Origin of the sequence: Corallococcus sp. Z5C101001, assembly GCF_007352635.1 — a bacterium.
Lineage (GTDB): Bacteria > Myxococcota > Myxococcia > Myxococcales > Myxococcaceae > Corallococcus > Corallococcus silvisoli.
Genome location: NZ_VKLU01000003.1, coordinates 402549 through 517891, shown reverse-complemented (window position 1 = coordinate 517891; position 115343 = coordinate 402549). Strand labels below are relative to the sequence as shown.

Sequence of the window (115343 nt, the reverse complement as noted above, 5' to 3'; positions counted from 1 at the left end):
CGGACATCCAGCGCACCATCCAGGCCAGTAGCGGGTGGTCATTCTTCCGGATGAGGCCTTCTGCCGCGTGCGCACGTGCTTCACGGATCGCCTTCTCCGCCGCAGTGCGTTTCAGTACTTTGGCTTCAATCAAGGTGGTCGCGTGTCTTGCGAACTCCTCTGATTTGAGGAAGCCGAGGTACACCTCTCCATGGTTCACCACCTGTGCGACGAACGCATTGAGGCCCTCGCGGACCGCAATCGCTTGAGCGGAGTCTCGCTCGCGCGAAAAGTGCTCATTGGCGATGCGGAATGCGGAGACGAGCTTTCCGAGCCTCAAACTCCCGGAGCGCAGACCCTTCTCTGCCTCTCCAATTTCCCGCAGGTATTCGGTCTTGCGCGGATCTTTCGGCCCCAGACACTGGGAGAGATGGGACTCCAGCGCCGTGAGTGCCGAAGGCCAGCGGGTACGAAGGGATTGCAGCGTCCACTTTTTGAGGGGCTCAAGAACAGCCACGTGCGTCTTGATCGCGGCGAGTGACTTGCTGTCCTTGAGTCGATCGGCCTTCACGTTGTCGAGGGCGTGAGCGCCGTCAAGCAGGTTTCGGGTCCACGTCTCAAGCGAGATGACGGGAACTTGGGGAATGCGCAAATCAAGGAGCAACCGGCGAAGATAGCGTACGAGGATGTCGCTATAGGTCACGACCAGCGTCGACTCCTCAGTGAAGTGGGGGGCTTCCCGTGGAACATCGAGTTCGTCGTGTTGGGCCTCCAATGCGTAGGCCACGCGTTGGAGGGCAAGGGTTGTCTTACCGCTGCCAGGGGCTCCTTCGACGACAAGATGGCCTTGCAGCGGCATCCGCAGGTACTTGTCCTGGGTTCGGTCCGTCTCGAAGATGATTTCGCGCAGGCCGAATGCCGCTGCTGTTACCGGGGACTCCGGTTGCACGTCGTGCGCCGCCGCATCTATCGTCTGCCGAGCGCTGGCGAAGTCGAATGCTCCCGACAGCGCCTCGTAACGGCCGTTCCGCAGGTCCCCTTCCAGCGCTTGGAACCTTCCGCGTAGCTCGACGCGATAGGTCTGTTCTCCTCTGGGAACAACGATCTCCTCTTCTTCGCCCAGATCAAATAGGCGTAAGCGCGCCAGTGGAGAGGTCCACGAGACGATGTGGGCTCCTCCTTGGATCGCGAGCCCCTGCCGCGCCTTCGTCAGGTAGAGTCGCCTGGTCTCATTCCCGTTGCAGATCGCGTCGATACGCACGGAGAAGGGGTCGCCCGCCAACTCGCGGAACGCCGCATACTGGCTCTGTCGCTGTTGGTCCAATGCCTGAGGACCGAAGACACTCTGCCCTGCCTGTGATGCGCGCCGATTCGCCTCGCGAATGGCGCTCGTCAATGCCGCAAGATCCTCGGTCAAGAGGGCTTTCAGGTTCGACGCGGTCATGCTGTCTCTCCAGGAGGCCGCAGCATAGCCTATCGTCCTATCCGTAAAGTATAGGACGCGTGGGGCCCTGTTGAGGGCGGAGTCTCGGGCCGGAAAGAGGATGGATGGGGCCTCAGGGGGAGGAGTTCTGCCTCATCGAGGGGGCCTTGGTGCGCCTATGTCTCTCGGGTGGTAAGGGCACGAGCCTCCTGTGGAGGACGGACTGGGACAGTCTACGGTCCTCGCACCTCGTGCGGCGCTAGTCCAACTGCTTTGATTCCGACTATCGCCATCGGCCCGGTGCCCCAACAAGCCGGTCCAGCACAGGGTGGCGGCTCCACTGAAAGCCATGGCGGTATCTGCCAGTTGTGCCTGAGGAAACGTTGACTGGCGGACTCTTTCCTTAATCCTGTCAGTATTTGTGATTGGTCTTGGTTGACTGGAATTGCCTGTTCGAACGACGAGTATTTCCATGCGGCGATTGGCGCCGTGGAAGACCACGCCGCGCTGAGGTCTCAAGTCAGCTGGCGGTGTGTTGGCTGTGGAATGGAGGATGCGCGATGTCGAACAGGTTCTTGTTTCGAATGGGCTTGCTGTTGGTGGCTGCTCTTGGGGCGACAGGGTGCGGCGATTCCCCTGGTGAAGAACAAGCGTCGATTGATCTCAATCCTTCGTCCCATGCCGAGGCGCGCCTGTCGCTCGAGCGCATCCGCCAACTCTACGAATCCAATCCGGCCGCCGCGTTGGACGCCCGACAGAAACTGCGTCCGAGACTCGATGTGCTCAATCGCTTGATTGTGCGGGTCGAGGTCGCGCCGGAGCACTCCGTGGAGTTTTACGAACTGCGGCCGGACGGCATCCTCGTCGCGGAGAGCGGGCCGGTGGAAGGCGGGCGTATCTTGCGTGACAGCGACTTCGCCGACGACTCGGCCGTCGAGCTCTATCGTCGGCTTACGGGAGGTTCCACGCCGCCAGAGGCCCTGGTCAGGGCTGAGTCGCACCGTGACGGACCCGCGCGCGATGAAGCTGTTGCCAGTCTGGGGGCTGTCGAAGGACTGGCCCCGGCTCGTGGTGGGCAACAAGGCGACGTCCGCTCATCTGTCACTCAGTCATGGACTGGGGCGGACGGCCAACTCTGGAGGGATACTGCCTGTTACAAGGGCGGGGACTTCGTTCAGTGCTGGCCGACCGTCACCGGCAATGGATGGGCGTCCGCGAATTCGAAGTCGTCGTTCATCAAGGTCGCGCCCTACAGCGGCGGTATCGTGGGGGTGTGGTTCTCGTATGAGCTTTCAGTGTCAGGCACGTGGGGCGTTGCCCCTGGAGAAATGCGGTCGTTCTATGCATATAGCGGCAGCTACAAGACCTGCCCGCCTCTCTCCGCGTGCGGCACTTTCGAGTACTACATTCGTAATCATCGGTGGGACATCACGGACGCGGTCGGAGACAACTATCACGCTGCGATCGCGTTCAGGTGGAATTGCAGCTACGGCCTGTGCGGGAGTCCCTAGCCCCCCTGTGTCGCACCGGATGGATGAGACACCCGGTTGTCTGCATTCGACCCGTCTGCCTTTGCATCGCCTCGCGCCGGGGCTGACTCGGCGCGAGGCGGTCGTGCCGCTCCAACGGCCAATGCCCCTTGGCCTGTGGGCCTGTTCCAGTAGGGCCAGCCGGGGTTCCTCCACGGTTTCGAACGTGCGCACCCAACGGTCCTCTTGGGGGCGAACTCTCGTGTCCCTGGGGCCGGAACGCCCCCGTGGGTCACGTTTTTCGCTCCTGTAAAACAGGATTCTCTGAGCGGCGTGGATACATCGGCGGGGGAGCAAGCAGAAGGCGCACTTGGAGGCGCGACGTCATCGCCCTGGCCCGGTACCATCGGGACGAATCGATTTGTTCCGATGAACACGGACGATCGCCAGAGGTGGAGACGCACGAGGTGGTGACGGACGAGGAGCTCAAGGAGGCACCGGCGGCGACCGCGCCGTCGGTGGATCCGCTGGTGGGGTCGAAGATTGGCGAGTTCGTCATCCGGGAGCGCGTGGGCGCGGGCGGGATGGGGGTCGTCTACCGGGCGGAGCATCCGCTGATTGGCAAGCACGCGGCCATCAAGGTGATGCGCGCGGAGTTGGTGTCCCCGGAGCAGGAGCAGCGGCTGCGGGTGGAGGCTCGGGCGGTGAACGCCATCCGGCATCCGGGCGTGCTGGACATCTTCAATTTCGGGACGCTGCCAGACGGCCGGCCGTACGTGGTGATGGAGCTGCTCCAGGGCCAGTTGCTCTCGGACTTGCTGCGCGTGCGGGAGCGGCTGGACGTGGGGACCACGGCCTGGGTGTTGGAGCAGGTCCTGGCCGCGCTGGGCGCCGCGCACCGGGCGGGAGTGGTGCACCGAGACCTGAAGCCCGCGAACGTGTTCCTGATGGAACAGCAGGACGCGGCGCCGCTGATCAAGCTGGTGGATTTCGGCATCGCCAAGTTGATGCAGGCGCACGACGCGCAGGATGGCTCCACGCTGGGGACGCCGGACTTCATGGCCCCGGAGCAGATCCGCGGCGGCGAGGTGGGCCCGGCCGCGGACCTGTACGCGCTGGGGGTGATGGCGTTCCAGATGCTCACGGGCACCCGGCCGTTCCAGGGCGACAACGTGCAGCTGATGTTCGCGCACGTGGAGCAGGTCCCGCCTCGGGTGTCCTCGCGGGTGGAGGGGATTCCGCCGGAGTTCGACGACCTGGTGCTCCAGCTGATGCACAAGGAGCCCACCCAGCGGCCTGCGTCCGCGGCGGCCGTCCGGCTGAAGCTCCGCGGGTTGGCGCGACCGCCGGTGCCCTCCGTGGACCCGGAGGCGGAGACCCCGGCGGTCGTGGAGACGCAGGACGTCCCGATGCTGCCACGGAGGGAGGAGCCCACGGCTCAGGTGACGCCAGGGCCCAGGGTGGCGGGGACGGAGCGCCGGAAGGCGACGTCCTTCGTGGTGGCGGCGCTCGCCGGGCTGGCGCTGCTCGGAGTGGGTTATGGGTGGGGCGCACAGGCGGGGAAGGCGCAGCGGACGCAGGCGTTCGCGCCGCCGAGCCCTTCCGAGCCGGTGGTGGCGGAGGCGCCGCCAGCGCCGCCGGTGACTCCGCCGTCGGCCACCTCGGCGCAGGCTCCTGTCGAGGCGCCGCCCGAGGAGCCCTCCGAGGACCCTGCGCAGGAGGGGGCGAAGAGCGAGCCCGCGACCGTGGCGAAGGTCACGGGGTTGCCACCGTTGCCGGCGGGGACCGAGTCCGAGAAGAAGATGGAGCAGCGGCTGGCGGGCCTGTTCAAGCAACTGCTGGCGCGGGCAACGGAGGTGGATGCGGATCGAGCGCTGCGCGGCAGGCTGATCCAGCAATACCGTGCCGCCGCTGAAGCGACGATGGATTCCGAGCGTGCGCGCATCCACGTCGCGCTGGATGACATCGAGAAGGAGCTGACCCAGCGCATCGCGCTGCAGGACGCGCCCCCGGCTCCCGTCGGCGTCGCCGCCGTTGTTACCCCGGCGCCGCCGCCCCGGGTCCCGGCCCTCGTGATTCCCAAACTCCCCCTCCTGCCCCAAAGCAATGCCTCCGAGCAGCGGCTGGCCCAGCGCATGGACAAGCTGGTGGCGGAGCTCCGCAAGCGCACGCAGAACCAGGACGTCGCGCCGGAGCTCACCAAGCAACTGGTGGACCTCTACACCGAGGCCGCGAAGGCCCAGACCGCCACCGAGCGCATGGACGTTCATCAGGCGCTGGATGCATGGCAGGAGCGGTTGAAGGGACGGTTCCCGCTTTGAGCGGAGCCGGCTCCCATGACCGGGTGAAGGCCACGAGCAACCGCTGATGCGAGGCCCGCAGCGTCCCATGTGTCACCGCGGGACGCTCAGTCCCGGGTCGCCAGTCGGTGGGCGGCCCTGGCGAGCGCCACGACCTCTTCCCGTTCCAGCGTCGCCTCCTGCGCGAGCAGGGCTGGAACCAGTTCGTGAGCACCAAGGACCGGGACGTTCCTCGGCTGCTCCTTCACCACGAGCTCCGCGTCCACGAAGACCAGCAGGCTCTGGACCCAGAGCGAACGGCGTCGCGTTACCGCGCTCAGCTCCTCGCGGATCCGCTTGGCCTCCGCTTCGCCCTTCCTCACGTAGTTCCTGTTGGCGCCGCCGACCTGGATGACGTGTCCGGCGACCCACACCTTCTGGCTGAGGAACTTGGTGTTGATGACGTAGACGCCCGGCGGGCCCACCACGAGATGATCCACGTTCGCGCCGGTTCGGCCAATCTTGACGTCGTGCTGGATGAACCAGCCCCGAGGCCGAAGGGGTTCGAGCAGCTGACCCACGCGCTCCTCGCCTTCGGCGCCGCGCCCCCAAGCACGCTCTTCGGTGTGCATCCCGAAGAGCCGCGTGAAGAACGTCTTGATGGGCGCGGCCTTCACGAGCCTGTTCTGCCGCTCTCGTGCGCCTTGCCCAGGCCGGCGGACGGAGGACCCGTGCGATTCAATGTGTTGCTTCGGCATGGAGGGACCGAGCATATACCCCTTGGGAGGGATTCTCCGGAGAGGGAGAAGGGGCCTATTGGATGGCTCATGCGAATGAGCTCCCTCGTCCTGGTGTCCTGGTGTGTCCTCCTGTCTCTTGTCACGGCCTGTCTGGGGGATGAAGGGTCCCTGGGGCCCCAGAGGTTTCCCGAACCCCAGGGCTCACTGGTGCCGATCGAGTCTCTGGCGTCTGTCCTCGACGCGGGCTCGTTCCTCTGCAAACGCGGCGAGGCCTTCTGTGACTCCGCGAACCTCTCCTATTGCAGCCGCTCCGGCACGGATGCGGTCAGCCTCGGCGCCTGTGGTGGAGGCACCGTGAACAACCCGGTGGGTTGCTTCATGACGGATTGTCCTGGCGGTGCAAAGGCTTGCTGTCGTCCTGGGAAGGCCACCTGTAGCTGGTCCTTCACGAGCCCCGCCATCTCGGGCCAGACCTTCGGCTTCGACGAAAGCAGGGACAAGGAGAACTATTGCGTGGCGCCCTCGACCTGCGACCAGAACAGCCTCACCTTCTACATCGCCCCGCCGAAGACGACGGGAACGTGCCCTGTGATGGTCGGCCGCTCGGTTCACGTCATCATCGGACGGCCACTTCCGCCGCTCGGGCAGATCGTGACGCTGCCGGATTCGCGGGTCTTCATCTCTTCCGGAGGCACCCCGACCTCCTGCTCCGCGTGGACGGGGACGGTCATCGTCCATTCGGATGTTCCCACCTGGCGCGTCAGCCTCGACTTGACGTGCAGTGACCCGAACCTGCGAGACCTCCGCCTCGTGGGGTCCGCCAGCGGTGACGTCTGACTCATCTGGTGGAGTGGAGCCGCGTCGTCAGGCTGTAAGCGCTCACGGGAGCCGAAGCTCGCATCAGTGCACCGTGCGGCGCGGCTTCGTCCGTGCGGTGCGCTTCAGGCGGGCCTCCAGGTAGTCCTTCAACACCCTGGCGTTGTTGTGCTCGGTGTCGCGGGCCCCGTAGAGCAAGGTGATGCGGCCCTGGCGCGCCGCCTCGAGCAGCGGCTCCCACGCGTCGTGGTGCGCGTCCAGCTCGCGAATGTACCGGCGCCGGAACTCGTCCCAGCGCGCCACATCATGGGCAAACCACCGCCGCAGCTCCGTGCTGGGCCCCACCTCGCGAGGCCAGCCGTCCAGGCGGAGGTCCGCCTTCCTGCGCCCCCGGGGCCACAGCCGGTCCACCAGGAAGCGAGTCCCCGCCCGCGGGTCCGGGCCGTGCTCGTCATAGACACGCTGGAGTCGAATCATCGTCGCGAGCCCTCGAATGAATATGCTGCCCACGGGAAGTGCGCACGGGGAGCACCCGGCGGGGACGTGGCGGCCGTGCGGCGCTCTCCCCGGAGGTGTGAACCGCTCCTCCTGCGACACTTCCGTGCTCCGCTGATTCCGGCTGTGAAGGAACTGGAGGCTGCAGAAGTCGTCCTTGGGATACAGCTTGGCCGTTTCCCCGGTAAAACGAGCCTCAAGCGGGCCAGAAGCTCATCAAACCCAAGCCTCCGGGATTCGACCCTTGGTGAAACGGAAAGAAGGAGTGCGTCACCCCGAAGAGGGTTCCATTGAACCGCTCGCGATCGCGGCCATGGAACAGGCCTGGGAGCTTGAGGAAGATGCCGAAGCTTCTCGCGAAGCCCTGTTCCATGCGTATTTGATGGCGGCACGGGCAGGGAGAGTGGAGGCGATGACGAATGCCGGACTTCATCTCATGTATGGAGATGGAACCCGCAAGGATGTGAGGGAGGCGCTCGGGTGGATGAGAAAGGCCGCCCGACTGGGTGATGATGTTGCTGCCTTCAATCTCGGGTTGTTCTACGGCAAGGGGCAGGACGTCCGCCAGGACAGGCGGCTCGCCGAGCGCTGGTACCGGCGAGCCATGGACCTTGGATTTCCACCGGCCAAGGGGAATCTGGCCACGCTGCTCTACTTCGGCCGGAACAAGGAGAAATGGAAGGAGGCAGTGGTGCTCTGTCGAGCGCTTGCTCGGAACGGCGACATGGCCGCGCTCTGCACCGTGGCTGATGCCTACGAGCGGGGGCGCGGCGTCAGGAAGAATCTGGGGAAGGCGATCCAGTTGTACAAGAAGGCCGCTGCTGGGGGAGATGCCGAGGCGCAATCCATCCTGGGTTGGATGTGCATCAATGGCGTCGGGGGGGCTCGGGACGTCCTGGGTGCGATCCGCTGGTACCAGGAAGCCGCGAAACAAGGCCACGTCAGCGGCTTTTTCAGCCTGGGGCACATCTATGCGGAGGGCGATGGCGTGCCGAAGTCCAAAGCCCGAGCGGTCCGGTATTACAGGATGGCCGCGGCCGCGGGGCACCCACGGGCAGCAAACTGTCTGAAGGCACTTGGCGTCGAGATGTAAGGTCTGGACACAGAGCAAGGCACGCTGGGAGCTGAAGGCGCTCCCAGGGCGGACCGCTGGACCGAGCGCGGCCTACGGCAGCACGGCCCGCAGACCCTGACCCTGTGGCCCGGGTGTCTCCAGCGCGCGCGTGGGCGCCGTGTTCCCCTGGGCGTCGCGGGGGTACACGGTGACGGTTCCGGACTTCGCGTTCGCCACCCACAGCTGCTGTCCCGATGCATCCAGCGAGACGTCGATGGGCTGTGCGAGTCCGGTGGCGCGGCCCTGGAGGACTCGGACCGGCGTCACCTCCTCCTTGCCCGCGAGGAGCGCTTCCACGGAGTACACCGCCACCGTGTCGGAGCCGTGGTCCGCGACGAAGAGCTCCTGCCGGGACACATCCAGGGCCAGCCCCGCGGCCCGGTTGAGCCCGAGCTGGTCTCCTGTCCACTTCACGCGCGGTGCCACGTCCCCCTTCGCGTTGGCGTCGAACACCGTGAGGAAGGTGGTCCGGCTGCCCGCCCTGGTGGCCACCGTCAGTCCCGTCACCTGCGCCTTTCCGGAGCCCGCCACGAAGAGCAGCTTGCGCTCCGGATCCAGCGCCAATCCCAGCGGGCCGGACAGCCCTGTCTTCTTGCCGGAGATCACTCGCTCCTGCTCGAAGCCTCCCAGCTTGTCGCGACGGAAGACCGCCACGGAGTCCTCGCCGCCATTGGCGACGTAGAGCGTGTCCTGCGCCGCGTCCAGCACCAGCGCCGTGGGCTGTACGACGCCCGCGCCGTGGCTCCCCAGCGGGGTCAACGCATCCTTCTCCTTCAAGCTGAAGCGCAGCACGGAGCTTGTCCCCGTGTCCGCGACCAGCAGCTCCTGACGCTTCAGGTCTCGCGCCAATCCCCAGGGCTGCCCCAACCCCGACGTGAAGTCGCGCCGCGCGGTCTCCGTGAGCACGGCGGGGCCCTCCGCCCGCGCCACCTCCACCACGCCCCCCGGCCCGCTCACCCGCGGCGCGAGCCCGATGACGAAGCACTGAATCCAGAACCACAGCTCGAAGTCGCCGCCCTGCCTGCCATCACCCCGGTTGGGATAGCCGATGGCGAAACGCTCGGCGAGCGAACGGGACGTGGCCTCGCCATCCAGGAGTCGGGTTCCATCCAGCGAGTGGATGAACCCGCCCTGGATGCGCAGCTTCGCGAGCATCCGAGGGTTCGACATGTTGTCTACGTTCATCCATCGCAACCGGTCCATCCATTCGAAGGCGGACGCGCTGGGGACCCACTGGATGTTCTTCCCGGAGATGCGCGCCTCCCCCGCCACCGAGAGCGTCTGGTGGCCCAGGATGCCCGGTGCCTTGCCCATGATCTGTTGCCAGTAGGAGTAGTCCGACGTCGTCATCGGATAGAGGAGCTCCAGCGACAGCGTCACGACAGGGCGCGGGAGAGGCAGGGGCGCGCCGGTGGGGCTCCGGTAGGGCGCCAGCTCCTCGCTGCACGTGATGCGAACCCCCTGCTTCAGCAGCTGGAAGAGGTCGGCGTTCACCAGCCCGTCGTTCTCGAGGAGGTACTGGGATTCGCTGGGCAGCGTCACCTGGACGACGTGGACCGCGGGCTCCGCCGCCCCCGACGCTCCGGGCCGGGCATTGAACTGGATGGGGGGCAGCCGCGTCGGCTGCTGCGAATCATCCACCAGCGTGACGAGCACCTTCTGCGCGGTCTGGGCCGACAGTCGCCAGATGACGGAGGCCGTGCCCTGCTCATCGGTGCGCACGAGCAGCGACGTGTCGCCTGGACTGGTGTCCTTGAGCGGCCGGAGCCGGGCGCCCTCCGCCGGCTTCACGATCTGGAAGTGGACCAGCGCGTTGACGACGGGGTTCTCCCCCGTCATCACCCCCACCACCAACGGCGACTCCAGCTCCTCCCCCGGAGTGCCCTCCTGTCCATCTCCGCCCAGGTACAGGAACGTGCGCTGGCGGCACAGCGTGTCCAACGCCTGCTGGACCGTCGTCGCTTGGGAGAGCGTCTGGCATCCACCCGCCTGATAGGCCACCCGGTCCGCCCGGCTCAGGCTCGCGGTGAAGACCAAGGGGAGATGGACCGGCGTGGGGTTGGCTCCGCCTCCTACCATCAGTCGCGCTTCCACCTGCTGGGTGGCGTCGTTGGCGTTCGGCAGCCAGTCCACCTCCGCGATGCCCTCGTCATTGGTCGTCGCGGTGATGCTCTGCGCCCAGGGCTGGGCCGAGCCCGTGACGCGCACCCCGCTGGAGGCCCCGTTGGACGTCCCCCGCACCTGGAAGCGGACGACCTGATTCGCCGCGCGCCGCTGATGCCGCGCCACGCCCACCCGCAGCGGACGCGGAAGGGCCTCGCCCGGCATCGCCTCCTGGCCGTCTCCGCCCTCGTACGTGAGCACGAGCTGTCGGCTCAGCGTATCCAGCGCCTCCTGGACGGTGTGCGTCCCGTTGAGGATCTCCTGCGCCGTGTCCGGCGCGTACGCCACCTTCGAGGCCACGCTGAGACTGGCGAAGTAGCGCAGCGGCGCGTGGACCACCTCGTTCCCGGAGTCCAGCAGCCGCGCCTCCACCGTCTGGCTGTGCAGGGGATGGTCCACCGTCTGCCAGCCGTCGATCTGCGGCGCCCAGTACACCTGCGCCACGCCATCCGCCCCGGTCAGGACGACGATGGAGGCGCCCGTGTTGGCCGGTGTGCTCACGTCCGTCAGCGTTCCGCTGCCTTCGGGGACCACCACGTTGAACCGGACGCGCGCGCCCACCACGGGCGTGCGCCCGTTGAACACGCCCGCGCGCAGGGGCCGGGCGAGCCTCGCGGGAGCGATGGGGGGCTGGGTGGGCATCACCTCCTGGCCGTCGCCCCCCAGGTACACCAGCGTCTTATGCTCGGTGAGCGGCGGGAACAGCTTGCGGCAGTCGTGCACCGTCCAACCGCTGCCGCCGCGCTCCAGCACCCCCAGCGCGCAGTAGTGATGGCGGATGCCCTGCGGAGGCTCGGCCACCGGCAGCCCCCCGCTCTTGGGCCAGAGCACCCCTCGCGTCACCGTGCGCGCTGGGATGAGCCAGTAATCTCCCGTGCGGTAGCGGCCCGCCGTGAAGCGCACCTGCACGCCGCTCTCCAGGGGAGTCCAGCCGCTCTCCGGCTGCGAGGGATCCGGCGCGGGGCTGACCTCCAGCGCGCCCGCGCCTCCCACCATGTCCCAGGCTCGCACGGTGAGCTCGCCCGCGGGCAGCGCGGCTGGCCACGTGGCCGCGTCCACGGTGATGCGATTGCCCGTGACGGCCTCCACGCGGACCAGCTCCCCGGGCTCGCCGCGCAGCACGCGCTCTTCGTTCGTCAGCTCCAGCCACTGGTTCGGTTGGAACCTCCGGTAGCCATCCTTGCCCGGCTCGGCCACCACGAGCAGCCGGTCCGCGGCGTCCACCGACTTCACCTGCGTGACGAGGATGCCGTTGTCGCGGGACCACTTGAAGGTGGCCTTTCCGCCGCTCGGGTTTCCGCGGTGGATCTCCACCCGGTAGAGCTGGTTCTCCAGCCGGCGGTAGCCCGCCTCCGCGCCGATGATGCAGGGGTTGTCACTGGCCTGCTCGGGTTCGCCCCGCGCGGCCAGGGTGCCGGTGCTCTTCAGCTCCTCCGGCGTCCACTGGGGCGTGCCGAACGTCTGACACGGCACCGCCTCCACGGGCCCGGAGGCATTCGCGCCCGTCAGCGGATACAGCCGCACCTGCCACACCGTGCGCGTGCGGGTCGCGGTGTCCGGGCCGCCGAGCGCCACCTCGCGAAGCTCCGCGTCCTCCAGCGCGGTGACATGGCGCTGCCACACGTCCAGGAAGGCCAGGTAGCGCCCGTTCGCCGTGGGCAGCGGCACGCCGGGCAGGTCCGGCTGGGCGCCCAGCGACGGCTCCTGGTCGTTCTCGCAGAGCACGCCGTCCACGTAGTAGCGGCCCTTGCGCAGCGCCGGCTGCCCCGCGGACAGGAAGAGGGCGAAGCCCGTCTGGTCCGCGGGGGTGCCCGGCTCCTGGGGCGTGCCGCTGACGCCGATGACGTCCCGGCGGGTGGTCTGGTCCAGGTACCGCTGGATGTCGACGTGCTCGTTCCAGTCCGCGTCGAGCTGCACGCGCCCCTGTTGCATCCGCACGCCGGAGTAGTGCTTCGCGGGCCGGAACGTGTTCCGGCTGAAATCGCCCTTCATGGCGTCTCCTCAGGTCACGAAGAAGAACCCGGCTTCGAGTCCGAAGCGCAGGTAGTCAGTCAAGCTGGCGCGCAGGTTGGCCTCGCGCTGCGGTTGTTGGAGGTGGTGGAACACGCCCATCTCCCCCTCGTCGCTGGCACCCCGGCGGATGCCGGAGTCGGTGTCGTCCCGGAGCTGGCAATAGCCAGGGTCCCCATACCGGTCCGACGTGAAGACGGGCTTCACCCGCCGCTCCACCTCCAGGCGCACGTCCACGGGCGCGTCCTCGGCGTAGGCGGGCTGGCAGCGGAAGCGCTGGGGCACGCGCGAGCCCGGCGGCAAGTAGCAGAAGCGCACGCAGCCCTCCTGCCGCTGGAGCACCTCCACGGTGCCCGTGAAGAGCGAATCGCTGGCCAGCTCCAGCACCGTGGCCTTCACGCCCCCCAGCACCGTGCTGGACAGGACGTGCAGCACGCCGGTGGCGCCTGGGCCCTCGAAGGACTCGGGGGGCGGTGGCGGGTTGTTGAACGGCGCCTCGGACGGCGGGAGCGGCTGGAGGGCCTGCTCCCCGAGCCCATCCACGATGCAGTCCTCCACGCGCAGGGTGGTGGCCCGGCCCGCCTGGAGGGGGCCGGTGATGCAGCGGTTCAGCAGCACGGTGCAGTCGCCGTCCTTCGCGCCCCGCACGACGAGGCTCGGCGCGGTGCCGCGAGGCTGACCGGCTGGAGTCAGGTCCTGTCCCGGGACGAGGGTGCAGTGCCGCAGGTCCAGCGTCGCGTTGTCCGCGGCTTGGACCTCCAGCACGCCTCCGCGCACCAGCAGTCCGCTGAGCACCAGCGTGGCGCCCTGGCCCAGCCGCACCACGCACCGCCCACCGCACACGTCGATGACCGGCCGCTGGAGGTTGGCCGCCCGCAGCTCCAGCCGCGCGCCCGCCGCGACGTCCAGGGACTCCAGGGGATGGCGCTCGCTGTCGACCACCTCCACCAGCGCGTCCGCGCTGGCGTGGCTCGTGGCCACGGCCACGGCCACCGATGTGAAGGGCCCCTTGCGCGCGTCCACCTGGAACACGTCTCGCTGGCCCAGGGGGAGCAGGGTCTCCTGCCGGTCATGGAAGCCGCCGCCCACCTCGCTGCTGAAGCCGTAGGCGTAGCTCACGGACAGCGCGCCCGGCACCGGCCGCCCCTGCGCGAAGGCGATGCGCCCGTTGACCGGATCCACCGCCGCGAGGATGTCGCGGTCCACCGGGGGCGCGTCCGGATCCGCGGCGGGATAGGGGAGGGTGGCCGCCGGGCGGTGCCAGGTGGACAGGTCGCAGATGACGATGCCGTCCGGAGAGAGCTCCGAGTGGACCTCCGGATCCTCCGCGAGGTGCAGCGCGAAGGGCGGCGCGGCGCCAAAGGCCCTGGGCTCGGGCGTCTCCCCGCGGGCGAGCGCGGCGCGGCGTGCCTCCAGCTCGTCGTACAGCGGCCGGCGGCGCAGCGCCCCGGGGACGTGGGCCTCGTCGGCCAGCGTGCCGAGCGTCGTCTCCGACTGGGGCAGGTTGAACAGGTGCGTGTCACAGCCCAGCACGTTGAAGCGGAAGAAGCCCTCCTCCGTGGCGCCGGGCTCGGAGCCGGGCTCCACGCGGAACGCGGGCGCGAGGACCACCGGATAGGCCTCGAGCCGCCACAGGAAGAGGCCGACGTTGGGCAGGTTGTGCATCCCCCGCCGGTTGTCGATGTGGCGCACGTCCACGGTGCGCGTGGCGCCCTCGAAGGGGGTGCCCACCTGCTCCAGCGCGTTCGTGTCGCGCAGGTCCGGGGTGCGCAGGTTCGCAGGGCGCGGGTGGTTGAGGTGCTGCGTGGTGCCCACCCGCTGGAAGAGCTCCACCGCCCGCGCCGGCCAGCCCGTGACGTCGCGGGCCAACTGCTCCAGCATGGCCGCGGTGCCCTTGCGGCGCCGGTAGGCCAGGGAGTTGGCCACGTAGGCGCGCTGGCTGAAGAGCCCGGGGTCCACCGGGACCAGATCCCGCACCTTGAGCAGGTCGCCGATGTACGGCACCACCCACTCCTGGCAGGTCTCGATGAACCAGTTGTCGTGGAGCTGGCCGATGTCCTCCTCGATGGCCAGCAGCTCGCGCTCCATGATGGCCAGCAGCGCGCGCAGCGGCTCGCCCTGGATGGCGTCCCGGGCGCGGTGGATGGACGGCAGCAGCTTGTAGAGCCGGTCCTGCGGCGTGGGGCTCACGGGCTCACCTCCGTGTCGAGCACCAGCGTCACGCCCTTGCGCTCACCCTGGAGCGCCGGGTCGAGCAGCAGCAGCTGGGCGGGCCTGAGCACGTCGCCTTCCCATCGCGCCCCGCGCGCGCGCAGCACCGGCATCAGCTTCTGCGCCGGGATGGCGGGCGTCGTCGGGTGCAGCCGCTCCAGGTCCACCATCACCACGCCCTCCACGTCCTGGAGCACGCGAATGACCTCCGCGCCGCTCACCGCCTGGGCGAACTGGCGCCGCTGAAGGGAGAAGGCGTCTCGGAGCGCGGCCTCCGCGCGGCCCAGCACCTCCTCCGGCAGGTAGCGCGCGTCCAGGCGCAGCCGCGCCTCCATCGCGAAGAAGAGCCGCTCGTATGAGGAGACCTCGAACTGGCGCACCGGATCGTGGTGCTCACGCAGCGCCTCCACCAGGCTCAGGAAGAGCTGGGAGTCCGCGGCCACCGGCTCCCCGTCCATCCCCGCCACGGTGACGTGGACGAGGATGCGCTCGCCGTTGGTCAGGTCCGCCGCCTGGGCCTTGCCGATGCCGGCGAACGTGGAGGCGAAGTCCTCGTAGTCCTGCAACGACACCACCCGGCGCAGCGTCAGCACGGACGCGGGGGCGTTGTCGCGCGCCTCGTCCCGGGACTCGGGCGCCGCCGCGCCGGTGGCCGCGACGGGATTGGTGACTTCCCGGATGCCCAGGGGCCGCACCTTCAGCAGCGCGAGCTGTCCCCGGTCCACCTCGCCCTCGGGCCCGATGCCGGAGCGGTACACCGCCGTCACGTTCTCCTGCCCCGTGGGCAGTCGCGCGCCGGACACCCCGTCGCCGAACGTCACCGCCACGGAGCCGTCGTCCTGGATGCGCACCATGAACACCTCGGCGCGCGGGTCCTGTCCGAACAGCGTGGGCACCTGCTCCCAGCGCACGCCATTCACCCGGACCTCCAGCGTGCTCTCCCCGCCCGTGTCCGTGGGGGCCGGCACGTGGGTGAGCGGCGGCTTGCGCAGCACGAAGCGCTGGTTCACGCGCGAGCCGTCACCGCCGCCCAGCACCTCCCGCACCGTCTCTCCATGCGTGGAGGGGACCACGTTGGCGTAGATGCTGACGGTGGCGCGCTCCAGCGGCGTGGTCAGGGCCTTCTTCAGCACCAGCCGCGTGTGTCCACCGACCAGCGTCTCGGCCCGGTCCAGCTCCACCACCTCGCGGATCCACGCCCCTGGCCCCGACGCTTGCTCCAGCGCCGCGCGCCCTTCGACGATGAGCACGCGCCCGCGCTCGAGCCCCTCCACCGCGCGGTCCAGCTCGATGTCGTCGCCCTCCACGGGGTCGGTCCGGGGCATCTCCCCCACGGGCAGCTCCTCGCTCTGGGCCAGGACCACCGTGCTGCGCAGCGGGAAGTAGGACAGGTGCTCGTTCGTGTCGAAGGTGAGGCGCGTCACCTTGGCGTTGAGCGTGAAGTCCTCGCGCGCCCAGGGCTGGATGTCGGTGACGCGATACAGCTCCACGTACTTGGACTTCCAGAGCGCCACCCAGCTGCCCTTCAGGATGCTGGGGTACTCGCGGTCCAGATCGATGATGCCCTGGACCGCCGTTTGAATCTCGAAGTCGGGCCACTGCGTGAAGCGCGCGTCGTGGGGCCGGTAGTTCGGGTTGTAGAGGGCCTTGGTGGCGTCCGGCATCGCCTTGAAGGAGGGCGCGTTGTAGCCGAAGAGGTTGCCGCGCAGCCGCAGCACGAAGGCGCGGGGGTGGTCCGCGGGATCCACGCGGGGCGTCTCGCTGCCGAGCCCGGCGTCCCACGTCACCCGGGTGTGGCTCAGCGCGGGCTCCGCCGGATCCGTCACGCGGGTGACGGTCTTCACCCAGCGCAAGTCCCACTGCTCGCTGCCGGGCGCGTTCTCCCGCTCCTCGCCCACCAGCAAGAGCGCGTCTCCAGGCTGGATGCCCATCTGGAGGCCCTGGAGGTAGAGCGTGTGCTCACCCCGCATGAGCGGCTGGGGCATCGTCCGGGGCACCTTGAGGACGTTCCACGCGGCCCGGGCCTCCAGCGGCTGCGTCGTCTCGAAGGTCTGGGGCCGCGCGTCCTGGCCGGGGATGCTGAGCACCTGCACGCCTTCGGGCACGTGCACCTGGGTGGGGGCGCCGGGCGCCGTCTCCACGGTGAAGACCAGATACGTGCTGGCGGCGACGCCGGGCTTCAGCTCGTAGCCAATCTGCCGCGCCAGCTCCAGCACCGAGCGCCGCTCCGTGGCGGTGCGCAGGAAGCCCTCGTTGGCGATGCGCTCCTGGTAGAAGGTCAGCACGTCGGAGGCCGTCGCCCACGCGTCCAGCAGCGCGATGGACAGGTCCTCCGTGCCGCGCGTGGACAGCTCCGCCAGGGGCCGGGTGCCCGCGAAGTCCCCATCCGGCAGGAACTCCCCGGGCAGCCGCGCCAGCATGCGCTGGAAGAAGCCGCTGTGCGTGCCAATGCGATACGCGAGCGCGGGTTGCCCCGGCCGGTTGTAGAGCGGCGTCGGCTCCGCGGCGCCGCGGTCCTCGCAGGCCTCGCAATCCCCCGAGCCGTTTGCTGGCGTGCTCACAGGCCCCCCTGCATGAAGAAGTCGAGCTTCCCGTTCTCGGGCTGGCTCGGGTCGTTGTCGAGCCGGGCGATCTCCAGCCGCTCCATCTCGATGAGGCCGTTCTTCCACTCGTCGCGCGGCACCTGCCCCCAGCGCCGGAAGCGCTGCGGCTTGCCGGGCGCGTCCTCCGTCTCCACCCACGCCACCCCCGGCACCTTCATGGCCGTGGCCACCAGCTGGCTCAGGTACACCGGCTGGCCGAAGGTGAAGTTGTCCGGGTGGAAGAAGCCGCGCAGCCCGCCGGGTTGCTCGCGCGTGCTGAACACCTCCAGCAGCGCGGCCTTCACGTTGGCGGCCAGGTAGCCCGGTGACACGCAGACCGTCATGGCGATGTCCAGCGGGACGAAGAGGGGCGCGTCGACGCGCAGGTCGTAGCCCGCGAGCCGGAAGCGCTCCAGGAACGCGGTCAGCCGCTCGGCGAAGTCCGCGTCCACCGGGAAGCCGCCGCGCCGGTCCACGGTGACGAACATGGTGTGCCAGCTGCCCGTCCACCGCAGGCTGCCCACCGCGCGCTGCACTTCAGGGTGGCGCTGGGCGACCTCGGCGTAGTCCGCCTCCGTCACCGCGCGCTGCTGGACGCGGAAGGACTCCGGCGCGTCGATGCGAACGCGCTCCACGGACTCGGGATCCACTCCTCCCCGGGCCGGCAGGGGGTTGCGGATGCTCAGGATGGCGTCGCGCCAGTCTCCCCCCAAGGTGGAGTGCAGGTGGGAGATGGCCTCCGCGCCCACGTTGCCCGCGCTGCCATTGCCAATGCGATAGGTGGCCGTGAGCGGAACGCCCGCGCCGGGGCGCTCTCCCAGCACGTTGTCGCCGAAGCGCAGGCGGGCCCGGCCGTCGTCCTCCACCTCCGCCACGAACTCGCGGCTGAAGCGGCCGCTGTTGAGCAGCGTGCGGCGGGGGATCCACGCCCGCCCGCTCTCCGTCTCTCGCAGCCAGAGCGCGGGCAGCGTCTCCTCCGGGGGCGTCCGCAGCGCGGCGGCCGCCGACGCCGTGGGGTCCAGCGCGCGGCCTCCCTCTCCCCTCGACACCTGGGTGAGCGGACCGCGCGAGAGCCTGGGGCGGTAGCGGCCCTCGGAGGGCACGACGGGCAACGGCTCGGTCAGGGTCCGCCCATGGTCCACCAGCACCACGTTGCCGCGCGCCACGCTCACCGGCGCGAGCTTGCCGACGGGATCCTCCGGCTCATCGGCGGAGTCCGGCGGCACCATCACGTCCCACAGGCACAGCTCGAAGGGGAGCGCGTCGTCCGTGCCCCACGCGACCTCCACCACGGCCACGTCCAGCAGCGGATCCCGGGTGAACTCCACCTGCGTCAGCCGCACGGCATGGCGGCGCGACGGATCCGCGTCCACCCTCCGTCCCGTCTGGGGACTGCGCCCCTCCTCCAGGAGGAGGACCCGCCCTGGCGCGAAGTTCTCCGGTGTCAGCACCCGCTTCGCCGGGTCGAATTCGGAGGGGACGTTGAGCAGCGTGGCGGCGGTGGCGCCCTGGGGGAGGCAGCAGCGGTCCTCTCCCCAGGTATGGAAGAGGATGCGGCCGTGCCCGGAGTGCAGGGTGAGGGGGTGGAGGGACTCGAAGACCTCGGCGCCCGCGTTCACCGCTTCCTGGAGGTGCTGCGCGTCCAGCACCCGGGGGCCCTCCACGGTGGTGACGAACACCGCCCCCGGAGACACGTCCGTGGGGCCGGGGAGCGACCAGCCCTCGGCGCCGGGGGACACCTGCAACGTCACCCAGGCCCGGGCGTTGCCGCCGTCGTGCATGGGGTAGTCCAGCAGTCGCGCGTGGCGGCGCACGGAGGTGCGCTTGCGAGCGGTGCCGAGGTACGCCTCGGTGGCCACCGCGTCCTGGTAGTAGCTGAGGTAGTCGGCCGAATAGGCCATCAACTCCACCAGCGTCACGCCCAGGTCCGCGGGGTTGCGCTCCTTCCACTGGGGCGCCACCTCCGACAGCCGGTCCAGCAGCAGCCGCCGGAAGCTGGCGTAGTCCCGGGTGAGGTAGTCGATGGGCGGGTCCACGCGCCCGGGCGTCGCGCTGCCCTTCGGCGGCGCGCAGTCGAACTCGCTGGGACACTCCACCTTGAAGGTGAAGTCCACGCGGGACAGGGGCCCGTCGAAGTCGTCCGGAGGCACCGTGTCCAGGAAGCCCCGCAGCAGGGCCAGCGTGTACGTGGAGAAGTCGCCGGACGAGGTGGTGCGCACCACCAGCGTCTGCTCCGTCTCATGGGTGCCCAGCAGCTCATCGAGCACCTGGCGCTTGGCGTACTCGGCCCGCTCGGCCGCGGTGGTGCGAGGGTCGCCGGGCGCCTGGTCCATGCGGAAGGCCAGGGACACGCCGACGTCCTTCAGCCGCACGCCTCCGGAGATGGAGACGTGGTCCGCGTCGATGTCCTGGGGCAGGGGCTTGTAGCAGCGCACCCACAGCGTCCGCTGACGCTCCAGGCCGAGCGCCGACGCGTCCTCGTCCAGCACCTCCAGGAAGTCGATGCCGTTGAAGGTGGCGTGGGCCTCCACCAACCGGCGCCGCTGCTCGCTCTTGCAGACATAGCGCGCGCCCATGTCAGAGCTCCCTCGTGAACTGGGCCACCTGCCGCTGCTGGGTGCGGCGCACGACGTAGCGCACCGTCACCTGGAAGCGGGCCTCCTCGCTGAGCGTCTCCACGGCCTCCACCTGGAGGAGGTCGCCCAGCCACTGCTGGAGCGCGCCCTGCACCAGGAACTGGGTCGCGGTGGCCAGCTCCGCGCTGTTGGGGGCGAACACCAGCTGGCCCAGCCCGGTGCCGAAGGTGGGGCGGTTGATGCGCTCGCCCGGAGCCGTGAAGAGCACCTGCTCGATGAGGTGCCGCACGTGCGTGTCCAGGTCCGCGTCCGCGGTGCGACCGCGTCCATCCAGCCGATAGGGGAAGGCGATGTGCATGGCTCAGGTCCCCCTCACCCGGACCTGCGTCATCACGACCTGGGGCGGGCCCAGGGGCGCGGCGCCCATGGAAATCCCCACGCTGTTCTGCAGGATGACGGGCTGCCCGCCCGCGCGGACGCGCACCGCGGGGACCAGCCACTTCACCTGCACGCAGGGGCCTCCGCCCTGCGGCGGGAAGGGACAGCCGGACACCAGGTACTGGTCGGCCAGGGTGGCCACCGGCTGCCCGCCCACCTTCACCCGGGGATTGCCGGGCGTGGTCTGCACCTGTCCCGCGTGGGGACACATCACCGTGGCTCCGACGTGGAGGAGGAAGGCTCCCATGGCTAGATGACCTCCAGCGCGCCGTTGTTGACGTTGACGCCCGCGGGCCCGAGCTTGATGTTGGACGCGCCGAACGACAGCTCGATGCCGGTGGGGCTGAGCACCACCTTCGCGGTCCCCCCGTGGTCGATTTCGATGCCGGCGGCGCTGAACGTGGCCTTCAGCGGCATGGGCACCGCCGGGGGACTCACTTCGATGCTCAGCCCGCCCGCGCCGGGCAGGTCGTCGAGCTTCACGGTGATGGCCCCTGTCTTCCACACCTGGGTGGTGGGCAGGGCGGGCGAGGCCGGTGCCTCGCCCTCGCCCCAGAAGCAGCCGGCGACGATGGGGTAGTTGAGGTCCCCCCGCTCGAACTCCACCCAGACCTTCGCGCCCATCGCGGGCACGGCGAAGAAGCCCTTGCCGCTGCCGCCACACGGCATGCACGGCATGGCCCAGCCCAGCTGGCTGTCGCCCAGCACGGTGGGCACCTTCACCTGCACCCGCCCCATCATCAGGGGGTCGATGTTGTTGACGACCTCGCCCCGGTACTTCCCGAAGTACGCGCTCATGGAGGCACCACCGGTGTGAGCGCTCCAGCTCCCTCGCGGGTGAGGGTGAAGCGCTGCTTGTATTCGCCAGGACGGATGGAGTGCGTGACGTTGCGGACGTAGAAGAAGCCGTCGTGCTCGAAGCCCGCGCCGCGCACGCCCACCAGCCCGCGGGGGCGCAGCATGTCGCCGTAGCGCGTGGCATCCAGCTCGCCCGACCCGGTGAGCACCTGGTCCGTGGACGCATCCGTCTGACCCTGGGCCCGGCCCTGGGCCGCGATGTAGCCCGCGCCGTCCGGCACGTCCTCCAGCAGCGAGGTGCGCACGCGCGACTGGGTGAGCAGCGCGGGCTGGCTCGCCAGCGGTGGCACCCGCAGGCTCGCGAACGTCCGCACCGGGAGCGCGCGGCCCAGCGCCATCGCCTGGCCCTTCACGGTGGTGGGCGCCAGCGCGTTGTATTGGAAGTCGATGCTGTCGACGTTGGACTGCGCCCCCATGTTCACCGACAGCGCCCGCTGGGGAATGCCCACCCGGTTGGGAGGCCCCCAGTAGGCCGTGTTCATCATCGGCGCGGGGCCGGGGGTGACCTGGAAGACGTAGCCGTAGCGGTTCGCCATCTCCCGCACGTAGGCGTAGTCGGTGCCCCGGAACACGGGGGTGCGCTGGATGGGCAGCGGCACGTCCAGCGAGGGCGGCGGGATGATGACCGGCACCAGCCCGTACTGCGCGTAGCCCAGGACGAGCTGCGCGATGATGATGGGCTCCACCTGCGCGGGGTGCTCATGCACCTTCGCGTCCAGGTCCATGGCAGCGCTCACGTCCTCGCCCGTGACCGTGAGCGTGGAGCTGCCCGGCTGCTGCGAGGGGGCGAGCGTGCGGTGGGTGATGATGCCGTCGAAGAGCACCTGCGGCACCACGTTGAAGGTGACCACCAGCACCACGCGGTTCATGGGCTTGAGCAGCGGGTGGCTCGCGAGCCCGTAGTCCATCAGGTCGAGCGGCCCCGAGCGGCCCACGCCGAACGTCAGCTGGAAGCCCGAGCGCCCCTCGTCGTTGTGGGTGACCTCCACGCGCTGGAGGGCCTCCATGAACGAACCGGGCGCGGGGACCGCCACCGTGGGGCCCACCAGCAGCGTGAGATGGATTCCCAGCAGGCTCATCGGGCGCTCAGAATTCCGGCATCCCGATGCGCACCACGGAGCCCGGCTCCCGCATCAGGTCGAAGGGGTTGAGCGTGTCGTTGGCGTCGCAGACGCGCCAGAAGTGCTCGGGGTCGCCCAGCGTGCGGTGGGTGAGCAGGTCCAGGCGGTCGCTCTCGGTGACGGAGACCTCCGCCAGCACCCGCAGGGAGGTGTTCGCGGGGATGAAGCGGCGGCGCTTGTAGGCGGCCACGCGTCCGTCGGGGAGCGTGAGGGTGGCCGTCTCCAGGGGGGCGTAGCGGCTGGTGGGGTCGAGCATGGGGGCTCCAGGAGAAGTCAGGCGCTCAGCGCGGCAGTGCGGCGTTGGCCAGGCCGGCGATGCTGCCGACGACGGCCATGGCTTCCTTGACGACCTGATGCGTGAGGAAGAGGGCGTAGCCGGGGTGCATCAGGGGCAGGTCGTTGTACGAGAGCACCCGCAGGCCCAGGGCCACCTTGGCGCGGATGGGGTTGAGGCTCGGGTCGTAGGCCTCCTCGGTGATGGAGAACTCGCTGACCTTCACCGGCAGGACGCGCTTGGGTCCCCAGATGAAGAGGGTCAGCGGCGCGGTGGGGGGCACCACCTCCAGCGTGCCCACCTGCATCAGCGCCGTGTTGAGGATGACCTGGGCGGTCTTGGGGTAGACCAGCATCTCCAGCGCCGACAGCTGCGGGTAGATGCCCATGCTGCTGGCGAGCACGTCGCCGTTGGCGAGCTGATCCGTGGCGTCGATCTCCACGTCCACCCGGATGTTCTCCACCGGCGCGCCCTTGAGCCGCAGCGCCTCCGTGCGGTCGCCTCCGCCCTCGCCCGCCATCTGGGGCGTCAGCGTGCGCGTCATCGTGTCTGGGTTGTATTGGAACACCACCAGGCTCGCGACGGGGTTGAGCGGATCCAACCCGATGATGGCCCCGCGCTGCGTGCGGGGTGTGCGGGGGAAGGTGCTCATGCCGTCACCGCCCCTGGCCCAGGCCCGAGTAGACCGCTTGCGCGACCTGGACCCCCAGCGCCGCGGGCGGAGCGCCGGACGTCACGCGGAGGGCGCCCGCGTCCAGCCGGGGCACGTCACCGGACAGGCCCGAGGGCAGTCCTCGTTGGGAGAACAGCCGCGTCAGCTCCTGCCGCACGGCCTCGCCCACCTGCTCGCGATGCGCGGCCGGGACGCCGTGCAGCACCAGCTCGTCGATGTGCAGCGAGATGTTTCGTGGCGTCATGTCCACCCCGAGACCTCGGCTTCCGCCAAGGGCTTGTCGAGCTTGCTGAACTCCGAGCGCACCGCGCGTTGCAGGTGCGCCATCCGCACGGGCTCGCCCGCGTCGGCGGCGAGGAAGGCGGCGTTGAGGGCGATGGTGCGGATGTTGCCGCCGGTGACGCTCAGCCGCGCCAGCCGCGCCATGTCCAGGCCCTCCGTGGGCGTGGCGGCCGGGAACATGCGCCGCCAGATCTCCGTGCGCTGGGGGGCATCCGGGAACGGGAACTGGAGCACGAAGCGCAGCCGGCGCAGGAACGCGGTGTCCAGCGCGTCCTTCATGTTCGTCGTGAGGATGGCCAGCCCCCCGTAGGACTCCATCTGCTGGAGCAGGTAGCTCACCTCGATGTTGGCGTAGCGGTCGTGGCTGTCGCGCACCTCGGTGCGCTTGCCGAAGAGGGCGTCCGCTTCGTCGAACAGGAGGATGGCGCCTCCTTCCTGCGCGGCGTCGAACACGCGGCGGAGGTTCTTCTCCGTCTCGCCAATGTACTTGCTGACCACCTGGCTGAGGTCGATGCGGTAGAGGTCCAGCCCCAGCTCGAGCGCCAGCACCTCGGCCGCCATCGTCTTCCCGGTGCCGCTGGCGCCGGAGAACAGGGCGCTGATGCCCAGGCCCCGCATGCCCTTGGAGGCGAAGCCCCACGTCTCGTACACCCGCGCGCGCTGACGCACGCTCGCGGCGATCTCCCGGAGGATGGCCTTCTTCTCCGGAGGCATCACCAGGTCTTCCCACCCCGCGGTGGGCTCGATCCGCTGCGCCAGCTCTTCCAACTGGGGCCGGGACTGCACCCGGCAGGCGGCCCACAGCGCCGCGCCCAACGCGCCTTCGTCCGCGAAGGGGCCTTGCTCCCGCACGTCCGAACCCGCCGCGCGGATGGAGCGCATGGGCAGATCGAACTGCGTGGTGATGCGCTCCAGGGCGCCGTGCGCGGCGGTCACCTCGGGCCCGAGCGCCTGGGTCCAGAGCAGGCGCTGTTCGACGCGCGTGGGCCGCTTCACCTCGAGGTGGATCGCGGCCCGGCTTCGCGGTCGCAGGGACTCCCGGGACGAGACGATGACCACGCCCTGCACGCGCTCGGCGAAGGCGGTGGCCGCGCGCAGCGCGTCCGCTCCGGTGGCTTCGTCGCATTCCAGCAGCAGCCCGCTCCCCAGCAGCAGGGCCTCGCGCTCCCACCACCGCGCGAGCGCTGCCCGCTCCTCGGCTCCCGCGGGCAACTGGGTGGCGCGGGTGACGTGCAACTGGAGCCCCAGGCTCGCGCAGGCGGCGCTGGCGATGGCCTGCGCACCGTCCGGCTCCAGCCCGCAGAGCTGGACGAGGGGCATGGGCTCATCCACGTCCGGTGCTCGCTCCCACGGCTGTCGCAGGCGCTCGGCCAGCGCCTGATGGGAGACGGGCAGCTCCCGGGGCGGCGGCACCGGCGCCATGAACTCTTGCAGCCGCCGGTCCAGATAGGACAGGCCGACGAGGTGGTGGAGGACACGCTCGTCGATGCGAAGGGCGCAGGAGGTGAGGCCCTCTCCAGGGGCCAGGGACACCAGCTCCCAGCGGCGCAGGGGCGCCACCGGCGTCAGCGCGCTCCAGTGCGCTTCGGGGAGCGAAGCCAGGGCCATGCCGAACGTGGGCCACGGCTTGCGCGGGTCGCCGTTCACGGAGGCGAACAGGGCGCCGAAGCCCGTGCCCAGCTCCAGGCTGACGCAGCACAAGAGGATGTCGCGCTCGAACGGGGACAGGCGGAAGGCCTGACACAGGCTCTCCAGCGCGGGCGGCGCCGGGATTCCGACCTCGGCCTCCGCGAGCGCGGCGAGGGCCGTGTCCACGTCATCGGTGCCTTCGGGCAGCCCCACGCCCAGGAGGGACGCGTGCCGTGCGATGCGCGCGCGCACCACGCCGAGCGCGGCGGTGAGCTGGCGCTGGTTGGCTTCCTGCCAGGAGTCCGCGCGCGATGGGCTCATGTGACCGTCACCTGCTGGGACACGTCGAAGACCGGCGGGTTCTGACTCCAGTCGATGAGCAACGAGTCCACGCCGTCCACGCGCAGCCGGACGAAGTGGTCTCCGGGGGGCACGTCCAGGGCGGTGAAGGCGAGGGTGTCCACCGGCGTGGCGCGCGCGGGGGCTGGCAGCTCCCGGCCATTGAGCAGCAGGGCCACGCGCTGGTCCGGGCGGGCGCGAGGTTGGAACGCGGCGGTGAGCGTCACCTCACCCCCCGGTCCTCGCGCCACGGGGTTGGGGGTGAGCCCGAGGATGCGGGGGGCGAGCGTCAGCGGCAGCGCTGGGGTGGTGTGCTCGTTTCCGTCCAAGTCGGTGATGACGACGGACACCGCGTAGGTCCCCGCGGGCCAGGCGGCCGCGTCGTTGGGGATGTCCACGGTCAGCCGCGACGCCGACACCACCGTGGCGGGCCGGAGCACCGGGGTGCTCCAGAGCGGGTGGCTGAAGCGCACGCCCACCGTGTCCCCGGCGAGGTGGTGTCCGGTGAGGAGGAGGGTGTCTCCCAGTCGAGCGCTGGTCTGCTGCTGGGGCGGGGTGATGGCGTCGAGCACCGGAAAAGGAGGGACCACGTCAGGCTGGATGGACAGCACCGGGCGCAGCACCGGGAGCGGCGTGCGGCTGGGGCGAGTGCTCTCGATGAGGACGACGGAGACCTGGTAGACGACCGAGATCCGGTACTGCGTCTGGAACATCGTCCAGAGCTTGGAGACTTCCTCCAGGGTGGGCGTGTCCACGGTGATGCGCACGCGCTCCGCCTGTCGGTACAGGTCATTGCCTGGCACCGCGGCGCGCAGCTCATTGGCGCCGAGCAACGGATGGTCATGAAGGACGTTCATGGCCTTGCCGAGCAGCTTGTGGCTCTCCACGTCGTCGTCGGATGGCGAGTAGGGCGTGAGCAGGTACGTCAGCCGCAGGGCCAGGGGCGGGACACCCGACTCGCCGGACCTGGTCCTCGGTGGGAAGTCCATGTTGCGCAGCGAGGCCTGCTGCGCCACCTGGAAGAGGAAGAGATTGACCTGATGGTTGGTGGCGTCCCGGCCGCGTGCCTTGTCCGGTGGAAGCGTCGTCACCGACACGTCTGGCGTGTCCACCTGGAGGTGGTTGAAGAGGAGCGTGCGGAGCGCGGCCGTCACCGTCGCGATGGAGAGGGAGTTGCTCACCGTCCCCCTCCGTTGCGTCGCGCGAGGTAGTCATCGAGCGAGGGTGCCGGGGCCGCGCGCGCGGGCGCGCTCCGCGCGGGGGCCGCGGGCGCCATGGCTCGAACCTCGATTCGGCCGATGGTGATCTGAATGGTGGGGGCAGGCGGCGGCTCCGCGTCCGAGGCGCGCGTCACGGAGGGAGGTGGTTCGGTCCGCGTCACCTCGGCCGCCGAGGAGGAGGCTGGAGCCGGAGCCGCCTCGAGCGCCCTGCCCAGGGCCCTTGCCCTGCCGACCGCGGACAGGACGCGGGGCTCATCGGGGGCGCTGTCGTCGCTCGGGGGCGTCGCTCGCGAACCCGAGGGCGCGATGACAGGGAGGCTCGGGTTTCGTCCGGAGGGACCGGCGGTGTCCCGTGGGCGCGTGATGGATGCGCTCAGCTCGCGGGCCAGCTCCGCCAGGGGGATGTTCTGGTCTCCCGAGGACGAGCGGGAGCTGGACGTCGCGCTGTGCTGACTCGCCCCAGGCGCGACGCGGCCCGTTCGCTCCGTTGCGTTGGGCGGGAGCGCTTCGAGAAGGCGGCCGGCCTCGTGTGTCATGGGTCCCCAGGAGGTCGCTTCGCTCCGGTGGGATGGCTCGAGGCGGGCGGAGTGACCGGGCGTGCCCGGAATGCGCCCTGGATGCGTGTCAGTCGAATCGGGCCCGGTGCGGTGCTCGGCGCGTTCGTCGGGCGAAGGCAGACGGGTGGGCCGCGCGGGGTTGGTGCCGGTCGCGGGCCTCCCGGTGGGCCGCGCGGAGTTCGCGTCACGCGAAAGCAGGCCGGTGGGCTGCGCGGCATCCGCGTCACGCGAATGCACCCCGGCAGGCTGTGCGGGGTTCGCGTCATGCGAGAGCAGGCCGGTGGGCTGCGCGGAGTTCGCGTCACGCGAAAGCGGCTCGGGCTCGCGGAAGGCGGTGGGCGACAGTCGCTGGGGGAGCGTCTCGGAATGGAGGCCGGCCGCAATCCGTCCGGTGGGTTCCTTGGACCGGGCGCGGAGCGATCGCGGCCCACCCCCCTGCGTCGAGGGCTCGATGCTGGATGGGAGCACGCTGGAGCTCCGCTCGGACGCTGGGTGCGCGCTGTCTCCCGGAGCCAGCTCCCGCGACGTGTCTGACCGCGGGCGGAGCGCATCGTGGGTGCTCGCGAAGGGCGGGGCGTCAGCGCCCGACAACGCGGCCTGGGGTTGTGGTGAGGTCCTCCCAGGGACGCCCAGGGTGTCGGCCCGCGCCGAGGGCTCGACGAGCGCCCGGCCCACCGCGTTCCATGCCTCGCGCGATGCGCGCGCTGGCCCGGAGACGGTCCTCGTCGCGGGCTCTCGCGCCTCAATGCCCGCGTCGAGGCCCGGGCGCGGCGCCTCACGGTGATCCACGGGTCGCGACTCGGGGGCGAAGTAGGAGCCGGCGCGCGGACGGACACCCTCACCGGGGCGATGGTGCCGTGCCACCAGATGGCTCAAGTAGTCGCTCATGTCCCCGCCAGCTCCAGGTAGCGCTGCCGCTTCCACGGGCTCATCACGAGGATGTGCTCCTCGGACCATCCGTACAGGCTCGCCAGCGTGTGCACCTCCCGCAGGGTGCGCTGCGCCCACGTCTCCACTTCCCTCCAGAAGTACTCGGCGATGTCGAACGCGGCCGCCCACGCATGCGCACAGGCAGGACACTGCGTGGACAGCTCCACCCGTGCCTGCGGATCCGCGGCCTCCATCGCTTCCTCGATGGCCCGCACCACCGCCGCTGGCAGCTCCCCCGTCTCCACGTCCACACCCTCCCGGCGTGCCTCGACCACGCACCTCGCCAGCACCTGCCTCCGCCCACCCGCCTCGGGCCCCGCCGCCAACGCCGCGAGGTCCCGGCTGTCAGGCAGGCGGAAGCGCACCGCATGCCCCTCGCACTCAACGCCCAGCACCTCCGGGACAGGCGCACCGGGGGACACCCGGATGTCGCTCACCTGGAAGGCCAGCTCCACCTGCTCACCGCAGGCAGGACATGGCACCAACCCCACGACCTCGGCGCCGAAGGTCTGCTCCCGCACGGCGAGCAGCAGCGAGTCCCGAAGCCCCACCGGGAGCCGCGCCAGCTCTCCCGGGCTTCGCTCCGGCCACGCGGCGCACAGCAGCGCGAGCGCGCGCCCGGGCCCGGAGTGCGGGTGGCCCGCCTCCCACGCACCCAGCAGCTCCGGAGCGGTCAGCGAGCGCATGGACCCTCAGCGCATCAGGGGTTGGGCTCGTTGTAGCTGGGCTCGGTGGGCTCGGTGATGTCGTAGTCGCGCTCCCAACCCTCGTTCTCCAGCTTGAGGGTCTGGATGGCCACGGCGTTGGCGTTCGCGTCCAGGTCCGGCATGGCCTGGTACTCGGACACCCAGCACCGGAAGAGCTTGTAGGAGATCGCCAGCTGACCGGCCTCGTTGTAGACCTCGAGGATGATGTCCTTGCGGAAGTCCTTGAGGGACACCTCGGAGCCCAGGCCGGAGCCGTAGTTCCACACCTTGTTGGCCCACCGCTCGAACTCGGTGTCGTGGGTGACGCCGCGCTCCAGGGTGAGGGCCTCGTACTCGCTGCGGCCCGGCGACTTGCGGCTGCTGCTGGGGTCGCCGCCCTCGCGGTGCTTGACGACCTCGGTGGTGCGCTTGAGCGCGCCCACCTTGCTGATGCCCGCGACATAGCGGCCGTCCCACTTCACGCGGAACTTGAAGTTCTTGTACGGGTCGAAACGCTGCGCGTTGACGCTGAACTGAGCCATGGGAACGCTTCTCCTTTACGCCGCGACCTGTCCGGCCATCTGCTGGAGCTTGAGCACCACGAACTCGGCCGGCTTGAGCGGCGCGAAGCCCACGACGATGTTGACCACGCCCAGGTTGATGTCGTTCTGCGTGGTGGTTTCCTTGTCGCACTTGACGAAGTACGCATCGCGCGGCGTCTGGCCCTGGAAGGCGCCCTGCCGGAAGAGGTTCTGCATGAAGGCGCCGACGTTGAGGCGGATCTGCGCCCAGAGCGGCTCGTCGTTAGGCTCGAAGACCACCCACTGGACGCCCCGGTACAGGCTCTCCTCGATGTAGAGCGCCAGCCGGCGCACCGGCAGGTACTTCCACTCGTCGGCGAGCAGGTCATTGCCTCGCGTGGTGCGCGCGCCCCACACGACGCGGCCCGCGGCCGGCAGCGAGCGCAGGCAGTTGATGCCCAGCGGGTTGAGCTGGCCATTCTCCGGGTCGGTGAGCGGCACGCTCAGCTTGGGCACCCCGGTGAGCAGCGAGTCCAGGCCCGCGGGCGCCTTCCAGACGCCGCGCTGCGTGTCCGTGCGCGCGATGACCCCCGCCACCGCGCCGCAGGGGGCGAAGACCTCCAGCTGGTTCTCCCGCAGGGGATTGGACTGCACCAGCCGGGGGAAGTAGAGCGCGGCGTTCTTGCTGCGCAGGCTGCTGGCGGCGAAGCCGCTGACCGCGTGGGCCACGCTGTCCCAGCCCACCGGAGGATCCGCGACGAAGATGGCGCGCCGCTCCTCGCAGTAGGCCGCCGCGTCGGTCGCCAGGTCCGCCTCGATGTCGCCGTCGAGCGCGTGGGGCGGCAGGCACAGCAGGTTGAAGACATCCACCTTCTCCAGCGCGTACAGGCCCTGCTTGTTGGTGCGCAGGTTCGCGCCGGTGGTGAACTGGGCGCGCGTCAGCGCGTTGCCGTCGGTGCCCTCCTGGGCGGCCGTGGGCGCGGTGGGCACCGGCCGGCCCTGGGGGTCGAGCGCGGAGGCCGCGGGGCGCGCGGGCGTGGCGGGCAGCGTCTTCACCCGGATCAGGGCGGAGCCCTGCGCGAGCACGGTGGGGTAGTAGCGGGGACTGGCCGCGTCGATGGAGAGGTTGATGAACTTCTCCGTCGCGCGCGTCCCGTTGTCGGTGACGGTCAGGTTGAAGAGCAGGTCGTCGATGCTCGCGGTGCCTGTCTTCCGGGTGTTGTAATCCACCACCACGCGAAGATTGTTACCCCAGGCGCCAGGATTGCCTGCGGCCAGGGTCAGGTCTCCACCGGTCGTGGACAGGGTCAACTCCGTGGTGTGACCCCCATTGTCCAGACGGACGATGATGGCCTGCCCGCCTCCGTTGAGGAAGAAGTCGCGGACGGCGTAGCTCATGGAGCTGGCCAACCACAGGCTTCCGAAGGTGCGCTCATAGTCGCCGTAGCCGTTGCAGACCACGGGCTCATTCACCGGTCCGCGCTGCGCGCGCCCGACGAAGGCAGTCACCGACGTGGGCACCCCGGTGATGGTGCGGACTCCACTGGGAATCTCTTCGACATAGACGCCCGGATAACTGAGAGCTGCCGGCATGGGATGACTCCTCCGTCCGCGAGTTCGCCAGCTCCGCCCCCGGTCCCGCGAGGCAAGAGCCCTTCCAGCGCACGTCGCGCGCCCGTATTCACGGGGCACCCCGTACGCCTTCGTCACATCCGTCTGTGTGGGGAGGGTGGCAACAAATGCCGATACAGTGAGTCCTGGCGCGTGAAACGAGCTTCCCCCCCAGACATCTCCAGGAGCCTTCAAAGGCAGGCTCCCAAGAACACCGTGAAGACAGTCTGCCAGAAACCCAACGGAAAGTCATTCCCTGGGTCCGATATTGTTCACGCTGGGTGACGTGAGATGCCATGGGTTGGTGGGAGCAACCCAATCCCAGACATCGGGATTGAAATCCACCAGGCGGCTTGACAGCAGGCCGTGGGCTTCATGCACTGGGGCGATGGCCGCCCCGCGTGAGGTCCCCATCATCCTCGGTCTCTTCGTCACCCTGGCGGCGCTGATGGCGCATGTCGTCGCCGACAGGCTCGACAGGACCTCCGCGCGCCCCGAGGGGCCGCGTGCGGCGCGGCTCGAGCCGGGTGCGCGTGCCCCAACGCCCGTGGACCTGCTCGCCATGGTGGGCGTCGGGGTGCTGGGGGTGGGGGGCGTCACGGTGCAGGCCTTGGGGCGCAGGGCGCGGCTGCTGGACGCCCTGGGTGCGGGGGCTTCCTCGCCACGGAGGTTGCCCGCTCCCGAGCGGAGGATGCTCGCGCGCCGGACGGGGCTCGTCCTCGGGGAGTGGGTGTGTTTCGCGGCGCTCTCCTTCGGGTTCATGCTGCGCCGGCCGCCCGGGGAGTGGCTGCTCTTCCTCGTGCCGTGTGTGCTCCTGGTGCTGCCGGCGAGGGTGTATGTGCGGTATCGGGATGGAGAGGCGATGTGGGCGCCGTGGCTCCTGGCGTTCGCGGTGCTCGCGCTGGGGGCGACGCGCGCGCCGAAGTCCACCTGGGGACTGCTGCTCATCGTGGGGGTCTGTCAGGTCTGCGTGCTTCGCCAGGAGCACGCGGAGCGCGTGAGACGCCGGGCGGAGGCCCTGGGCGATTCCGGTGGCGATCCGTCACGCTGACACCGTGGTGCGGGAGGTGTCAGGCCCCGCGGATGATGGCCCTGGCGGTGCCGGCGGCCATGCCCTGCGCGATCATTGAGGCGATGACCGCCTGCCTGAACTCGTCGCTGCTGATGGTCCAGCCCGGAATCATCTCCGGGAGCGACGCGCTCACCATGCTCGCGGGGCCCACGAGCACGCTGCCCCACCGCGCGATGATGCTCCGGGCGGCGGCGTCGCTCTCCGGGGTGCGGGGCACCGTCCGGGCCGAAGCCTCGGGCCTGCTGCGTGAAGGGGGCGTGGGGGCGGCGGCCGTTTCCGGCGTGGCGGCGTTGACCGTCAGCCGCATCAAGGTGGAGCTGATGATGCCCGCCCCACCGCCCATTCCCAACACGGCGCCTTGGATGGCGGTGCCTCCGATGATGCGCGCCATTCCGCCTTCCACGAACCGCAAGGCTCCGCTCCCCGCCATCTGATCGAGGATGGTGATGGGCAGGAGGCGGGCGGAGGCCCCGCCCGCGGGGAGGAGGCGTCCCAGCGTCGCTGCGGACAGCCCCGAGGCTTCGAGCACCGCACCCTGCACGATGCCGCAGCTGGTGGGATTGCCTCCAAGAAAGCGCAGCACCGCGGGCCAGCTGCGCTGCGCTGTCGCGACGGCTTGCTCGATGCTGACAGTGGCTTCCGCGGCCTCCAGCACCACGTAGGCGTTGACCCGGCGCGCCATGCCGTCCGCCATCTGGGATGACAGGGCCCTGGGGGCCTCCTCGAACAGGACCTTCAGCGGGCCGCCGTGGATGCGCAACACCTGGCCCGCGGCGTTGCGGGCATAGATGGCGGCGTGGTTCAAACCGCCCTCGGTGACGACGACCATGGCGCCGCGTTGCAGCGCCCGAAGCATCTCGGCCGACGCGGCGGCCTGGTTGGCGAAGAGCGCGCCTCCTTCGCGGGCGAAGGCCTCGGTGGTCTCGCGAGCCATGGCCTCCGAGACGATTTCGCCGCCTTCCCGGATGGCCAGCGTGCCCGCCGCGCGGCGAGCCACCGCGGTGCGGACGAGGGCGGCGGGAGCACGCAGGAGGGCCCGGCCCGCCACGCCCGCGGAGCCGAGCGTGGCGAAGTCGAGCATCAGGAAGCCGGTGCCAAGCACCCGCTGGAAGTACGACTCCGCCTCGCGAATCTGTTGGACCGAGCCGTAGATGGGCACGAGCGTCCAGAGGCTTCGCGAGGCATCCTCCTCGCCGGCGGCGTGCCGTCGCTGGTTCTCCTCGGGGCTGTCCGAGAGGGCCCAGGTGACGACCCCCGCGACCAGTCCGATGCCGGCCAGGATGAGCCAGGGCGCGATCCGGTGCAGGTCGTCCCCCGCGCCCTCGGTGATTTCGAAGGGCCGGGACGCGAGCGCCGCGCGGGCCGCGTGCTCGGCCTCGCGCTCGGAAGGCCACGAGGGGTCGCTGATCCGCCCGGCGCCACCGCCGCGCCGCGCCTGGAGCGCATGGGCGAGCTCGTGACCGAGGACGTGCCTGCCCGGCCCGCTCGTTACATCGAGGCCCCCTCCGAGGACGATGTGGTCGCCCAGCGTGAAGGCCGCCGCGCCGACGGCCGCCGCGGCCCGCCGCGCGGTGGGCCCCGTGTGCAGGCGGACGGGTGACAAGTCATAGCCAAAGGACTGCTCGAAGGGGGCCCGGACCTGGGCGGGGATGGGGGCGCCTCCCTGAATCCGCGAGAGCGAAAGCGACGCACCCTGCGGTGTCATGGGGCGCGCGACGGCAGGGTGGGGCGCGAGCGCGGCCCGGAGCAGGTTCGTGCCGAAGGCGCCCACCGTCGCCGCCACGGAGGCCGGAATGACGGCTCCCGCGGGCAGGGGCCGGGCGACGGTGGGCGTGCTGAGGGCTCGCATGTTGCCCAGCGGCCTCGTCGTCGAGCCTCCTGGCATGGGGCGCAGCGTCCCGGTCGGCATGCGGCTCCGCGCGTCGTGGACGCGCGGAGCCGGAGGCAGGAGGGGGAGGCGGGCGAAGTCGAAGCGGGCCGCGGAAGAGGCGGGCTGGGGTGTGCCTGCGTCCGCCGGCGCTCCCGGAGAGGCCGCGGACGGGGTGCGCGGCCGGGCGGCGCTCCAGTCCACGACGGCCAGCTCAGGGGGAGCCATCAGTGGGCTCGGTTGGGGCACGAGCACGGGAGGACGCGACGCGGATTTCGGAGCCGGAGCGGAGACCGCGGACGCACGTGCTGCCCGGTTGAACATCGCCATCGGAGAGCCCCCCTTGAGCCAGCGCTACCGGATAGCGTACCCAACGCGAGACTTTCTTTCGAATCGTCCGGGCGCGGGGACGTGGCGTCAGTCGAGCGGTTCTCGTGGGACGACCCGGCCGGAGGTCCGCTGGGCCAGGTCCGACATCACCGCGTGGAGATGGCGGAGGTTGCGCAGCGCGTGGGAGCCGTTGGGTTCGCCGCCAAAGCGTACGGGTCGGAAGAAGTCCAGCCGCGAGCAGACTCGCAGCGTGATGGCCCGTGCGTGCTCGCTCAGCTCTCCTGTCACATCCAGGAACAGCGGCGTCTCCTCCCTGCCCGGCTCGGACTGCGTCTGCCAGCGCGTATAGCCGTCATCCGAGGGCGCGGGGGCGGGGCGCAAGGGCAGGGGGCCCATCTCCAGCAGTTCGGGGAGGTCGAAGCGGATGACCTCGACCCGGTCCACCCCGGGAGGAAGAAAGAGGAAGGCCTCCACGGAAAGGGGCCACCCGTCGGGCAACACTTCCTCCATGCCGCTCGCGAGCGCTTGGTGATAGCGGCGCTCCAGCCCCGTGAGGGAGCGCTCGCGGAGCTGGCCTCCGAGCGCGATGGGCCACTGTTCGGAGCGCAGGTCCTCCAGTCGCGCCTGGGCAGGAGCGAGGACGACCTTCTGCGTCCCGGACACCGTGCCGAGCACGGGCTCCAACTGGCCCAACACCTCGAGCACTTCGAGGAGCTTGCGCCACAGCGCGTCCTGGCCCGCAAGTCCTTCCCACAGGACCGAGAGCAGCTCGCAGTCCTCGTCGGAGGACTGATACGTCTCGATGAAACCTGTACCCATTCGCATGACCTATGGCGGTGGCACGTCGATGATGAGCTCATGGGGGGCTCCGTTCGCGTCCACGAAGCGGACCTCGAGCCTGTCCATGAACTGCATGGCGTAGGTGTCCTGGGCCAGCCATTGCTTCAACACCTGCTGGACCTTCGCTGGAGTGTAGGACGGATCCAGGAAGGTGCTGTAGTCGACGATGCCGACATTCAGCTTGCCTCCCGAGCCGCGCGGCAGTTCGGCGTCCTTGAACTTGAGGCGGGCCTCCTTCACCTGGGTCGTCAGCTTCGCGTCGTTGGTGATGGCCTCCCGCACCCGCTTCCACTCGCGCCGCTCCAGCGGCGTCTCCACGTCGATGTTCTTGAGCTTGTTCTTGTCGAACGTCGACGACTGGCGCGTCGCGTTCATCTCCTCGTACGTGAGCTTCTTGCCCTCGTAGTAGTAGATCTCCATCTCCGTCTTGCCGGGGTGGGTGGCGGACTGCCGGATGGCATCGTCCAGGCTGACCTCCATCTCCATCAGGTTGACGGGGGACTTGAGCTGGCGGCTGGTGAGGACGGCCCAGTTCTCCATGCCTGGCATGTCCGCATGGGCCATCAGCTTGGCGGCGAGCCTTGCCACGACGGGGTTGGTGGCTCCCTCAATGAGCATCTTGCAGAGGGCTTCCGCGGCATTGAGCCGCCAGGAGGGATGGGCCTCCAGGAACTTGCCCAGGCCCACCGCGGCGCTCCGGCCCGCCCCCGCCACCAGCTTGTTCACCAGCTCCGCGTTGATGCGGCGCACGGCGCGGGCCACGTGCCCCAGCTCCTCCAAGGTGGCTCCGGCGAGCGCCTGGAGCGACGCATCGTCCAGCGCGTACAGCGCGCCCAGCACGTCGGGCGTGAGCCGGGCGGCGATGTCCGCGCCCACCTTCTGGCCCACGCGGGAGTTCTCCGCCTGCGTCTTCACCTCCGCCCGCCGGTCCAGCTCGGCCTTGGCCTTGGGGTCCGCGTCGGCGGTGTCCTGGAGGTCCTTCTCCGTCATGCCCCGGTAGCGCTCTTCTTCCACGCGCTGCTTGAGCGACTTCTCATGCGCGGCTTGGACCGCCTTCTGGAGTTCCTCCTGTCCGAAGCGCTTCTCGGCCGCGTCCAGCGCGGCCTTCAGCTCCTCGGGGGTGAGGGCCTTCTGGATGGCGTCCGTGGCTGTCTTCAGCTCCGCCTCGAAGCGGTCCGCGTGGGCCTTCGTCTGGGCCTCGGCGTCCGTGAGCGAGCGCAGCAGGTTCTCGCGCACGGTCTCCGGGACGTTCTGGCCGCCGTGGGTCTTCGCGACAGCCTGGGCTTGCTTCGCCGTCTCGACGAGGTCGGGGTGCGCGTCGATGAGGTCCTTGAGGGCCGCGTCGTTGGCGATGATGCGATTGAGCAGCTCATCGCCCGTCATCGCCTGGATGGCCGTGCGCGTGGTGGAGACGCCCTTGTTCAGCTCCGTCAGGGCCTGGGGCAGGCCCTTGCCCTCCTCACGCAACTGGGCGAGCAGCTCCATCTGGATTTGACCGAACTTCGTGGTGATGCCCACCTGCTTCGCCAGGGCCTCCCGCGCCATGCGCAGCGCGTGCCCCACGTTCTGGTAGCGGCCCGGCAGGCGGATGCGCATGGACAGCTTGAGCGCCAGTCCGAGGGCGATGAGCGCCGCGCCGACGATGACGTTCGTCTGCGCGGTGGCCGCGCGCTGCGTCTGCTCCTTGAAGTCCTCCACCGTCGTGGATTCGCCAGCGGCCTGGATGCTCAGCTCGGCTTCCACGCCGGCCATCACCAGGGCCGCCACACCCGCGACGAGCGCGGTGGTCGCCAGCTGCACGACGTTCACCCCGGGCACGAACAGCAGGGCGACATACAGGACGCCCGCGACACCGGCGGCCCAGCCAAGGGTCTTGCTGCCCGCGCCGAAGCCCGCGGCCCAGCGGGCAAAGCCGCTCTTGTTCGGGTCCCGCGCGACGCGGACGTCCTCGGCCACGCCCTTCGCCATCTCCACGGGAGACAGCCCCTTGACCATGCCCGCGCCGGTCTCGCCGGGATGCTCGACCATGTACTGGAGTTGGATGTTCCGGAGCTTCGCCGCGCGAGCGCGCGCCAGGTCCTGCTTGCCTTGCTCGCCGAGCGTGCCGAACCCCGCCGTGTCGAAGTCCTTCCACGCCGCGTCCATCTGCTCCTGGAGGGAGGGCTCGCCTCCGCGCGCGGCCTGTTGCTGCTTCGCCAGCGCCTCCAGGTCCGCGCGGTACTTGTCGCGAGCGCCGAGGAACACGTCGACGGACTGCTCGAAGCGATTCAGGTCGCCCGTCAGCTGCTTCGCGATGAGCCGGAACAGCATCCGGTCCTCGGGCGACATCTGCTCCACCTTCTTGGCGATGCGCTGGAGTTGTTCCAGGTCCTTGAGCTGGAAGGAGGTCGCGCCGCCCATCAGCTCCTGCGCGTCCGGCGCGAGGCCCCGGAGCGCTTCGAGCTGGGCCAGGACCTCCTGCTGGATGTTCTTCCAGAGATCCGCCTGGTCCTGGTCCTTGGGGGACTTCCCGATCGGCTTGCCCGGCGTGTCGCCCGTGCGCTCCCAGTAGCGCCGGTCGGTCTCCGCGTTGACCTTGCCCTTCAACGCGGGGGGCAGGGGAGGAGGCTTCTTTTCTCCGCCGCCCGAACCCTGGGCGCCTTGCTTCGATTTCGACGCGTCTCCTTGTCCCGAGGTGCCACGGCCAAGGTGCGCGGAGAGCGCCTCGTAGGCGCCGACATCGAAGGACGCGAGTTGCTTCCCAGCCTTCACGTCCTCGGCGCGGAAGCCCGGGTAGTTCAGGTTCTGGATGTTCTGATCCTTCATGAACTGCAGGAGCTCTCTCGCTCGGTTCTCGCTGACGGAGAACACCTGCTGGAGGACGACCACGGCCGCCTCGTCGCGTGGGAGCACCCGCCTGACCTTGATGTTGAAGCGATATCTGTGTTCCCCCGGGGTCGGGTCCCCCTCCTTGCCCTTGCGGTGGAGCCGGACGGAGCCCGAGGTGCCGTGTCCCTGCTGGACGACGTGAGCCAGCTCGTGCGCGAGCAACCACCTTCCGGATGAGGAGGAGGGGTTGTAGTGGCCGGACCCGAAATAGACGTCCCGTCCATGGGTAAAGGCCTGCGCGTCGAGCTGTCGGCTCATCCGCGCGGCGGTGGTCGTGGTGTGGACGCGCACCGGCCCCAGGTCGTAGCCGAGCCGGGGCTCGAAGAACGTGCGCACGGGCGAAGGCAGCGGAGTCCCCATGCCTCGCGAGGCCGCCAACCGCGACGTCATTCCCTGGGGAAGGCCGCCGTTCGCCGGGGCTGAGGCTTCCGCCTTGCGGTCCACCGAGGGAGGGCTCCCACCGTCAGGGGCGTCCCGCATGTCGCGCGGGGCCTCGCCGGTGGTGAAGGGCACGGGCTCCTCGGATGCGAGGAGCTCGGGAGTCGCGGTGGACGCCTCGGGCAGGGCGCGGATCGCGGGCGCCGCGCCAGCGGCATCCGTCGCGGGAGTCGCGGGCGCTGTCACCTCATCCGCGAATCGGTCCGCCTCCTGCTCCGAGGCATCTCCGGGTTCACTGACCGCGCGCCTGGCCTGGAGTGGGGGATGGAGCGGAAGTCGGCTGAAGTCGAAGGCAGGCGGACGCGCCGGGGCCCTCCCCATGGCGGAGGGACCCAGGATCGGGCGGTGTGTCGACGATGCGCCTTCCCCCGAAGGCGACGACTCCGGACGAATGCCGCGGGAAGCGGCCCGGTGTTGCGGAGGGGCTCTCATATGCTGCCCTCGTTGACCGTGTGTCTGGAATGACAGACTACACCATTGTCTTCCGCGATGAAGAGAGCCCACGTGGGCTCATGTGCGAAGTGTCATGCGCACGAAAGCGTTTGCCGCCGGGGAGCCGAAGCTTGATGGCGGTCCCGTCGTGTTCCACGGCGTCCGCCATCCTGGGTCCTTGACAGTCCGCATTCGTGCATCCGTTGTTCAAAGCCAATGCACGCAAGGCCGAGCTTCGTCCTGTCTTTGGGATTGGATTCCCAAGGGCGGGATTTCCTTGAACTCACTGGAATGGTCCGTTGGGATGCGCCCCGCCGAAAAACACCTACACCTCGTCTCGAGGGGGAGAACCCATCATGAAGAAGGTCCTGATCGGCCTGGCGGCAATGGCTTCACTGACGGCTTGCGGTAGCAGCGTGTGCGAGAAGATAAAGGATGGGGTCAACAAGGTGACGAGCCAGGCCAAGGCCTGTGGCTTCGTGCAGGAAGATCCCGATGACACGGGCGAATACACGGACGCGCAGGAGAAGCTCTGTGAATCAGCCATGGAGCGCTGCTCGGACAGCGAAAAGAAGATGCTCGAGGACTTCGCTGACTGTGTGAACGACATTCCGGCCTGCAAGTCCGCCTCCGAAGCGGAGCTGGACGCGATGGGCGTCAAGTACAACAAGTGCGGGGTCGACCACCTCCAGGGCATCAGCGAGGCTTGTTTCAGGGTCAGGGCCGAGTAGTCCGCATCCGCCATCGCGGCGGCATGAAGTCAGTGCCACGCGCCAGAGTCGCGTGTCCCGGGATAGGGCCCTCGCCACTGCAAGCGCATCGCCAATCTCATGGAAGACCCAGAGGGGCGTGGGGCCGTCGGACCTCGAGCTGTTCCGCGAATAGCAGGTCCTGCGCCGGAGCGGACGGGTGCTCCGGCGCAGCGGTCGAGCGCGATTTCGCTGGGATTGGATGTTTGTGGTTGATGTGGTGATTTGCATTCCCGAGGGCTGCCGGGAGATCCTCAGGCCTGCGGATGCGCCTTCGCGCGTCCGCTGAGCGAGGGAAAGCCATGTCAATGAATCGCGTCGTGTTTGCGAGTATTGCGGCCCTGTTCGTCTCCGCCTGTGGAGGAGCTCCCTCCGATGAGTCCTCCACCGCCAGGGAGCTGGGAACCCAGGAGCAGGGCATCATCTACACGTGCGACGGCTCGATGTCCTGGACTCGTTACTGGTACAGCGACATCGGGAAGACAGTGGAGGTGGGACGCGAAATCTGCAACTGCGACGGCAGCTCGGAGTCTAGTGGCGTGCGCGGTCGTTACTATGACTACAATGGAAGTGCGTCGAGTTGCTAAGTAGGTCGCCAGGAGTTCTCTAACAAATCGCGTAGCCAGAAGCCCTCGGCGGGGCAGTCGGCCTTGCGGAGGGCGTCCTGGGCAGAGTGCCCCAGCCCCCAGCGAATGGCGGCGTCGACGTGCTGCCGGGACTTCTGGGCCGCGTGAAACCTGGCACGGTACAGATCTTATCGTGGACGATCAGGTCCATCACGCGGTCGGGATGGAAGTTGCTCACGCCCGATCGGCTCCAACGTCTGGTTCAACGCCGGTCCGCATTCTCGAGCAGCCGCTGCCCGGCCTTCGTGAGAGCCATGCTGCGCGATGTACGCGTGAGCAGCGGAATGCCGATACGGGCTTCGAGCTGACGCACCGATTGACTGAGCGCGGAGGTCGAGACGCCAAGGTCCTTCGACGCTCGCGCGTAACTCAACCTGCGTGCCACCGCGACGAAGGCGTTTAGAGAATTGAGCGAAGTAATCGCCATCGTTCAGAGAAGCTACACGCTCGATTCTCGGCCGGCCAGGAGCCTGACTTCTGTTCATCAGCGCGAAACCCGGAGCCTGCTCCGGGACGGCACAGACACGACCCAACCCCCCCCCCACGAGGTTCACATGACCGACGAAGAGCACGCGGAGCTGACCGCGCGGGCCAACGACATCATCAAGAGCTGGGAGGACGACAGGTACGACAACGCCCGCGAAGCCTGGAGCGACGTCGATGCGGTGCTCGAAGAGCGCCAGTTCCTGGACCGGGAGCTCGTCCGGCGGCTGGACGAAATCCAGAACGAAGCGGCCCGCATGGTCGCCAAGGCGCACCTCGGCGCGGACTGCTGAACTCAGGTCGGAGCGGCCCGCGGCTCGGCGGTCGGCTGGGATGCGACCTCCCATCAGCGCTCGGAGCCTGCGAGGGGCGCGTTCGACAGCGCCCTGGGCGGAGGCGAGAACTTCTGGCGGTAGTGGCGCCCCCAGAAGCGGAGCCCCGTGACCCCGACCACCGTGGGGCCGAGGAACACGGCGAGCTGCATTCCGCTGATGCCCAGGTGCCGGGCATTCACCACCAGGACCGCCGTGAGCGTGCCGATGCCTGAGGTCACCATGGCGGCCATGTGCTGGAACCACCAGTGCATGCGCTCCCGGGGAGGCGTCAGCCAGTAGTACAGCGTCGACGCGCCCACGAAGATTCCCACGGGCGCGAAGCCCCACAGCAAGGGCGCGTTCATCATCACGCCCCAGGTCAGCGTGACGAGCCCCGTGCCGAGGGTGAGGCCGGCGATGCCCAGGTCGTAGACGCTCCGGTGCGCGGTGGTGCGCTGCTTCGCGCGCAGCACCCGGACTCCCAGCGAGGCCGCCGCCGCGCTCTGCGTGCTCAGGGAGATGAAGAAGAGGGCGACGGACCGCACGGCCGGATCCACGATGAACCGCGTCCCGGAGAGAATCAGGGCCGTGAAGGCGACGACCCCCATGGCGCTCACGTACACCCAGCCCATGCGCCGGTGCAGCGCGCCGCCCTTTCGAGCGAACAACGGCAGCCACAGGGTGATGAAGCCCACGACCCCCGCAGCGATGTGGAGCGAGCGGGCGAGCGAGTAGAACGTCATGTGTGTCTCCGACGAACTGCGAGTCGGTGGCCAAGGTACGGGAAGGGCGGAGGGGCCCACATCTGCGGGAAGTCACACCCCGCCCATGTGACTTCTGGCATATGCCGCTCTCACGACGCGGGCCCTATGCTGTGTCACATGGCCCAGAGGCACGGCGCTGTGAAATCTCCCTCCACCCGGCGCATGCTGCTGGCGGCCGGGTTGCTGACCTGGGGCGTCGTCGGCTCGCCCCACGTCGAGGCGCTGCTGCGCGGTGGAGTCCCCTCGCTCCTGTCACCCATGTCGCTGCTCTGGCTGGTGGCGTTCGTCGGTTTCGGCATGGCCTACGCGCGCAACGCCATCGCCGAGGATGACGGCAGCGTGCCCGTGCTGGCGGTCCAGTCACTCGCGGGACTCATCGCCGTGGGCGCCAGTCGCACGGGCGTGGATGGCGCGCTGCTCGCCATCGTCGCGGCCCAGGTGCCCGAGCTGCTCCCCCAGCGTCGAGCGGTGCTCTGGGTGGCCACGCAGTCCGTGGCGCTGGTGCTGGTGTACCTGTGCCTCCATTCCCTCTCGCATGCCCTCATCCAGGGGCTCATCTTCATCGGCTTCCAGGGGTTCACCCTGGCCTCGGCCGTCGTCATGGTGCGCGAGGCCCAGGCGGGGCGGGAGCTGGCCCGGCTCCACGCGGAGCTGCAGTCCACGCAGGTGCTGCTCGCGGCCCGGGAGCGGGAAGGGGAGCGGCTGCGCATCGCGCGGGAGCTGCACGACTCGCTCGGGCACCACCTGACGGCCCTGTCGCTCAACCTGGAGGCCGCGGCGTACACCGCGAAGGACACGCCCTCGGCCGAGCATCTGCGGCGTGCCCGCGAGGCCGCGCGGACCCTCTTGTCCGAGGTGCGCGAGACGGTCTCGGCCCTGCGTGACACGCCACCTCCTCTGCGCGCCTCCCTGCACGCGCTCGCCGCGAACACGCCGGGACTGACGGTCGACCTCGACATCCCGGAGGACCTCGCGCTCGCTTCATCCGAAGCGACACACTCGCTCATCCGCTGTGTCCAGGAGGTCCTCACGAACACGCTGCGCCATGCGCTCGCCACGCGGTTGTGGATTCGCGTCGAGTCCACTCCGGCGGGCGGGGTGCGGGTCGTCACGCGGGATGACGGACGGGGCGCGACGACTCCCACGCCCGGCGCCGGGCTCACCGGCATGCGCGAGCGCTTCACTCGACTGGGCGGGGACGTGGTGTGGCGCGCGGAGGCGGGGCGGGGGTGGGAGCTGGAGGCCTGGCTCCCCGCGATGGTGAGGGGGGACTCATGATCCGGCTGGTCCTGGCGGATGACCATGCCATGGTGCGGCAGGGCCTGCGGAGCCTGCTGGACCTCACCCCGGACCTGCGAGTGGTGGGCGAGGCGGTGGACGGGGAAGAGGCGCTGGCCAAGGTCGCGGAGCTGGATCCGGACGTGGTGCTGATGGACGTGCGCATGCCTCGGATGACGGGCCTGGAGGCCCTGCGCGCGCTGCGCCGCGATACCCCTCACCGTCGCGTGGTGCTGCTCACCACCTTCGACGAGGACGCGGCCATCATCGAGGCGCTGCGCGCCGGTGTGCAGGGCTTCCTGCTCAAGGACGTGTCCCTGGAGGAGCTCTCCGACGCCATCCGCCGCGTCCACGCGGGACAGACACTGCTCCCTCCTGGTGTGGCGGAGCGCGTCGCGCGCGGCCTGGCGGAGCTGCCTCGGGACTTCCCTCACGCGGAGCTCCCCGAGGGACTCACCCGCCGCGAACTGGAGGTGCTGCGCCTCATCGCTCGAGGATGGTCCAACCGGGAGATCGCCGACGCGCTCGGCACCGCCGAGGGGACGGTGAAGAACCAGACCTCCAGCATCCTGTCCAAGCTGGGCGTGAGGGACCGTACCCGCGCCGTCCTGCGAGGCATGGAGCTTGGTTGCCTCTAGCAGGTCGGGCGGAGCGCTTGCGTCACGAGGGGGCGTCAAGACGCACCATCCCGCCGGGGCGGCAAGCTACTCGCGGGTGGCGGCCACGACGAAGTCGAGGAAGGCGCAGACCCTCGCCGACAGGAGCTTCGCCGAGTCGTGGAAGTTGAATTCGAGCACCTGCGCGATGCCCTGTCCCGCGGAGGCACGCAGCGCGCATCAGGCCGAACGGATTGGCCCTCAGCGCGCCGTGCATGGTCACGGAGACGACCTCCTTACATGACCGGAGGCAGAGCCATATGCCTGCCAGCCAGGCTTCTCCAAAAGCCTGTCAGGCGGCCACCCGAGACATCCCCTTTGCGGAGACTATTTTGGAAGAGGGGCCTGCAGGGCCCGGATGTGAGGCGACGCATCGAATGAAGTCCTCCTGGCTCCCAAGAGCAGGGCTGCTGGCCGTGTCCGCAGGGGGGCTGCTGGTCGGAGGCGTCGCCTGGCTTCTCGGCGCCTCCCAGGTCGCGGACGTCGCATGGGCCGCAGGCGTCGTGCCCGTGATGCTCGTCGTGGCGGTATCCATCATCCAGGCCCTGCGTCACGGCACGACGGGAGTGGACATCGTCGCCCTGCTCGCGATGGGAGGCGCCCTTGGGCTCGGTCAGTACCTCGCGGGCGCCATCATCGCCCTCATGTACTCGAGTGGCGGTGCCCTGGAGGACTACGCGCGTACCCGCGCAAGGCGCGAGCTGTCCTCGTTGCTCGGACGGGCTCCCAAGGTGGCCACCCGATATGAAGAAGGGGGGCTCGTACAGGTGCCAGTAGGGGCGCTGGAGCCCGGGGACCTGCTGCTCATCAAGGGAGGCGAGGTGGTGCCCGTGGATGGCCTCGTGGCCTCCCCGGAGGCGGTGCTGGATGAGTCGGCGCTCACGGGCGAGTCGCTCCCCGTGTCCCACCCCATGGGGCAGCGCGTGCGTAGTGGCACCATCAGCGCGGGCCCGCCCTTCGAACTGCGCGGGCTCTCCACGGCCGACGAGAGCACCTACGCGGGCGTGGTGCGCCTGGTTCAATCCGCGCAGGCCTCGAAGGCGCCCTTCGTTCGCATCGCCGACCGTTATGCGCTGCTCTTCGTCCCGTTCACCCTGGCCCTCTCCGGTGTGGCCGGGTTGCTGGCCGGCGACCCGGTGCGGGCGCTCGCCGTGCTCGTTGTGGCCACACCTTGTCCCCTCATCCTCGCGGCTCCCGTGGCCATCGTGTCAGGGATCTCCCGTGCGGCCCGCCGCGGAGTGCTCATCAAGGATGGCGCGGCCCTGGAGGCGCTCGCTTGCACGCAGACGCTGCTGTTCGACAAGACGGGGACCCTCACCTCGGGACAGGCCCGACTCACGGCCATCGAAACCGCCGGCACCCAGGGGCCCGAGGAACTGTTGCGGCTGGGCGCTTCGCTGGAGCAGGCGTCCCAGCACGTCATCGCCAGCGCCATCGTCTCCGCCGCGCGCGAGCGAGGCCTTGCTCTCTCTCTGCCCACCGGCGCGAAGGAGGAGCCCGGGGTCGGCATGAGCGGCGTGGTGGAGGGACACCGGCTGCGGCTCGGCTCACCTGCCTGGGTGGAGGACTCGGAGTCGCTCTCGCCCTGGACTCGCGTGGTGCTGCGACGCATGGGGTATGAGGGCTGTTCCGGGGTATTCATCTCCATCGACGGCAGGTTGGCCGGAGCGCTCCTGCTGGCGGACGAAATCCGTCCCGAAGCGCCGAGGGCGCTGCGGCTGCTGAGCCGGGCCGGCGTGAAGCGGCTCATCATGGTGAGCGGAGATCGGGCGGAGGTGGCGGAGACGATTGGCGCCGCCCTGGGCGTGGACGCCGTGCTTGCCGAGCGCAGCCCCGAAGAGAAGGTCCAAGCGGTCCTTTCCCAGCGCGCCGCTGGCATCACGCTCATGGTCGGGGATGGCATCAACGATGCGCCCGCGCTGGCGGCCGCGGACGTGGGCGTCGCGATGGGCGCGCGGGGTTCGGGGGCCTCGGCGGAAGCCGCGGACGTGGTGCTGCTCGTGGACAGGTTGGATCGCCTCGTGGAGGGAATCCTCGTGGCCCGCCGCGCTCGCTCCATCGCCCTGCAGAGTGTCGCGGTGGGCATGAGCCTGTCCGTGGTGGCCATGGGGTTCGCGGCGGTGGGCCTGCTGGGGCCGGTGGTGGGGGCCGTGCTGCAGGAGGGCATCGACGTGGCCGTCATCCTCAACGCCCTGCGAGCTCTGGGCGGAGGCGGCTTGGTGCCTGCGCGCCATGGCCTGCCGGAGCAGACGGTGCGCCAGCTGATGGCCGAGCATCAGGAGCTGCGCCCCGTGCTCGAGCGTGTCCAATCGATGGCCGACCGGCTGGATGCGCTTGGCGCACGCCAGCAGAAGTCTGAACTGGTGGAGCTGGATGTGCTGCTGCACGAGCGGCTGTTGCCTCACGAGCGCAGGGATGACACCGAACTCTATCCCACGCTGGCGCGACTGCTCGGGGGCGAAGATCCGTTGGGAACCATGAGCCGTACCCACCGGGAGATCGCCCACCTGAGTCGCCTCTATCACCGCCGGGTGGTGGACCTGGGCGAACAGGGGCCGGACGCGCTGGAGCGGCGCGAGTTGCGGAGGCTCCTGTACGGTCTGGGCGCCATCCTCCAGCTCCACTTCGCCCAGGAGGAGGAGATCTTCGAGGCCGTCTCCTGAACACCGGTCGCCCGGGATGCGCCGCCCACGGTGACGGCGCGCGTTCCTCGAACGGGACCTGGACCTCAGTGGTCCCCTCAAGGCCGCCCAACAAGGGGGGGCGCATAGGCCCCCCAATCCCAGGTGCTAGCCTTGGGCCATGGTGGGTTCCCACGCTCATCAAGCTTGCGCGGCAGAAGGGCGCTCCCGCGTATGTATATCGAAGAGGGACAGAACCGGTGGCCCGCCGTGCATCGGCTCGACGCCGCGCTCCTCTACCGCCTCATCCTGGAGCGGAGCCCGGTCGGAGGTCGCTACCGCGCGGTCGGCAACTGCTTCGCCACCTGACCGGTGGTCTCCGTGACGACGAAACCCGCGGTGGACTTGGGCCGGAGAAGGCCGCGCGTGTTCCCCGTCGCGCTCGGTGGCATGGGGGCGAGCGCGGCGCCGCCGGCGGAGCCTGGGGGATTCAGCCCCGACTTCGCCGGCACAGGTTCGCGGAAGGCGGGGGGCTCACTCCGACGTCCGTTCGCCTGAGACGACAGGCCCCACGCGCGCGTGCGGCGTTACCAGTTGTGTTGGCTCCCGGGGCCGCTGGCGTGTCCGTCGTGGAAAAAGCCTGCTGTCGGTCCCCCCTGTCCGAGCGTGGCGAGCCGGACCGCGATCTCGGCTCCCTCGGCAACGGTCCTGCGGCCCTGGTGCTGGTTGAGATCCGTCGCCGTATAGCCGGGATTGGCCGCGTTGACCTTGATGCCGTGGGCCGCGAGTTCCTTGGCGAAGAGCACGGTGATCATGTTGAGCGCACTCTTCGACGAGTTGTAGGCGAGCAGGTTGACGCCGTAGTCCTCGCTCGTCGTGTCGAGCTGATTCGAGATCGAGCCCAGGCTGCTGCTCATCATGACGATGCGGCCCTGGCCTGCCTTGACCAGGAACGGCAGGAAGGCCTGGGTGACGCGCACCGGTCCGAAGGTGTTCACTTCGTAGATGGCGCGCATGTCATCGAGGCGGGTCTGGCTCGGTGGCCCCCACTCGCCGGTGAAGATTCCGGCATTGTTCACCAGCACGTCGAGCCGCGGGCTGATCTTGCCGAAGGTCAGGGCCGCCTCCTTCACGCTCGCGTCGCTCGTCACGTCGAGCTGGAGCGCGTGGGCGTCGATGCCTTCCGCGCGCAAGCCAGCGGCTGCCGTGTCGCCACGCTCGGTGTCCCGGCAGCCGAGCCATACCGTGTATTCCTTCTGTCCCAGTCGCCGCGCGATCTCGCGCCCGAGTCCCTTGTTCGCGCCGGTGATCACCGCCGTCTTCCGCGTGCTCATGTGGCCATCTCCTTTGACGGGTCGATGTAGCCGACGAAGCGCACTTGATGCTGTCGTTGTCTTGCCTGATCCTCTCAATGCGGCTGAGGAGAAAAGCGATTAGGAAGGAGGGCGACGCTCATGACCCACCCGTTGAACGAACTCCGCGCGCTGGTCCTTCGCCACGCCTCCGCACCTCCGCCCGTACTCCCCGGCGTCACGCTTTGGTCCAGCCGCCGCCCCACGGCGCCGACGCCCACGATGTATGAGCCGAAGATCTACTTCCCACTCCAAGGCGCCAAGCGGCTCAGCAGCGGCGACCGGACACTGAAGTACGGGGCGGGCAGCTTCGTCCTCGTCTCGCTCGACGTGCCGGTCGTCGGGGCGGTCATCGAGGCGAGCGCGGATCATCCGTACCTCGCGGTGTCGCTCGAGCTCGATCCCGCGAGCATCGCTGCCTTGCTGCTCGAGCTTCCACCCGCGACGGTGGCGGACAGCTCGGACGCGGCGAAAGCACTCATGGTCACCCCCACCACCGAGGCGATGTGCGACGCGCTCTTGCGCATGCTCCGCCTGCTCGACGCACCGGCGGACGCACCGCTGCTCGCGCCGATGATCGAGCGTGAGCTGCTCTACCGCGTCCTCCAGAGCCCGCGCGGTGTCGTCTTGCGACAGATTGCCCGGGCGGACAGCCGGCTGGCGCAAATCCAGCGTGCCGTGAAGTGGATCCGCGCGCACCTCGCCGAGTCGCTCCCGGTGGAGACGCTCGCGGGGATCGCGTCGATGAGCGTGTCGTCGTTCCACCGGCACTTCAAGGCGGTCACCGGCCTCAGCCCGCTCGCCTTCCACAAGCAGGTGCGCCTGCAGGAGGCGCGTCTGCGCCTGCTCGCCGCGCCCCCGGGTGCGGTGTCCAGCGTCGCGTTCGCCGTGGGCTACGAGAGCGCCTCTCAGTTCAGCCGGGAGTACGTCCGTCAGTTCGGGATCTCACCGGGAAGAGACGCAGCGCGCCTCCGCGCCGGTTGAGCACACCCGGGTCAGGGAAGAGGTCGGCATGGGCGGACGCGCCGGGCCGACGAAGCCCACCGCGCGCCTGGCCAATCCGCATGATGACCGTGCGCGCCTCGCTCACTCGCCGGGATGCGTCCATGGTACGGCGACCGGCTCAGGCGCGGAGGCTCATGTGGTAGCATTCGGCCATGGCGGTCATCATCATCGTGGGAGTGCTCGTCGTGGCGCTCGTCGTCGGAATCGGGGCCCTGCTTCGGTGGACAGTGGGGGCTGACGTCCGGCGCGCCAAGGTGCTCGCGCAGGGGGAGGCAGGGACGGCGCGCATCCTCGGCTGGGAGCAAACCGGATTCAGCCACGGGCGCAATGACATCCTCCGCTTCTCGCTGGCCATTCGTCTGTCTTCCGAGGACTCCGAGTTCCAGGCCACGGCGGACCGCTCCGTGCGGCCGATGGAGGCGCCGCTCTTCCAGGCTGGGATGCGGCGACCGGTGCGCGTTCTTCGGGACGGCGAGCGCATGCTGGTGGAGTTCGAGTAGCGCGGGATGCCGTCGCCGTCGAAGTGAACATTGTCTCCGCGCTCGGCGCGGATTGCTGGGAGCCTTTTCAGAATGATCCTTCGCGACGTCACGGATGCGGACCTTCCCATCTTCTTCGAACACCAGCGGGACCCAGACGCGCTGCGCATGGCCGCGTTTTCATCGCGGGAGCGCGATGCGTTCATGGCCCACTGGCGGACAAACGTACTCCGCCCTGAAAACGTCTCCCGCACCATCGTCATGGGCGGCGCGGTCGTGGGGAACATCGGCAGTTGGTCGCAGGAGGGCATGCGCCTCATCGGCTATTGGATTGGTCGCGAGCACTGGGGCAAAGGCGTCGCCACTCGGGCCCTGGCTGAGTTCCTCCTGGTCGAGCCCACCCGGCCGCTTCATGCGTGGGTCGCGCTCCACAACCTCGCGTCGATCCGCGTCCTTGAGAAGTGTGGCTTCCGCGCCCTGCTCGAAGAGAGCCCGGAGCACCCGGACGGAGTCGCCGAAGTCCTCATGAGGCTTGCTTCGACGGAGTGAGCGTGGCTCGCTTCGCCGGAGGTAGGGGACTGCCATTCACTTCCGTGCCGGCAGGCTCTTCTGCCATGACGTCGGAGCGGTCGGACGGGTGACTCGCCCTCCATGCCCCACCGAATCGAAGGCGGGGTGCACGGTTGCTCGCTCGAGCAGGCGCTTGACGAGTCCGAGCAGGAGCGTGGAGCGCCGGAGCTTGACGCTGCGCAGGCAGTATCGCCAGGGCGCCATGGCGAAGGGCCTGGTCCTCACGAACCACCAAGGATTGGCGCTCCAGGTGCAGTCGGACATCGAAGCGCCCTGACCGTTCAGGCTTGCCACCCGGCTCGCATTCCAAGGCGATGCGTCGAGTCGCTTCAATGCCAGCGGCACTTCAAGCGCCGAGCAGCCACTGCCCGGCCGCGGCGCTTGCGGCGACAACCAGCCACGGCGGTGCCGCCCATTGCTCGAGGAGCCCGAAGGCCAGGAGCGCTGCCACGACGTCACGGGGGCCGCGCACGCTCTCCGTCATGACCGGAGTGTAGAGCGCCGCGAGAAGCACGCCGACGACCGCGGCGTTCGCACCGGCGAGAGCCGCCCGTGCCCAGCGCTTTTCTCGCAGCCGATGCCAGAACGGGAGCGCCCCGCCAATGAGCAGCCACGCAGGCAGGAAGATGGCCAGGAGACACCACAGCCCGTTGAGCCAACTCCCAGCGCCAGGTTTCATCGCTGCCCCAAGATAGGCCGCGAAGGCGAACAGTGGCCCCGGCAGCGCCTGGGCGGCCCCATAGCCGGCGAGGAACTGATCATCGGTGAGCCAGCCGCGGGGCACGATCTCGGCGCGCAAGAGCGGGAGGACGACGTGCCCGCCGCCGAACACGAGCGAGCCGGCGCGATAGAGACTGTCGAAGACGGCGAGGTCGTGCGACTCCGTCGCGGAGGCGAGCAACGGGAGCGCCACCTGCAGGGCGAGAAAGGCGACGAGCGCTCCCGCTGCCGCGATATGGCCGCGTGTACCGCTGACGACGCCCGGCGGCGCCCCCACTGAGACCGTGCTTCGATAGAGCCACCAGCCGACGAGACCGCCGCCCGCGATGACGCCAAACTGGGCGAGGGCGCCCGGGAACGCGAGCAGCACCGCCGCGGAGCCGATGCACAGCGAGATGCGCGCGCGGTCGATGCACAGCCTCCTGCCCATGCCCCACACGGCCTGCGCGATGACCGCGACGGCCGCGAGCTTCAGTCCATGCAGCCAGCCGGCGTTGCCCAGGTCCGAGGCACGGGCGACGCCGTAGGCGAAGCCAATCATGAGCAGCGCCGATGGCAGCGTGAAACACGCCGATGCGAGGAGGGCTCCGAGCAGCCCGGCGCGCTGCATGCCGAGCGCGAAGACCACCTGACTGCTGGCGGGGCCCGGGAGGAACTGGCAGAGCGCGACCAGGTCGCCGTAGTGCGCGTCGTCGAGCCATCTTCGTCTCCCGACGAACTCGGCTCGCAGATACCCGAGGTGGGCGATTGGACCGCCGAACGAGAGGCAGCCGAGGCGGAGGAACGCGGCTGCTACTTCGAGGAGGCGGCTCGCCGTCGGCGGATGTGACCCAACAGGGGCGGTCTCGCGGCGACCTGACGCGGCTCCCTCGTTCTCCTGAGGCTGAGTGGGGGTGGACGTCTCGCTCATGACCTGCGCGTCCACTCAACGCACCAGGGGCGCGTTGCGGTCCTCGGTGCCGCGCGCGGCCCGGGCGCGTTCGCCATCGTCAGCGACAGCCCGACCCTGGCGAGGAGCCAGCCGGCGGCGAAGCGGTTCGAGGCGACTCCCTGTTGCGACAGGTCCATGCGCTCCTGGTTCAGCTTGAGTGCCAGCATGATGTGACCGAGCAACCCCGTCGTGAATGTGGCCGTCCGCGCGAGAACCACATCACCGGTTGTGTGGAACCACCAGGGGTCGATTGCGAGGACCGGACGCGGTCGAGCCCCCCACCTCCGGGCGCTGCGCGAGTTCCCCTCCTGTCGCGTACTGGCACCGAGGCGCTCACGGCTGGCGGCGACGTCGGCACCCTGGTGCGCGCCATCGAAGAGGGCCGCCAGCTGTTCTTGAACCTCCAGCGCGGCTTCCTCTCCCCGCGGCTCGTCCACCTGCCGTTGGCGAGCACCGCGGCGCTCGGGCCGCTCCACGTCCAGGACTGAAGGACTCCGGCGTGCGAGACAGGGTTCAGCCCTCCGCGTCGGTGGCCTCGGACTCGATGTCCTTGATGAGCTTGTAGAGGTACTTGGGGTTGACGCCCAAGCGGCGCGCCGCCTCGGCGTGGCTGCCGCTGGTGTCGAGCGCCTGTTGGACGAGCCGCTGGCGATAGACACGGACCGCCTCCTTGATGCCCCGGGGGGTGGTGGCTGGCCGAAGGGCTCCAGCGATCTCCGGCGGCAGCACGTCCAAGCCGATCCGCTCCGCGTCGCTCAGCACCACCGCGCGTTCGAGCACGTTGCGCAGCTCGCGCACGTTGCCTGGCCAGGACCAGGACTCCAGCGCGGCCAGGGCGGCCGGGTGAAGCCTTCGCGCAGGGAGGCCCTGCTCGGCGACGAGCCGGGCGATGAGCGATTCGGCGACCAGACCGATGTCCTCCTCTCGCTCGCGCAGCGGTGGCACCTCCAGCCGCACGACATCCAACCGGAAGAGCAGATCCTCGCGGAAGCGTCCGGCGCGCACCTCCGCGTGGAGCTCCTTGTGCGTGGCGGCCATGACTCGCACATCCGCGCGTCGCGACTCGGTGGAGCCCACCCGCATGAACGTGCCGCCCTCCAGCAGGCGCAGCAGCTTCGCCTGGACGGGCAAGGGCAGCTCGCCCACCTCGTCGAGGAAGAAGGTGCCTCCGTCCGCGGCCTCGAAGCTGCCGGGGCGCGTCCGCTCGGCCCCGGTGAAGGCGCCTCGCTCGTGACCGAACAGCTCGCTCTCCACCAGCCCCGGTGAGAGCGCTCCGCAGTTGATGGCCACGAAGGGACCGGAGGCCCGGCGGGAGTGCTCGTGCAGTGCTCGCGCCACCAGCTCCTTGCCCGTGCCCGTCTCGCCCAGGATGAGCACGGGGGAAGGGGAGGGGGCCACCTTCACCAGCAGCTCCAACAGCTCCAACATCGCATCGCTCTCCCCGACCAGCGCCTCCAGCTTGCGGCCCGTGCGCAGCCGCGCGCCCCGCTCCTGACGTCTCTCGCGTGCGCGGGCGAGCGCCACATCTCGCTCCAGGAGCGGCCCCAGGGCGCGCGCGAAGGCCTCGGCGTGCTCGCGGGCCTCCGGGCCAAAGGCCCCCGCGGTGCTCGGATGGTCCAGGTACAGCACTCCGAAGGGCCCCGCGCGGCCCGGCAGCGGCACCACCAGCACCGCGCGCAGGGCGAGCGCCATCACACTGGGCGCTTGGGCGAAGCGGACATCGACCCGCGCGTCCTGGAGCAGCAGGGGGCCGCCCGTCTCCAGGGCGGCGGCGAGGATGGTCCGGGACAGCTGTCCCTCGGGGCCACTGGGGTGCGGATCCGTGAAGCCCTGGTGGGCCGCGAAGCGCAGCGCTCCGCCCCTCCCGCGCAGGCCGACGAAGCCCCGCCTCGCCCCGGTGAGGTCCATCAGGGCGCCCAGCGCCACCTCCAGCGAGGTGCCCAGCGGCGCGGCCGACACCTGCTCCAGCGAGCGCTGCACCGCGCTCTTGGGGGGCTCTGGCGGCGGTGCGGGCCGGGGCGGCGGGGCCGCGGCCATCCGCGAGGCCTCCTGTTCGATGCGCACCAGGGCCCCGAAGTGCTCCAGGGCCCAGGTCCGCAGGCGCTCCCGGTCCACGACCTCCGCGCGGGCAAGGGACTCCAGCTCCACGAAGGCCCGCAGCGCTTCACGCACCTGTTCGACGAGCGGTGGGGCGCTCATGCCGCCTCCTTCCGGTCCAGCGCCTCGAGCAGCGCCTCCGCGCTCTGGAACCGCTCCTCCAGGTCTCGCGACAGGCAGCGGTCGATGAGGGCGCGCAGGTCCTCCGGCACGGTGGAGGGCAGGGGGGCGGCGGGGGTGTTGTGGATGCGGTAGACGAGCTCCAGCTCGTGGGTGCCGAGGAAGGGCCGGTGGCCGCACAGCAACTCGTAGAGCACCACGCCGAGGCTCCACACGTCACTGCGCCCATCCACGGGCCGACCCACGCACTGCTCGGGGCTCATGTACGCGAGCGTCCCCACCGCCGCCCCGTGACGGGTGACGGTCTTGAAGACGATGCTGCGCACCAGCCCCAGGTCCGTGAGCACCGCCCCCTGGGAGCCCAGGAGGATGTTCTCGGGCTTCACGTCGCGGTGCACGACGCCCGCGCCGTGCAGGGCGGCGAGCGCGGAGGCCACGTCGTGCGCGAGGCCGCGCACCTCGTCCGCCGCGAGCGTGCCACGCACCGCGAGGTGCGCGCGCAGGGACGGGCCGTCCACGAGCTGCATGGCGAGAAACCCCCTTCCGTCCTCGAGGGTGCCGGCCTCCAGGATGCGCACCAGGTTCGAGTGGGCCATCTGCATGCCGGCGCGGGCCTCGCGGAAGAAGCGGTCGCGCACCTCGGGGTGGCTCATGGCCTCGGCGTCGAACAGCTTGAGGGCCACCTCGCCGTGCGGCCCCCGGGCTCGCCACACGGTGGCCGCGGCGCCCGAGCCCAGCTGTTCCAGGAGGACGTAGGGCCCGGCATGCCGGCGCGCGCGGCGCCGCTGGTTCCAGGCGCGGAGCAGTCCCGTGCTCAGGGACGCCAGCAGCGCGCCGGGCCCGAGCAGGAGGACACCGGGCGCCCCCCAACGCACCAGCGGCCCGAGCAGCACGAGGACGCTGGTGGCGAAGACGGGCAGCGTCACCCGCTGCTGGCCGGGCACCAGCCGCCTGCCCACCCACCCCAGCGCGAGCAGCCCAAGCAACAGGGAGACTCCCTCGCGAGGCCCGTTGGCGAGGCGCACCGAGTTGGACACCCACAGCATGGCGAGCCGCCCCGCGCGCGCCGGTCCCTCCACGTCGCTCACCCGCACCGTGCTGCCCGCGCTGACTCCCGCGAGGGTGCGCCGCTCTCCCGTGGGGAAGCGCACCTCCAGGGTGTAGCGCGCCAACGGATCCGGCAGTCCGACCCGCGCCCTTCCACCTCGCGCCCGGACCGTGGCCACCGGGGGGCCGCCCGCCTCCGGGCGGAGCAACACCCAGGCGCCCTCGGCTCGGCTGTCGCTGTGGCTGGCGCTCACGTCCACCCGCACGGCGCGGCCCGCGTTCGCGGTGGCCAGCAGCAGGCCTCGCTCCGGCGTGTACACGTCGGGGGCCCCGTCCCCGTTGGCGTCGAACACCGCGGGCTGGGACAGCGGGCCCGTGATGTCGGTGATGCGCTCGAAGCCCCGCGCGCCTCCGAGGTACACCTCGCCGCCCTGGGTCATCCGGGCGCCCACGCGCAGCTCCGCCTGGATGACGTCGGGGTGGCCATCCAGATCCAGATCCACCACCAGCCCGGCGGGGGCCGCGGGGTGCGGCCAGGGCTCGCAGCCGCCGCTGGGGGTGGGCGGGCAGGTGACGAAGGGGAAGGCCCGCTCGGGGTTGTGCAGGCGCTGCGCGGACGCCTCCGGCCGGCCGTCCCGGTCGAGGTCCGTCCACGCGCCTCCCTCGGCGACGAGCGGCAGGGGGAGGACCTGGAAGTGCCCCGGCGCGTCCTGGCGCAGCAGCAGCGGTGGGTCCCTCCAGCGCAGGGCGAAGCCATCCGCATCCCCATCCCCGTCGGCGTCGTCCCACAGCACGTGGTCCGTCCCGGGCGGCGTGGGCGCCTCGGGCCCGAGGGTGAACTGGCCCGCCCCATCGTTGAGGTAGAAGGCGTGCCGCTCCTGCGTCACCACGTGCAGGTCCAGGTCCCCATCCCCTTCCATGTCCACGAGCGCCACGCTGGCGTTGTTCGCGGGAAGGGCCCACGCGCGCTCGAAGCGCCCGGCGGAGAAGCGCCACACCTCCACCGTCCCCGCCCGGGTGGCCACCGCCAGGTCCAGGTCCCCGTCCCCGTCGAGGTCCCCCAGGGCGAAGCGCCCATTCCACAGCTGGATGGGCCGGGGCAGCTCGCCGTCGAGCGGAACGAAGCGGCCGGCGCCGTCGTTGCGGAACGCCACCATCGAGGCGCTGCCCGTGCCCTCGCCGCCCTCGGGGGTGAGCGCGAGCAGATCCTCGTCCCCATCCCCGTCGAAGTCCGCGGCCTCGGTGTGCAGCAGGCCCTTGGGGAGCGTGCCGGGAGGCGTCTCCGCGAAGGTGGGCACCCGCCGGTCCGTGGAGCGGTAGATGCCATCGTGGGCCAGCACCCAGACCTCTCCGCCCGACTCGGCGATCGCGCGCGGTTCGAAGCGCAGCCCGCTGGCCACCGGCACCCACCGCTCCCGCTCCACGCGGAAGACCGTGCCCTCGCTCGCGCCCCACCGGCCGTCCACGTCCAGCACGATGTTGCCCAAGGAGAACGGCCCCGGAATGGGATGCCAGCGGTCCTCCTCGAAGCGGTAGAGGCGGCCCTCACGGCTCCCCAGTCCGCTGGCGTGGAGGGCGTGCTCCTTGTCGCCGTCCAGCGGCGGGACGCGCTCCCAGCGCCCGTCCGTCCAGCGCCAGAGCCTGGCCCCGCCGTACTCCAGCACCCAGCCCTGGCCCTGGGCGTCGAAGTGCACCTGGCCGCAGTAGTAGGTGTTGGCCCCAGCCTCCGGTGTCCACGCGGCGAAGGACGGCTGGTGCACCCACGCCCCGTTCCTCCAGCGCCACATCCGGGCGCGCTGTCCGCAGGCCCAGCCGTCTCCGTCCGGCAGCAGGGCATAGCTGCCCACCTGGAGGAACTCGCTGTCGTCCAGCCGCTCCCTCGGGGTGGGCATGGGCTCACTGCCCTCGGCCGTCACTCGCAGCAGGTTGGGCTCGAAGCCGTTCAGGGTGTGATTGAAGCCGAAGTAGACCTCGCCCGCGCGCCACGACGACAGCGACAGCTCGGTGGCGAAGGGGCCCTCGTGGACCACGCGCCAGGAGCCCCCCGGCGGGCGGTGATACAGCCGCGAGCGCCCGGCGGTGGTCGCGTCTCCTGACACCGCCACCCAGAGCCCTCCGCCTGGATCCACGTGCATGGCGGGGACGTTCCCGCCCACCTCGTCCAGGGAGAGCTCCCGGTAGAAGCGCCAGGTGCCGGCCGCCTCGGCCACGGGAGGACGCTCGCGGCTCGCGCTGTCGCACGCGGCGGCCAGCACGAGCAGCGGCAACACCCACGGGAGCACGCCCCCTCCCGGCGCACGCGACGGTCTGGAATTGAACATTGGATTGGGAATGTACGCGTCGAGCGAGCCCCCTGGGGAGGGTGCCGCGACGTGACGAGGAACGTCACCCGGTCAGAAAGAGCTGACTCTTTTCCCTCCCAGGTCCGCAACCGCGCGTTTTTACAGACGCGGCCAGAGGCGTGGGGTTTGGAATGTCGTTTGCTCCACGGTCGCCGCGAGGGGGCCGGTCCGGCCACCGCGACGAACACCCATCCACCGCCGCACCCGCCGGCTGGCGCACCGCTCCTGGGGTGCGCCGCGACAGGAGACGTGTATGCATCGAGAGATTGATTCATCCCGAGGAAGGTGCCTGGGGGCCCTGCTGCCGTTGCTGCTGATGAGCGCGCTGGCGGGCCTGGAGGGCTGCAAGCCTTCAGAGTCCGTCCAGGCGGATGAGACCAGCACCGCCGTGTTCTCCATCGACGTCGACGAGCCGGCGTCGGGCGGCGGCACCGGTGGGGCAGGGCGCGTGTCGTCGTTCGCCAACTTCTCCTTCACGAGCGTGGCGCGCATCCGCATCGACGTGCTGGAGACGGCGACGAGCGCCCCGCTCTTCAAGGGGGTGGACCTCACCGTGGCGGGCGGGACGTGGTCGGGCACCGTGCCCTTCCTGCCTCGGAACAAGGGCCTCACCTTCCAGGCGCGCGCCACGGGCCTCAAGGGCGAGCTGTTCTTCTCCGGCAGCACGGACAGGACGCTCACGGGGGACAACGAGAACGTGGTCATCGTGCTGGCGCCGGTGAGCGACGGCGAGACCATCACCCTGCCGCGCATCAAGAAGATCACCATCCCGGCCGAGTTCCCTCCGGGCAAGCGCGGCAACATCGACTTCCTGGTGGAGGCCAGCACGGGGGAGTCGCTCCGCTACGTCATCACCGCCGGGACCGGTGGCGGCTCCTTCTCCCCGGTGCAGGGCAACCTCCAGCTCCTGGGCACCACCGGCACCTTCGTCAGCCAGTACGTGCCGCCCCCGGTGAAGACAGTGACCGAGTTCACCCATGACGTGCTCGTCACCAACGCGGCCGGCCACTCCGTCAAGACGACCTTCAAGACGAAGGTGCTGCCGGTGGACCCGTCGTCCGACGCCATCGACACGCGCGTGCATGTGCTCTTCAACCCGGTCATCCAAGCCCTCAAGGCCACGCGGCGCGCGGGCACCGGGGACGTCCTCTGGGAGGCGGCCGTCGCGGATGACAGCGCGGCCTCGACGCTGACCTACGCGTGGAGCTTCAACCCCCAGGGCTCGTTCGACCCCGCGCCCGCCTTCGCCAGCCAGTCCAATCCCACCACGATGAGCGGCTACTCCCCGGCGGTGCAGGGCGAGCTGGTGCTCCAGGTGACGGACGTGGACGGCGGGCAGACGACGCTGAAGTACGTGCTGGCGCCCGGGCAGTTCCCGGACAACCCCTATGACGTGGGCAACCTCAACGGGCTCATCTCCATCCAGGCCGGAGAGCGCCACACGTGCGTGCTCTTCGACAACGCCAACGTCCGGTGCTGGGGCCTCAATGCCTCCGGGCAGCTTGGCTATGAGCACACGCTGGACATCGGCGACAACGAGCACCCCTACACCGCCGGCAACGTCAACCTCGTGGGCAACGCGACCCAGGTGGTGACGGGGCGCGGCCACACCTGTGCCCTGCTCGAGGGCGGCTTCGTGCGCTGCTGGGGCGGCAACACCCATGGCCAGCTCGGCTATGGCCACACCGCCAACATCGGCGACGGGGAGCCGGTCGCCAGCGAGGGCTACGTGGGCCTGGGGGGCCGCGCGGTGAAGCTCGCCGCCGGCGCGGAGCACACCTGCGCGGTCCTCGACACGGGCAAGGTGCGCTGCTGGGGCGCCAACAGCCAGGGCCAGCTCGGCTACGGCCACACCCAGGACGTGGGGGACAACGAGTGGGTCTGGAGCGCGGGGGACGTGGACGTAGGGGGCCCGGTGCAGGACCTCACCGCGGGGGCGTCCCACACCTGCGCGTTGCTCACCACGGGCAAGGTGCGCTGCTGGGGCCAGGGCGAGTTCGGCCAGCTCGGTTACGGGAACGCCGCGACGATTGGCGACAACGAGACGCCGGCCACCGCGGGCGACGTGGACGTGGGCGGGCCGGTCCTCCAGCTCAGCGCGGGCAAGGCCCACACCTGTGCCTTGTTGAGCACCGGCCGGGTGGTCTGCTGGGGCTACAACAACAACGGGCAGCTCGGTTATCCGGGCTACTACTCCGCGCCCTACTCCCCCTACTTCATCAACGTGGGTGACAACGAGACGCCCGCGTCGGTCGGCTCCGTCGAGCTGTATGGCACGGCACTCCAGGTCGCCGCTGGCGCGGACCACACCTGCGCGTTGATGAGCTTCGGCGCCGTCAAGTGCTGGGGGTATGGCGCGTATGGCCAGCTCGGCTACGGCAAGAGCAGCACGCTCCCCACGCCGACCGCCGAGATCGTCAACCTGGGCGGGTCGTCGGCGTACGCCGTGACGGCGGGGGGCGCGCACACCTGTGCCCTGCTGAGCACCGGCAAGGCGCGCTGCTGGGGCCTCAACGACCACGGCCAGCTTGGCTACGCCAACACGCTCAACCTGGGAGACGACGAGCTGCCCTCGGCCGCGGGGGACATCCAGGTGCTCGCGCCGCCCGTGGGGCCGTAGTCCATGCCCGCCGCCACCCAGGGCCGTGGATGGGTTTTCAAGACGTGGGGAGTCATTGACGTGAAACACAGCAATCGAAAGGGAGCGCGTATGAAAGGCATTCTTCGTGGGAAGTCGCTCGTGGGATTGGGGCTGGGCCTCGCGCTGGCGGGGTGCGGCCCGGAGACGGACGCGGAGCTGGCTCGGGAGCCTGGGACCGGCACGGTCGCGCAGCCGCTCACCGAGCTCGTCACCAATGGCGGCTTCGAGTCCTCGCCGCTCGGTTTCAGCAACTGGGTGTCGCTCTTCGCGGGCAACACCCAGCTCACCGGGTGGACCATCCTGGGCTCGGGCATCGACGTGATGGCCAGCAGCTACAGGTCCGCCAACGCCGGCAGCGCGTCCATCGACCTCAATGCATATGACGCGGGCGGTGTCTCCCAGACACTCACCACGGCGTCGGGGACCGGCTACACGGTGCGCTTCGCGCTGGCCGGTTGCGTGGGCACGTACGTCAAGGTCACAGCGGGAAGCGTCGCGTACAACTTCCGGGTGAACTACGCGGGGTGGGTGTCCAACAACTTCGTGTTCAACGCCACCAGCTCCAGCACCGAGCTGAAGTTCGAGAGCCTGTCGACGGGCGTTTCGTGCGGTCCACAGCTCGACAGCGTCTCCGTGACGGGGCCCTGATACGAGAGGCGGGGCGCGCCGACTACAGCTCGGAGTATGGGATGGCTTGACGTGCAAACGTGAAGCCAGAGGGGCTCGCGGAACCCGATTTTTTCGACCGCGCAGCCCCATTCCCCTTCACGGAGCAGGTATTCCCACGAGAAGAGCGAATTTAAAGACTCAGTTGCCTTGTCCGGGGCTCTCTCGAACATGCGTGATTTCTCCGCCTCGAAGCCCCCGATGCTGTCCTTCTCCCGCTCGTCCTGGGTGCTCTTCGTCGCCTGGGGCCTGCTGCTCTGCGCGGCGCCAGGCTGCCGCGACGCGTCCAAGCCCACGCCCGACGCAGGCATCCCCGAGGATTCGGGCACGCCCGACGCGGGGCCGCCCGACTCCGGGACGTTGCCCTGGGATGGCACGTACACCGTGCTGGAGGAGCTGGGAGACGGCACGGGGGACCCCGGCGTGCTCTCTGCCTGCGCGCTCTTGCCGCGCGTAGGCGAGAGCCCCGCCGGAGGCTGTCTCAATCCGGCCATGTTCGACCAGTCCGCCTGTGACTCCTCCACGCTCGCCAACATCCCGAAGGACGGCATCTTCCATGTGCGGCTGCGGGATGAGACGGCGCTGGCGGACGGCGGAGTGGAGGGCTCGTACTACACCGTGACGATGCACCTCATCGGCGACGGCGGCTCCAGCTCGTTCTATTACTCGCCGGTCACCCACGAGGAGCGCGACGCGAACAGCTTCCGCCTCGGCATCCAGACCCCGACCCGGGACGGAGGCACCGTCACCACCGTGCTGGCGGGCTGTGAGGCGCCCAGCAACCGCTACTTCACGGGCTGCTTCGCCCGGTGCCTCAACGGCCGGGTGTTGGAGCGGGCCACCGCCGATGCCCACCGCATGCTGTGGCGCGAGGGTGAGGAGGAGTCCGCGGGCGGCCTGAAGCTCGTGTCGGAGACGTACGTCGACCAGGGCACTCCGTTGGACATCTACGTGGCGAAGAACCACGCCTACGTCGTCTCCGGCAAGACCTACCTTCGCCCGGGCAAGCCGGGCGGCATCTCCGTCTTCGACGTGACGGACCGGCGCAACCCCGTGCTGAGGACGGTCATCAGCCTCCCCAATGATCAGCTCTGGAACAGCGTGTGGACCAAGGGGGACGCGCTGTACGTCGCCAGCCAGGACACCGGCATCGTGATCTTCGACATCTCCAACCCGGCGGCCCCGCAGTTCGTGCGCCGCGTGCCCAACAGCGCGCCCCTCGCCGTGCACACCGTGCTGGTGAACGGGGAGCGGCTCTACGGCATGGGGCTCTGGCCCTCGAGCAACACGCTCGTGTTCGACGTGTCCCAGCCGCTGGAGCCCGTGCTGCTCCAGCGGCTCGCGTTTCCCCTGGTGGGCCCCTACGACGGGGCCCATGACGCCTTCGCCTACCAGGGCAAGCTCTACATCAGCCACTTCGAGGGCGGCCTCAAGGTCGTCGACGTCGAGAACCCGAACGACATGAAGCTGCTGGGGACCTACACGTACCCGAACACCACCGCCCACCACAACGCGGTGGGCACCTTCGCCGGGCGCACCATCGTCTTCGAGGGCGGCGAGAACCATGGCGCGCACCTGCGCGTGCTGGACGCCAGCGACCCGGCGCACATCGTGAAGATTGGTGAGTTCAAGCTCCGGCCCACGACGTCCATCCACAACATCCTCCTGGTGGGCACGCGCCTGTACGTCGCGTGGTACCAGGAGGGCGTGCGCGTGCTGGACGTATCCAACCCCACGCAGCCCCGGCAGCTGGCCTACTACAATACGCACCGCGAGACGGACCCCGGGCGCACCGACGACGTCTTCGAGGGCGCCATCGGCATCCGCGTCCCCGGCGACGGCTACGTGTACATCGTCGACACCGCACGCGGCCTGCTCATCATGAACGAGCCCTAGCCCGGCATCCGGGGCGGCACGGCCAGGGGAGGCCGTCATCCCGCGTCCGCCCGGGGACAGCCCGTACCGCTTCACGAGTGCGGTGATCAAGCGGTCGCGCCAGGCTGCCCGTGCCCCTCGCCAATTACGCCGCGAACGCCTCGCGCTGCGGCGAGGACGTTGACGCAGAGCAAGGACATGGCGCGTGAGCTGGTCGAGCAGCGCCTCAACGTCGAGACCTGAGGCAGGCCGCGACCGCCGCGGCCAGGTTCGACGCTCGCGGCTCGCCGATCCGGAATGACCAGAGGTTCATGACGTAGCCAAAGCCGACACCGGCATCGGGGTCGGCGAAGCCAACCGATCCGCCGGAGCCGGGGTGACCGAACGACCCGGGCCCGACAAGGGGCATCGGCGGGCAGGCTCGCCAGAACCCGAGCGACATGTAGAAGGAGCGGTCCGCGGGAACGTCCAGTCCTGGCGGCATCCCGTTCATCTTCGTCTTGTCGGTGTGGACGACGGTCATCTTCTCGACCGTCGCCGGATTCAGCAGCCGCACGCCGTCGACCTTGCTCACCGTGGCCGCATACATCCGCGCCAGCGAGCGAGCGTCCGAGAACATGTTCCCGAAGGGGAGCTCAGCAGCGCGGAAGGCACGCGTGTTCATGTAGCCGCTGGCGTGATCAAATGCGCCGCCGAGTTGACCGGCGCGGGCTTGCACGGAGTCCGGGCCCCACACGGCGTTCATCCAGGCGATGACCGTTTCCCTATCAAGGCCCGTGGTTTCAATCATCCCGGCGGTCATCTCCTCCAACGTGAACGGAGCGGCGTACTCGATCCGCGCCACCCGTCCCTCTTGCTCCTCGGGCAGCCCAATCCAGGCGCTCAGCCCGAGCGGAGCAGCGACCTCGTCGGCGAAGAAGGTGCCGAGCGACTTGCCGGTAATCCGCCGCACGACCTCCCCGACCAGGAACCCGAAGGTCATGCTGTGGTAGACGTGCTCGGTGCCCGGCTGCCACTCCGGCTTCTGCGCTTCGAGTGCCCGGATGACCGGATGCCAGGCACAGGCGTCCTCGAAGGTCAACGGACCGTCGACGACCGGCAGACCGGCTTGATGTGAGAGCAGCCAGCGCACCGGGATGTACTCTTGCCGGCCGCGCCGAACTCCGGCCAGTACTTGACCACCGGGGCGTCCAGCTCGAGTTCGCCGCGCTGTGCCAGCAGATGCGCGCAGATCGCGGTAGCGCCTTTGGTCGTGGATGCGACCAACGCGATGGTGTCCTCGTTCCACGGACGGTTCGCCTCGCGATCGGCGAGGCCGCCCCGCAGGTCGACGACGGGACGCCCGTCCGCGTAGACGCAGCACGCCGCGCCGACCTCGCCGGGGGTCCCTTCGAAGTTCGCCCGGAAGACATCCGCCACTTTCCCCCAGCCATCCTCGACGTGTCCCTGCACTACGGCGCCGCGTGTCGTATCCAACATGCTGCACTTCCTTTTCAAGAGGGTCCGAAACGCAACGCTTGCGCAGCGCTGCAGCGCTTGGCTTTGTGCCTCGCGGGCTGACGTCCCAGGCCTGCTGCTCGTGTTTCACGAGCGCGGTGAATCACGATGTCGCGATGCCTGTCCGAACACAGGGCTCGACTGCGTCCACGCGCGGCGCTGGTGCGCTGGCCGCGTGGAGTTCGTTACGAACACTGCACGTGGATGATGTGCGGTGTCATCAGCAGGCTTCCTTAGACTTCCTTCGCTTCTTCTTCGGCGGCGCGCGCAAGAGCGTTGGTCAGCCGCTCCCGCTCTCGGAGGATCCACTGCCCCTTCGGGTAGTTCCGGACGAACGTCTCGATGAAGTCCACGGGGTCTTCCCCGACGATCTGGCGGATCGGGGTCCGGTTCGCCGCGCTCTGTTCAAACAAGTCGACAAGGTCCGCGTAAATCGCAGTCCCGTCGCCCCCCGTTCCGAAATACATCAGATACCGCTCCAGCGCTTCGACCGCCGTGCGATAGCTCGAGGGAAGTTGTTTCGTGCGCGCCTTATACTGCCGCCATTGCCCCTTCTCTCCGATCACCTTCGAGATAAACTTTGAGATGAACATGTCATCTGCCTCCTTCATGGAGCAGTTGAAGCCGTTCAGCGAGGAAGCTCCAATTCCTCCAGAACTCTTCGAGGTATTCCCGCCCCTCAGCGTTGAGCGAGTACACCTTGCGCGGCGGCCCCTTCTCGGACGGGACCTTCTCCACGTCGACCAGGCCGCGCTGCTCGATCCTGACGAGCAGCGCATAGACGGTGCCCTCGGCGATGTCTGAGAAGCCCATCTCCCGCAACCGCGCCGTGACCTCGTAGCCATACTCCGGCCGCACGGACAGGATCGCCAGGACGATGCCCTCCAGCGTGCCCTTGAGCATCTCCGTCATCTGCTTGCCCACGAAACGCTCCTCATACTACTTAGCAATGCTGACTACCGGTACTTAGTAACACAGAATAGCGAAAGCGCAAGCCCACCTGGCAGGCTGTTGAGAAACCTCTCCGAGGGATCGACACCCGCACCGAGGCGTGGCGGCCTCCGCGCCTCTGAGGAAGCGATGTGAGGACGGCCCAAGCAGCAGACGACGCTCTTCACCTCAAGGGTCACGTGAAAACCGGCCAAAGAGGGCCCTTCAAAACCGGCCAAAGGAAGAGGACCGAGACAGGAAGACTCCAATCCTGCGGACTCGGAGGACCGCAACTCCATGAGGCCTGCGACGCGAAAGCGGGGACATCACTGCGTGACGGCGAGTGTCGTGGTACGGCAGAGGCCGTGGTACGGCCGAAGGCCAATGCCGATGCGTTCAGCGCTTTTTCTGGCGTTGCGGGTCTTTTGCGCGCGCGACACCTGCCTCTCCACATTGGCGGGTGGGGAGTCCCGTTTCGACGATGAAGTCGATGAGCGTGCGCACGGCGAGCGGCATCAGCTCGCGCTCGTGGTAGACAACCGAGAGGAGCGTCTGCGCGCCGATTTGTTTCGCGAGAACCCGCACCAGCGTGCCGGAAGCGACCTCTGCCTGCGCCAGGAAATCGGGGAGCAGCGCGATGCCAAGGCTGGTGCGTGCAGCGCCGAGCAGCACGAACATGTCGTTGGAAGTCATGCGCGGATGAATGCGCACACTCCCCCCTGTGAGGCGCGGCCAGCTCAGCGAGGGCGTTTCTCCGCGCCCGAACGGACTCAAGCAAGCGTGCCTGCGCAGGTCCGTAGCGCGCTTGGGAGTCCCTGCTCTTGCCAGATACGCAGGCGTCGCCACGCAGACCAGCGTGTTCGTACCCAACGTGCGTGACACCAGGTTGAGCGGCGCCGACGCAACGGGACCGGAGCGCAGCGCGAGGTCAAAGCCGCCGTGAATCAAATCGACGTGCGTATTGCTGGCGTCCACCTCCAGTACAACGTCGGGATGGCGCAACGAGAACTGACCGAAGAGCTCCCCCAGGGAGTCGGGGGCTCCAGTAGGAACTGAGATGCGCACCCGGCCCTCTATCTTGCCACTGGGGCGCTGGACGATGGCGCGCGCACGCTCGAGTGCTTCGACCGAGTGGCGCGCGTGCTGGTAAAACTCGGCGCCCGCGTCGGTGAGCGCCTGCCTTCGCGTCGTGCGTTTGAGGAGGCGTATGCCGAGGCGCTCTTCGAGTCGCTGCAAGCGCCGTCCAACGGTCGAGCGTGGCAGGCGCAGCTCTTTCGCGGCGCGTGAGAGCGAGCGCGTGTCGACCACACGCACGAAGGCGATCAGCTCGGCTGTCTCCGGTAAGTCGTCCATTTGGAGCAAATCGTAGCAAATCATTCCAATTTTTGCAGAGTTGTCTCAGGTCGGCGCGAGGGCGTAGTCAGGTGCCATGAGAACGAAACTCCTGTACTGGATACCTACCGGCTTGCTGGCGGCGATGTTCCTGATGTCCGGTACCTTCAACGTCACTCACCAGCCCAACGTGATGCAGATCTTGGCGCGTCTGGGCTACCCCAGCTACCTGGCCACGATCCTTGGAGTTTGGAAGCTGCTCGCCGCAGTCACCTTGGTGTTTGGCTCGCGGTGGCCGCGATTGAAGGAATGGGCGTTCGCGGGCCTATTCTTCGAGCTCAGCGGTGCGATCATCTCTCACGGGGCCTCCCGTGATACCGTCGCCAGCAGTCTGCCCGCTGGCGTACTGCTTGTTCTGACTGGCATCACCTACGCGGCGCAGCGACGGTTCGGCCCTCCCGGCTCGGCGTTGTGACGGCGCTGACGTGCCTGGGTGAACAGCCGCGGCGCCGCCCACCGTGAAGTCGATGATCCGATCCCACAGCGCCCGGAACCGCAGCTCCTGGAAGTGGGAGCCCGACTTCAACCAGCTGATGTGAGCCGGGGGCTGATCGAAGTGGCCGGTGACGTCCAGGTGGTCCGCGACCGCGACGTGGACCACCTGTCCCCAGACCTGGGAGCGGCTCGGGACGATGCCGTCGCTCCGGGACTCGAAGTTCCGGCCAAGGACCGCCTGGAGGGCCTGGGATTGGGCCCCCGTGAGTTCGGGCGTCTGGAGCTCCGGGGACAGGGGCGCGCTCTTCTCATACAGGAAGGAGAAGAGCCCATGGAGGAGCGAGTCCGCGGTCGGCAGCAGGTGGAGGGTGGGCTTCGGCGGCGGCGCGCCGGTGACGACGCAGCCGTAGCGCACGTCCTCCCGGTCCGCGGTGTTCGCGTTGAAGGCCCGCACGCTGTCCGGCATGAGATCCTGGATCAGCGCCTGGCTCTCACCCACCTGGCTGAAGAACCGGAGGAGCTCTTCGCGCTCGTTATCGGAGAGGTCCGCCGTCAGCCGGAAGACCTGGTTGAAGAGGTTGGGCGGAAGCTTCGCCTGTTCGCTCCGCAGGGTGAGCCAGTAGCACGCCTGGAGCACGGCGGTCCGCAAGGGCATGACCTTGCGATGCAGGGTGAAGAAGGTGAAGAGCCACAGATAGCGCAGCAGCGTCTTCCCCACGTGGCCCTGGTGGAAGTAGGTGGCCAGCGGGGTGCCGTAGTGGGGCGTGGCGAGGCTCACGACGGAGCGTACGCGCCTCACGAAAGCCGGGGCCTCCCGGGCCATGCGCGGTGAGACGACGCTCCGTGCATCCAGCCCGCCCGTGGAGTGCCCCACGAGGTGGAGCTGCGCGTTGTCCTCGTTCGCGGTCCGTGCCATCTCCCGGAACACGTCGCGGGCCCGCACCGCCAGCCCGGAGGTGGGGGCGGAGGGCACGGTATGCACCTGCGCATCGATGCCACGCTCCTGGAACCGCTGCTGGAGCAACTCCGGGACGTTCTGGAAGTAGGCGATGCGCTCCGTTTCCTGGTCACCCATCTGCGTAAAGCCAAAGAAGCCGGGGATGAGATAGATGCGGTGACTGGCCATGCAGGAAAGCCTAACGTGAGGAGAGCCCCTGGCGGCGGAGCGCGGGCCCAACGTGAAGTCCCGAACCCTTGTCCCGGACGGCGGGGCGCTTCACCCGAAACGGAAGATCGTCTCGGCGAGGAGCCGGGTCGGGGGCCATCACTGCATCAAGCAGGAAAGACTGCCAACGGGCGACTGCGGAATCACCCTTGCCGTCCCAGTTGAGCGTAGCCTCCATCGCCACGCCCCGGCGCGTTCCCGGTTGACTCTCGCAGTGACCATCGTGGAGCCCACCGGATTGCTCTTGCCGCCCCCAGGACGCAGTCCGGCATCCGGGGCGGCACGGCCAGGGGAGGCCGTGCCGTCCTGACCCGCCGTGGATCAGGACAGGAGTTCGACGTACCCGTCCGTCCCATGCACGCGGATCCGCTGCCCGTCCCGGATCCGCCGGGTGGCATGCTCCACCCCCACGACGGCTGGCAAACCGTACTCCCGTGCGATCACCGCGCCATGGGTCATCAGGCCTCCCACCTCCGTCACCAGTCCCTTGATCGTGACGAACAGGGGCGTCCAGCTGGGGTCCGTGTAGGGGGTGACCAGGATGTCGTCCGGCTCGAGCTCGGCCCCCGCCATGTCCAGCAGGACGCGGGCCCGTCCCTCGATGGTCCCGGCGGAGACCGGCAAGCCGACCAGCGCGCCGGCCGGGAGGTCGTCGCGCCGGTACGACCCGTTGATGACCTCGCCATCCGATGTGAGCACCCGGGGCGGCGTGAGCGCTTGATACGACCTGAACGCGTCCTTGCGCTGGCGGATCAGCGACTCATCCACCTGGCTCGTGCGCGCGACGTCGTGGAGCTCCTGGAACGTGAGGTAGAAGATGTCTTCCTTCTCACGGAGCACCTGGGCTTGTACGAGGCGCTCGGCTTCCTCCAACAGGGCCTGCTTGTAGACGAAGTAGCGGCTGATGATTCCGTACTTCGGATACTCCCGGTACCCGATGAAGGTCCGGACCCGGTCGATCATCCGCTTGGCCTCTGCGGCCTTCTCTTCTCCTTCCGGCAAGGTCCGCAGGCGCGCCAGCAGCTCCTGCTCCTTCTTCCAGGCCTCCTGTCGCCCCTGCTCGAAGCGCCGCTTGCCGGCGCCCGGCTCGAAGTTCTTGATGTTGCCGAGGAGGATGGGCACGAGCGTGGTGGGGCGCTCGCCCCAACGTGGCTTCGTGATGTCGATCTCACCGACGCAGCGCATGCCGTACTTGTCGAGGTAGGCCTGGATGGCGTCTCGCGCCTCCTGACCGCCCGAGAGGCTGGCCAGTTCATCCAGGAAGTCCTCACCCTCGACGTGCTGCAGAAAGGCCACCACGTTCGGATGCGGGCGGATCACGTCCGCGACGTCCAGGAGCGCCAGCCCCATCTCCGACGTGACGTTATGGGGGACGGACTGCGTGAGCGTGTCCGCCGCGCTCTTCTCGCCCAGCCACGCCTGCATGTGCTCGTTGAGCCACCAGGTGGCCTCCATCGCCGACATGATCACCTGAACGCTTCGCGGATCGCTCAAGAGCCGCTTCAGCTCCTGGATGTCCGACACGATGAAGTCGAACAGCGCCGCTCCGGACCGGGTCTGGATGTCGCGCTTCAAGGCCGCGAGGGAGGACTGAGTGCGCCCGACCAACTCGTCGACGATGGCCGGATGGGGCTCGAGCGGGGCGGGCGCGCCGCCAGCCGGCGTCCTGCCGGGGCCGGCGTCCGGGAGCGACCGGATGAAGTCGCCGCGTCCAAGGACCGTCTGGAGCGCGTCCGTGAACAGCGGCTCGGATTTCCCCATGAGCTCCAGCAGGGCCGCGCGGCTCGCTGGCGACGCCAGGACCCGGGTGACGTCGACGAACAGTCTCCCGCCGGCTTCGTGCATCGGCCGCAAGGCTGTCAGCTGGAACAGCGAGAGCCCCAGGGGCTTCATGGCGTCGGTCATCATCTGCTGATGACCGACGGAGAGGTAGACGTGGTTCTCCGGGTCGCCGGCCGCGGGAATGGGGAACAGCGTGGTGATGGGCCGGCTCTGGACGAACTGGAAGTCATCGTCGACCAGGCACCATTCGATGTCCTGGGGACGGCCGAAGTGCGCTTCGATCCGCCGGCCCAACCGCGCGAGTCGCACGACCTGCGCGTCCGTCAGCGCCGGCTGTTGCCGCAGCGCGGGCTCGAGCTCCTGGTGCTGGGTCCCGCCTGTCGGCGAGGCGTGGATGGCGAGCTGCTTGGCGCCGACCGTCCTGGCGATGACCTCTCCGTCCCGCACCTTGTAGCTGTCCGCGTTCACCAGGCCGGAGACCAGGGCCTCGCCGAGGCCAAAGCTGGCCTCCACGGAGGCGACCTTCCGGTTGGAGGTGATGGGGTCGGCCGTGAACAGGATGCCGGCCGCCCGCGGGAAGACCATCCGCTGCACGACCACCGCCATGCGGACCTTCCGGTGGTCGAAGCCGTTCCGCACGCGGTAGGTCACGGCCCGCTCGGTGAAGAGCGAGGCCCAGCACCGGCTGACGTGCTGGAGGATCGCCGCCGTCCCCACGACGTTCAGGTACGTGTCCTGCTGGCCCGCGAAGGAGGCCGTCGGCAAGTCCTCCGCCGTCGCGCTCGAACGGACGGCGCAGGCGACATGCTCGCCGAGCCGAGCGAGCGAGCGGGTGAGCTCCGCCGCGAGGTCATCAGGGATGGCGGTCCCCTCGAGGGTCTCGCGGAGCTCGGCGCTGAGCGCACGGAGCTGTTCCCGGTCGTCCAGCTTCAGGCGCGACAGCCGCTCGAGCTGGTCGTCGACCGACGGCGCTTCCGACAGGATCCGCTGGAAGGCGTCCGTCGTGACGCAAAAGCCAGCCGGCACGCGGATGCCGTCGATCCGCGAAAGCTCTCCCAGATGCGCGCCCTTGCCGCCAACGACCGGGACCTGCGTCAGGTCGAGCTCATGGAAGCCCAACACGTAGTCGCCCATCCGTTCACCTCACTGTCAGGAAGGGGCGGCACTTTACTCCTGACCGCGGAGTGAAGTGCACCGACGCTCGTGGGGGCCGCTTGTCAACCCATCAAGCGGCCCGGCGAAGGCGGGCGTCACGCGCTGCTGCTGCGATAGCCCACCCTTCTCAGCCGCGCGTGGCTGTTGACCACGAGCAAGCCCGTGAGCACGAGCGCCGCACCCGCGAGGAACGAGGGGGCGAGGTGTTCGTCCAGCAGGAGGGCCCCCATCGCCACGCCGAAGAGCGGGGTCATGAACGAGAGCGCACCGAGCTGCGCGGCTTGATAGCGCGTCAACATCCAGAACCAGACCAGGTAGCTGATGAAGGACACGATGATGGCTTGGTAGCCCAGGCTCGCCCAGCCGAGCGCCGTGCCGTGAAAGTGGAGCTGGCCGGTCATGGCCGCGAGCGGCAACAGCACGAGGAACGCGCCAAGGAGTTGGTAGAACAAGGTCTGCGCCGCCGGCGCCTCGCTCAAGCGGCTGACGCGGATGGCGACGGTCGTCAGCCCCCACGCGGCTCCGCCGCAGACGCCCATCAGGTCGCCGACGAGCTGACCCCGTGACGCGGACGCGCCGGCGTTCATCGGACCGAAGAACGTGACGACGATCCCCGCGAACGCGAGCCCGATGCCCATCCACTGAGTTCGCGTCAAGCGCTCCTCCGGAATCCGGAGGTGGAGCCCCAGCGCCGCGAACATCGGCGCCGTGTAGAGGAACATGACCATGTGCGACGCCGTGGTCCAGCGCAGCCCCTCGGCGATGAGCAGGAACTCGACGCAGAAGAGGGCTCCGACGACGAGCCCAGGTCCACGCGCGACGCCTGACAGCCACTTGTCCTGAGCGACGAAGCGGCTGAACAGCCACACCAGCACGGCCGCGACACCGGAGCGCAGCGCCGCTTGCAGGATGGGGGAGACGTCGTTGGCGACGGCCTTGATCGCGACCTGCTGCAACCCCCAGAAGAGGCAGATGACAACCATGGCCGCCGAGGCAGGCGCGTCTACCGGCCTTCTCATGGGGAACCGCCAGTGAGCAACATGCGCCTGTCGTAGCCCATGGGTTGATTCGAAGTATATAGCGCGGAACCGCCATTCGATATCGCTGGGCCGCCAACGCCATGAAACACGTTAGAGCAGCAACTCCCCGGCATCTGAGACTTCCGCCCTTCACCGACGCGTTGCCGGCGCCGGTGTTCTTCCGGATGGAGCGGATGCCCTCGAACGCGACGTATCCGTCGATGACGCACCGCTGGGGTGAGTTCGTCTACTCCTTCAGTGGAGTCACGGAAGTCACCGCGGGCGAGCAGCATGTGCTGGCGCCGCCGCACCTGGGCCTGTGGATACCGGCTGGCACCGAGCACATCGGCTTCAACGACGAAGAGGCGGTGCACTGCTCCATCTACATCCGTCGGAACTTGTGCACGCACATGCCCAAGCAGCTCTGCGCGGTCATCGTGTCCCCGCTCGTGCGCGCCATCCTCGAGCACTTGCGCGACCATTCGCCAGGAGCCGAGGAGGCGCCCGTGCGTGCGAGGCTCCTGCGAGCGCTGGTCGACCAGCTCTCCACTTGCGCCACCACGGGGAGCTACGTCCCGCACACCGCGGACGCGGAGCTCGACGCCGTGCTCTCCGCGCTCAAGAGCAACCCCTCCGACAGTCGCTCGCTCGGCGAGCTGGCCAAGGCGTTTCACATGAGCGAACGCACGCTGATGCGCCGGTGCGAGCGCGAGCTGGGCATGTCGCTGACCGAGTGGCGTCAGCGACTCCGGCTGGTGAATGCGTTGCCGCTGTTGCGCGCGGGACGGAGCGTCGAATCGATCGCCGTGGAACTCGGCTACGCCACCTCGTCGTCATTCATCGCGATGTTTCGCCGACTGATCGGCACGAGTCCGAGGCGGTTCGTCACGCAGGCTCCGCCGCATCCCAAGGAGAAGGCGCCGGCGCGCGTTCGAAGCAGTCGGCGGTGAGCGTGCCGCCCCCCCGGCGAAGGCGACGGCCTTCAGTCATGGCGGAGCGCGACGAGCGGATCCACGCGGGACGCTCTCCACGCGGGCAGCGCGATGGCGGCCAGGGACACCCCCAGGAGCAGCGCGGGCGCCGCGACGAAGGAGAGCGGATCCAGCGCGCTCACTCCGTGCACCAGGCTGGACACCACCTCGGTGAGGCCCAGGGCCCCGCACAGGCCCACGGTGGCGCCCGCGACCACCGGCAGCAGGCCCTGGCGCAGGACGAGCCGCACCACGCGTCCTCGCGTGGCTCCCAGTGCCAGCCGCACCCCCAGCTCGCGCGTCCGCTGGCCCACCAGGTAGGACAGCACGCCGTAGATGCCCACGGCGGCCAACACCAGCGCCAGCGCCGCCATCGCCCCCAACAGCACCATGTTGAAGCGCTCCGAGCCCAGTGAGCGCGCCAGGTGGTCCTCCAGCAGCAGGGTCTCCGTCAGCGGCTGCTGCGCGTCCACCGACCCCAGCTCGCGCCGCGCCGCCGCCACGATGGCCGCGTGCCCACCCGGCGCGCGCACCAGGAGCTGCTGCGGCAACATGCTCACGATCATCCGCGTGAACGTCGCGGACAGCTGGGACGGGGGCACATAGACGATGTTCGGCGCCTCGGCGTCCAGCCCGTTCTCCCGCACGTCGCGCACCACGCCCACCACGCGCCGGGGCACCTGATCCCCGAAGGGGACGGAGTGTCCCACCCGGATGTGTTGCCCGATGGGCTCCTCGCCTGGCCAATACCTGCGCGCCGCCGTTTCGTTGATGACAGCCACGGGCTCGGAGCCCACGCCGTCCGACACCGCCAGGAGCCGGCCCTTCATCAAGCCAACGCCCAGCACACCGAAGTAGTCCGCGGTCACGGGCCGCAGCTGCGCGCCGCCTGTCCCCGGGCCGTCGTCGCGCCCCTCGTACTTGCCTTCGATGATGAAGCCCAGGCTCGGGCCCTGCTCCATGGGCAGGGTGGTGGCGAACGCCGCGGCCCGCACCCCCGGCAACGCCTCCACCCGCTCCACCATCTGCCGGTGGAAGCGCTCCAGCGCGGCGGGGTCCGCGTAGCGCCCCTCCGGGAGGGACATGCGCAGCACGTGCACGTCCCGAGGCTCGAAGCCGGGGCTCGTTCGGCTCAGCGACGCGAAGCCCCGGATGAGCAGCGCGGCCCCCACCAGCAACACCACCGCGAGCGCCACCTGCCCCGCCACCAGCCACGCTCGTGCCCGCCCGCTCGCGGGCCCCCCCGTGGTTCGCCGCGCCCCCTCTCGCAGGGCCCCGGACAGGTTGGGCCGGGAGGCCTGGAGTGCCGGCAGCACGCCGAAGAGCAGGCCCGTGACCAGCGCCGCTCCCGCCGTGAAGGCCAGCACCGCGCCGTTGATGCCCACGCCCTGCGGCGCCGGCAGCCCGGCGGGCGCGAGGGACAGGAGCGCCGGCAGGCCCACCGCCGCCAGCAGCAGCCCCAGCCCCGCGCCCAGCAGGGACACGAGCACGCTCTCCGTCAGCATCTGCTGGATCAGCCGCGAGGGCGCCGCGCCCAGGGCCGCGCGCACCACCAGCTCCCCCTGACGGGCGGCGGCCCGCGCGAGCTGCAGGTTGGCCAGGTTCACGCAGGCGATGAGCAGCACCAGCGCGACCGCGCCCAGCAGCATCCACAACGCACCGCGCAGGTCGCCCACGAGGTAGGTGTGCAGGTCCTCCGCGACGAAACTCCGCTTCGCGTCCACCAGCGCGGGCGAGTCCGCGCGCATCCGAAGCGACAGCGCCTCCATGGCCGCGTCCACCTGGGGCCGCGAGAGCCCCGGCTTCGTCCGCGCGGTGATGAACATGGAGTTGGAGTCATCCCGGTTGGTGAGGTCCAACTGGAGCGGCGTCCAGAGCTGGACGCCTTCGGGATAGCGGAAGGTCGCGGGGGCCACGCCCACCACGGTGTAGAGTTCGTCGTTCAGCGTCAGCGTCCGGCCCACCACGTCCGCCGCGCCCTCGAACTGGCGCTGCCACAAGCCGTGGCTGAGGATCGCCACCCGCCCGGCACCCGGCACGTCTTCCTCGGGGAGGAAGTCCCGCCCTCGCTCCATCCGCACGCCGAAGGTGTCGAAGAAGGTCCGCGTCACCCGCATGCCCGACAGCCGCTGGGGCACCCCATCTCCGATGAGGTTGAAGCCACTGGGGAAGCAGTCGTAGGCCGTCACGTGCGACAGCACCGACGCCGCCTGCGCGGACCACCACGCATAGCGCCCGATGGAATGCATCGGGGTGTTGCCCCCCGGCCCCTTGCGCACCAACTGGACGAGCTGCTCCGGCTCCCGGTAGGGCAGGGGGCGCAGCAAGACGCCGTGCACCACGCTGAAGATGGCGGTGTTGGCGCCAATCGCCAGCGCCAGCGTCAGCACGGCCACGAGCGTGAAGCCCCGGCTCTTGAGCAACATCCGGACGGCGTAACGCAGGTCATCAAGCACGGTGGACATGGCGCGGCACCTCTCCCAGGTGCGCTGCCCTACGGCCCGGACTCCCCGCGATTGCCACGGCCCGGGCCAGGGCGTGCCGCCACGCGTGTCTCCAATCCCTGACACCCCGTGCTTCAGGTCTTGAGCTTCCGGGGGACGCATTCCAGATTGGCGGCTTTCCTTGACGGGAGCCTGCGATGAAGAAGCGTTTCGGGAACCTCTGCGGTGCCTTGCTCTTCCTTTTGCCCACCCTCGCTGTCGCGGAGACGACGTGGGTGTTGGAGGCGGGCGTGCCCGTGGTGGGGACGGGCGGTGGCTACGTCTTCCGCCAGTTCCAGTTGACCACGGGCGTCTGGCCGGTCGCGCCAGGGCACTCGGTCGGCGTCGTCTACACCTGGGACCACTGGCAGACGACGCAGTGGGGCACGCTCACCTGGCGGAACAACACCCCCAATGCCTCCGGGAGCCAGGACGAGGTGTGGGCGGGCCGCTTCAATGTTCCTCCGACCGTCTCCTTCACGGCCATCGAGTACGCCATCTACGTGGACGACGCGTCCGGCCACCGCACCTGGAACAACAACAACGGCCAGAACTTCGTTGTTCAGTGAGGTCGCCACTCCCCCTTCCCGGTGAGAGGCCCGGCAATCCAGAGCGGATTGCCGGGCATGGACCTTGGCTGGGCGGGGGGCTGATGCCCTCGCTCAGGGCACCCGCACCGAGTTCTGTTCCAGCGAGGGCGCCAACACCGCGCGCCACGCCGGGAACTGGCCTTCGGTGAGCAGGCCGGTGGCGGTGAACACGCCACTCGCCCCCTCATAGCGGTTGCGGTCCATGACCAGGCTGGGGCGGTACTGCGCGCGGCCCAGCCGGACGAACAGCCGCATGTCGCGGAGGATGTTGTCGGTCACCACGAGCCCGGTGACGACGAGCGGTTCGTCCGCGGCGAGCCGCAGCCCGGCGTCCGCCGTCCTCGCCACGGTGTTGCTCAGCACCCGCACCCCGTTGGCCTGCACGACGCGGATCCCCTGACCGTTCCCCCGGTTCGCGTAGTTCACGATGTCGGTGATGGTGTTGCCCCGGAGCAGGATGTCGATGGGGTGCTCCACCGTCGAGGTGCCCCCCACGGAGATGCCGCGGCCGGCCTCGGAGATGGTGTTCCCGACGATCTGTACGTTCGTGGCGCCGTCATGGATGACGACGGCCTCCGCCGCGGAGGAGTTCGCCTGCCAGGGGTAGCGCGCCAGATTGGGGAACCGGGAGATGGTGTTTCCCCGCACGTAGACGTAGTCGCATCCCTTGATGTCGACGCCGTTCTCGCCAGCGTCGTGCAGCTCGTTGTGCTCGATGTACATGCTCGTGGGCCGGTTGCCCTCCGTCTGGCATTGCACGGAGTCACCCGACGTGTCGTGGATGGTGTTTCCTTCGATGAAGATCTCCCGCGCGGCGTTCTTCAACACCACCCCATGGGAGTCCGTCCCCGACTTGGAGAAGTCGTAGATCTCATTGTTGTCGACGAGGGCGTTCTGGGCCTCGTTGATGACGACCCCGCCGCCAGCGGTGCCTCCGTGTAGCTTCGAGTCGCGCAGCTGTGTGCAGTACGTGTTCCGGTCGAACTGGGCGCCGAAGGAGGCCTGTCCATTGACGTTCACCTCCAGCGACTGGAGGATCCAATAGGGCTGGCTCAGCGCCACCAGGCTGCCGACCACGCGCGCCGGCGATGGGACGATGACCGGGGGGGCGGCCGGGTCGCCCCTCAGGACGATGGGCGCGGTGGCCGTGCCCGCCTGGGAGGTCGTGGGGCTGATGATGACGGACTCGGGATAGGTGCCCGAGCTCACCTGGATGATGTTGCCCGGGCGCGCGGCCTTCACGCCGGCGGCGATGGTCGCGTACGGGTTGTCGATGGAGCCCAGCGGCTTCGAGGGGTTTCTCGGCCCCGAGTTCGCGACGTACAGCGTGCCGGCCTGGGCCGCGTCCGCCGTGGGACAACGGCTCAGGAAGACCTGCCGCCCGTCAGGGGGCTCATCCAGCTCGGCCCGGGCGGATGCTGGGAGCAGGGCCTCCGCCTTGGGTGCGTCCTCCGCCGCCCATGCCCCTTGCGTCAGCGCCAGAACGGAGAGGAGTGCCGCGCACGCGGACACGGTGGTGATTCCACTTCGATGTTTGATCATGATCTTTGACCCCGGTCAGGAACGAGAGGCGACCAAATTCGCCACCTGCGTGGGTTTGCTCAACTGCCCTGGGCGCCGGAGGGAAGTGCCCTCCAGGGCAGCGGTCCGCCAGCGCACTCAGTCCTCGGCGCTGGAGCGGGTTCTCGGTCCCCCGCCTCGTTCGCGGAAGGGCGCAGGACGACCGTGCCGCGTCGTGACACACGGGGGACAACGGAATGCCGGAGGTGAAGGACCGGCGGCTGCTTCGACGTCAACGGCGGGATGGCTCGTCGGCGGAGCCGGGACGTGACTTCGCCGCGTTCATCGACCGCCACCCCCAGGTCCTTCGCAGGGAACGCCTGGACGACCGCGACTCACGAGCCGTCCTCTTCGGCGACGAAGCGCGGGCTCGCTTCGTCGAACCCGACCCGGGGCTCATCCTCCACGGGCACCCGCTCCGCCGCGCAGCAGCAGCGCCGCGCGTTTGATCGCGGCGCGGATGCGGACATAGGTGCCGCAACGGCAGACATTCTCGCTCATCGCCGAGTCGATGTCCGCGTCGGAGGGGGCCGGGTTCTTTCGCAGCAACGCCACCGCGGACATGATCTGCCCCGGCTGGCAGAAGCCGCACTGGGCCACGTCCTCGGCGATCCACGCCTGCTGCACGGGATGCAGTCCCTCGCCGCCCAGCCCCTCGATGGTCATCACCTCGCGGCCCGCCACGCCGCCCACGGGTTGGAGACAGGGCCGGAAGGCCTCTCCGTCCAGGTGGCTGGTGCACGCGCCGCACACGCCGACTCCGCAGCCATACTTGGGCCCCGTGACGCCCAGCACATCGCGGAGCACCCAGAGCAGGGGCAGGTCCTCGGGCGCCTCCACCGATACCGTCTGACCATTGAGGATGAAGTGATGGGCCGGCATGGGTCAGGCTCCCTCGTCCAGGATGGGGAAGCGGGTGGGCATGGTGCCCTTCGCCCGGGCAATGGCGTTGGCCAGCGCCGCCGCGGCGCTGGGATAGCCCAGCTCTCCCACGCCGCCCACGCGGTCATCCGACCGGACCAGGTGCACCTGGAGGGTGGAGGGGACGTGCTTCATCCGCAGCCAGCGGTAGTCCGCGAAGCTGCCCTCGCGCACCGCTCCCGCGTCGATGTGGATTCCCGCGCTCAGGGTCGTGGACATGGCATCCACGGCGGCGCCCTGGAGCTGCGCCTCGATGCCCTTGGGGTTGATGGGCAGGCCTACGTCCGCAGCGATGACGACGCGCAACACGCGAGGCACCTCTCCCGTGACGTCGACCTCGACCAGGTGCGCGATGGCGCTGTCCCACTCCTCGAGGACCGCGACCCCCTGGGCCACGCCGGGCGGAAGGGACCGGCCCCAGGGGCCCTCCGCCACCACCTTGTTGAGGACCGCCCTGAGCCGTTGAGACTTGAGCCGCGAACGCCGGAGGTCGACGGGATCCACGTGGAGCTCCCGGGCCAGCTGGTCGACGAAGATCTCGTTGGCCACGCCCACCTGGCTGGTGAACACCGAACGGAAGGACGCGGTGGGAATGGGAATCGGTACCTCGGTCAGGCCCTGGCTCACGAAGCCGAACTGATAGGGGACCTGCTGCGTCAGCGTGAAGAACGTCGCGCTGGTCACTTCGGGCAGGACCTCTCCGACGAGCGCGGTGACGACATCTCCGAAGCCATGGGGAAACTCCACGGTGGGGATGACGGCGCGGTGATTCCAGCCCAGCACCGCCCCACCCAGGCCCAGGGAGGCGAGGATGCGATGGTGGCTGGCGGGCCGGTAGTGCCCGTGGCGCATGTCGTCGTTGCGGCTCCACATCAGCTTCACCGGCCGCCCCACGGCCCGTGAGACGAGCGCGGCCTCCACCGCGGCTTCGGGGAAGAACCTGCGGCCGAACCCGCCGCCCGCGCGGACCGCGTGCACCGTCACCCGCTGTGGGGTGAGCTCCCAGCCCAGGGCCCTGGCGACCTCCCGCCGCGCGAACTTCGGATCCTGCGCCCCCAGCCAGACCTCCGCGTGCGCGCCCTGCACGTGGGCCACGCAGCTCTGGGTCTCCATGGGCGCGTGCGCGAGGTAGGGGAAGTCGAAGCGCCCTTCCAGGGTCCGGATCGTGAGCAGCGGGGGCAGGGGCCGGGGACCCACCGCATCCCGCAAGCGGGCCCGGATGTCGACGTCGGACAGCGCCGCCGCCGGTCCCGGCGCCCAGGCGATCCGCAGGGCGTCCCGCGCCGCGAACGCCTGCGCGAAGGTCTGGGCCACCACCGCCACGCCTGACGGAATGGGCACCACACCCACCACGCCTGGCATCGCCCGGGCCCCGGTGGCGTCGAAGGATTGGATGGAGCCGCGCAGCGTGGGGGGCCGCGCCACCACCGCGGGCAGCGCCCCAGGAACGTCGAGGTCCAGGGCGTAGCGCGCCGCCCCGGTGACGATGTCCCGAGCATCGATGCGCCCCGTGGGCCGACCGACGAGCGTGTACTGGCTCGGAGGCTTCGGCACCGGGAGGACCTCTGGCAGCAGCACGCACGCGGCGGCTTCCACCAGCTCGCCATACCCGGCCCGGCGGCCGTCCGGCGCGCGCACCTCGCCGTTGGCGGTGGTGAGGGTGAGGGCCAGCACCCGCCAGCGGTGCGCGGCGGCGGTGATCAACCGGGACCGGGCATCCGCCGCCGCGGCGCGAAGTGGGCCCGCCAGGTAGCGCATCGTGGTGGACAGGCCGGTGAGCTGGATGAGCCAGCGGTCATCCGCGTCGGCGCTGCGCACCTCCACCGAGTCAAGCGGCAGGTCGAGCTCTTCCGCGACCAGCATGGCCACGGCCGTGGTGATGCCCTGGCCCAGCTCCGTGCGGGGCAGGGTGGCGACGGCACGGCCATCCGTCCCGAGGGCGATGTAGAGATTGAAGGGCGCCGCCGCATCCGGCGCGGGTGCCTCCGCCGCCGCGGCGGGAGGGACGTCCAGCCCCAACCGGGCCGCGATCATCAGCGCGGGGGAGGCCACGACCCAGGTCAGGAACCGGCGGCGGTCGACGCCTCCCGGCGCGGCTGCTTCCGATGGGGGCGAATCCGTCATGGCAAGACCATCGCACATCCCACCGACGCGCCAGCGCGGACCCGGCCTGGGGCGTTCAGTGGGCTGACGGAGCCGCTGTCCGGGTGAAGACATCGGCCGCGTCGCATCAGTGGGTCGAAAACACCCAGGGGTGAGATGTCCGCGACATCCATGCGTGACATGGACGCACCGCGGCTGTCTCACCGCGAAATGACACTGGACGGAGGGGTCGCTAACTTTCGCGCCGAAGTCCTGTCAACACGCTGTCAACCCACCTTGAGAGGTTTGGATGATCCGCTCCGTGAAGAAGGCTGGACAGTTGCTGCTCGCCGTTGCGATGGGTGCCGCCGTGTCGTTTGGCTCCACGGTGGCGCTCGCCAGGCCAGCGGAGCCGCTCTCGTTCTGCGCCGGCAACTGTGTGAACGAGTGCATCGACCAAGGGTTCGACTACGGGCGGTGCAGCGGCGACGTGTGTGTCTGTTTCCTCAAGTACTGAGGCACCTGCTCAAGTCCGATGACGTGAAGACGCCCAGCCACCCATCGCGGGTCGCTGGGCGTCTTGTCCGCCAGGGACGGAGGGAGGCGAACGGCTAGAACGCGCGCAGGCCGATGGCGTAGCCGGAGATGGACGACGGCGAGGAGTCGATGTGGTCCTTGGACGCCACCGAGCAGCCGGAGTTGACCGGCTTGATGCGCCAGAGCAGGTTGCCCGCGCCGCTCCAGTTCACGAACGCGCCGCAGCCGCTGAGCGCGTAGCCCGCGCTCAGGCCCGCCGTGTAGCTCGGGTGGGCGACGACCGTGGACGTCCCGCTGTTGATGACGTTGCCAACGGTCCCGACGCCCGGGATCGAGCTGTTGATGCCAATGGCATACGCCTGCGCCGAGCCGGGCGAGGACTCACGGTGGTCCTTCGAGCGCACGCGCCAGGCGGTGGTGCTGGAGGGCGCGGAGGCCGTGGCCAGATTGCCCTTGCCGGTCCAGCTCACCTTGATGCCGCCGCCCACCAGCACGTAGCCCGCGGGCAGCGTGGCGGTGACGTCGGGGTGGGCGACCGTGGCGCTCGTCGCCGTGCTGACGGTCAGGTAGGAGCGCACCTGCGCCGGCGTCAGGCCCGCGACCTTCAGGCCAATGGCCCACGCGCGCACCTGCGCCGGGTCGGAGTCGATGTGGTCCTTGGCGGAGACCAGCCATGAGGTGAGCCCGGTGTCCGGGTACGAGGCGGTCAGCAGGTTGCCCGCCGGGCTCTCCTTGCCCTCGCCGCCACCGCCAATCACCACGAAGTCGCTGGGCACCGTCACCGAGAAGTTGGTGGTCTGGCTGGCGCTCGCCGTCGCGTAGCGCTCGAACACGGCGATGGTCAGCTTGCCGCTGGTGTCCGTCTGCCGGAACAGCTCCACCGCGCCGTCGCAGCTGACGCCCACCGAGGCGAAGGCCGAGGAGACGTCGGCGACGCTGTAGCCGTAGTCCTGCGCCGCGGTCTGCACGCCGCACGCACCCTGGTTGAAGTTGGTGCTGGGGGTCCAGTACAGGTCGTTGGCGCGGGCGAAGACCTGGAACGCCCTCGGCGTGTTCCAGCCCGGCTTGGTGGCCAGCAGGTAGAAGGCCTTGTTGTAGACGCCGGAGGAATAGTGGACGTCCATGCCTTCGTAATAGTTGGAGGCGTGGCCAATGGAGATGCCGTCCTGCGGCGGGTTGGCCATGTAGCGCAGCGCGCCGCTGCTCTTGAAGATCTCCGCGCCGACCAGGAAGTCATTGGTGCCGCGCATGTAGAACTCGGCGGCCTCCCCGGCGATGTCGGAGAAGGCCTCGTTGATGCCGCCCGACTGGCCGGAATAGATCAACCCGGAGTTCTGCTCCGTGTAGCCGTGGGAGACCTCATGCGCGCCGACGTCCAGGCTGACGAGCGGATAGAACGTCGTGTACCCGTCGCCGAACGTCATCGCCGACCCATTCCAGAAGGCGTTCTCGTAGTTGGTGGCGTAGTGCACCCGCATCGTCAGCTGGAAGGTCAGCGGCGCCTGCCCGATGTACGCCTGATACATGTTGAAGATGACGCCGCCAAAGAAGTGCGCGTCATTGAGCGGCGAGTACGCACCGTTGATGTTCTTCACGGTGTTGCGCGGGCAGACGTAGGCGTACGCGGTGGAGCCGGACGTGCCGCCGTTGAGGTTGACGGTCTTGACGTTGGCGTTGTTCATCGTGCACGTGGTGCCTGACTGCTCCACGTCCATGTAGCCGTAGTTCGTGCCGTACTCGTACTGGCCCGTCTTGACGTTGCCGCCGGGGCCCGTGCCAATCAGCACGTGCTGCAGGTTCTCCCACTGCTTGAGCACGCGGCCCGTGTCCGCGTCCACGATGACCACCGGCCGCGACGGTGAACCGCCACCGAAGGCGTCGGAGAAGTAGCTGACGACATAGGCCTTGTGGGCGCGGCCGTCGTCGTCGATGAAGATCATCAGCGGGGACTTCTCATCCGAGAAGACCATGGCGCCCACGCGGCTGCCCAGGCTGGCGCCCTTGGCGATCTCCAGGGCCTGCGCGGCGGACAGCCGGGCGGAGGCGTCCGGGATGTCCCGCTCCAGGCCCGTGACCTTGCGGCCGAACAGCGCGCGGAGCTCGCCCTGGGCGCTCTCGTTGACGATGACGTGCTCGCCAAAGATGGGGAGGCCCCGGTAGGTCTGCTGGTAGCGGTGGTTGAGCACCCCGTGGTCGCTGACCCGTTCGATCAGCGACAGGCGCGAGTCCGCGTCCAGGCCCAGCGCCTGGGCGTGGCGGACGGGCTCCAGGGCCGCGCCGCCCGTGCTGGCGATGGCGGCGCGCTGCAGCCGGAGCGCACCGACATCCTGAAGGTGCAGGTCGACGCGGTTCGCCGCCGCGGCGCTGCCGGCCGCGAGGAAGAGGGTGGTGGCGACGGCAAGGGACGAGGGACGGCGTGGAGGCGTGGGGTTCACGTCTTTGGCTCCAGGGCGTGACAGGGATGGCCGCAGGGCTCGGACGGAGCCGCGGCGGGACCCAGAAACAGTAAATAAAGAAAGTCAAGAAAGTCAAGTGTGACTAATACTGTAAGTGTGGGTCCGTGAAGGGACGTCTCCGGGGTGTCCACGGGCGGACTCAATTCCTCTCTGGTTCCAAGGATGCATCCTGACGCGACGTGCCTGGCCCTGACACGTCAATGGCTGGTGTTGATGCGTCAGAAGGAGGCGTTCCATGGCGTTCCGCAATGGTTCGCGGGTGTGAGCCATTGGCCTGGGGGATGCAATGCCGGCCCTGCATCCGCGCGGGACTTCCGTTCGTGGATGTCACTCCCTTTTGAAATGGAATGCCAATGGCCACGATGTATGACGATCTGTTCTTCCGCTCCAACTTGTCGGACAAGGGAGAGCTCCCCTCTCCCCCGCTGGCCTACGAGTCGCCGGACATCATTCCCTCCGGCATCTATCCCACCAACAACCCGCAGGCCTTCTTCTCCGGCAACTACTCCCAGGACGTGGGGCAGAACCTGGTGATCGGCGCCCCCAACTACATCTACCTGCGCACCCGGAACCTCGCGCCGGGCGCGGAGAATGGAAAGATGTCGCTGTACTACACGCCCGCGAGCCTGGTGCTGTATCCCAACAAGTGGAAGGACAACGAGCTCAAGACGAGCGATCAGCAGCCCGAGGTCTTCGTCCAGGCCGGCAATCATGACGACGTCGTGGTGACGGCCAACCCGTTCGTCTGGGAGCCGGCCTCCATCAGCGGGGACCACTACTGCCTCATCTCCCGCGTCTCCACCCCCCGGCACGACAACCCCATCCCCCAGGTGGGCAGCTACTCGGACATGACGGAGTTCATCCTCAACAACCCGGGCTTCGGCTGGCGCAACGTCAGCCTCACGAGCGTGAACAGCCCCACCTTCGACACGCCCGTGGACTACAGCCAGGGGTCCGATGCCGGGCGCATCACGTTCCAGCTCGAGTGCACCAACGTCCCTGGCGGGGCCAGCGTCGCGTTCTCCGCCGGGACGCCGGGGCCGAACCCGCTCATCGTCCTGGAGAAGACGACCGTGCCGCCGAACAACGGCAGCTGGAACACGTCCGTCACCTGTGATGTGCCCGCCAACTACCAGACGACCATCATCTACTCGTACTGGGCCAATGACACCAAGCCCCCGCCGGGCTTCCAGATCCGCCTCAAGGCGCTGTCCTATGTCGACCAGAGCAGCCGGTTCTTCCACCAGCTGCGCACGCCCCAGGAGCTCGGCGCGTCGCCGGAGCTGGCGCGTCTCATGAGCGCCCAGCGCGGCATCGTGCTCGGCTCGCACACCACCGTCGGTCGCTGAGCCGCTTCCTCCTTCGCGGAAAACCCCTGAGCGCTCACCGGGGCGGGCGTGATGCCCGCTCCCGATGGCCGCTCAGCGGGCCCCTCCGGTCCGTCGCCCATCCGGAATGACATACGGCCTCGTGACACTTCGACCGCATGGGGCGCGCGCGACTGGACGGCTGACGCGTCATCCCGTCGCTGGGAGCGCACGCTGACGTGTCAACCGCTCGCCGTGAGCCGAAGGCGCGCGGGCCTTCCCTTGATGAGGCATGGCATGTCACTTGCTGTTCATGTGCGTCGCATGAAAAGGAGGGCGCGTTGCGCTTCGTGAGTGGAGTGGTTGTCGTGGTCGGCCTGCTGGGATGTGGTGGCCCGGAGTTGGAGAGGGAGGAAGCCGAGGCGACGGGCCGCGTGGACCAGCCGATTGTGGGAGGGGTCGAGGCACGCCCTGGGAGCCATCCGTGGATTGTCAGCCTCCAGCAATACGGAAGCCACTTCTGCGGTGGCACGCTCATCCGGGTCGGCAACCGGGAGGAGAGCGATATCGTGCTCACGGCAGCCCATTGCGTCTACGACGGCACGTCCAGATTGACCGTCACCGCTGGGGCTCATGATTTCGCCTCCCCCTCGTCCTCGCAGCAGGTCGTGTCCGCGACAAGGACTGTCTACCATCCGGCGTACAACTCGCGGACGACGGTGAACGATATCGCTGTCGTCGTGCTCGACAAGCCCATCAAGTTCACCGCCACGGTACAGCCGGTATGTCTCCCGGAGGTGTCATCCTCGGCGAGCCAGTCGTCGTGCGGCCTGAGCAGTGTTCCCATGCGCCCCTCCCTCGGCGCTCAGTCCTCGTTGGCTGCACCTCCGCTCGACTCCGTGGGGCTCTCGTCGGCGGGGGCTTCGGTCCCGGATGGCACGATGATGGTGGCCGCGGGATGGGGCCTGACCCGGGAGGGGGGAAATACATCCAACCGCTTGATGCAGGTGGGGGTTCCCACCGTGAGCTCCGCGTCCCTGATAAAGGCATACAAGGCAGAGAACATCGCCATTGATCCAGAGGCGATGCTGGGGGCTGGGTACTCGTCAGGCGGTAGGGATAGCTGCCAGGGGGACAGCGGAGGGCCGCTGGTCGCGCCGGCCGGTGGCCGATACGTGCTCCACGGAATCACGAGCTTCGGTGTGGGCTGCGCGAGGCCGGGTCTGCCTGGGGTCTACACTCGAGTCTCCAGCTACCGTTCCTGGATCGACACGCAGGTTCTCATCTACAGCCGCGCGCGGCAGTGACGCGGCGACCGAGTCTTGGGGGAGGCGCAGGCGTCGAGGGGCGCCAGCCCGACCTTGGGAGCGCCATCTCGCGTTCGCGTGTCCCCACCACGAGCAGGTCCAGAGCTCCTTTGCCCGGTCGAACTTGGCGTGGCGTGTGACAGATGCCGGACGGCCCTCGCCCATGGGTGATGACTATCCATCCATTGACGCCACGGGACTCACGGTGGCCGGAAGCGAGGTCTATAAGTGGACCCATCGTGGCCGGGTCGCGCATCCACTGGCACGAGCACGAGGGGTGAATCCATGACGACACAATCACAGAAGGCAGAGAACGTTCACGTGGGCCTGCTGGTCCGCCTGGAGGCGAAGGCAGGCAAGGAGGCCGACGTGCAGCGGTTCCTGGAGGGTGGCCTGCCCGTGGTCCAGGCAGAGCCGGCGACAGCGCAGTGGTTCGCGCTGCGCTTCGGTCCGACCTCCTTTGGCATCTTCGATACGTTCGCGGACGATGCGGGCCGCAAGGCGCACCTCGGCGGGAGGGTGGCCGCGGCCCTGATGGCACAGGCGCCGGAGCTGCTGTCACAGCCACCGTCCATCGAGATGGTGGATGTGCTCGCGGTGAAGCGCTGAGCGCCCTCCTGCCGTGGGCTGGGACCCATGGCAGCGCTCCGCCGCGCGCGTGAAGCCGTGGGGCTCCGACACCGCCAGGAAGTACCGGACCTGGTGCATCTTCATGGGGGCAGGCCCGCCCCTCACTCGCGGGCAGGCAGCCCGATGCGCCAGTCGGGCCCCCGCGCATCCGCGCCCGCCGGGCCGTGCGGTCCCGCCGACGGCGGAGCTCAGTACATCTTCAGGTCGTACTTCGGAGTGGGCGACCAGTCGCTCCCGGCGGGCAGGCCGCGCAGGTCCGTCACCTTGACCGCGTAGACGTTGTTCGCCTGGGCGTTGGCCGTGGCCCGATAGACGTCGCACAGCGGGTTGGAGCCGCCGCAGATATAGCTCTGGGTGCTGCCCAGCAGCGCCCCCACCGTGCGGTTGGCGTAGTTATAGGCATAGATGTCAATCCGCATCTTCGGGCCGTTGCGCAGATTGTAGGTCTCCACGGTCAACAACTGAGTGGCGGGAACGAAGACGATGACCCAGTCAACGTCACCCTGGCGGTGGAACGAGTGATTGAGCTGGGGCGAGCCGGGGTAGGACGAGGCGGTGAGGTGGGTGTTGTCGCTCTCGTACGCATCCGCTGGAGCCAGCAAGCAGTTGGCGGGGGGGCCGAACCCGTCGTTGACGCAGACGTTGCCCACGCAGTTGCAGCCGGAGGTGCAGTCCGCTCCGGTACTACACGCGCGCACGGGCGCCTGGTTACAGTGCTCCTGCGAGGCAGGGGGGCCGAAGTCGTCCGGCACACAGTAGCCCGTCAGGCACTGGCATTCGGATGTGCATCCCAGGTTGTTGACGCACGTGCGGGTCGCGAGTCCGGCCTCCTGGCTCGTCAACTCCGCGGAGGCCATCCCTTCATCCAGATTCACGTTCCCGCAGCCCACGGTGAGCAACACCAGCGCTGCCACACTCCAATGCATGTTCATTGCCAGGCATCCTCTGGGTGGCCCCCTTGTGGCGCCTGATTGCGCGACTGGGAACTCAGTTCACCCGCAACGAATAGTGCATTGGGTAGGAGCAGGCTGGCAAAGAGGAATACTGGCATTGATTGGAAGTCCTGGGTTCTTGGAATTCAATCATGTCGTGATTGGGATTCCTTGCTCGAACGGGCGGGTTGGTATGTCGTGCGTGGGGTGGGGCCCCAGCGCTGTCTTCCACGGCGCGCGCCTCACGTGCCCCAGTAGTAGCTCCACTTGATCATCACCGCGTCGTTGGCCGGGCCGTCCAGCAGCCGTCGGGGCCGCAGCGTCGCGAAGGGCCGCTCCTCCTCGGGCGTCGGGAGTCCCTCCTGGGCGCGCGAGTAGACGAAGAAGAGCGTGGAGCCCAGCCGGTACTCCCAGCGCAGCACCAGGTTCACGTTCAGCGCCGTCGAGTAGAAGCTGCTGCCGTCCGTGTGGTTGACGGGCACGAGCGACGACAGCCGCACCCGCGTCCGCTGCGCGTCGGACGTGGCCGTGAAGAAGGGCCCGTACAGGCCATACGCGGTGAAGAGCTGCGCGTACCCCTGCACGGTGAAGCGGGGAGACACCACCCACTCCTGCCGCAGCGTGAGCGTCATGTAGCGGGCGTCCAGCGCGCCCAGGAGGAAGCGGCCGTCGTCCAACGTCTCCACGAAGCGCGGCCCGTGGTCCGTCTTGTCGGCGCCCAGCTCCAGCTGGGTCACCAGCGTCGGGTGGGGGCGGAGCGACACGCTGACCTCGTAGCCCCAGCCCCACGCGGCGGGGCTCGGCCCGCCCGGGCTGCGATGGCCCACCGCGCCGGATGCCTCCACCGACACGAGGCGGTTGCGGTTCGACTCGATGAAGGCGCTGATGAAGCTGCGAGTCGGTCGCTGCACCGGCACGCCCGTCCCCACCATCTCCCGCACGTCATAGCCATTCAGGTCCGCGCCCGTCTCCACGCCCACCGTGTCGAAGCTGGGCAGCGTCGCGCTGGCGTAGAGGTTGAGCCAGGTGACCCGGTGCACGTGCCGCTCATCCGCCGACCACCGCGCGCCCACATGGGCGTTGGCGAAGAACGCCTTGAAGGGCCCCAGTCCATTGGGCCTCGCGAAGCGCAGCGTCGCCCGGGGCGCCACCTCGTTCTGCGAGCGCTGGAACCCCGCGGCGAACAACGACAGCTTGGGCGTGGCCACGTCCAAGCCGAACTCCGGACGAAGGCCCTCGCCGCCGAAGCGGCCCGCGCGCACGTAGCCGCCCACGCCCGAGTCGCCTTGCGCCAGCCGCGTGCCGTCCGCCAGCACCCGCTCCGGGGGGCCGCCCTCCGTGCGTGAGGCCACCAGCATTCCGTACACGCCCCACGTGCTGTCCGCCGTCTTCAGGTCGAAGTCGAGCGCGCCGGCCAGCCCACCCCGGGCCCGGCACGCGGCCTTCCGCTGGGCGCCTTCCTGCTCCGCGTCCTCCGGGGTGCAGGTGCCCGACAGCGGGTTGGCCATCGTCACCGCGCCTCCCACACGCGAGCCTTCGCCCACCTTTCCTCGCGCCACCGCCACGAGGTAGTGCGTCGTCGCGGAGGGGGTGTCCGGGAGCTGCACGCCCGGGCCCACGTGCATGGGCCGCCGCCAGTCCAGATGCAGCCCCCGGTCCGGTTGTTCCTCGTCGCGCGCCTGCCAGGGGCCGGTGACGAGCGCGTCCAGGACGCCCACCTGCACGCCGCCCACCGCGCCCGTCACCTTCGCCGCGCCCAGGATGGGCGTGTCCAGGCCGATGCGCCGCGAGTAGAACAGCGCCAGGGGCGCGTCACCCACGTTCATGCCCACCGGCTGGAACAGCTCCATGCCCTGGGTGAAGAAGGGCCGGCGCTCGGGGTAGTACGCCTCGAAGGTGCTGAGGTTGAGCAGCATCTCGTCCGACTCCACCTCACCGAAGTCGGGGTTGAAGGTGGCCGCCAGCGCCAGGCTGCTGCTCAGCGTCGCGCGCACGTCCAGCCCCACGTCCAGCGACGGGCTCAGGAGCCGTGGCGAGGGACGCGCCCCGCTGGAGTACTGCGGGTGCATCAGCCCGCGTCCCGCGAGGTACGGCATCAGCTCCCAGCGGCCGCGGGGACGCACGTCCTCGAGTCCCGTCAGGTGGCCCAGCCGCGACACATTGGTGTTGTGCGTGCGCGGGTTCTCCACCGACTCCAGCTCCTCGTTCTTGCGCGCGATGTCCCGCCGCACGGAGAAGCCCCATGTCTGCACGGGGGCCTCCGGGAAGCGCAGCAGCGACAGGGGGATGGCGTACTCGGCCACCCAGCCGTCCTCCACGCTGCCCGCGACACCGTTCCAGATGCCGCTCCAGTCCGCCGTGTAGTAGCGGTCATCGTAGAACAGCCCGTCGCTCTGCACTCCTCCCGCGGTGAGGGCGAAGGCGTACGCCGTGCGGTGGTCATGCGCGGAGTCAATGAGCACCTGCACCGCGTCCGAGAACGGCGCACTGTCACGCCGCCCCAGTCGCCGGTCGATGAGCGCCGGCTGAGAGTCGCGCGCCACCACGCCGACATACAGGGTGTCCTCGTCGTAGAGGATGCGCAGCTCCGTCTTCTCCGACGGCACGCGCCCCGCTTGGGGGTAGCGCTCCACGAAGGCGTCGAACACCGGCGCGTTCGCCCAGGCGGCTTCGTCCAGCTTCCCATCCACCTGGATGGGCCCCACGGCCCTGACCGCGCGGAGGAGCTGCTGCCCCTCCGGACCCTCCACCGCCGCGCCCGCCGCGAGACTCCACAGCGACAACCCCAGCGCGATGGTCCCTTTGACGCCCAATGACATGACATCTCCCTGGCGCCTCGCGCAGCGAGGACGCCGGGCTCCCTCGAAGAGAACGTGCGTGAAAGGATGGATTTCCCGAATGGCCCTGAAGCGCTACTTGCCGCCCGTTCCGCCGTCCTTGCGGTGTGACATGGAACGCATGAACGTCCCGTCGATTTCATGGATGCGCAGGCGGATCAGCTCATCCGGGGTGATTTCAGTGTAGCCCGCCTCGCGCATTTGTTTCACGAACTCGGGCGTCACCTTGTGGATGCGGAAGGCCACCAGCTGGTCATGCGTGAGTTTCGGGAATCCCAGTGCTCGCATCTCCTTCACGAAGGTCGAGGTGACTTCGTGGATGCGCAGGGTGACGAAGTCGTCCTCGCCCAGATCCTTGAAGCCCAGCTCGCGCATCTCCTTGACGAAGGCGGTGGAGACGCCGTGGATGCGCAGGGCGACGAGCTTGTCTGCCTTGAGGCTCTTGAAGCCCAGGCCGCGCATCTCCCTGGCGAACTCCGTGGAGATGCCGTGGATGCGGAAGGCGACGAGCTGGTCGGCGTCCGCGTCGGTGTAGCCCATGGCGCGCACCTCGCGGATGTACTCGGGGGTGACGCCGTGGATGGACATGGCGAGCAGGTCCTTCCACGCGAGCTTCGGGAAGCCGGCGTCGGCGAGCTCCTTCACGCGCCGCGGGCTGATGCCGTGGATGCGGCCCTGGACGAGCTCGTCCAGGGACAGCTTCGGGTAGCCGAGCCGCGCCAGCTCGCCGACGAACTCGCGCGTCACGTTGAAGATGCCCACCATGAGCAGCTTCTCCAGCGGGATGTCCTTGTGGCCGAGGGCCGCCAGGTCCTTCACCTGCTGGGTGGTGACGTTGGTGGTGGCGAGCTGGAACTGCTGGAGGGCGGTGAGCTTCGGGTAGCCGAGCGCGGCCATGGACTTCGCGTAGGCCTCGCTGGGGGTGAAGCGGTAGTGGCCCGCGCCCGCGCCGTCCTGGAGGGTGCCGGTGAAGGTAAGCGTGCCTGCCTCGCGGGACAGGCTGAAGGTGGCGGGGCCGTCCCCGGCGGGCAGGCCCTGGAAGGAGGCGCGGGGCTCGGTGAAGCCCATCTGGCCCCTGTCGCGCTCGTCGCCTTGATGGGGCTGGACGAGCTGGAGGTGGATCTTGTCGGGCGAGAGCTCCTCGGGCGAGGACGTCCAGGCGCCGCGCAGCTCGCTGGCGGCGGAGGCGGTGGCCACGAGCAACAGGGCCAGCAGGGACAAGGAGGACGACGGGCGGCGCATGGGGAGGCTCCTTCGGGCAGAGCCCTCCCGTCCGGCGCGCGTCGGGTGGACGCGTCCGCGAGGGAAGGGAGGATGGGATGGGAAGAAGGGGCCACGGGGTGGGGGCGCGGGCGGATGCCCCCCAAGACTCACCGTGGCGATGACAACGGCGTGCTGCCTACTTCGAGTCGCGCAGCCGCCGGATGAAGTCGGCGTCCACGCCGCCGGAGCGCAGGCGCACCAGCTCATCGACGGAGAGGTCCTTGAGGCCCGCGTCGTTCAGCTCGCGCAGGAACCGTGGCTGGATGCCCAGGGCGCGAAGCTCGGTGAGCTCCTCCGGGTCCGTCGTCTTCACTCCGGCCGAGCGCATCTGACCCAGCCACTCCGGCGTGACACCCGTGGCGCGCAGCTGCGTCAGGTCATCCACGTCGAGCTTCGACACCCCGTGCCTCGCGAGCGCCGCGATGTAGTCGGGGTTCACGCCCACCGCGCGCAGCTCGGAGAGCTCCTCCAGCGACATGCCCGAGTAGCCGGCGGCCTTGAGGCCCTGGACGTAGGCCGCGTCCACGCCGAGGGCGCGAGCTTGGATGATCTCCTCCGGGTCGTTCGTCTCGAAGCCCGCGCTCTGGAGGGCCGCGAGGTAGTCCGGGGTGACGCCCATGTGGCGCAGCTTCACCAGCGTGCCCGCGTCCAGCTTCTCGCCGAAGCGCTCGTTCATCTCCTTCGTGAACGCGGGGGTGACGCCGGCGTGGCTCATCTTCACCAGGTTTCCGACGGTGGGCTCGTAGCCCATCGACTCCATCTCCTTCACGCGCTCGGGTGTGACCCCCGCGACCTTCAGCGCCACGAGCTGGTCGACGGAGAGCGCCTGTCCGGCACCCACGCTGGTGCGCTCATCGGGGTCGTCCGCGTCGTCCGCGTCGTCCTCGTCCGGAGTGACGGGCTTCGGCGCGGCGACCGGCGCCGCGGCGGCGACGACCTGGGGGAGGGGGACCGCGAAGGCGGCCTTCGTGACAGGCGTCGCGGCGGCGGCGACCTGGGGGAGGGGGACCGCGAAGGCGGCCTTCGTGGTCGCGGAGACGAGGGCCGGGCGCTTCGGGGCCACGGTGAGGGCGAAGGCGACCTTCGGAGCCACGGCGACATCGAGGTCCACCTTGGGGCCCACGGCGAGCGCAGGGGGCGCTCCCGGGGCCGCGATGGTCGTGCTCGGCGGCGCGAGGGCGGCAGGTGAGGCGGGTGCGTTCGGCGCGACGGCCGTGGACTGCCGCAGCACGAGCGACGTGAGCGGCGCGGCCACCGCGAGGCTGCTGACCAGCGTCAGCACCGACGCCCCGGCGGCCCAGCGCGAGGAACAGTGCGTGGCGGGCGTGGTGATGATTCGACGCACGCGGTCCGGAAGCGAGCCGCCCAGCGCGGACATGGCGGGGCTCGGCGCCTCGGGCAGCACCCGCAGCGACTCCAGCGCGGTGAGGGCGCGGGCGTAGGAGATGGAGTTGCCGCTGGCGCTCACGGCGACATCGTCACAGCAGTTCTCGCGCTCCTCGCGGATGACGCCCGACACCCACCGGATGGCCGGATGGTAGAAGAAGAGCGTCTCCACCAGCACCTGCACCAGGTTCACCGCGAAGTCATGCCGGCGGATGTGCGCCAGCTCGTGCGCCAGCACCATCTCCAACTGCCGGGCGGGAAGCCCCGAGAGCGCGGACACCGGCAACAGCACCACCGGGGACAGGAAGCCCACCGCCGAGGGCACATCGACCTCCGTCGACTGGAGCAGCCGCACCGCGCGCGTCAGGCCCAGACGTTCAGAGAGCATGTCCAACCGCGCCTGCCACTCCGCGGGCGCCGCGACGGCACGCCGCGTGAGCTGACGCAGCCGCACCCACTCCGCTGTCAGGCGCCCGGAGCTCAGCCCCACGCCCGCGACCCAGAGGAACACCAGCCACCGCAGGTTCTCCGCCAGCGCCGTGCGCGCTCGCGCCACCCCCCAACCCGTCAGCTCCGTCCCGCGCTGCTCGAGCGTGGCGCCCCGGGCGCCCTCATGGCCCGCCCGTCGACCCGTCGTCTCCATCGGGGCCGCGCGCGAGCCTCCGTCCTGGCGCGCCCCCCGTCGGGTCGCCAGGGATGGCGCCGTGGCTTCGCCGCTCGACTTCGCGCCGCCAGTCCACTCGGAGCCAGCCCCGCGAGAGAGCCTTCGCTCCATGCGCGCCTCCGAGGCCTGTCGCCACCCCGTGACAGCCGGCAGCACGACGGCCAGCAGCAGCGCGCCACACGCCAGCGCATAGCGCGCGTTGGCTGCGCGGCGACCCACCGTCATCAGCGCCACCGCGAGCGCCGCCGCCACCAGCGTGCCCTGCCAGAGCGAGTGCAGCAGCGCCCAACCCAATGACTCCATCAGCAGGCCGCTCATTCGTCAGCTCCGTCCAAGGTATCGAGCAGCTTGCGCAGCTCCAACAGCTCCTCGGCGCTCGTCTTGCGCGAGGAGAGCGCCTGCATGGCCAGCCGCGCCGGAGAGCCACCGAAGGCGCGCTCCACGAGGTCCGTCACGAGCTGCCGCTGTGTGCGCTGCTCCGTCGCATGGGCCCGGTACACGTGCGCGCGCTGGGACTCGTCCCGCGCCACCAGTCCCTTGTCCGTCATGATTTGCATCAGCTTCAGCACCGTCGTGTAGCCCGTGCCCTCCGCCGACTCTCGCCGGGAGAGCGCCTCGTGGACTTCGCGCACCGTGCTGTCTCCGCGCTCCCAGAGCACCCGCAGGATGGCCAGCTCGCCATCCGTGGGGCGCGGCAGCTTCGACTCGCTCATGATTGCCTCGCCTGGACTCTCCACGCACGCATCATACGAATGGGTTCGTAGATGTCAACGAAGGCCTTCGTAGATACTCCACGTGGGACGCCGGACTTCGTGGCCAAGGCGGCGATGGCTTCGCTCAGGGTCCGCTGCGCGAGTGGGTTGAGGCGCGGTGGCATCCCCGCAGTCCTTCGGGGGACTGGCGATCGTCTGAAGACGACCAGGAAGACGCCACCGGGTTTTCCACCTGCCCTTCCGCAGGGCGGGCTTGGCTCAGGGGGACCGCCTCCAACAGCAGGTGTGCATGAGCGGCGAGCGTGAGGGTGAGCGTGTCGCCGTCCACCACCACGAGCGCGGGCTCCGCCCCGTCGCGCTCCACCGCCAGCACGTCGCGCAGGCCGAAGGGCCGGCCCAGGCGCCCGGCTCCGAGGGCGCCGCGCAGCTCCGCCCCTGACAGGGTCACCGTCTGCTCCGCGCCCGTGAGGTTGCAGAGCGCCCAGAGAGGAGTGTCCTGCCCCTCACGGTCCACCTTGAGGGTGGAGAGCACGGCCGCGCCCGTGTGGCCCACCCGCGCCACGTCCCCGCGGCGCAAGCTGGCGCGCGTCTCCCACATCCGGTTGAGTGCACGCGTGGTGCGCAGCGGCAGGTAGCCCGCCTCGCGCGCGGCGGCCAGCTGGCCCGCGTACACGCTGCCGCGCCCGATGTCGCGCCGGTCCAGCGCCGCCGAGCCGTCCCCAGTGGAAAAGCCGAGCGCGGTGAGGATGGGCAGGCGGCGGGCATGCTCCTCGGCCATGTACCGCGGCTGGTTCACCGCGCCGACCTCGTCCCCGTAGTAGGTGACGGGCACGCCGCGCGGGGGCAGGGCGTTGAGGAAGAAGGCCTTGGCGATCTGCCGCGGGTCGCGCTGGAGGAAGTCCGCCATGCGGCCGCCCACCCCGCGTCCGGCGAACACCTGGGCGCCGCGGGAGAGGAGCACGGCCTCCACGCGCTCGCGCACGCCGACCGGCATCAGGTCCGTCCGCAGCTCGTCGTGGTGGCGGCCCATGTTGAACCAGAAGGTGTCCGCCCCGTGGGCGTCCATGTGCTCGGAGAAGCGCCAGAAGAGGCCCGCGTCCCCGTTGAGCAGCAGTGCCCAAAGGGTGGAGTTCCACTCGAAGCCGTACATGGCGTCGCCCTCGGTGTGGCAGGGCTCTCCGAGCAGGGTTGCCTTGCGGCCGAAGTAGCCCGTCGCCTCCTGCAGGCCCTCGCCCACCTCGGGCACGATGATGCCCTTGCCCACCACCACGTGGCGGACAAAGGACTTGAAGAGCTCCTGCAAGGCGTGGGTGCCCGCGAGGTTCTCGAAGTCCGTGCCCTCCTTCTTGAACCAGTGCGGGGCCGCGTCCATGCGCTTGCCCACCACGCCGAAGGACAGCTCCCAGCCGAGGATGGCGAAGAGCTCGCCGAGCACCTCGGGGTTGCGCAGGTTGAGGTCCACCTGGAACGGATAGAAGGAGTGGAAGACGTGGTGCTTCTTCCCGTTCACCTCGACATCGATGAGGTTGCGCTTGCTCGCGTGGGGGAAGATGGCCCAGGGGCGCGACACGGTGCCCGAGGCGCTCTGCAGCAGCACGCGCAGCTTGCCCTTGCGGTCCGTCTCGTTGCCTACGCACTCCACGGCGTCCATGGGGAGGAACCACGAAAGCTTCCGCTCGTCGCCGGCGAGCAGCGCCTGGAACCAGGGGTGTCGCACGGAGATGTGGTCGGGGATGAAGTCGGTGATGACGCGCATCCCCAGTCGCATCGCCTCGTCCATCAGCGCGCGGAAGCCCTCCTCGCCGCCGAGGGCCGGGTCCACCGTGAAGTCCGACACGTCGTAGCCACCGTCCCCGCCGCCGTGGCTCCAGTGCGGGAGCATCTGGATGTTGCGGTACCCGAGCTCGAGCAGGGAGGGCAGCTGGTGCGCCAGATCGAAGAGCGTGCCGCGCGCCTGTCCCTCGGGCACGCCGAGCGAGTGCGGGTAGGTGTAGTAGATGGAGCTGTCGGTGAACCAATTTGCAGGCAGCGAGGCGAAGTAGCCGCGCACCCGCTCGCTCTGGGCCGCGCGCGCCACGCGCACCTGCTCGTAGAAGCGCACCACGAGCTCCTCCGCACGGAAGGCGTTGATGACGCGCGCGCTCGCCAGGAGGTGCAGCACGTCCGCCTGGGTGGTGAGGGCTGTCAGGTCCGACCCGTCGTTCTTCGCGCCGTCGAGCGCTGCGTAGAGCGCGCGAAGCTCGCGCTTCCAGTCACGCCCCGCGCTGCCCGCGTCGAGCAGCCAGGATGCCTCCACGGAGCCCACTGGCAAGCCGCTGCCCGGCAGGTGCAGCGAGGCGTCCTCGGTGTCGAAAAGGGCATGGGCCACCTCATCGCGCGCGAGCGCCTCGTGCGGCGCGCCCACGCCGGTCTCCGGCTGGGGCTGGTCGGCGGCGGACAGGACATTCAGTGCATGCTCGGGCGCCTGCCCGGCGCTCGCGGTGTCGTCGGCGGACGTGGAGGAGAGGGCGAGGTCCTGGGCGGGCTTCGTGGGCTTCATGGGGTGTTTTCTCGGTCCTGTTGCTGAGGCGGCGTGGACGCCGCGGGCCGAACCGAGGACGCCTCGCGGATCATTTCCTTCCTCGGGAATTCCTCCGCCTCAGCCGCCGCGCTACAGGGCGACCGCGCCAGCGGAGGCCCGCATGCGTGGAGATGAGACGGCGCTTCTCGTAACCGTGCCGCCGCGCGCCCGGCGCCTGCTGCTGGCAGAGAGGGCCCCATGCGAATGCGGTTGAATCAGGGGGAGCAGGAGGCCGACGTCCAGTGGGAGCTGACGGTAGAAGAAACGTGATTTGCCCAGCCACCGCGACTGTCGCGAGCCTGCGCCGCATTCAACGTCTCGAATTCCGCGGCGACACCTGTCTCAAGTGAAGTGGCTGACCAGGGAGCCGAAGTTCACCACGAAATAGATCAGCGGGACGATGTTCCCCAGGATCAGGGTCGGAAGCAGCCAGGCCGCCGCGACGAGCACCGACCCCTCGTTGAGGTAGATGACGAAGTTGAACAAGAAGAGGCCCAGGTAGAGGTCAAGCGTCACCTGGCGGCCCCACTTCAACGCGAGAACCGTTTTGAGAGACTTCCAAAAGGATTCTGTCCGGCTTGCATGGATCGTGTAGCCAGAAAATAGAATCAAAAGCACAAGCGCAACCCAACGAATGCCTTCCATGCGCGCCTTGTACTCCGGAGGCTCATGGGTGACCAGAAGCGGAGTCCCACCCGCTGACATCCGGCCCAGGTCCCCTTCCTCCGCGCCTCCAGCTCGCCGAGCCCTCTTGGCGTGCGACGACGCGTCGTGGACATCGGCTCGCTCACGCACCAGGATTGGGTGCACCGCCACGAAAGCCGGGGCGCCAGTCCGCGCCGGGGCCGGCTGCGCTCGAGAGGGAGTGCCCACATGGGAGACCACATCACCAATGAACGGGTCCCGGGAGCCCCTTACGTCCATGCCAGCAACGGGCTGCTGGCCACGTTCTTCGACGTCCTGACGCTCGCGGCGACCGCGCACGCGCGGACGCCTTGGGAGCTGCGGTTGGCGCTCTGGCTGGCGGAGAGCGACCAGTCCGTCATGGGGCTGGGCATGGTGGGCTTCGATGTCTCAGAGCTCGGGTGGACGGCGGAGGACTTCGATGCGCAGAAACGATTCCTCCTGGAGATCCTCGACGCGGCATCGGCGCGAGAGGGCTGGGAGCGGCTTCCCTTCGCGCTGGATGCGGCCTCTCCGGTCGTTGCGCTGCTCGGCAAGGTGCGCGAGATGGTCGAGCAGTTCCCCCGCGAAGCCATCCCGACGTCCAACGCCAAGCCGTGGCGCTGGCCTGAAGGCCCCCCGAACCACGGGCTCTGTGAGTTGCATCACGTCTACCTGCACGCCGCCGGTTGCATCCTCTGTAACGAGGTGCCACTGGACGTAGCGATGCCTCACCGTTCGAAGCCTCTGAAGGGTTTTGAGTAGCCCACAGGCCTTCCAGCCCGGACGCGCGGCCTCGCGCCTCCTCAGGCCCGGAATATTCTCGGACTTCATGCCTTCTCCTCACCCCATGCGCGCGTTCTCGCTGAAGCCGTCTTGGCGGTGTCTCTCGCTTTGTCTGTCGTTGGCCTTCCCGGCAGGTGCCCTGGCCCAGCACAAGCCAGGGGAGGTGATCATCGAGCGCGGCGCCGTCGAACTCGAGCCCGGTACCCGTGTGTCGTACGAGCTGGGGACCCTCTATGTGCCCGAGAACCGGCGGAAGCCGGAGAGCCGTCTCATCGGAGTGGGGTTCGCTCGCATCAAGGCGCCGCGCCCCACGGGGGCTCCGCCTGTGTTCTGGCTCCCGGGAGGTCCGGGCCTGAGCGTGCTCGGCTCGCTCATCGACGATGACGCGGCGGGCAAGGGCCGACTGCGCTCGTGGCTGACCTTCGGTGCCGTGGGAGACCTGGTCGTCCTGGAGCAGCGAGGGTTCACCCGGCGGGGAGAGATGCTCGAAGCCTCGAGTGACGCCATGCTCCTGGACCGCCCCGGCTCGGCGCAGGTGGAGGCCCAGGCCATGCGCTCATTGGCGCGGAGGGCCATCGCGGAGAACCCGGGGAAGGACCTGTCTGGCTACGACATCACCGAGCTTGCCGCCGACGTGGACGCCCTTCGGCGCGCGCTCGGCTACCAGAAGGTGAGCCTGTTCGGTGGCAGCTTCGGGTCGCAGTGGAGCCTCGCGGTGATGCGGCTCCATCCGGGAATCGTCGCCCGCGCGGTGCTGTCGGGCGTGGAGCCCTTGAACAATGGCTATGACATGCCCTCGGACGTCTTCGCGGCGCTCCAGCGCATCGCCTACGACGCCGACCGCGACCCAGGGCTTGAGCCTTATCGTCCCGCGGGCGGGCTGATGGAGGCCGTGCGCACCCTCCACCGCCGCTTCGCGACGGGGCCGGTGCGAGTCCAGGTCCGCGACGACGCGGGAGGGGGCCAGACCGTGGTCCTGGGCGCGGAGGACCTGCAGCTCGCCCTGAACTCACACACCCAGGAGGGGGAGCAATGGCCAGCCTTCATCCTCTCGCTCTATCACGGGCACTACGCGGGCTGGGCGCGCGAAGTCATCGCTGACCGCGCGGCCGGCAAGACGAAGCTGATTGGCCCGTTGATTGACAGCAGCCTGGGAGTCACGGCCGAGCGTGAGCACCTGTTGCGGACCGACCCGGCCACCGAGCTGCTCGGGACCTGGAACTTCGAGGCGAACATCGCGTCGGCGCCGGACTGGCCCACCCGGGACGTGGGCGATGCGCTGAGGAAGCCTCTGCCGAGCGCGATACCGGTCGTGTTCGTGCACGGGGATTGGGATACCTCGACGCCCATCGAGAACACCCTCGGCCTGCTGCCGTACTTCCCGAACGGCCGCGCCATCCTGGTCCATCGCGCCGGCCATGACGGCGCGTTCTATCTGCTCCGAGGCGAGCCCGCGGCGAAGGAGGCGGTCTACGAGTTCCTCAAGACGGGCAAGACGGCGGGGCTTCCCCACGAGGTGACATTGCCGGTGCCCCGCTTCGCCCTGCCTTCCTTCACGGCCCCCGCGGCCGGTGAGACATCCAGCGCGGGGGCCCCCTCACCCTGACCTGCCGCCTTGGCGGGTCAGTCCTTCGTCACCTGGGCTTCGCTCAGCACCATGGACCAGTTGTCCATGAAGTCCACCTGCTGCGCGCCCTGGCCCCGTGGCTTGTAGGTCAGCGACGTCTTCGTGTTCAGGTGGCTGGTCATGTAGATGAGCCGCTGCACCGCGGGCCCTGACTGCGTGGGCCGCCCCTGGTCATCCAGCAGCGAGTCCCGGAAGCGCGCGTTCAGATAGTGCGGTGGGATGGTCTGGTAGTTCATCCGCACCCGGATGCTCTTCCACCCGCTCACCGCGGACAGCGGCACCTGGTAGGTGACGTGGTCCATGCCCGTCGCTGGCGACGTGGTGAAGTCCGGGTCGCTCGACACGCTCGTGTCATTCTTCCCCAGCACGTAGCTGTACGGCGCGGTGAGGCGCGCGAGCTGCTGGAGGTTCAGGCCGAGCAGCATCTCCTCCGGCTTGCGCTTGTCGGGGGCGATCCACCCCTGGGGCAGCAGGCGGTTGTCCTTCACGTCCCGGAACTGCTGGAGCTCCAGGCTGGTGAGGTGGTTGTAGTCGTCCACCGCGCGCAGTTCGTAGATCTGCACCTGGTCCTGCTGGGTGATGACCTGGCGGTTCGGCTGGATCTTGGACGGGTCGGTGGTGAACTCGCTGGCCAGCAGCGCGCTGTCATCCGGCTTGCAGACGCCGTTGCAGATGACGCCCAGCGCGTTGGGCTGCCCGGAGGCCCACAGCACCCTGTCGGCGGCGTCCCGCACCTCGAACTGGAGGAACGCCCGGCGGAAGCCCGCGCCGCTGGGGAACTTGTGGCCCACGTTGCTGGTGACGGTGACGGGCACGTTGAGCATGCCGCCGCTCTGCGTGGGCATGGCGACGGACACGAGGACCGCGGGCTGCTCGGGGTCGAATGCCCCCTGCGCGGTGTTCACCGCCAGGTCCAGGATGGACTGCTCGGCGTTGAGCAGGTTCTTCGCGAAGGTGTAGTCGCGCTTGCCGTCCACCAGCGGCGCCACCGAGCCGTCCGGGAACTTCAGCGCCAGGAACACGTCGTCCACGCTCATCGCGCGGCCCGGCTGGAAGGCCAGGCGCAGGGCGCTCGTCCCGGCGGGAATCGCGGTGGGGGTGGCCGCCTGGACGGCAATCCAGCGCTGCTGGCTGGCCGGCATGGGGAGGGAACCCGCCGTGGCCGCCCATGTCCCCTGGGAGCCCTTCTGCTGCAGCGCCAGCGTGCCGCAGGGCACGACGCCGTCGCAGTAGACCGTGGCGCCCCACAGGACCGTCGCCGCGCCCGCGGCCTTGTCGATGAGCGCCTGGTACGCGGACACGTCGACGGTGAGCGAAGCGCCGCCGCCCAGCTGGAAGAACTGCGCGCCATGGCTGGGCTGGATGGTCTGCTTGGACAACCCCTGGAGCTGCGCCACCACCGTGACGGACGTGCCGGGGTCCGGCACCCAGCCGTCGACCGTCAGGTCCGCCTTGGGGCCATCCTCCGCGCCCGGGTTGGTGACGAGGTTGGGCGTGCGCGCGAGGATCTCCGGGCTCTGGAGGAACGGCGGCACGCGCGAGTCCGGCCGCGCATAGAAGTCCAGGCCCAGCACGTCCGGGAACTGCTGGAACATCTCGTGGACGAACAGGTTGATGCCCAGCAGCGTGTGGCGGTTGTACTGGCGGGGCGGCAAGGTCTGGTTGTCGCGATAGAAGGCCGCCAGGGCGCTGTTCTGCTGCGCCACCTTCACGGGGCCGTCATAGGGCGAGTCGGGCGAGGTGATCTGCATGTGGCACGTCATGCAGGTGGACGTGGACTGGGCGTAGCCGCTGTTGAGCCATTCGAAGTAGGTGGTCTGCTCATAGGCCAGCTCCACGCAGGGGTCGGTCAGGAAGTCGGCGCTGGGGCTGAAGGTCGTCTGGCCCTTGGGGCAGCTCGTGGGCCGCACATAGGCGCCGTGGCCCTCCGCCTCCGCGAGGGGCATCGACGCGCGGTAGTTCGTGGGCACCTTGGGCAGGACGACGGTGTGGCAGGCGCCGCAGACCATGGAGTCGCGCAGGTAGCTGTGTCCCCCCACCGTGGCGGCCGTCTCCAGGCTGAGGCCCGCGGCGGCCATGGGCTGCTTGTTCAGCTTCGTGTCCGGACCCACGATGGCGCCCGGGCGCAGGTTCATGGACGACGTGAAGGGGAAGGGGGGCGGCAGGACGTCGTCCCCCGGCTCCGTGAGGCGGGCCGACACGTTGTCGCCGAAGATCGTCTGGCGGGTGGCGCCGTAGAAGGCCGTGTAGTCCGTGCCGTTCCAGGGCTGCCCGCTGTCGGGCGCCAGGGAGTGACACGCGCTGCACGACACCCCGTCGCGCCCCAGGGCGCCCAACACCGCGCGCTCGGGGTCCTGCTGGGAGTTGTCCGGCGTGGAGTAGAGCAGGTCGTGCGTGAAGAGCCGGTGGGCGCTCTGCGCCTGGCGCTGGGCCAGCGGCGAATGGCAGCGCAGGCAGAGGTTGTCCACCGTGTCGGGCTGATGGGGCGACAGCTTCCGCGTCGTCTCCACCTGCGCGAGGAAGATGGGATCGCGGCCGGCCAGGGCCTTCACGGACGCGCTCCAGTCGCCGAAGGGCGACCAGTTGGCGGCGAGCGGCGGGGGCGCGGTGGGGTCCAGGTAGGACGGCGGGGTCTTGTCGCTCCAGCGCCGGTCCACGCCGGGCATCTGCCAGAAGGCCATGGTGGGCAGGGCCTTGTAGGTGGAGGGGGAGCCCGCGGGCGGGGTGAGGTCGCTGTTGGCCAGCCAGTCCGTGTCATGGCAGGACTGGCACACCAGCGAGGAGTTGAACTTCTGACTCCCCAGGTTCAAGCCGTTGTGCGCGATGTCCAGGGTCCTGTTGGGCAAAGCCTTGAGCCCGCCCTTGGTCAGCGACGGGAAGCTCACGCCGCCCTGCCTGGCGTAGAAGGCCAGGAACCGCTGCGCCTGCGCGTCGTTCTCGTCCAGCGGCTGGGTCAGCGTGTCGCCGTGGGGAAAGACGGGGTAGGGCGGCGGCACGGTCCCCGGGGTGGGCGCCGAGGTGACCTGCACCTGTGCGCCGGAGCCCGTGGCCTCGCTCGTGGGCGGCGGCGAGGGGACTCCCGAGGTTGCTCGGTACCCGACCAGCGCCACCGCGGCGGTCAGGGCGCTCACGCCTCCCAGCGTGAGCAGGAGATTTCGACGTCGTGTCTGCATGGATCCATCCCGGTTGGGGTGAAGGAGGGGCGGCCGTCACGCGGCCAGGGCGGCGGAGGCCAGGGACTCGCGCCGGTTGCGCCAGAAGGGGGCATCGGGCCACCGCCGCTCCTCGCGGTAGTAGTGGTCCCGCGTCCGCAGGTGCTCCACGAAGCCCCGCCGCACCTGGGCCTCGTAGGCCGCGAGCGCGTTCGGGCGGCCGCGCAGGTGCTGATCCAGGGCCTCGGTGGCCGGCAGCGCGGCGTCGAGCGCCTTCGTGATGCCCTGGGAGGACAGCGGATCATACGTGCACGCCGCGTCCCCCACCGCCAGCCAGTGCGCCGCATGGACAGGGGTCAGGACTCCCACGGGGGCGGGCACCGCCCGTGGCGGTTCGCCGGTGAACTCACACGCCTCCAGCCGCTCGCGGGTGGCGGTGGTGCGCGCCAGCAATGACAGCCAGGGGGCCGGGTCGCGCGGGCGCACGCCGCGCAGCGACTCCCCGTCCCCCACCAGCGCGACGACGACGTGCCCGCCGGGCAGCAGCGCGGAGTACCACCACCCCTCCGGGCACGCCTCCACCAGCGCCTGTGTGCTGAAGGCCGCGCCGGCCCTCAGGTGGAAGTCTCCGTACAGGGCGAAGCAGCGGTCCACCACCCGTCGCCGCGCGCCCTGGGCCGTGGCGAAGGCCGCCTTCCAGCCCGTCGCGTCCACGACGAAGCGCGCCTCCAGCGTGGAGGGGCCCTCCACCGGGTGGGACAGGTGCAGCCGGTAGCCCCACGCGCCCAAGGCCTCGCATCCCGACAGGCTGGTGCCGGTGCGCACGCCGCCGCCGCGCTCCGCGACCTGGGCGCGCAGGCCCGCGTCGAAGCGGGCGCGGTCCAGGTGCCAGGCGGGCCCCAGGGGCGACATCAGCGTGTCGTGGTAGCCCACGGTGGCGGAGCCCCAGCAGGACGCCGTGCCGCGTGAGGGCAGGTGTCCGTCCCGGACGAAGGACTCCCACGCCCCCAGCTTCACCAGGGGCCGCCTCGCGTGCGGCGGCAGGGTCTCCCCCACGCGAGCCGTGTCGTGGGCCGCGCGCTCCACCAGCGTGACGGACAGCGGCGTCCGGGCACACAGGGCGAGCGCCAGTCCCGCGCCAGCCGGCCCTCCCCCGAGGACGGCGACGTCGCAGTGGGCGCCGCTCACGACATTCCACCGTCCGGCAGCTTGCGCTCCACCTCGATGAACAGCGGCGCGGGATCCGCCGCGCTGGAGGGGCCCTGGTCCGCGGGCCGCGCGTTCGCTCGCGCGAGGATGAAGCCCAGGCCCTTCCACTTGGCCACCATCTCCTCGTCCTTGTCGAAGTTGATGTCGGACGGGCGCGTCCAGTAGCCCTGCTGCCATTCGCCGCCGCGGTCCAGGTAGTTGACCTCGTAGGGCCGCTGCGAGGGCCACCACCAGAGGGACGTGCTCTGCACGACCTGGTTGGAGCACTCGTTGAAGTCCGCCTGCCAGGGCAGGGCCATGTACTTGGTGGCGTCTCCCGGCTCCAGGCCCTGGCCATCATGGGGGTTGGTGTTCCATCGCAGGCCGGGGCCCGTCACCTCGCGGTGCTTGAAGCGGAACGGCTCCATGAAGAAGTTCGCGTCGCGGGCGATCCAGGTCATCTCGATGCCCGGGCAGAAGGGCCCGCCCACGCAGTTCTCCAACACCCCCCGGTCCAGCAACTGGCCCGGGGTCGGCGTGGCGGTGCTCGGGGTGTTGTCGAAGTGGCCCTTGCTGAACTGGCTGAGGAAGAAGTACTGCGTCCGCGTGAGGGTGAGGAAGTTCCGCGGGGTGGCGTCCGTGATGGGGTTGTCGCCCGCCATCTTCGGCATGCGGCCCGGGTAGTCATTGAAGGACTGGGGGTCGCGCACGTACTTCATGAAGTTGTGGTTGCTCGCGTCCGGGCTCGGCAGGGCGCCATGCGCGTCGATGCCTTGATCGTTGATGCGCGCGACCCAGCGGTAGTCGGACGGACGCTGGAGGATGGGCAGGATGTCCGCCTGGAAGTTCGGCTTGTAGGCGTCGTTGAACGTGCCGCCCTTGCACAGCTCCGGCTCCATGTCGCGCTGGGTGACGAAGGTGTCGTAGAGCGTGTCGTACAGCGTGATCATGTTGAGCAGCTGCGGCGCATAGGCCGGAGGCGCCACCACCATCCACGCCGGGAACTCCACGTTCACCCGCGTGCCCCCCGTCAGGATGACCGTCGCGGTGACGGGCCCGTCGGAGACGTCGTCCCACCAGAAGTTGTTGTTCGCGTAGGTGTCCAGCCGCGGCTGCATGTAGGCCAGCGCCTGCATGGAATCGGCGGTCTGCTGGATGTCCGCGGGGCTGTTGGACGTGTCCTTGGCCAGCTCCGCCACCATGGCCGCCCGGAGCGCGGCCTGGGTCGGGTAGCACTGGTCCGCCATGGGCCGCAGCTCGTTGATGCGCTTGCGCTGCGGGTCGGTGAGCGTCGCGTCGTTCTTCAGGGTGCCGTCAATCAACCCCGTGGACAGGTCCCACACCGACGTCGTGCCGGAGCGGCCGTGGCCTCCCAGCGTGTAGAGGTAGCCCTGGTCGTCCGCGATGGCGCTCCCCAGCGTGGTGATGTCGTTGTTGTCCGGGAGGAGGCCCGGCGCGGGGAAGGTCTGGGGATAGCCCTTGCCCTGGGGATCGCTCGGGGCGAAGTCCGCGTGCAGCGGGTGCTGGTTGCTGCCCCGGCACGCCACGGTGCGCGGCCCGGGGTCGATGATGAGCGCCTTGCGCCCGGCCTCATCCTTCGTGCGTGGATTGCGCAGCGGGTGCGCGGCGTCGTAGGTGCCGTCCGCGCCCTGCTGCTGCTGGAATTCGTACCAGGCCGCCTTCTTGTTCGCGACGTGGACCGTCCACTCGATGTCCACCACGCCATCCACGCCCGGCTGGACCCGCTTGCCCGGCGCGGTGGGGTTGCTGGGGTCGAAGGTGTGGATCTGGAACCGGGCCGCCTGCCGGCGGATGCCGCCCTGGGCGTCCCGGAAGCGGGTCACGTTCCCGCCCGTTCGCTCCTGCGGCAGGCCCTTCGCCGTCTCGGGCCCCAGGTAGTAGTCGTCGCTGTCCCCGACACGGGCCACCCCGACCGCCGGGTGGATCTTGTAGCTCGTCCCCATTGCAGCGCTCCTCCGGTATTGGTTGGGAGTTCTGCAATTCAGGTGCCTTTCGGGGGAGGACAGGGATTGAGGAAGTCCGCGAGCTTGAGCGGCGCTCGCTCCATCCCTGACACGTCTGGCTTTGGGCTGACATGCCAGGGGGCTTGGCCTGACGTGTCAGCCTTTGGGGCGCGGCCTGCTAGCGCGTCGCGATGAAGAAGAGCCGGGGGAAGGGCAACAGCACGGTGCCGTCAGGCAGGGCGGGGTGGGCCCGGGCGACCTCGGTCTGGTAGCGGGCGAGGAAGGCCGTCTTCTCCTCGGCGTCGAGCGGTTCGAGGAAGGGCCGGAGCCCGGAGCCCTTGAACCACTCCACCACCGCGGCGGCGCCTCCCTCCAGCGGGTGGAAGTAGGTCGTGCGCCAGACGTCCACCGTGGCGCCGGCCTCGCGCAACGTCTGGAAATACCAGTCGGCGCCCAGCCGCGCCGTTCGCGCGGCCGAGGCATTGGAAAGCCTGTCCGCCCAGGGGCCCGCGCTGGCGGTCTCCCGCATCAGCCGGTGCGCTGGCTCCTCCAGGTTGTCGGGCATCTGCACGGCGAGGCTTCCTCCCGCCGCCAGCTTGCCGAGGAGCGCTGGCAGCAGGGTGGAGTGGTCTGGGACCCATTGAAGCACCGCGTTGGCCAGGATGACGTCGTAGGGGCCGGGGTCTGGCCAGGTGGCGATATCGCCGACGTCGAACCGGACGTCCGGCAGGCGCTTGCGCGCCGCCGCGATCATGTCCGTGGAGCTGTCCATGCCCGTGATGGCGGCCTGGGGGAAGCGGGCGCGAAGCAGCTCCGTGGAGTTGCCGGGGCCGCAGCCGATGTCCGCCGCGCGCTCCACGTTCGCCGTGGGAATTCGCGCGAGCAGGTCGCGGATGGGGCGGTTGCGCTCCTCTTCGAATCGGGTGTACTGCGCCGCGGACCAGTCCATGGGCTCTCCTTGGGGGCGATTCTACCGCACCCGGCCCAGGTCCCTCCGGGACCGCGGAGGCAGGGCCCCCCCCTCGCTGGCGGGAGAGAGGCTTTCTTCGCGTAGAGTGCGTGCGTCGTCCGCCCCTCCGATGCAAGGAGCCCCCGTGATTCTCTTGAAAGCCTCGCTCATCCTGGCCCTGGCCTCGGCTGCTCCCGCGAGCAATGCCAACTGCGCCACCACCAACATCGAGACCGCGCTCCGCCACGTGTTCGAGCGCTACAAGGAAGGGGGCGTGCTGGAGCTGCGGCGGGAGTCCGGTGACCCCATCACCCCGCAGTTCATCTCCGAGTCCCTGAAGATTCGCGACGTGCCGAATGGCTATGCGACCCTGGAGAGCTCCGAGTTCTTCGAGACCTACGAGGCCGCCTTGTTCAAGAACCCGACGGGCTACCACCTGGTGGTGGTGGGTTCAGGCGCGTCCGTGGACCACATCGCTGTCTTCAAGTGTGATGCGGAGGGCCTGCGGGCCGACAACATGGCCTTGCCGCTCGGCCTCGAGGAGGCCGTCCAGCTCTACCGGGATGCGGGCCTCATCGCCCCGAAGGGCAAGAAGGGCCTGACGGAGAAGACCGTCAGGGATTGGGCGGGGTCCGTCCTGGCCCTGCAACTGCCGCGCAAGGGCCGGGTCATCACCATCACGGCCAGCGTCGAGGAGCCGGAGAGCGTCTACGGGAAGAAGCTGGGGACGATTGAGTACGTCGACTCCAAGTTCGTCGTCCACTCGCTCGCCAAGGCGAAGGCTCGCTGAGGGCGCGAGCCTCCCGTGCGTCGCCGTGCCCCTGACGGGCTCAGGGGCAGCCGGAGCTGACCTCGAGCGCGTCGTAGGCCATCCACCCGTTGCGGCGGGTGCTGGTGGCGGCGATGACGTAGCCGTAGATGAACTTCATCGTTCCCGACTGCTGGCGGTAGCGCCCCGCGCTGTCCAGCACCCAGAGCGGAATGTCGATGGAGGGCGCGCCGGAGTTCGTCGGCACGTCCAGCCGCTGGAACTTCGTGCCCGCGGGGAAGTGATCCACCGCCACGCCGCCCAGGCCGAAGCCCGGCACGTTGAAGGTGAGGTTGGCCGAGCGCAAGCCATTGGCCCTCACGAGCGGGAGGTAGTCGCCCGCCCGCTCGTTGGACGACGTGGTGTCGTAGACCACCTTCTTGGCTTCGAGCGTCGTGTCGTGCGAGTTCCGCACGGCGTAGCACGCCATCTTCGCCAGCCCCGAGCTCAGCGCGGAGACGTGCCCGACCTTCTCCTCGAAGGACGTGAGGCCCTGGATGGCCGACATGGGGAGCCAGCCCGCGCTCGAGTTGGACGTCGACGTCGCGAAGGCATGCAGCTCCCCGGCGAAGGTGCGCGTCTGGCCGTAATTGAAGAGGGAGCGGGTCCGGGTGGACGTGCCCACCACCGTGCCGTTGCCGTCGCGGATGGGCACTCCCGTCTGGATGCCCCAGGAGTCGTCGTCATCCGGATCGTTGGTCTGCACGCGGTTGCCACCGGAGGGCCGCAGCTTGCAGTTGTACGGGCTCTCCTCGCACACCGTGCCGTTCACGCCGGAGAACGCCGCCTGCCGGGTGGAGCCGACGTCGCTCCCCGGGGCGCTGTCCGCGTCGGACGCCTCTCCACCACAGGCGACGGGGGCCATCAGCATCAGGCCGAGCATTGTCTTCGTGATTTTCATTTTAAAATTGAAATACTGATTTGACCTGGGTTGTCAACGCGGGTGCCCGGCCGTGCGTGGAGGGCTCAGGGGTTGCCGCGGATGGGGAGGGCCACGGACTGGAGGTGCTCCGGGAGCTGCTGGCGTTGCCAGGCCCGCTCCCGGGTGGTGGCTTCGGCGGCGCCGTGGGCTTCGCTCAGGCCGAGGGCCGCGGCGGTGGCCGCGTAGGTGGCCGCGTGGGGGGCGTGCGAGGCGACGTGGGCGGTGGCGGCGGCGTGGCCCGCGGCGCGCGCCGCGGCACACGCGGCGGCGTGGGCGCTGGCGTCGCGGGCGGCGGCATGCGCGGCGAAGGCGGCGGCGCGCGCTTCGCCCATCACCAGCTCCCCCCGCTCCCAGGCCCGAGCGGCCTCGATGGCCCTCCGCGGGCGGTGGTCCTCCGGGAACGTCCGCTCGAAGAGTGGGAGCACGTGCTCGGCGCAGTCAGCGGCCCAGTGGGCCAGGGCCCTGTGGTCGGCGGTGTCGGGCTTCATGTTCCTTCTTCGCCAGGGGGCTGGCTCGGACTCTTTGGACTCTAGCGGGCGCGCGGCACGGGGGCGGCGGGGCAGGTGGGGGTGGCCACCATCATCGCCTCGTTCATGCCCAGGATGAGCCACGGGTCCGAGAAGGCCAGCGAGCGGACAGGGCTGGGCGTCGGGTAGCGCCCGAGCTCGGAGAGGTCATCCGCGCGCAGCGCGAGCACCCCGGCCGGGACCGTGGAGATGGCCAGGTAGGCCACCGCCCCGTCGAAGGCGAGGATGCGGGAGACATCCACGGGCGCCGCCCGCTCCGCGAGGCTGACGTGGGCCCGGGTCACGATGCGGGTGCCGTCGCGCTCGAGCACGTAGACCTCCCGGCCGTTCTCGATGACCAGCGCCCGGCCCGCCGCGAGCGCCATGGCCGTGAATTGATCCGTGCTCCCGGACAGCTCGCCGGTGGCGGCCCCGGCGCCGTCCGCCCAGGAGCGCCAGAGCAGCGGGATGCGGGAGGGCTTGTCCGGCGAGACATAGTGCATCTCTCCGAGCAGCAGCTCCGCGCGGGCCTCATCCACCGCGAGCGCGTAGCCCTTGCGCGTCTGCGACGAGGCTGGCTCCACCGTGACGACCTGCTCGGAGGCTGGCGCGAGGACCTGCCCCGCGCAGGCCAGGTCCAGCGAGAAGCGCCGCAGCGTGAAGCCTCCCCCGGTGATGGGCGCGGCCTGGAAGAGCTGCCCCTTCGCGGAGGTCAGCACGGCCGGCCCTCCGGCGACGCGCACCTGGCCGTCCGGCTCCAGGAGCCCGTCCGCGGAGGTCCGCAGGCAGCTCACCACCGCGGTGCCTGCCTCCTGGTGCACGTTGGCGCCCGCCGCGGGCAGGGTGAGCAGCTCCCGGACGTGGGCGCCCGGCCGCGCGGGCGCCACCCGCAGCCGCTGGGTGTCGGCCGGAAGCGTGGTGCCCCCAGCGAGGAGCGCGGGACCGTCCGGGGCGCGTGGGTCCACGCGGTGCGAACCAAAGGGCCCCACCGCCAGGACGGAGCCATCCGGAGCCGCCTGCACGCGCTCGAAGGAGCCGTGATGGAGGCCCGTCCGGAAGCCCAGCGCGTCCGCGCCCTCCAGCGCCACCACGCGCCGCCAGGGCTGGAGCACGGCGTGCTGTCCCCGGCCCGCGAGCAGGAACGGCGAGATGTTCAGCCCCACCTCCTCGCTCTCGCGAAGGGCCAGGGTGGCCACCGGGGACGACACGCCTCCGGCGCTCAACGCGTGCCGCTCCACGACGTAGGAGCGGGTGGCGCCGTTGAGCCGGACCCACTCCACCAGCAGGTCGTTCTGGAGCAGGACGAAGCCCACGGGACGCTCCCAGCGGGTCATCTCCTCCACGGGCAGGAAGGACTTCACCGGCGTGGGGGTCGTGGTGCCGGTCAGGTCCGCCAGTCGGTACACCAGCATGCGGCCCATCTGCCCGTAGCGGAGCAGCTCGTGCGCCACGACGTACGTGCTGTCGCCCCGTGCATTGAACAGGGACAGCGTCCCGAGCAGGGTGGGCCTGAGCGCGGGCTCCCCGGGCCTGGACACGTCCACCGGCACCAACCCCCGCGTCGTCCCGACCCACAGCGTGCCGCCATCCGGCGACAGGGACATCGAGTTGCAGGTGCCGGGCAGTTGCAGGTTGTGCGAGTCGTCCGGCGCCAGCACGTTGCCGGGGTCGATGCGGAAGGCCGTCACCGTGGCGCCGTTGCACAGCCAGAAGTGGTCGCCCTTGCCAGCGCCCGCCAGGAGGCTGTTGCTGCTCGGGTGCAGCGGCAGCTGGGCCAGCGTCGTGAGGCGGTCGCCTTCCAGCCCCAGCAGCTCCAGCCGTTGCCGGGTCCCGACGACGAGGACGCGGTCCGGCCCCAGGGGCACGAAGAAGGTGAGCAGCCGGTCGGACCAGTCGGACGCGCCGAAGAAGCGGTCGACGCGGATGTCCAGGGCCCGTTGGTCCAGCCGCCGCAGGCCGTCCGGCGTCACGCGCACCAGCGACACCGACAGGCCGCTGCCGCCCAGCCGGTCGCCGAAGAGGATGAGGTCGTCCGCCACGAACTCGGCCAGGCCCTCCAGGGGCGTGGTGGAGCGCTCCGCCGGGGCCGGCCCATGGCTCCACGCCGTGCCGTGGGTCGCCGGGGTGCTCGTGGTGGGGGTGCCCCCGCACACGCCGCCGAGGCATTGGTCCTGCGTGGTGCAGATGTCGTGGTCGTCGCAGGCCGTCCCATCCGGCGCGGGGGGGAACACGCACTGGCCGGTCGGGTCGCGGTGCTCCGCGGTGCAAGGGTCGTCGTCGACGCACGTGCCCGCGTCTTCCCCGGGGCCGCCATCAGGGGGCGGCGTGCCGCCATCGTCGGTGCCGGCGTCCCCGACGCTTGCGTCCGGGAGCCCCGCGTCCGGAGGCGCCTCTGGAGAGGTCCCGTCCGAGCACGCCGTGAGCAGCACCGCCAGCAAGAAGACCCGGAGACTCGACCCCGCGGACGCCACCATGTACGCACCCTCCGGGCGTTGGCCCTGCTCCCGTCCCGATGAGGCCATGCCGTCCGGGCGGGAGCTCCGGTCCCGGGATGGGACCTTCCGCGGGCGGCAGGTGAAGACGCGTGAACCGCCGGGCGCGCAAAGGGGCGTCCGCGCCCGGCGTCACGGTGCGAACGACCGCTACTCGCGCAGCGTGGTGCAGCCGCGGCCGAAGTTGTTCAGCACGGTCTGGTAGTCGCCGGTGTCGACGACGCCGTTGCGGTTGAAGTCAGAGCCCGTGCCCGCCGGGTTGACCTTCTGGCCGTACTCGGACAGCACCTTCGTGCGGTCCGCCACGTTCACGCAGCCGTCCAGGTTCGCGTCACCGGGGAGCGGCGTGGCCTGGGAGGAAGGCGTCGCCTGGGTGATGCTCTGGTAGCGACCATGGGTGGCCGTGGCCAGTCCGTTGAAGAAGGACACCTCGCTCACGGCGCTGGCGGCGGCGCGGTAGGGGACCGCCACGGTCTTCTGCGCGTCATCCAGCTCGCGCCCCTCGTAGTCGCCCTGGAACGGGATGTTGTCCGTGAAGAGGAAGTCGATGTCGGCGATCAGCGTGAGGCCCGCCGGGTACGGAGGGGGGAAGACGCCGCAGGGGCCCGCGGAGCTGGCGCTGCCCGTGCACGCCTTGTTGCGGACCTTGGCCTGCCAGCTCCCGGAGTCCAGGGACGGCCAGACGCCGACGCTGTAGGGGCCATAGCACTCGTTCAGGTTGGGCGTGGCGTTCTCATCGCCGTCCGTCACCAGGTAGATGCGCTTGGTGTGCAGCTGGTTGGGCAGGTAGTTGATGAGCGCGTCCACCGCCTGGCAGATGGAGCCCGCCAGCGGCGTGTTCCCGCCCAGCGTCACCGCGTTGACGGCCGCGCTGATCTGCGCCGGGGTCTTGTTGTCGGCGAAGTTGAAGACCTGCGTGGGCCCGGTGTTGTCGAAGGTCCAGAACGCATACTTCGTCGTCACGCTGGGGATGATCTGCAGATAGCCGTCGATGCGGGCCTTGGCGACCTCCAGGCGGGTGAGGCCGGGGACGGACGTCGCGCCCATGCTGCCCGTCCTGTCGAGCAGGATGAGGACGTGCTCGTCGGCGAGGGCGGCGCTGGAGCACAGCCCGCCCACACACGCGAGCGCCACGGCGGCCTGGGACAGGAAACGACGCTTCGATTCAATGCGCATGAGACAACCTCCTGGGAGTCAGGGGAATGAACAACCTTCAGCGGTACCGCGAAGACACTGCTGGGGCCGCGCCCGGGGACTAGGGGCAGCCCTTGCCGTAGTTCTGGAGGATGATGTTGCGGTCGAAGATGTCGATGCGCCCGCTGCCGTCCAGGTCGTACGCGGGGTTGCCGGGGGGCACGGTCTGTCCGAAGGCGGCGGTGACGAGGTTCAGGTCCTCCTCGTTGATGCAGCCATTGCCGGAGACATCCCCCACGAGAATGACGCCGCCGTTCACCACCAGGCCGAAGTCCGCGTCCACCGCGGGCGTCTCCAGGTGGTTGTCCTGGATGACCTCGTCGCCCAGCACCTCCACCTTCCACAGGCCGGCCGCGGGGTTCTGGAGGAAGACGTTCTCCACGGTGTCGACCTTGTTGGACGTCCCGCCCGGCGTGGAGACATTGCCCGCGGTCAGGCCGTTGTTGCCCCAGTACACGGTGCCGTTGGGCGCGGTCACCCGCAGGGACAGGTCATTGATGCGCGCCTGGGCGGCGCCCACCGTGCCCATGGGGTCCGTGTAGGCCAGCGTGACGTTCAGCTCCGTCTGGCCGGTGGCGACCTTCACGCTGTAGCTCTTGACGCCCAGCGGGCCCACGACGTCCGTCTCGTCGATGATGCTGGTGACGGGGGCGCGGTCCAGCAGGCGCTTCACGTCGGAGGTGCCCCAGCCCTGCTTGAAGCGGTCGATGTCCCCGTTGGCGCCGCCCGCGAGCCAGTTGTAGCGCCAGGCGTGGTTGATCATCAGCGCCTTGGCGGTGGCCATCTGCGGGCGGCTGGTGAAGACATCCAGCTTGCCGCCGTGCCCGGCCCACACGCCCTGGTGCCACATCTGGAACAGCAGTCCGAAGTGGCCCGCGGTCTGCGGGGTGGCGGAGCTGGTGCCTCCAAACTCCGTGTAGCTGGCGTCGCCCGAGCCGTCCGCGGAGTGGATGGAGTCGTAGAAGAAAGACAGGTCCGGCTTGATGCGGCCGTCGGCCGCGGGCCCGATGCTGCCGCTGGACCCCCAGCGGTCATCCGCGCGCGACAGGGTGTTGAGGTGCTGGAAGGCGCCCACGGAGACGATGTTCTTCGCCCAGGCCTGCGGGCGGGACTGGCGGCTGCCCGCGTTGCTCTGGGATTGGGTGCTGAGGATGGGGGACTGGAAGAGGTAGTCGTCCACCTCCGCGGAGAGCGTCGTGTACGACGTCGTCAGCGCGCTGCCCACGCTGGAGGTCTGGAACACGGCGCGGTAGGGCCCGCCCGCGTTGGTGAGCTCCTGGTTGATGGTGTAGCGCGACTTCGTGCCGCCGAACTGGGTGGACTCGCTGTAGAGGAAGAAGATGCCCTGGCCGCTGGGGATCATCCCGCGCGCGGCCGGGTCCACGCCCCGGGCGAAGTTGTTGCTGTAGCAGCTGGTGCCGTGGAGCTGCCCGGACGACGTGCCGGTGCTGTGGATGATGGGCGTCGTGGGCCACTCCTGGTGGGTGGTGCGCAGCTCGGTGTCGAAGACCTCGCCGCGCACGCCCTGGCCCGTCCAGCCCTTGAGCGCCTGGAGGGCGTTGGCGCCGCCCAGCTCCCGGACGATGTCCATGTCCACCTCGCCGGGGCCGCCCCAGCGGTCGATGAACTGCACCTCGTTGGCGCGCACCACCCGCGCGAGCTGCTCCTGGGTGAGGGTCGCCTCGAGGCGCAGGCCGCCCGGCTCCACCAGGTCCACCGTGCCGCCCAGGGCGCGCACGCGCCGCGCCAGTGCGTCCTGCCGCGCGGCGCCCCGCTCCCCGACCATCAGGGAGTAGCGCTGCGTCTCCGGCAGCCGCGCGGAGCGGCCCAGCAGCGCATCCCGCAGGGCGCGCTCCAGCCGGTACTCGGGATGGTAGGGGCCCACCCACCGCACGTACGGCAGCTCCGCCACGCGCTTGGACGTGTCACCCGCCATCTCCACGATGAAGGTGTGGTCGGTGAGGAAGCGCAACACCTTGCCGCCTTCGCGCTCGATGGCCTCGCGGAACGAGGGCAGCGGCGTGCCCAGGAACTGCACCAGGTGCAAGGTGTTGTCCGCGTCCGCGGCGAGCAGGTTGCCTGTCAGGGATTGTCCTCCCTGGAGCGGGTCGAACCGGGCGTCCTCCAGCCGCACCATGTATTCAGTGTCACGCACGCGCCCGAGCAGCTCCGTGCCGCCGCGCGTATAGGCCATGTAGTCGCGGCGCGTGCCATCCGGTTGCTGCTCCCGCCACACGTGGAGCTGGACGGCCGGGTCCGGCACGGCGACGGTGCGCAGCGAGGAGACGGGGCGCTCCGTGCGGTGGAAGGTAAAGCCAGACGCGGTGACCAGCGAGGAC

The 115343-nt window shown here is 69.5% G+C and carries 81 protein-coding genes and 3 pseudogenes (2 of these 84 cut by a window edge); 28 read left to right on the top strand and 56 right to left on the bottom strand.

The window, feature by feature from the left end:
• Positions 1-1423, bottom strand: the 5' portion of a protein-coding gene (locus FOF48_RS08115; RefSeq protein WP_143899603.1) for an AAA family ATPase. It extends 842 nt beyond the left edge of the window; the window shows 1423 of its 2265 coding nt (coding positions 1-1423); the start codon lies at positions 1421-1423; the stop codon falls past the left edge of the window.
• Positions 1424-1962: 539 nt separating this feature from the next.
• Between FOF48_RS08115 and FOF48_RS08110 the strand changes: the two genes are divergently transcribed.
• Positions 1963-2913 carry a hypothetical protein gene (locus tag FOF48_RS08110; protein ID WP_143899601.1) on the top strand — a complete coding sequence of 317 codons (951 nt, stop codon included), beginning with the start codon at positions 1963-1965 and terminating at the stop codon, positions 2911-2913.
• Between the two features lie 410 nt (positions 2914-3323).
• The gene (locus FOF48_RS08105; protein ID WP_255442008.1) at positions 3324-5192 is read left to right on the top strand and encodes a serine/threonine-protein kinase; all 1869 of its coding nucleotides are present in this window, start codon (positions 3324-3326) and stop codon (positions 5190-5192) included.
• An 86-nt stretch (positions 5193-5278) separates the two neighbouring features.
• On the opposite strand, the gene FOF48_RS08100 is transcribed toward FOF48_RS08105, so the two are convergent.
• Positions 5279-5827: a nuclease-related domain-containing protein gene (locus FOF48_RS08100; protein ID WP_186001830.1), complete on the bottom strand. Its 549-nt coding sequence runs from the start codon at positions 5825-5827 to the stop codon at positions 5279-5281.
• Between the two features lie 270 nt (positions 5828-6097).
• Between FOF48_RS08100 and FOF48_RS08095 the strand changes: the two genes are divergently transcribed.
• Entirely contained in the window at positions 6098-6727 is a 630-nt protein-coding gene (locus tag FOF48_RS08095) for a collagen-like protein (protein WP_143899597.1), read from the top strand.
• A gap of 63 nt (positions 6728-6790) precedes the next feature.
• On the opposite strand, the gene FOF48_RS08090 is transcribed toward FOF48_RS08095, so the two are convergent.
• Positions 6791-7183 (bottom strand): DUF488 domain-containing protein, encoded by a 393-nt coding sequence (locus FOF48_RS08090; protein WP_143899595.1) that lies wholly within the window; start codon positions 7181-7183, stop codon positions 6791-6793.
• A 265-nt stretch (positions 7184-7448) separates the two neighbouring features.
• On the opposite strand from FOF48_RS08090, the gene FOF48_RS08085 reads away from it, so the two are divergent.
• Positions 7449-8294: a tetratricopeptide repeat protein gene (locus tag FOF48_RS08085; RefSeq protein WP_255442013.1), complete on the top strand. Its 846-nt coding sequence runs from the start codon at positions 7449-7451 to the stop codon at positions 8292-8294.
• 72 nt (positions 8295-8366) lie between these two features.
• Here FOF48_RS08085 and FOF48_RS08080 read toward each other — a convergent pair whose 3' ends face one another.
• The 16 genes from FOF48_RS08080 to FOF48_RS08005 form a co-directional block, all read right to left on the bottom strand.
• Positions 8367-12470 (bottom strand): DUF6519 domain-containing protein, encoded by a 4104-nt coding sequence (locus tag FOF48_RS08080; RefSeq protein ID WP_143899593.1) that lies wholly within the window; start codon positions 12468-12470, stop codon positions 8367-8369.
• Between the two features lie 9 nt (positions 12471-12479).
• On the bottom strand, positions 12480-14678 hold the full coding sequence (locus tag FOF48_RS08075; protein ID WP_143899591.1) for a hypothetical protein: 2199 nt from the start codon (positions 14676-14678) through the stop codon (positions 12480-12482).
• A complete protein-coding gene (locus tag FOF48_RS08070; RefSeq protein ID WP_143899589.1) occupies positions 14675-17260 on the bottom strand; it encodes a putative baseplate assembly protein in 2586 nt (861 codons plus the stop codon). Before FOF48_RS08070 ends, FOF48_RS08075 begins: the two co-directional genes overlap by 4 nt.
• On the bottom strand, positions 17257-19857 hold the full coding sequence (locus FOF48_RS08065; RefSeq protein ID WP_143899587.1) for a putative baseplate assembly protein: 2601 nt from the start codon (positions 19855-19857) through the stop codon (positions 17257-17259). The genes FOF48_RS08070 and FOF48_RS08065 overlap by 4 nt, the downstream gene beginning before the upstream one ends.
• 1 nt (position 19858) lies before the next feature.
• The gene (locus tag FOF48_RS08060) at positions 19859-20215 is read right to left on the bottom strand and encodes a GPW/gp25 family protein (RefSeq protein ID WP_143899585.1); all 357 of its coding nucleotides are present in this window, start codon (positions 20213-20215) and stop codon (positions 19859-19861) included.
• 3 nt (positions 20216-20218) lie between these two features.
• Positions 20219-20542 carry a hypothetical protein gene (locus FOF48_RS08055; protein WP_143899583.1) on the bottom strand — a complete coding sequence of 108 codons (324 nt, stop codon included), beginning with the start codon at positions 20540-20542 and terminating at the stop codon, positions 20219-20221.
• A gap of 2 nt (positions 20543-20544) precedes the next feature.
• Positions 20545-21093, bottom strand: a complete 549-nt coding sequence (locus tag FOF48_RS08050) for a phage baseplate assembly protein V (RefSeq protein ID WP_143899581.1) — start codon at positions 21091-21093, stop codon at positions 20545-20547.
• Positions 21090-22232, bottom strand: a complete 1143-nt coding sequence (locus tag FOF48_RS08045) for a hypothetical protein (protein WP_143899580.1) — start codon at positions 22230-22232, stop codon at positions 21090-21092. The genes FOF48_RS08050 and FOF48_RS08045 overlap by 4 nt, the downstream gene beginning before the upstream one ends.
• Positions 22233-22239: 7 nt before the next feature.
• The gene (locus FOF48_RS08040) at positions 22240-22530 is read right to left on the bottom strand and encodes a hypothetical protein (RefSeq protein WP_143899579.1); all 291 of its coding nucleotides are present in this window, start codon (positions 22528-22530) and stop codon (positions 22240-22242) included.
• A 25-nt stretch (positions 22531-22555) separates the two neighbouring features.
• Entirely contained in the window at positions 22556-23200 is a 645-nt protein-coding gene (locus tag FOF48_RS08035) for a hypothetical protein (RefSeq protein WP_143899578.1), read from the bottom strand.
• 4 nt (positions 23201-23204) lie between these two features.
• Entirely contained in the window at positions 23205-23465 is a 261-nt protein-coding gene (locus tag FOF48_RS08030; RefSeq protein ID WP_143899577.1) for a hypothetical protein, read from the bottom strand.
• Positions 23462-25453, bottom strand: coding sequence for an ATP-binding protein (locus tag FOF48_RS08025; RefSeq protein WP_143899576.1), 1992 nt, complete (start codon positions 25451-25453; stop codon positions 23462-23464). Before FOF48_RS08025 ends, FOF48_RS08030 begins: the two co-directional genes overlap by 4 nt.
• On the bottom strand, positions 25450-26652 hold the full coding sequence (locus FOF48_RS08020) for a Pvc16 family protein (protein WP_143899575.1): 1203 nt from the start codon (positions 26650-26652) through the stop codon (positions 25450-25452). The genes FOF48_RS08025 and FOF48_RS08020 overlap by 4 nt, the downstream gene beginning before the upstream one ends.
• Positions 26653-28132: 1480 nt before the next feature.
• Positions 28133-28864 carry a phage baseplate protein gene (locus FOF48_RS08015; RefSeq protein WP_143899574.1) on the bottom strand — a complete coding sequence of 244 codons (732 nt, stop codon included), beginning with the start codon at positions 28862-28864 and terminating at the stop codon, positions 28133-28135.
• Positions 28865-28878: 14 nt separating this feature from the next.
• A complete protein-coding gene (locus FOF48_RS08010; protein ID WP_143899573.1) occupies positions 28879-29406 on the bottom strand; it encodes a phage tail protein in 528 nt (175 codons plus the stop codon).
• Between the two features lie 15 nt (positions 29407-29421).
• Entirely contained in the window at positions 29422-30978 is a 1557-nt protein-coding gene (locus tag FOF48_RS08005; protein WP_143899572.1) for a phage tail sheath subtilisin-like domain-containing protein, read from the bottom strand.
• 406 nt (positions 30979-31384) lie between these two features.
• Here FOF48_RS08005 and FOF48_RS08000 point away from each other — a divergent pair, with 406 nt between their 5' ends.
• Positions 31385-32047: a hypothetical protein gene (locus FOF48_RS08000; protein ID WP_143899571.1), complete on the top strand. Its 663-nt coding sequence runs from the start codon at positions 31385-31387 to the stop codon at positions 32045-32047.
• Positions 32048-32066: 19 nt separating this feature from the next.
• Here FOF48_RS08000 and FOF48_RS07995 read toward each other — a convergent pair whose 3' ends face one another.
• From FOF48_RS07995 to FOF48_RS07985, 3 genes are all read right to left on the bottom strand, one after another.
• Positions 32067-34163 (bottom strand): DUF4157 domain-containing protein, encoded by a 2097-nt coding sequence (locus FOF48_RS07995; RefSeq protein WP_186001829.1) that lies wholly within the window; start codon positions 34161-34163, stop codon positions 32067-32069.
• Positions 34164-34352: 189 nt separating this feature from the next.
• Entirely contained in the window at positions 34353-35084 is a 732-nt protein-coding gene (locus FOF48_RS07990) for a hypothetical protein (RefSeq protein ID WP_143899569.1), read from the bottom strand.
• A gap of 9 nt (positions 35085-35093) precedes the next feature.
• On the bottom strand, positions 35094-38597 hold the full coding sequence (locus tag FOF48_RS07985; RefSeq protein ID WP_186001828.1) for a DUF4157 domain-containing protein: 3504 nt from the start codon (positions 38595-38597) through the stop codon (positions 35094-35096).
• A gap of 602 nt (positions 38598-39199) precedes the next feature.
• Here FOF48_RS07985 and FOF48_RS07980 point away from each other — a divergent pair.
• Complete coding sequence (locus tag FOF48_RS07980) at positions 39200-39574, top strand: hypothetical protein (RefSeq protein WP_143899567.1); 375 nt, start codon at positions 39200-39202, stop codon at positions 39572-39574.
• 858 nt (positions 39575-40432) lie between these two features.
• On the opposite strand, the pseudogene FOF48_RS07975 reads toward FOF48_RS07980, so the two are convergent.
• Positions 40433-40645: pseudogene (locus FOF48_RS07975) on the bottom strand (LysR family transcriptional regulator); the annotation flags it as partial.
• A 127-nt stretch (positions 40646-40772) separates the two neighbouring features.
• Here FOF48_RS07975 and FOF48_RS07970 point away from each other — a divergent pair.
• Positions 40773-40994: a hypothetical protein gene (locus FOF48_RS07970; protein ID WP_143899565.1), complete on the top strand. Its 222-nt coding sequence runs from the start codon at positions 40773-40775 to the stop codon at positions 40992-40994.
• A 53-nt stretch (positions 40995-41047) separates the two neighbouring features.
• Here FOF48_RS07970 and FOF48_RS07965 read toward each other — a convergent pair whose 3' ends face one another.
• Positions 41048-41758 carry a DUF2306 domain-containing protein gene (locus tag FOF48_RS07965; RefSeq protein WP_143899564.1) on the bottom strand — a complete coding sequence of 237 codons (711 nt, stop codon included), beginning with the start codon at positions 41756-41758 and terminating at the stop codon, positions 41048-41050.
• A gap of 159 nt (positions 41759-41917) precedes the next feature.
• On the opposite strand from FOF48_RS07965, the gene FOF48_RS07960 reads away from it, so the two are divergent.
• From FOF48_RS07960 to FOF48_RS36940, 4 genes are all read left to right on the top strand, one after another.
• Positions 41918-43057 carry a sensor histidine kinase gene (locus tag FOF48_RS07960; RefSeq protein WP_255442007.1) on the top strand — a complete coding sequence of 380 codons (1140 nt, stop codon included), beginning with the start codon at positions 41918-41920 and terminating at the stop codon, positions 43055-43057.
• Positions 43054-43695: a response regulator transcription factor gene (locus FOF48_RS07955; protein WP_143899562.1), complete on the top strand. Its 642-nt coding sequence runs from the start codon at positions 43054-43056 to the stop codon at positions 43693-43695. Before FOF48_RS07960 ends, FOF48_RS07955 begins: the two co-directional genes overlap by 4 nt.
• Positions 43696-44090: 395 nt before the next feature.
• Positions 44091-46376 (top strand): heavy metal translocating P-type ATPase, encoded by a 2286-nt coding sequence (locus FOF48_RS07950; protein WP_143899561.1) that lies wholly within the window; start codon positions 44091-44093, stop codon positions 46374-46376.
• Positions 46377-46568: 192 nt separating this feature from the next.
• A complete protein-coding gene (locus tag FOF48_RS36940; RefSeq protein ID WP_255442006.1) occupies positions 46569-46703 on the top strand; it encodes a hypothetical protein in 135 nt (44 codons plus the stop codon).
• Positions 46704-46921: 218 nt separating this feature from the next.
• Here the strand turns inward: FOF48_RS36940 and FOF48_RS07945 are convergent, their stop codons facing one another.
• Positions 46922-47668, bottom strand: a complete 747-nt coding sequence (locus FOF48_RS07945) for an SDR family oxidoreductase (RefSeq protein WP_143899560.1) — start codon at positions 47666-47668, stop codon at positions 46922-46924.
• Positions 47669-47788: 120 nt separating this feature from the next.
• On the opposite strand from FOF48_RS07945, the gene FOF48_RS07940 reads away from it, so the two are divergent.
• From FOF48_RS07940 to FOF48_RS07930, 3 genes are all read left to right on the top strand, one after another.
• Entirely contained in the window at positions 47789-48670 is an 882-nt protein-coding gene (locus FOF48_RS07940; protein WP_143899559.1) for an AraC family transcriptional regulator, read from the top strand.
• A gap of 173 nt (positions 48671-48843) precedes the next feature.
• Positions 48844-49191 carry a hypothetical protein gene (locus tag FOF48_RS07935; protein ID WP_143899558.1) on the top strand — a complete coding sequence of 116 codons (348 nt, stop codon included), beginning with the start codon at positions 48844-48846 and terminating at the stop codon, positions 49189-49191.
• 72 nt (positions 49192-49263) lie between these two features.
• The gene (locus FOF48_RS07930; protein ID WP_143899557.1) at positions 49264-49719 is read left to right on the top strand and encodes a GNAT family N-acetyltransferase; all 456 of its coding nucleotides are present in this window, start codon (positions 49264-49266) and stop codon (positions 49717-49719) included.
• Positions 49720-50086: 367 nt separating this feature from the next.
• Here the strand turns inward: FOF48_RS07930 and chrA are convergent, their stop codons facing one another.
• The gene (gene chrA, locus FOF48_RS07925; protein WP_143899556.1) at positions 50087-51370 is read right to left on the bottom strand and encodes a chromate efflux transporter; all 1284 of its coding nucleotides are present in this window, start codon (positions 51368-51370) and stop codon (positions 50087-50089) included.
• Positions 51371-51753: 383 nt separating this feature from the next.
• Here chrA and FOF48_RS36935 point away from each other — a divergent pair, with 383 nt between their 5' ends.
• A complete protein-coding gene (locus FOF48_RS36935; RefSeq protein ID WP_255442005.1) occupies positions 51754-51879 on the top strand; it encodes a hypothetical protein in 126 nt (41 codons plus the stop codon).
• Between the two features lie 25 nt (positions 51880-51904).
• Here FOF48_RS36935 and FOF48_RS07920 read toward each other — a convergent pair whose 3' ends face one another.
• Both FOF48_RS07920 and FOF48_RS07915 read right to left on the bottom strand, forming a co-directional pair.
• Complete coding sequence (locus tag FOF48_RS07920) at positions 51905-53590, bottom strand: sigma-54-dependent Fis family transcriptional regulator (protein ID WP_143899555.1); 1686 nt, start codon at positions 53588-53590, stop codon at positions 51905-51907.
• Positions 53587-56937, bottom strand: coding sequence for a serine/threonine-protein kinase (locus FOF48_RS07915; protein WP_186001827.1), 3351 nt, complete (start codon positions 56935-56937; stop codon positions 53587-53589). The genes FOF48_RS07920 and FOF48_RS07915 overlap by 4 nt, the downstream gene beginning before the upstream one ends.
• A 313-nt stretch (positions 56938-57250) precedes the next feature.
• On the opposite strand from FOF48_RS07915, the gene FOF48_RS07910 reads away from it, so the two are divergent.
• From FOF48_RS07910 to FOF48_RS07900, 3 genes are all read left to right on the top strand, one after another.
• The gene (locus tag FOF48_RS07910; RefSeq protein WP_143899553.1) at positions 57251-59617 is read left to right on the top strand and encodes an RTX toxin; all 2367 of its coding nucleotides are present in this window, start codon (positions 57251-57253) and stop codon (positions 59615-59617) included.
• Between the two features lie 90 nt (positions 59618-59707).
• Positions 59708-60286, top strand: coding sequence for a DUF642 domain-containing protein (locus FOF48_RS07905; protein ID WP_161664403.1), 579 nt, complete (start codon positions 59708-59710; stop codon positions 60284-60286).
• Between the two features lie 189 nt (positions 60287-60475).
• Positions 60476-62200, top strand: a complete 1725-nt coding sequence (locus tag FOF48_RS07900) for an LVIVD repeat-containing protein (protein WP_255442004.1) — start codon at positions 60476-60478, stop codon at positions 62198-62200.
• 205 nt (positions 62201-62405) lie between these two features.
• Here the strand turns inward: FOF48_RS07900 and FOF48_RS07895 are convergent.
• The 4 genes and pseudogenes from FOF48_RS07895 to FOF48_RS07880 all read right to left on the bottom strand — a co-directional run bounded on the left by FOF48_RS07895 (position 62406) and on the right by FOF48_RS07880 (position 65983).
• A pseudogene (locus FOF48_RS07895) lies at positions 62406-63658 on the bottom strand (serine hydrolase domain-containing protein).
• Positions 63659-63909: 251 nt separating this feature from the next.
• Positions 63910-64269, bottom strand: a complete 360-nt coding sequence (locus FOF48_RS07890) for a DUF1048 domain-containing protein (RefSeq protein WP_143899551.1) — start codon at positions 64267-64269, stop codon at positions 63910-63912.
• Between the two features lies 1 nt (position 64270).
• Entirely contained in the window at positions 64271-64600 is a 330-nt protein-coding gene (locus FOF48_RS07885; RefSeq protein WP_143899550.1) for a PadR family transcriptional regulator, read from the bottom strand.
• Positions 64601-65002: 402 nt separating this feature from the next.
• On the bottom strand, positions 65003-65983 hold the full coding sequence (locus FOF48_RS07880; protein ID WP_143899549.1) for a LysR family transcriptional regulator: 981 nt from the start codon (positions 65981-65983) through the stop codon (positions 65003-65005).
• Positions 65984-66035: 52 nt separating this feature from the next.
• Between FOF48_RS07880 and FOF48_RS37695 the strand changes: the two are divergent.
• Positions 66036-66296: pseudogene (locus tag FOF48_RS37695) on the top strand (DoxX family protein); the annotation flags it as partial.
• Here FOF48_RS37695 and FOF48_RS36925 read toward each other — a convergent pair.
• The 3 genes from FOF48_RS36925 to FOF48_RS07860 form a co-directional block, all read right to left on the bottom strand.
• Positions 66264-67349: a triacylglycerol lipase gene (locus FOF48_RS36925; protein ID WP_255442012.1), complete on the bottom strand. Its 1086-nt coding sequence runs from the start codon at positions 67347-67349 to the stop codon at positions 66264-66266. The pseudogene FOF48_RS37695 and the gene FOF48_RS36925 overlap by 33 nt on opposite strands.
• Positions 67350-67919: 570 nt before the next feature.
• The gene (rph, locus tag FOF48_RS07865; protein ID WP_143899546.1) at positions 67920-70514 is read right to left on the bottom strand and encodes a rifamycin-inactivating phosphotransferase; all 2595 of its coding nucleotides are present in this window, start codon (positions 70512-70514) and stop codon (positions 67920-67922) included.
• Positions 70515-70630: 116 nt separating this feature from the next.
• A complete protein-coding gene (locus FOF48_RS07860; protein WP_143899545.1) occupies positions 70631-71554 on the bottom strand; it encodes a DMT family transporter in 924 nt (307 codons plus the stop codon).
• A gap of 194 nt (positions 71555-71748) precedes the next feature.
• Here FOF48_RS07860 and FOF48_RS07855 point away from each other — a divergent pair, with 194 nt between their 5' ends.
• On the top strand, positions 71749-72504 hold the full coding sequence (locus tag FOF48_RS07855) for a helix-turn-helix transcriptional regulator (RefSeq protein WP_235685449.1): 756 nt from the start codon (positions 71749-71751) through the stop codon (positions 72502-72504).
• A 32-nt stretch (positions 72505-72536) separates the two neighbouring features.
• Here the strand turns inward: FOF48_RS07855 and FOF48_RS07850 are convergent, their stop codons facing one another.
• Positions 72537-74990 carry an ABC transporter permease gene (locus FOF48_RS07850; RefSeq protein ID WP_143899543.1) on the bottom strand — a complete coding sequence of 818 codons (2454 nt, stop codon included), beginning with the start codon at positions 74988-74990 and terminating at the stop codon, positions 72537-72539.
• Between the two features lie 176 nt (positions 74991-75166).
• Here FOF48_RS07850 and FOF48_RS07845 point away from each other — a divergent pair, with 176 nt between their 5' ends.
• Positions 75167-75577, top strand: coding sequence for a carbohydrate-binding protein (locus FOF48_RS07845; protein WP_143899542.1), 411 nt, complete (start codon positions 75167-75169; stop codon positions 75575-75577).
• Between the two features lie 93 nt (positions 75578-75670).
• Here the strand turns inward: FOF48_RS07845 and FOF48_RS07840 are convergent, their stop codons facing one another.
• The 3 genes from FOF48_RS07840 to FOF48_RS07830 all read right to left on the bottom strand — a co-directional run bounded on the left by FOF48_RS07840 (position 75671) and on the right by FOF48_RS07830 (position 80203).
• On the bottom strand, positions 75671-77140 hold the full coding sequence (locus tag FOF48_RS07840; RefSeq protein WP_143899541.1) for a right-handed parallel beta-helix repeat-containing protein: 1470 nt from the start codon (positions 77138-77140) through the stop codon (positions 75671-75673).
• A gap of 414 nt (positions 77141-77554) precedes the next feature.
• Positions 77555-78040: a (2Fe-2S)-binding protein gene (locus FOF48_RS07835; protein WP_143899540.1), complete on the bottom strand. Its 486-nt coding sequence runs from the start codon at positions 78038-78040 to the stop codon at positions 77555-77557.
• 3 nt (positions 78041-78043) lie between these two features.
• On the bottom strand, positions 78044-80203 hold the full coding sequence (locus FOF48_RS07830; RefSeq protein WP_143899539.1) for a xanthine dehydrogenase family protein molybdopterin-binding subunit: 2160 nt from the start codon (positions 80201-80203) through the stop codon (positions 78044-78046).
• 298 nt (positions 80204-80501) lie between these two features.
• On the opposite strand from FOF48_RS07830, the gene FOF48_RS36395 reads away from it, so the two are divergent.
• Positions 80502-80678: a hypothetical protein gene (locus FOF48_RS36395; protein WP_186001826.1), complete on the top strand. Its 177-nt coding sequence runs from the start codon at positions 80502-80504 to the stop codon at positions 80676-80678.
• Between the two features lie 94 nt (positions 80679-80772).
• On the opposite strand, the gene FOF48_RS07825 is transcribed toward FOF48_RS36395, so the two are convergent.
• Positions 80773-83133 carry a M4 family metallopeptidase gene (locus FOF48_RS07825; RefSeq protein ID WP_221938225.1) on the bottom strand — a complete coding sequence of 787 codons (2361 nt, stop codon included), beginning with the start codon at positions 83131-83133 and terminating at the stop codon, positions 80773-80775.
• A gap of 374 nt (positions 83134-83507) precedes the next feature.
• Between FOF48_RS07825 and FOF48_RS07820 the strand changes: the two genes are divergently transcribed.
• From FOF48_RS07820 to FOF48_RS07810, 3 genes are all read left to right on the top strand, one after another.
• Positions 83508-84503 carry a hypothetical protein gene (locus FOF48_RS07820; protein ID WP_143899538.1) on the top strand — a complete coding sequence of 332 codons (996 nt, stop codon included), beginning with the start codon at positions 83508-83510 and terminating at the stop codon, positions 84501-84503.
• Between the two features lie 326 nt (positions 84504-84829).
• Positions 84830-85768, top strand: coding sequence for a serine protease (locus FOF48_RS07815; RefSeq protein ID WP_255442002.1), 939 nt, complete (start codon positions 84830-84832; stop codon positions 85766-85768).
• 285 nt (positions 85769-86053) lie between these two features.
• A complete protein-coding gene (locus FOF48_RS07810; RefSeq protein ID WP_143899536.1) occupies positions 86054-86377 on the top strand; it encodes a putative quinol monooxygenase in 324 nt (107 codons plus the stop codon).
• 209 nt (positions 86378-86586) lie between these two features.
• On the opposite strand, the gene FOF48_RS07800 is transcribed toward FOF48_RS07810, so the two are convergent.
• The 7 genes from FOF48_RS07800 to FOF48_RS36390 form a co-directional block, all read right to left on the bottom strand.
• On the bottom strand, positions 86587-87324 hold the full coding sequence (locus FOF48_RS07800) for a hypothetical protein (protein WP_143899535.1): 738 nt from the start codon (positions 87322-87324) through the stop codon (positions 86587-86589).
• A 248-nt stretch (positions 87325-87572) separates the two neighbouring features.
• Positions 87573-90149: a carbohydrate binding family 9 domain-containing protein gene (locus FOF48_RS07795; protein ID WP_143899534.1), complete on the bottom strand. Its 2577-nt coding sequence runs from the start codon at positions 90147-90149 to the stop codon at positions 87573-87575.
• 93 nt (positions 90150-90242) lie between these two features.
• Positions 90243-91409, bottom strand: coding sequence for a 4-hydroxy-3-methylbut-2-enyl diphosphate reductase (locus FOF48_RS07790; protein ID WP_143899533.1), 1167 nt, complete (start codon positions 91407-91409; stop codon positions 90243-90245).
• Between the two features lie 157 nt (positions 91410-91566).
• Positions 91567-93798: a M56 family metallopeptidase gene (locus FOF48_RS07785; RefSeq protein ID WP_143899532.1), complete on the bottom strand. Its 2232-nt coding sequence runs from the start codon at positions 93796-93798 to the stop codon at positions 91567-91569.
• On the bottom strand, positions 93795-94193 hold the full coding sequence (locus FOF48_RS07780) for a BlaI/MecI/CopY family transcriptional regulator (protein ID WP_143899531.1): 399 nt from the start codon (positions 94191-94193) through the stop codon (positions 93795-93797). The genes FOF48_RS07785 and FOF48_RS07780 overlap by 4 nt, the downstream gene beginning before the upstream one ends.
• Positions 94194-94317: 124 nt before the next feature.
• A complete protein-coding gene (locus FOF48_RS07775; RefSeq protein ID WP_143899530.1) occupies positions 94318-96732 on the bottom strand; it encodes an alpha-amylase family glycosyl hydrolase in 2415 nt (804 codons plus the stop codon).
• A 363-nt stretch (positions 96733-97095) separates the two neighbouring features.
• Complete coding sequence (locus tag FOF48_RS36390; protein ID WP_161664388.1) at positions 97096-97269, bottom strand: hypothetical protein; 174 nt, start codon at positions 97267-97269, stop codon at positions 97096-97098.
• 357 nt (positions 97270-97626) lie between these two features.
• Here FOF48_RS36390 and FOF48_RS07770 point away from each other — a divergent pair, with 357 nt between their 5' ends.
• On the top strand, positions 97627-98181 hold the full coding sequence (locus tag FOF48_RS07770) for a hypothetical protein (RefSeq protein WP_143899529.1): 555 nt from the start codon (positions 97627-97629) through the stop codon (positions 98179-98181).
• Positions 98182-98248: 67 nt separating this feature from the next.
• The gene (locus tag FOF48_RS07765) at positions 98249-99808 is read left to right on the top strand and encodes an alpha/beta hydrolase (RefSeq protein WP_255442000.1); all 1560 of its coding nucleotides are present in this window, start codon (positions 98249-98251) and stop codon (positions 99806-99808) included.
• A gap of 17 nt (positions 99809-99825) precedes the next feature.
• Here the strand turns inward: FOF48_RS07765 and FOF48_RS07760 are convergent, their stop codons facing one another.
• From FOF48_RS07760 to tam, 4 genes are all read right to left on the bottom strand, one after another.
• The gene (locus FOF48_RS07760; RefSeq protein ID WP_143899528.1) at positions 99826-103002 is read right to left on the bottom strand and encodes a hypothetical protein; all 3177 of its coding nucleotides are present in this window, start codon (positions 103000-103002) and stop codon (positions 99826-99828) included.
• Between the two features lie 36 nt (positions 103003-103038).
• A complete protein-coding gene (locus tag FOF48_RS07755) occupies positions 103039-104169 on the bottom strand; it encodes a tryptophan 7-halogenase (protein WP_143899527.1) in 1131 nt (376 codons plus the stop codon).
• Complete coding sequence (locus FOF48_RS07750; protein ID WP_143899526.1) at positions 104166-106133, bottom strand: LodA/GoxA family CTQ-dependent oxidase; 1968 nt, start codon at positions 106131-106133, stop codon at positions 104166-104168. The genes FOF48_RS07755 and FOF48_RS07750 overlap by 4 nt, the downstream gene beginning before the upstream one ends.
• Positions 106134-106311: 178 nt before the next feature.
• Positions 106312-107082 (bottom strand): trans-aconitate 2-methyltransferase, encoded by a 771-nt coding sequence (gene tam / locus FOF48_RS07745; RefSeq protein ID WP_143899525.1) that lies wholly within the window; start codon positions 107080-107082, stop codon positions 106312-106314.
• A gap of 145 nt (positions 107083-107227) precedes the next feature.
• On the opposite strand from tam, the gene FOF48_RS07740 reads away from it, so the two are divergent.
• Entirely contained in the window at positions 107228-107872 is a 645-nt protein-coding gene (locus FOF48_RS07740) for a hypothetical protein (protein WP_143899524.1), read from the top strand.
• Between the two features lie 40 nt (positions 107873-107912).
• Here FOF48_RS07740 and FOF48_RS07735 read toward each other — a convergent pair whose 3' ends face one another.
• The 5 genes from FOF48_RS07735 to FOF48_RS07715 form a co-directional block, all read right to left on the bottom strand.
• Positions 107913-108791, bottom strand: coding sequence for a hypothetical protein (locus FOF48_RS07735; RefSeq protein WP_143899523.1), 879 nt, complete (start codon positions 108789-108791; stop codon positions 107913-107915).
• A gap of 65 nt (positions 108792-108856) precedes the next feature.
• On the bottom strand, positions 108857-109300 hold the full coding sequence (locus FOF48_RS07730) for a putative immunity protein (protein ID WP_143899522.1): 444 nt from the start codon (positions 109298-109300) through the stop codon (positions 108857-108859).
• A gap of 41 nt (positions 109301-109341) precedes the next feature.
• Positions 109342-111840 carry a hypothetical protein gene (locus FOF48_RS07725; RefSeq protein WP_143899521.1) on the bottom strand — a complete coding sequence of 833 codons (2499 nt, stop codon included), beginning with the start codon at positions 111838-111840 and terminating at the stop codon, positions 109342-109344.
• Positions 111841-111960: 120 nt separating this feature from the next.
• A complete protein-coding gene (locus tag FOF48_RS07720; protein ID WP_143899520.1) occupies positions 111961-112986 on the bottom strand; it encodes a VWA domain-containing protein in 1026 nt (341 codons plus the stop codon).
• 79 nt (positions 112987-113065) lie between these two features.
• A protein-coding gene (locus FOF48_RS07715) for a S8 family serine peptidase (protein ID WP_143899519.1) crosses the window boundary here: on the bottom strand, positions 113066-115343 show its 3' portion. The gene runs 206 nt beyond the window's last position; the window shows 2278 of its 2484 coding nt (coding positions 207-2484); its start codon lies off the right edge, out of view; the stop codon is at positions 113066-113068.

Bases quoted from the DNA above. Each gene is read 5' to 3' on its own strand.
- FOF48_RS08110 (WP_143899601.1), top strand. From the start codon at position 1,963: ATGTCGAACAGGTTCTTGTTTCGAATGGGCTTGCTGTTGGTGGCTGCT.
- FOF48_RS08090 (WP_143899595.1), bottom strand. From the start codon at position 7,183: ATGATTCGACTCCAGCGTGTCTATGACGAGCACGGCCCGGACCCGCGG.
- FOF48_RS08080 (WP_143899593.1), bottom strand. From the start codon at position 12,470: ATGAAGGGCGATTTCAGCCGGAACACGTTCCGGCCCGCGAAGCACTAC.
- FOF48_RS08065 (WP_143899587.1), bottom strand. From the start codon at position 19,857: ATGGGCGCGCGCTATGTCTGCAAGAGCGAGCAGCGGCGCCGGTTGGTG.
- FOF48_RS08060 (WP_143899585.1), bottom strand. From the start codon at position 20,215: ATGCACATCGCCTTCCCCTATCGGCTGGATGGACGCGGTCGCACCGCG.
- FOF48_RS08055 (WP_143899583.1), bottom strand. From the start codon at position 20,542: ATGGGAGCCTTCCTCCTCCACGTCGGAGCCACGGTGATGTGTCCCCAC.
- FOF48_RS08050 (WP_143899581.1), bottom strand. From the start codon at position 21,093: ATGAGCGCGTACTTCGGGAAGTACCGGGGCGAGGTCGTCAACAACATC.
- FOF48_RS08045 (WP_143899580.1), bottom strand. From the start codon at position 22,232: ATGAGCCTGCTGGGAATCCATCTCACGCTGCTGGTGGGCCCCACGGTG.
- FOF48_RS08040 (WP_143899579.1), bottom strand. From the start codon at position 22,530: ATGCTCGACCCCACCAGCCGCTACGCCCCCCTGGAGACGGCCACCCTC.
- FOF48_RS08035 (WP_143899578.1), bottom strand. From the start codon at position 23,200: ATGAGCACCTTCCCCCGCACACCCCGCACGCAGCGCGGGGCCATCATC.
- FOF48_RS08030 (WP_143899577.1), bottom strand. From the start codon at position 23,465: ATGACGCCACGAAACATCTCGCTGCACATCGACGAGCTGGTGCTGCAC.
- FOF48_RS08025 (WP_143899576.1), bottom strand. From the start codon at position 25,453: ATGAGCCCATCGCGCGCGGACTCCTGGCAGGAAGCCAACCAGCGCCAG.
- FOF48_RS08015 (WP_143899574.1), bottom strand. From the start codon at position 28,864: ATGCGCTCGCTGACCGCTCCGGAGCTGCTGGGTGCGTGGGAGGCGGGC.
- FOF48_RS08010 (WP_143899573.1), bottom strand. From the start codon at position 29,406: ATGGCTCAGTTCAGCGTCAACGCGCAGCGTTTCGACCCGTACAAGAAC.
- FOF48_RS08005 (WP_143899572.1), bottom strand. From the start codon at position 30,978: ATGCCGGCAGCTCTCAGTTATCCGGGCGTCTATGTCGAAGAGATTCCC.
- FOF48_RS08000 (WP_143899571.1), top strand. From the start codon at position 31,385: ATGGCCGCCCCGCGTGAGGTCCCCATCATCCTCGGTCTCTTCGTCACC.
- FOF48_RS07995 (WP_186001829.1), bottom strand. From the start codon at position 34,163: ATGGCTCCCCCTGAGCTGGCCGTCGTGGACTGGAGCGCCGCCCGGCCG.
- FOF48_RS07990 (WP_143899569.1), bottom strand. From the start codon at position 35,084: ATGGGTACAGGTTTCATCGAGACGTATCAGTCCTCCGACGAGGACTGC.
- FOF48_RS07980 (WP_143899567.1), top strand. From the start codon at position 39,200: ATGAAGAAGGTCCTGATCGGCCTGGCGGCAATGGCTTCACTGACGGCT.
- FOF48_RS07970 (WP_143899565.1), top strand. From the start codon at position 40,773: ATGACCGACGAAGAGCACGCGGAGCTGACCGCGCGGGCCAACGACATC.
- FOF48_RS07965 (WP_143899564.1), bottom strand. From the start codon at position 41,758: ATGACGTTCTACTCGCTCGCCCGCTCGCTCCACATCGCTGCGGGGGTC.
- FOF48_RS07955 (WP_143899562.1), top strand. From the start codon at position 43,054: ATGATCCGGCTGGTCCTGGCGGATGACCATGCCATGGTGCGGCAGGGC.
- FOF48_RS07950 (WP_143899561.1), top strand. From the start codon at position 44,091: ATGAAGTCCTCCTGGCTCCCAAGAGCAGGGCTGCTGGCCGTGTCCGCA.
- FOF48_RS36940 (WP_255442006.1), top strand. From the start codon at position 46,569: ATGTATATCGAAGAGGGACAGAACCGGTGGCCCGCCGTGCATCGGCTC.
- FOF48_RS07945 (WP_143899560.1), bottom strand. From the start codon at position 47,668: ATGAGCACGCGGAAGACGGCGGTGATCACCGGCGCGAACAAGGGACTC.
- FOF48_RS07940 (WP_143899559.1), top strand. From the start codon at position 47,789: ATGACCCACCCGTTGAACGAACTCCGCGCGCTGGTCCTTCGCCACGCC.
- FOF48_RS07935 (WP_143899558.1), top strand. From the start codon at position 48,844: ATGGCGGTCATCATCATCGTGGGAGTGCTCGTCGTGGCGCTCGTCGTC.
- FOF48_RS07930 (WP_143899557.1), top strand. From the start codon at position 49,264: ATGATCCTTCGCGACGTCACGGATGCGGACCTTCCCATCTTCTTCGAA.
- chrA (WP_143899556.1), bottom strand. From the start codon at position 51,370: ATGAGCGAGACGTCCACCCCCACTCAGCCTCAGGAGAACGAGGGAGCC.
- FOF48_RS07920 (WP_143899555.1), bottom strand. From the start codon at position 53,590: ATGAGCGCCCCACCGCTCGTCGAACAGGTGCGTGAAGCGCTGCGGGCC.
- FOF48_RS07910 (WP_143899553.1), top strand. From the start codon at position 57,251: ATGCATCGAGAGATTGATTCATCCCGAGGAAGGTGCCTGGGGGCCCTG.
- FOF48_RS07905 (WP_161664403.1), top strand. From the start codon at position 59,708: ATGAAAGGCATTCTTCGTGGGAAGTCGCTCGTGGGATTGGGGCTGGGC.
- FOF48_RS07900 (WP_255442004.1), top strand. From the start codon at position 60,476: ATGCGTGATTTCTCCGCCTCGAAGCCCCCGATGCTGTCCTTCTCCCGC.
- FOF48_RS07890 (WP_143899551.1), bottom strand. From the start codon at position 64,269: ATGTTCATCTCAAAGTTTATCTCGAAGGTGATCGGAGAGAAGGGGCAA.
- FOF48_RS07880 (WP_143899549.1), bottom strand. From the start codon at position 65,983: ATGATTTGCTACGATTTGCTCCAAATGGACGACTTACCGGAGACAGCC.
- FOF48_RS36925 (WP_255442012.1), bottom strand. From the start codon at position 67,349: ATGGCACGGACCGCGAACGAGGACAACGCGCAGCTCCACCTCGTGGGG.
- rph (WP_143899546.1), bottom strand. From the start codon at position 70,514: ATGGGCGACTACGTGTTGGGCTTCCATGAGCTCGACCTGACGCAGGTC.
- FOF48_RS07860 (WP_143899545.1), bottom strand. From the start codon at position 71,554: ATGAGAAGGCCGGTAGACGCGCCTGCCTCGGCGGCCATGGTTGTCATC.
- FOF48_RS07855 (WP_235685449.1), top strand. From the start codon at position 71,749: ATGCCCTCGAACGCGACGTATCCGTCGATGACGCACCGCTGGGGTGAG.
- FOF48_RS07850 (WP_143899543.1), bottom strand. From the start codon at position 74,990: ATGTCCACCGTGCTTGATGACCTGCGTTACGCCGTCCGGATGTTGCTC.
- FOF48_RS07845 (WP_143899542.1), top strand. From the start codon at position 75,167: ATGAAGAAGCGTTTCGGGAACCTCTGCGGTGCCTTGCTCTTCCTTTTG.
- FOF48_RS07840 (WP_143899541.1), bottom strand. From the start codon at position 77,140: ATGATCAAACATCGAAGTGGAATCACCACCGTGTCCGCGTGCGCGGCA.
- FOF48_RS07835 (WP_143899540.1), bottom strand. From the start codon at position 78,040: ATGCCGGCCCATCACTTCATCCTCAATGGTCAGACGGTATCGGTGGAG.
- FOF48_RS07830 (WP_143899539.1), bottom strand. From the start codon at position 80,203: ATGACGGATTCGCCCCCATCGGAAGCAGCCGCGCCGGGAGGCGTCGAC.
- FOF48_RS07820 (WP_143899538.1), top strand. From the start codon at position 83,508: ATGGCCACGATGTATGACGATCTGTTCTTCCGCTCCAACTTGTCGGAC.
- FOF48_RS07810 (WP_143899536.1), top strand. From the start codon at position 86,054: ATGACGACACAATCACAGAAGGCAGAGAACGTTCACGTGGGCCTGCTG.
- FOF48_RS07800 (WP_143899535.1), bottom strand. From the start codon at position 87,324: ATGCATTGGAGTGTGGCAGCGCTGGTGTTGCTCACCGTGGGCTGCGGG.
- FOF48_RS07795 (WP_143899534.1), bottom strand. From the start codon at position 90,149: ATGTCATTGGGCGTCAAAGGGACCATCGCGCTGGGGTTGTCGCTGTGG.
- FOF48_RS07790 (WP_143899533.1), bottom strand. From the start codon at position 91,409: ATGCGCCGCCCGTCGTCCTCCTTGTCCCTGCTGGCCCTGTTGCTCGTG.
- FOF48_RS07785 (WP_143899532.1), bottom strand. From the start codon at position 93,798: ATGAGCGGCCTGCTGATGGAGTCATTGGGTTGGGCGCTGCTGCACTCG.
- FOF48_RS07780 (WP_143899531.1), bottom strand. From the start codon at position 94,193: ATGAGCGAGTCGAAGCTGCCGCGCCCCACGGATGGCGAGCTGGCCATC.
- FOF48_RS07775 (WP_143899530.1), bottom strand. From the start codon at position 96,732: ATGAAGCCCACGAAGCCCGCCCAGGACCTCGCCCTCTCCTCCACGTCC.
- FOF48_RS07770 (WP_143899529.1), top strand. From the start codon at position 97,627: ATGGGAGACCACATCACCAATGAACGGGTCCCGGGAGCCCCTTACGTC.
- FOF48_RS07765 (WP_255442000.1), top strand. From the start codon at position 98,249: ATGCCTTCTCCTCACCCCATGCGCGCGTTCTCGCTGAAGCCGTCTTGG.
- FOF48_RS07760 (WP_143899528.1), bottom strand. From the start codon at position 103,002: ATGCAGACACGACGTCGAAATCTCCTGCTCACGCTGGGAGGCGTGAGC.
- FOF48_RS07750 (WP_143899526.1), bottom strand. From the start codon at position 106,133: ATGGGGACGAGCTACAAGATCCACCCGGCGGTCGGGGTGGCCCGTGTC.
- tam (WP_143899525.1), bottom strand. From the start codon at position 107,082: ATGGACTGGTCCGCGGCGCAGTACACCCGATTCGAAGAGGAGCGCAAC.
- FOF48_RS07735 (WP_143899523.1), bottom strand. From the start codon at position 108,791: ATGAAAATCACGAAGACAATGCTCGGCCTGATGCTGATGGCCCCCGTC.
- FOF48_RS07730 (WP_143899522.1), bottom strand. From the start codon at position 109,300: ATGAAGCCCGACACCGCCGACCACAGGGCCCTGGCCCACTGGGCCGCT.
- FOF48_RS07725 (WP_143899521.1), bottom strand. From the start codon at position 111,840: ATGGCCTCATCGGGACGGGAGCAGGGCCAACGCCCGGAGGGTGCGTAC.
- FOF48_RS07720 (WP_143899520.1), bottom strand. From the start codon at position 112,986: ATGCGCATTGAATCGAAGCGTCGTTTCCTGTCCCAGGCCGCCGTGGCG.